Source organism: Bacteroides sp. OM05-12 (assembly GCF_003438995.1).
GTDB lineage: Bacteria > Bacteroidota > Bacteroidia > Bacteroidales > Bacteroidaceae > Bacteroides.
This window is the reverse complement of record NZ_QSUN01000001.1, coordinates 57,672-173,014: the sequence shown is the minus strand read 5'-3', so window position 1 is coordinate 173,014 and position 115,343 is coordinate 57,672. Positions and strand designations below refer to the sequence as shown.

At 37.2% G+C, this 115,343-nt stretch carries 70 protein-coding genes, 2 tRNA genes and 1 pseudogene (2 of these 73 cut by a window edge); 40 read left to right on the top strand and 33 right to left on the bottom strand.

What is annotated here, in order from left to right; genetic code table 11:
* Nucleotides 1-191, top strand: the 3' portion of a protein-coding gene (locus tag DXB63_RS00655; protein ID WP_122124681.1) for a peptidase U32 family protein. It extends 1,069 nt beyond the left edge of the window; the window shows 191 of its 1,260 coding nt (coding positions 1,070-1,260); its start codon lies off the left edge, out of view; its stop codon occupies nt 189-191.
* A 509-nt stretch (nt 192-700) separates the two neighbouring features.
* Here DXB63_RS00655 and DXB63_RS00650 read toward each other — a convergent pair.
* Nucleotides 701-2,365, bottom strand: a complete 1,665-nt coding sequence (locus tag DXB63_RS00650; protein ID WP_122124438.1) for a S41 family peptidase — start codon at nt 2,363-2,365, stop codon at nt 701-703.
* Nucleotides 2,366-2,408: 43 nt separating this feature from the next.
* Nucleotides 2,409-3,395, bottom strand: a complete 987-nt coding sequence (locus DXB63_RS00645; protein ID WP_122124437.1) for an adenosine kinase — start codon at nt 3,393-3,395, stop codon at nt 2,409-2,411.
* A 76-nt stretch (nt 3,396-3,471) separates the two neighbouring features.
* Between DXB63_RS00645 and DXB63_RS00640 the strand changes: the two genes are divergently transcribed.
* Nucleotides 3,472-3,545: transfer RNA gene (locus tag DXB63_RS00640), tRNA-Asn, on the top strand.
* A gap of 24 nt (nt 3,546-3,569) precedes the next feature.
* Nucleotides 3,570-3,643, top strand: a tRNA-Asn gene (locus DXB63_RS00635).
* Nucleotides 3,644-3,748: 105 nt separating this feature from the next.
* Here DXB63_RS00635 and DXB63_RS00630 read toward each other — a convergent pair.
* Both DXB63_RS00630 and purN read right to left on the bottom strand, forming a co-directional pair.
* A pseudogene (locus tag DXB63_RS00630) lies at nt 3,749-3,829 on the bottom strand (ISL3 family transposase); the annotation flags it as partial.
* A 110-nt stretch (nt 3,830-3,939) separates the two neighbouring features.
* Nucleotides 3,940-4,569, bottom strand: a complete 630-nt coding sequence (gene purN, locus DXB63_RS00625) for a phosphoribosylglycinamide formyltransferase (protein ID WP_369869571.1) — start codon at nt 4,567-4,569, stop codon at nt 3,940-3,942.
* A 99-nt stretch (nt 4,570-4,668) separates the two neighbouring features.
* Between purN and DXB63_RS00620 the strand changes: the two genes are divergently transcribed.
* The 5 genes from DXB63_RS00620 (at nt 4,669) to DXB63_RS00600 (ending at nt 13,156) form a co-directional block, all read left to right on the top strand.
* Nucleotides 4,669-4,905, top strand: coding sequence for an acyl carrier protein (locus DXB63_RS00620; protein WP_122124435.1), 237 nt, complete (start codon nt 4,669-4,671; stop codon nt 4,903-4,905).
* 15 nt (nt 4,906-4,920) lie between these two features.
* Nucleotides 4,921-6,183 (top strand): beta-ketoacyl-ACP synthase II, encoded by a 1,263-nt coding sequence (fabF, locus tag DXB63_RS00615; RefSeq protein WP_122124434.1) that lies wholly within the window; start codon nt 4,921-4,923, stop codon nt 6,181-6,183.
* Nucleotides 6,184-6,186: 3 nt separating this feature from the next.
* Nucleotides 6,187-7,017 carry a ribonuclease III gene (rnc, locus tag DXB63_RS00610; protein ID WP_199604128.1) on the top strand — a complete coding sequence of 277 codons (831 nt, stop codon included), beginning with the start codon at nt 6,187-6,189 and terminating at the stop codon, nt 7,015-7,017.
* Nucleotides 7,018-7,313: 296 nt separating this feature from the next.
* Nucleotides 7,314-10,835 (top strand): choice-of-anchor J domain-containing protein, encoded by a 3,522-nt coding sequence (locus DXB63_RS00605; RefSeq protein ID WP_122124432.1) that lies wholly within the window; start codon nt 7,314-7,316, stop codon nt 10,833-10,835.
* A gap of 11 nt (nt 10,836-10,846) precedes the next feature.
* Complete coding sequence (locus DXB63_RS00600; RefSeq protein ID WP_122124431.1) at nt 10,847-13,156, top strand: PKD domain-containing protein; 2,310 nt, start codon at nt 10,847-10,849, stop codon at nt 13,154-13,156.
* A 94-nt stretch (nt 13,157-13,250) separates the two neighbouring features.
* Here DXB63_RS00600 and DXB63_RS00595 read toward each other — a convergent pair whose 3' ends face one another.
* The gene (locus DXB63_RS00595; RefSeq protein ID WP_122124430.1) at nt 13,251-14,261 is read right to left on the bottom strand and encodes an ATP-dependent 6-phosphofructokinase; all 1,011 of its coding nucleotides are present in this window, start codon (nt 14,259-14,261) and stop codon (nt 13,251-13,253) included.
* A gap of 141 nt (nt 14,262-14,402) precedes the next feature.
* Between DXB63_RS00595 and DXB63_RS00590 the strand changes: the two genes are divergently transcribed.
* The gene (locus tag DXB63_RS00590) at nt 14,403-15,914 is read left to right on the top strand and encodes a GH3 auxin-responsive promoter family protein (protein WP_122124429.1); all 1,512 of its coding nucleotides are present in this window, start codon (nt 14,403-14,405) and stop codon (nt 15,912-15,914) included.
* A 728-nt stretch (nt 15,915-16,642) separates the two neighbouring features.
* Here DXB63_RS00590 and DXB63_RS00585 read toward each other — a convergent pair.
* The 3 genes from DXB63_RS00585 to DXB63_RS00575 all read right to left on the bottom strand — a co-directional run bounded on the left by DXB63_RS00585 (nt 16,643) and on the right by DXB63_RS00575 (nt 19,568).
* Nucleotides 16,643-17,698: an acyltransferase family protein gene (locus DXB63_RS00585; protein ID WP_122124428.1), complete on the bottom strand. Its 1,056-nt coding sequence runs from the start codon at nt 17,696-17,698 to the stop codon at nt 16,643-16,645.
* Nucleotides 17,699-17,885: 187 nt separating this feature from the next.
* Nucleotides 17,886-18,326, bottom strand: a complete 441-nt coding sequence (gene ybeY / locus DXB63_RS00580) for an rRNA maturation RNase YbeY (RefSeq protein WP_122124427.1) — start codon at nt 18,324-18,326, stop codon at nt 17,886-17,888.
* Between the two features lie 3 nt (nt 18,327-18,329).
* Entirely contained in the window at nt 18,330-19,568 is a 1,239-nt protein-coding gene (locus DXB63_RS00575) for a nucleoside recognition domain-containing protein (protein WP_122124426.1), read from the bottom strand.
* Nucleotides 19,569-19,649: 81 nt separating this feature from the next.
* Between DXB63_RS00575 and DXB63_RS00570 the strand changes: the two genes are divergently transcribed.
* The 8 genes from DXB63_RS00570 (at nt 19,650) to DXB63_RS00535 (ending at nt 32,071) form a co-directional block, all read left to right on the top strand.
* Nucleotides 19,650-20,351 carry a DNA alkylation repair protein gene (locus DXB63_RS00570; protein ID WP_122124425.1) on the top strand — a complete coding sequence of 234 codons (702 nt, stop codon included), beginning with the start codon at nt 19,650-19,652 and terminating at the stop codon, nt 20,349-20,351.
* Nucleotides 20,352-20,422: 71 nt separating this feature from the next.
* Nucleotides 20,423-21,451 (top strand): Holliday junction branch migration DNA helicase RuvB, encoded by a 1,029-nt coding sequence (gene ruvB / locus DXB63_RS00565; RefSeq protein ID WP_122124424.1) that lies wholly within the window; start codon nt 20,423-20,425, stop codon nt 21,449-21,451.
* A 22-nt stretch (nt 21,452-21,473) separates the two neighbouring features.
* Nucleotides 21,474-22,967 (top strand): lipopolysaccharide biosynthesis protein, encoded by a 1,494-nt coding sequence (locus DXB63_RS00560; RefSeq protein WP_122124423.1) that lies wholly within the window; start codon nt 21,474-21,476, stop codon nt 22,965-22,967.
* 1 nt (nt 22,968) lies between these two features.
* Complete coding sequence (locus DXB63_RS00555; protein WP_122124422.1) at nt 22,969-24,327, top strand: TIGR00341 family protein; 1,359 nt, start codon at nt 22,969-22,971, stop codon at nt 24,325-24,327.
* A gap of 13 nt (nt 24,328-24,340) precedes the next feature.
* Nucleotides 24,341-26,470: a S46 family peptidase gene (locus DXB63_RS00550; RefSeq protein ID WP_122124421.1), complete on the top strand. Its 2,130-nt coding sequence runs from the start codon at nt 24,341-24,343 to the stop codon at nt 26,468-26,470.
* A gap of 160 nt (nt 26,471-26,630) precedes the next feature.
* Nucleotides 26,631-28,205, top strand: coding sequence for a tetratricopeptide repeat protein (locus tag DXB63_RS00545; RefSeq protein ID WP_122124420.1), 1,575 nt, complete (start codon nt 26,631-26,633; stop codon nt 28,203-28,205).
* Between the two features lie 161 nt (nt 28,206-28,366).
* Entirely contained in the window at nt 28,367-31,927 is a 3,561-nt protein-coding gene (locus DXB63_RS00540) for a hypothetical protein (protein ID WP_147332238.1), read from the top strand.
* A gap of 15 nt (nt 31,928-31,942) precedes the next feature.
* Nucleotides 31,943-32,071, top strand: coding sequence for a T9SS type A sorting domain-containing protein (locus tag DXB63_RS00535; protein WP_122124418.1), 129 nt, complete (start codon nt 31,943-31,945; stop codon nt 32,069-32,071).
* Nucleotides 32,072-32,663: 592 nt separating this feature from the next.
* Here DXB63_RS00535 and DXB63_RS00530 read toward each other — a convergent pair.
* The 10 genes from DXB63_RS00530 to DXB63_RS00490 form a co-directional block, all read right to left on the bottom strand.
* Nucleotides 32,664-34,535, bottom strand: a complete 1,872-nt coding sequence (locus tag DXB63_RS00530) for a DEAD/DEAH box helicase (RefSeq protein ID WP_122124417.1) — start codon at nt 34,533-34,535, stop codon at nt 32,664-32,666.
* Between the two features lie 51 nt (nt 34,536-34,586).
* Nucleotides 34,587-35,507: a carbohydrate kinase gene (locus DXB63_RS00525; protein WP_122124416.1), complete on the bottom strand. Its 921-nt coding sequence runs from the start codon at nt 35,505-35,507 to the stop codon at nt 34,587-34,589.
* An 8-nt stretch (nt 35,508-35,515) separates the two neighbouring features.
* Complete coding sequence (locus DXB63_RS00520; protein WP_122124415.1) at nt 35,516-36,118, bottom strand: SIS domain-containing protein; 603 nt, start codon at nt 36,116-36,118, stop codon at nt 35,516-35,518.
* 9 nt (nt 36,119-36,127) lie between these two features.
* Entirely contained in the window at nt 36,128-36,664 is a 537-nt protein-coding gene (locus DXB63_RS00515; RefSeq protein WP_122124414.1) for a TIGR00730 family Rossman fold protein, read from the bottom strand.
* Nucleotides 36,665-36,815: 151 nt separating this feature from the next.
* Nucleotides 36,816-39,797: a hypothetical protein gene (locus DXB63_RS00510; protein ID WP_122124413.1), complete on the bottom strand. Its 2,982-nt coding sequence runs from the start codon at nt 39,795-39,797 to the stop codon at nt 36,816-36,818.
* Nucleotides 39,798-40,055: 258 nt separating this feature from the next.
* Entirely contained in the window at nt 40,056-40,208 is a 153-nt protein-coding gene (locus DXB63_RS17835; protein WP_158563601.1) for a hypothetical protein, read from the bottom strand.
* A 28-nt stretch (nt 40,209-40,236) separates the two neighbouring features.
* The gene (locus DXB63_RS00505; protein ID WP_122124412.1) at nt 40,237-42,147 is read right to left on the bottom strand and encodes a T9SS type A sorting domain-containing protein; all 1,911 of its coding nucleotides are present in this window, start codon (nt 42,145-42,147) and stop codon (nt 40,237-40,239) included.
* A gap of 743 nt (nt 42,148-42,890) precedes the next feature.
* A complete protein-coding gene (locus DXB63_RS00500; protein ID WP_158563600.1) occupies nt 42,891-46,562 on the bottom strand; it encodes a leucine-rich repeat domain-containing protein in 3,672 nt (1,223 codons plus the stop codon).
* Nucleotides 46,563-47,223: 661 nt separating this feature from the next.
* The gene (locus tag DXB63_RS00495) at nt 47,224-51,561 is read right to left on the bottom strand and encodes a T9SS-dependent choice-of-anchor J family protein (RefSeq protein ID WP_122124410.1); all 4,338 of its coding nucleotides are present in this window, start codon (nt 51,559-51,561) and stop codon (nt 47,224-47,226) included.
* A 312-nt stretch (nt 51,562-51,873) separates the two neighbouring features.
* A complete protein-coding gene (locus tag DXB63_RS00490) occupies nt 51,874-52,881 on the bottom strand; it encodes an aspartate-semialdehyde dehydrogenase (RefSeq protein ID WP_122124680.1) in 1,008 nt (335 codons plus the stop codon).
* A gap of 106 nt (nt 52,882-52,987) precedes the next feature.
* Here DXB63_RS00490 and DXB63_RS00485 point away from each other — a divergent pair, with 106 nt between their 5' ends.
* On the top strand, nt 52,988-55,639 hold the full coding sequence (locus tag DXB63_RS00485) for a lamin tail domain-containing protein (protein WP_122124409.1): 2,652 nt from the start codon (nt 52,988-52,990) through the stop codon (nt 55,637-55,639).
* 2 nt (nt 55,640-55,641) lie between these two features.
* Here DXB63_RS00485 and murF read toward each other — a convergent pair whose 3' ends face one another.
* The gene (gene murF, locus DXB63_RS00480; RefSeq protein WP_122124408.1) at nt 55,642-56,940 is read right to left on the bottom strand and encodes a UDP-N-acetylmuramoyl-tripeptide--D-alanyl-D-alanine ligase; all 1,299 of its coding nucleotides are present in this window, start codon (nt 56,938-56,940) and stop codon (nt 55,642-55,644) included.
* Between the two features lie 129 nt (nt 56,941-57,069).
* On the opposite strand from murF, the gene folP reads away from it, so the two are divergent.
* Together folP and cdaA are read left to right on the top strand one after the other, a co-directional pair.
* Nucleotides 57,070-57,921: a dihydropteroate synthase gene (folP, locus tag DXB63_RS00475; protein WP_122124407.1), complete on the top strand. Its 852-nt coding sequence runs from the start codon at nt 57,070-57,072 to the stop codon at nt 57,919-57,921.
* A gap of 11 nt (nt 57,922-57,932) precedes the next feature.
* A complete protein-coding gene (gene cdaA / locus DXB63_RS00470) occupies nt 57,933-58,697 on the top strand; it encodes a diadenylate cyclase CdaA (protein ID WP_122124406.1) in 765 nt (254 codons plus the stop codon).
* Here the strand turns inward: cdaA and DXB63_RS00465 are convergent.
* Genes DXB63_RS00465 through DXB63_RS00450 form a run of 4 tightly spaced genes read right to left on the bottom strand, consistent with a single transcriptional unit; the run spans nt 58,694 to nt 61,729 of the window.
* Nucleotides 58,694-59,758: a GNAT family N-acetyltransferase gene (locus DXB63_RS00465; RefSeq protein ID WP_122124405.1), complete on the bottom strand. Its 1,065-nt coding sequence runs from the start codon at nt 59,756-59,758 to the stop codon at nt 58,694-58,696. The genes cdaA and DXB63_RS00465 overlap by 4 nt on opposite strands.
* 6 nt (nt 59,759-59,764) lie before the next feature.
* Nucleotides 59,765-60,655 (bottom strand): DUF2156 domain-containing protein, encoded by an 891-nt coding sequence (locus DXB63_RS00460; RefSeq protein ID WP_122124404.1) that lies wholly within the window; start codon nt 60,653-60,655, stop codon nt 59,765-59,767.
* Nucleotides 60,656-60,699: 44 nt separating this feature from the next.
* On the bottom strand, nt 60,700-61,395 hold the full coding sequence (locus DXB63_RS00455; protein WP_122124679.1) for an LrgB family protein: 696 nt from the start codon (nt 61,393-61,395) through the stop codon (nt 60,700-60,702).
* Nucleotides 61,376-61,729, bottom strand: coding sequence for a CidA/LrgA family protein (locus DXB63_RS00450; protein WP_122124403.1), 354 nt, complete (start codon nt 61,727-61,729; stop codon nt 61,376-61,378). Before DXB63_RS00450 ends, DXB63_RS00455 begins: the two co-directional genes overlap by 20 nt.
* 355 nt (nt 61,730-62,084) lie before the next feature.
* Here DXB63_RS00450 and pta point away from each other — a divergent pair, with 355 nt between their 5' ends.
* Together pta and DXB63_RS00440 are read left to right on the top strand one after the other, a co-directional pair.
* On the top strand, nt 62,085-63,104 hold the full coding sequence (gene pta / locus DXB63_RS00445; RefSeq protein ID WP_122124402.1) for a phosphate acetyltransferase: 1,020 nt from the start codon (nt 62,085-62,087) through the stop codon (nt 63,102-63,104).
* 13 nt (nt 63,105-63,117) lie between these two features.
* Complete coding sequence (locus DXB63_RS00440; RefSeq protein WP_122124401.1) at nt 63,118-64,323, top strand: acetate kinase; 1,206 nt, start codon at nt 63,118-63,120, stop codon at nt 64,321-64,323.
* 367 nt (nt 64,324-64,690) lie between these two features.
* On the opposite strand, the gene DXB63_RS00435 is transcribed toward DXB63_RS00440, so the two are convergent.
* Complete coding sequence (locus DXB63_RS00435) at nt 64,691-66,427, bottom strand: hypothetical protein (RefSeq protein ID WP_122124400.1); 1,737 nt, start codon at nt 66,425-66,427, stop codon at nt 64,691-64,693.
* 115 nt (nt 66,428-66,542) lie between these two features.
* Here DXB63_RS00435 and DXB63_RS00430 point away from each other — a divergent pair, with 115 nt between their 5' ends.
* The 3 genes from DXB63_RS00430 to DXB63_RS00420 all read left to right on the top strand — a co-directional run bounded on the left by DXB63_RS00430 (nt 66,543) and on the right by DXB63_RS00420 (nt 74,319).
* Nucleotides 66,543-71,075 carry a carboxypeptidase regulatory-like domain-containing protein gene (locus DXB63_RS00430; protein ID WP_122124399.1) on the top strand — a complete coding sequence of 1,511 codons (4,533 nt, stop codon included), beginning with the start codon at nt 66,543-66,545 and terminating at the stop codon, nt 71,073-71,075.
* A gap of 596 nt (nt 71,076-71,671) precedes the next feature.
* Nucleotides 71,672-72,922 carry a glycoside hydrolase family 5 protein gene (locus DXB63_RS00425; protein ID WP_122124398.1) on the top strand — a complete coding sequence of 417 codons (1,251 nt, stop codon included), beginning with the start codon at nt 71,672-71,674 and terminating at the stop codon, nt 72,920-72,922.
* 104 nt (nt 72,923-73,026) lie between these two features.
* Nucleotides 73,027-74,319 carry a hypothetical protein gene (locus tag DXB63_RS00420; protein ID WP_122124397.1) on the top strand — a complete coding sequence of 431 codons (1,293 nt, stop codon included), beginning with the start codon at nt 73,027-73,029 and terminating at the stop codon, nt 74,317-74,319.
* Between the two features lie 828 nt (nt 74,320-75,147).
* Here DXB63_RS00420 and DXB63_RS17830 read toward each other — a convergent pair.
* The 3 genes from DXB63_RS17830 to DXB63_RS00410 form a co-directional block, all read right to left on the bottom strand.
* Entirely contained in the window at nt 75,148-75,297 is a 150-nt protein-coding gene (locus DXB63_RS17830; protein ID WP_158563599.1) for a hypothetical protein, read from the bottom strand.
* Nucleotides 75,298-75,307: 10 nt separating this feature from the next.
* Nucleotides 75,308-78,559 carry a leucine-rich repeat protein gene (locus tag DXB63_RS00415; RefSeq protein WP_122124396.1) on the bottom strand — a complete coding sequence of 1,084 codons (3,252 nt, stop codon included), beginning with the start codon at nt 78,557-78,559 and terminating at the stop codon, nt 75,308-75,310.
* A gap of 117 nt (nt 78,560-78,676) precedes the next feature.
* Entirely contained in the window at nt 78,677-80,680 is a 2,004-nt protein-coding gene (locus tag DXB63_RS00410; protein ID WP_233522711.1) for a DUF2961 domain-containing protein, read from the bottom strand.
* Between the two features lie 234 nt (nt 80,681-80,914).
* On the opposite strand from DXB63_RS00410, the gene DXB63_RS00405 reads away from it, so the two are divergent.
* From DXB63_RS00405 to DXB63_RS00345, 13 genes are all read left to right on the top strand, one after another.
* Nucleotides 80,915-81,802 carry an AraC family transcriptional regulator gene (locus DXB63_RS00405; RefSeq protein WP_122124395.1) on the top strand — a complete coding sequence of 296 codons (888 nt, stop codon included), beginning with the start codon at nt 80,915-80,917 and terminating at the stop codon, nt 81,800-81,802.
* A 266-nt stretch (nt 81,803-82,068) separates the two neighbouring features.
* Nucleotides 82,069-83,046 (top strand): glycoside hydrolase family 5 protein, encoded by a 978-nt coding sequence (locus tag DXB63_RS00400; protein WP_199604126.1) that lies wholly within the window; start codon nt 82,069-82,071, stop codon nt 83,044-83,046.
* A gap of 140 nt (nt 83,047-83,186) precedes the next feature.
* A complete protein-coding gene (locus tag DXB63_RS00395; protein ID WP_122124393.1) occupies nt 83,187-86,438 on the top strand; it encodes a TonB-dependent receptor in 3,252 nt (1,083 codons plus the stop codon).
* 12 nt (nt 86,439-86,450) lie between these two features.
* Entirely contained in the window at nt 86,451-88,214 is a 1,764-nt protein-coding gene (locus DXB63_RS00390; RefSeq protein ID WP_122124392.1) for a RagB/SusD family nutrient uptake outer membrane protein, read from the top strand.
* Between the two features lie 31 nt (nt 88,215-88,245).
* Nucleotides 88,246-89,418, top strand: coding sequence for a glycan-binding surface protein (locus DXB63_RS00385; RefSeq protein WP_122124391.1), 1,173 nt, complete (start codon nt 88,246-88,248; stop codon nt 89,416-89,418).
* Between the two features lie 75 nt (nt 89,419-89,493).
* Entirely contained in the window at nt 89,494-90,585 is a 1,092-nt protein-coding gene (locus DXB63_RS00380) for a glycoside hydrolase family 5 protein (protein ID WP_122124390.1), read from the top strand.
* A 156-nt stretch (nt 90,586-90,741) separates the two neighbouring features.
* Nucleotides 90,742-93,297 carry a glycoside hydrolase family 2 TIM barrel-domain containing protein gene (locus DXB63_RS00375; RefSeq protein ID WP_122124677.1) on the top strand — a complete coding sequence of 852 codons (2,556 nt, stop codon included), beginning with the start codon at nt 90,742-90,744 and terminating at the stop codon, nt 93,295-93,297.
* A gap of 24 nt (nt 93,298-93,321) precedes the next feature.
* Nucleotides 93,322-94,362, top strand: a complete 1,041-nt coding sequence (locus DXB63_RS00370) for a glycoside hydrolase family 5 protein (RefSeq protein WP_122124389.1) — start codon at nt 93,322-93,324, stop codon at nt 94,360-94,362.
* A gap of 4 nt (nt 94,363-94,366) precedes the next feature.
* Nucleotides 94,367-95,728 carry a DUF4038 domain-containing protein gene (locus tag DXB63_RS00365; protein WP_122124388.1) on the top strand — a complete coding sequence of 454 codons (1,362 nt, stop codon included), beginning with the start codon at nt 94,367-94,369 and terminating at the stop codon, nt 95,726-95,728.
* A 27-nt stretch (nt 95,729-95,755) separates the two neighbouring features.
* Nucleotides 95,756-96,925 (top strand): glycosidase, encoded by a 1,170-nt coding sequence (locus DXB63_RS00360; protein ID WP_122124387.1) that lies wholly within the window; start codon nt 95,756-95,758, stop codon nt 96,923-96,925.
* A 16-nt stretch (nt 96,926-96,941) separates the two neighbouring features.
* Complete coding sequence (locus tag DXB63_RS00355) at nt 96,942-98,339, top strand: MFS transporter (RefSeq protein ID WP_122124386.1); 1,398 nt, start codon at nt 96,942-96,944, stop codon at nt 98,337-98,339.
* Nucleotides 98,340-98,356: 17 nt separating this feature from the next.
* Nucleotides 98,357-100,996: an alpha-L-rhamnosidase gene (locus tag DXB63_RS00350; RefSeq protein WP_122124385.1), complete on the top strand. Its 2,640-nt coding sequence runs from the start codon at nt 98,357-98,359 to the stop codon at nt 100,994-100,996.
* A gap of 232 nt (nt 100,997-101,228) precedes the next feature.
* Nucleotides 101,229-103,082 carry an FAD-dependent oxidoreductase gene (locus tag DXB63_RS00345; protein WP_122124384.1) on the top strand — a complete coding sequence of 618 codons (1,854 nt, stop codon included), beginning with the start codon at nt 101,229-101,231 and terminating at the stop codon, nt 103,080-103,082.
* Between the two features lie 489 nt (nt 103,083-103,571).
* Here the strand turns inward: DXB63_RS00345 and DXB63_RS00340 are convergent, their stop codons facing one another.
* Both DXB63_RS00340 and DXB63_RS00335 read right to left on the bottom strand, forming a co-directional pair.
* Entirely contained in the window at nt 103,572-104,339 is a 768-nt protein-coding gene (locus DXB63_RS00340) for a UDP-2,3-diacylglucosamine diphosphatase (RefSeq protein ID WP_122124383.1), read from the bottom strand.
* A gap of 30 nt (nt 104,340-104,369) precedes the next feature.
* The gene (locus DXB63_RS00335) at nt 104,370-104,687 is read right to left on the bottom strand and encodes a metal-sulfur cluster assembly factor (RefSeq protein ID WP_122124382.1); all 318 of its coding nucleotides are present in this window, start codon (nt 104,685-104,687) and stop codon (nt 104,370-104,372) included.
* 154 nt (nt 104,688-104,841) lie between these two features.
* Here DXB63_RS00335 and DXB63_RS00330 point away from each other — a divergent pair, with 154 nt between their 5' ends.
* Complete coding sequence (locus DXB63_RS00330) at nt 104,842-107,337, top strand: glycoside hydrolase family 2 TIM barrel-domain containing protein (protein ID WP_122124381.1); 2,496 nt, start codon at nt 104,842-104,844, stop codon at nt 107,335-107,337.
* Nucleotides 107,338-107,433: 96 nt separating this feature from the next.
* Here DXB63_RS00330 and radC read toward each other — a convergent pair whose 3' ends face one another.
* Together radC and DXB63_RS00320 are read right to left on the bottom strand one after the other, a co-directional pair.
* Entirely contained in the window at nt 107,434-108,129 is a 696-nt protein-coding gene (gene radC, locus DXB63_RS00325; protein ID WP_122124380.1) for a DNA repair protein RadC, read from the bottom strand.
* Nucleotides 108,130-108,138: 9 nt separating this feature from the next.
* The gene (locus tag DXB63_RS00320; protein WP_122124676.1) at nt 108,139-109,128 is read right to left on the bottom strand and encodes a glycosyltransferase family 2 protein; all 990 of its coding nucleotides are present in this window, start codon (nt 109,126-109,128) and stop codon (nt 108,139-108,141) included.
* Between the two features lie 160 nt (nt 109,129-109,288).
* On the opposite strand from DXB63_RS00320, the gene DXB63_RS00315 reads away from it, so the two are divergent.
* Nucleotides 109,289-111,016, top strand: coding sequence for an AraC family transcriptional regulator (locus DXB63_RS00315; RefSeq protein ID WP_122124379.1), 1,728 nt, complete (start codon nt 109,289-109,291; stop codon nt 111,014-111,016).
* Between the two features lie 139 nt (nt 111,017-111,155).
* Here the strand turns inward: DXB63_RS00315 and DXB63_RS00310 are convergent, their stop codons facing one another.
* Together DXB63_RS00310 and DXB63_RS00305 are read right to left on the bottom strand one after the other, a co-directional pair.
* Entirely contained in the window at nt 111,156-113,342 is a 2,187-nt protein-coding gene (locus tag DXB63_RS00310; RefSeq protein ID WP_158563598.1) for a S8 family peptidase, read from the bottom strand.
* A 328-nt stretch (nt 113,343-113,670) separates the two neighbouring features.
* Nucleotides 113,671-115,343: the 3' portion of an Omp28-related outer membrane protein gene (locus DXB63_RS00305; RefSeq protein WP_122124377.1), read on the bottom strand. It continues 208 nt past the right edge of the window; 1,673 of the gene's 1,881 nt are visible here — the last part of the coding sequence; the start codon falls outside the window, past its right edge; its stop codon occupies nt 113,671-113,673.

Genomic DNA, 115,343 nt, shown 5'->3' with positions numbered 1-115,343 from the left:
GAGATAAACTGTTGATTACAGGACCTACTACGGGAGCTGTGTTCTTCACCTTGGATGAAGCCCGTGTGGATTTGAAACCTGTGGATGTGGTAAAGAAAGGTCAGCACGTTTCTTTTAAAGTTCCCGAAAAGGTTCGCCCGAGCGACAAACTATATAAATTGGTGTCACCGGAAGAGTTAAAGAAGAAATAGTTTTCAGTATACGGTCGATTGATTACAAACTCCTATCGTTTGTAGACAATCGACCGTATGTTTGTCTACAAACGTCCTGATGTTTTTTTCAATCAACCTGATGTTTTTAAAAAACATCAAGGCGTTTACAGGTAAAAAACAGTATAAAAAACGAATTACTCTCAAATAACCTTCAATCTTTCAGTTTGCGAATTTAGGTTTGATTATCAGTGCGTTATCCTGAACTTTATTTAGGAAAAAGATTCAGCTGATAATGAATGATGAGTATATCTGCTGAATGATTCCATCTTTCAGGATAACTCATTCAGTATCAAGGCAAAATTGGCAAACTGAAGGATGAAGCTTATAGGTAATTATTGTACTGAGAGTATACAAAAAAGGGATATCTGTGTTCATTCCCTACAAATATCGGGTGAGCCAATTATGCACTGAATATACAGATCCAAGTATTAAAAAAGAAACAGGCAGCAAAGTTTATCCTTGCTGCCTATTCCTTTATTTTTTATAAGTTATTTCCCTGCCAATAGTTTCTGATACTCCGGCCGGTCGTTTAATATTTTGAGAGCTTCTTCTACATCATCGTCGCTTTTTAGTTGTTCCTTAATTGCACCTGCCTGATAGTAGTAACGTTTTATAATCTCTTGTGCAATCAAGAGTTTGATGTCTTTGGCAAAGTGGTCCAAATCACGGTCGAGATTGTGTTTCAGCTTGTTCTCCAATGCTTTGAACTCTTCTGAAGCATCATCCATATATCCTTCGAATTCAGCAACTTCCTTTAAATTCTTCAACACCTTTTCGCTTTGACGGTCATACTTGAAGTCGGCTTTTTTAACCTTCTCCTTAAATTCATTGTAATCTTCATCCGTTACTTTAAATTCTTCAACAGAAACGATGGACGGGTGTTTCAGACAATAATCCGTTGCATAATCAAAGATTAAGTTGTCATTTACCAGATAGAAAAGGATGTTCGGGAACTTTTCGGATTTCACTTCCTTGTCGGGGCTGATACCTCCGCCGTCGCGCACTTCACGTCCTGCTGCCGTGTGGAATACGGTTGTCAGACTATCCGGTATGCGTCCGACGCTTCCGTCTTCATTTCGGTGGGAATAGTCAATAGCTTGAATACAACGTCCGCTGGGAATGTAATATTTGGCAGTAGTTACTTTTAGGCTACCGTTATAAGGAAGGTCACGTGTGGTTTGTACCAGACCTTTTCCAAATGTTCTGTCACCGATGATAGCAGCACGGTCTAAATCTTGGAGAGCACCGGCTACAATCTCAGAGGCGGAAGCGGAAGCACTGTTAACCAGTACGGCTAAAGGAATCTCTGCATCCAGCGGCTCACGAGTCGTCTTGTAAGTACGATCCCATTGCTTCACTTTGCCACGGGTAGAAACTACTTCCTTTCCTTTGGGAACAAACAGATTGACAATATCTACTGCTTCGTTCAAAGAACCTCCTCCGTTATTGCGTAAATCAAGAATAAGAGACGTGATTCCCTGCTGTTTTAAGTTGATAAGCGCCTTTCTTACTTCTTTTGCCGATTTATCCGTGAAACTGGTCAGGCAGATGTATCCGGTACTCTTACCTACTATGCCGTAATACGGAACCGGGTTGATCTGTATGGATTCACGAGTGATTTTGAACTCTAGGGGTTTCTTTTCTCCCGGACGTTCCACTTTTAACATGAAGCTAGTTCCTATTTCTCCGCGTAGCATATTGCTTACCGAGTCCTGTCTCTTACCCAATAAATCTTTCCCGTCTATTTCGAGCAGAATATCTCCTGCTTTTAATCCCGCTTTGGCTGCCGGTGTGTTTTCAAACGGTTCGGCAATGGCTACTCTGTTTTTGGCTTTATAGAAAGTGATGAGCGAACCGATACCTCCGTACTTTCCGGTAATCATCTGTTTCAGGTCGCCCATATCCTCTTCCGGAAAGTAATTGGTATAAGGGTCTAGTTGCATTAACATAGCGTCTATACCCTCTTTTATTGTTTTATCCGGATTGATCGTATCGACATAAAATAGGTCTAGTTCTTTATAGATGGCATTGAATATATCCAAGTTCTTTGCTATCTGAAAATTCCTGTTGTCACCTTTAAAACTATAAAAACTCAGTCCTAACAAGATGACGCCCAGTAAAACAAAAAGCTTATTATTTCGTAACTTCTTCATGCTGATAAATTTAAATAAAGCGTAAAAGTAAACGATTAGCCGCTTATTCGGAAAGAACAGCGTTAATATTTAACTTTATTTCATCCCAACGTTCTTTGGGCATATTGGCTCCTATTACTTGTATGATATTTGCCGATAGAATGGAACCGATAGATGCGCATTTCTCTAAAGAATAGCCGCAGATAAGTCCATATAAGAATCCTGCGGCAAAATAATCACCTGCTCCGGTCGTATCTATCGCCTTTTCTACCGGAACTGCTTGTATGCGGATTTCCTCAGTTCCTTTCTTGATATACGATCCTTTAGCACCTAATTTTACAATAGCAATACTGCACATTTGGGCAATCTCGCTAAGTGCCTCTTTAGCCTCTTTCCCGGTGAATGCTTTTGCTTCCTCTTCATTGGCAAAAACAATATCCACGTATTTATTTATTAACATTGTGAAAAAATCAAGGTCGTTTTCCACAATATTATAGCTCGCCATATCAAGACAAACTTGTAAACCGGCTTCTTTTGCCAGCTCGATGGCGCGGAGGATCATAGTATGATCTTGCACCAGATATCCCTCTATATAAAGATAGGTATAACCTTTAAACAGTTCTAACGTTAATTCTTCGGCTTTTAAAGAAGAGGCTGCACCCAGGTGAGTCCCGAAAGTGCGTTCCCCATCCGGTGAAATGAAGGTAGAAGCTACGCCCGAAGGTAAATCGCAAGTCAACAGCTTACCTTCAACGCCGTTTTTTTGATAGTTTTCTTTAAAAAACCGACCATATTCATCATTTCCGATTTTGCCGATAAATCCGGTTTCCGCTCCCAAGCAAGCAAGGGCTATAATTGTATTTCCGGCAGAACCTCCTGTTGCGATGTGTGTGTCAAGAGTCGCAAACTTCTTGTTGATCTGCTGTAATTTAGCTTCGTCGATAAGTTGCATACTGCCTTTGGGTAACTCCATTTGAGAAAGTGTTTCATCGTTGTCCAAAGTAGCAAGTACGTCTACAAGGGCGTTGCCCATACCAATTATTTTGTCCATTATGAGATTTTTTTTGCAAAGATATTGCATATTTCAATATTTCCTATTACTTTTGCATCGCATTTGAGAAAAACATTCTTCCTTAGCTCAGTCGGTTAGAGCATCTGACTGTTAATCAGAGGGTCCTTGGTTCAAGTCCAAGAGGGAGAGCAAAGAAATCTCGAGTGCAAACATTCTTCCTTAGCTCAGTCGGTTAGAGCATCTGACTGTTAATCAGAGGGTCCTTGGTTCAAGTCCAAGAGGGAGAGCAGAGAGGTTCGCAAGGTTGCGGACCTTTTTTTGTTTAGTATACGATCGATTGTGGATCATATTGAAATTCTGGGACCAACGTAAAAACCTGAGGGCTTTTCCTATTATGCATATAACTTAGTTAATCTGTACAAGAAGAATGCTTTATCCCTTACTCCCCTGAACTGTGCTCTAAATGCTTTCAAAGATAAGTGTTTTCATTCCTCTATACTCTTTCTAATAACATGTAGGTATCTGAAGAAACAAGAAGGTTTTCCATACACCTCATACCAAATAAAAGATGAATTATTAGTTCTCACGTAAAGACTGTTTGCAAGACATCCTCAATTACCCTTGGATAGTATTTATACTCTAATGCATGAACCTTCTCTGCCACATCATGCGGAGTATCTGACGGTAAAACTCTGCAAGAAACCTGAAAGATTATATTTCCTTCATCATAACGTTCATTTATATAATGTATAGTAATACCAGATTCATGCTCGCCTGCTTTAACAACAGCCTCATGTACATGATCACCATACATTCCTTTCCCTCCGTATTTCGGCAATAAAGCCGGATGAATATTTACAATGCGATTTGGATAAATATGAATAATATTTTCAGGAATACGAAGTAAGAAGCCTGCTAAGATAATAAAATCGATCTTATACCCACGCAATATATCCACCACTTTATTTGTACTTAGAAAGTCCATCTTAGAACAAACAATAGCCGGTATATCAAATTTACGGGCGCGTTCCAATACATAGGCATCCTCCTTATTGGATACGATTAAAGTTACTTGAAAAGAAGGCTTTTCACTGAAATAACGAATAATATTTTCGGCATTTGTACCTGAACCAGATGCAAAAATTCCTATTTTTATACGCATAAACAAGGCTTTTTGTGCACACAACTCAAAAAAATGTGCAAAAAAACGAATTTAATTGCTTAAATATTTGCTCGAAACAAGAAATATTCATTCCTTTGCAGCTGCAAATTTAAACAAATAATTCAATTTATTAATTAAAAACTTAAAGTTATGTCTGAAATTGCATCAAGAGTAAAAGCTATTATCGTTGATAAATTAGGTGTTGAAGAATCAGAGGTTAAAAACGAAGCAAGCTTCACTAATGATCTAGGAGCAGACTCTCTTGACACTGTTGAATTGATTATGGAATTCGAAAAAGAATTCGGTATCTCTATTCCTGATGATCAAGCAGAAAAAATCACTACTGTAGGTGATGCTGTATCTTACATCGAAGCTAACGCTAAGTAATCTGAATTTCAGAATATGGAATTAAAAAGAGTTGTAGTAACAGGTCTTGGTGCCATTACTCCCCTTGGTAATACTGTTCCGGAATTTTGGAACAATCTTATTAATGGTGTAAGCGGAGCAGGACCTATTACTCATTTCGATGCTTCACTCTTTAAAACTCAATTTGCATGTGAAGTAAAAGGTTTTGATGTAAACAAATACATGGATCGTAAAGAAGCGAGAAAGATGGATTTGTATACTCAATATGCTGTGGCTGTTGCCAAAGAAGCAGTTGAAGATTCAGGCCTTGATGTCGAAAATGAGGATTTAAACAGAATAGGAGTTATATTTGGAGCCGGAATCGGTGGTATCCGTACTTTTGAAGAAGAAGTGGGGAATTACGCCTTGAATAAAGAAAACGGTCCTAAATTCAATCCATTCTTCATACCTAAAATGATTTCCGATATTGCTGCCGGACAAATATCCATTATGTATGGATTTCACGGTCCTAACTTTGCAACTTGTTCGGCTTGCGCAACTTCCACTAACGCTATTTCCGATGCATTCAATTATATTCGTTTGGGCAAAGCGAATGCTATTGTCACCGGAGGCTCAGAAGCAGCAATTGCAGCGGCAGGCGTAGGAGGTTTCAATGCAATGCATGCGTTATCAACCCGTAATGATGAACCTCAGAAAGCATCTCGTCCATTCAGTGCAAGCCGTGACGGCTTTGTAATGGGTGAAGGTGGTGGTTGCATCATTCTTGAAGAATTGGAACATGCCAAAGCACGCGGTGCAAAAATCTACGCAGAAATCGTAGGAACCGGAATGTCTGCTGATGCATACCATCTGACAGCTTCACATCCGGAAGGATTAGGAGCAAGATTAGTTATGGAAAATGCATTGGAAGATGCCGAAATGAAACCGGAAGAAATAGACTATATCAATGTTCACGGGACTTCTACCCCTGTAGGAGATGTTTCAGAAGTAAAAGCAATCAAAGAAGTATTTGGCGACCATGCTTACAAACTAAACATCAGTTCTACTAAATCTATGACAGGACACCTTTTAGGTGCTGCCGGAGCAGTAGAAGCAATAGCAAGTATTCTTGCTATTCGAAACGGAATTGTTCCTCCGACTATCAACCATGAAGAAGGAGATAATGACGAAAACATTGATTACGATCTTAACTTTACTTTCAACAAAGCTCAAAAGCGTGAAGTAAATGTTGCCTTATCAAACACATTCGGTTTCGGCGGACACAACGCTTGTGTAATTTTTAAGAAATACGCAGAATAAATCGTGTTGCATACTATAACAAATTGGATAAGACCCTTTTTCCGAAAGGATAAAGAGTCTTATCTTTGTTTTCATAAGATACTTGGTTTCTATCCCGGAGATATTCGTATCTACGAACAGGCTTTACTTCATAAATCATCTTCTGTAAAGTCTGACAAGGGTCGTTTAGTTAATAATGAACGTCTGGAATTCCTAGGTGATGCTATTTTAGATGCTGTTGTAGCAGATATTGTTTACAATAAATTCGAAGGAAAGAGAGAAGGATTTTTAACTAATACTCGCTCAAAAATTGTACAACGTGAAACACTTAACAAACTGGCTGTAGAAATCGGACTTGACAAGTTAATAAAATCTTCCACCCGTAGCTCTTCACATAATAGTTATATGTGCGGAAATGCTTTTGAGGCTTTAATTGGTGCCATATATTTAGATAAAGGTTATGAAGTGTGCAAGCATTTCATGGAGGAACGAATTATCGACCGTTATCTTAACCTTGATAAAATAGCACGTAAAGAAGTCAACTTTAAATCAAAGCTCATAGAATGGAGTCAAAAGAACAAATTCACCGTTTCTTTTGAATTGATAGAACAATTTCAAGATCATAGTAGTAATCCCGTATTCCAAACAGAAGTACTCATAGAAGGTATATCAGGAGGAACAGGAATAGGTTATTCCAAAAAAGAGTCTCAACAGAATGCGGCTCAAATGGCACTCAAAAAGATAAAAAGTGATACTGAGTTTATGGCAGGCATTCAGAATAAAGCTGAATCTAAAATCACGGAAGTATCTACTATTATTGACATAGAAGACATTACCTCTACAGAAAACAAATAGAAAGAAAGCGAATCTATTGCTTCTTCCTTTTTTCACTTTAATACTCTATTCTTACATTTCATACCGTGTATGCTTTAAACGAAGATTTATTCCAAAATAATAAATCATTCTGCATTAGCCTTATTTTCTTACATTACATCATATATTAAGTATAATATATAATTATTTTACATAAAGTTGACTAGTATTAAAATAATTTATTATATTTGCATATGCACTCATCTGAATTAACTATATTCATTTTATTTTAAACACGATACGACTTAGAATTATTAACAAACTAAAACTATACGTGTATGAAGAGAACTATTTTACTTTACATTTTATCGTTTATTTTATCTACGATAACGATTAACAGTTATGCACAAGAAACAATCCCTTACTCTTTTGATTTCTCAGACGAAGAGATATTTAATCGTGATTGGACTATCCTTGATTTAAATGAAGGAAGCAGTTGGGGCTTAAATGATCAGCAAGAGGTTGTTTACAAATTTGACAAGAGCTTACCAGGGGATGATTGGTTATTTACACCTGGGCTCCAATTAACAAAAGGGAAAGCATATAAATTGAGTTTCCTAATTAAGACAGAGAGACCTTATAGGATGGAGAAAGAAAAACTCAAAGTCACTATTGGAAATGAAAAAACACCAGAAGTCCAAACAATAGAACTATTCAAGGATGAAAACTGCATAATCAGTTATTATGCTACTAAAGAAGCGTCTTTTTCTGTTTCTGAATCAGGAATATGGTATATTGGATTTTACTGTTATAGTGGTGCATGGGAAGGCAATCTTTATATTAAGCAGATTGATATAACCACAGAAGCGACATATCCGGCTCCAATCAATGATCTAAAGGTTACAGCCGGAGAAAATGGAGCATTAACAGCCAATTTATCATGGACAAATCCTTCTACCAACAATATGGGAGGAGAATTATCTTCATTATCGGGTACTAAGATATATCGCGACGGAGCTCTTATTGAAACTCTCTTAAATACATCGATTGGCAATCCGGTAGAATGGACAGATAATAATCAAATAGAACAGCCGGGGAAATATGTATATAAGGTCGTTCCGTTTAACGAAGACGGTGATGCTCTTGGTACGCCTAAGAATGTTACGTCACCGTGGATTGGAGAAGATACTCCTAATGCTGTTACAGATTTAATTGCTACGGCAGACATGCAAACAGTTTCTGTAGATTTTACTCCACCGACAAAAGGGAAAAATGATGGATGGGTTAACACACAAGAACTTTCTTACAAAATACTTCGTAACCCCGGAAATGTAACTCTGGAGGAAGCATACAAAGGGAATATACCTTATATGGATACAGTAAACGAGTTAGCCAGCTATACATATACTGTCATACCATATAATCAAGTAGGACAAGGTAACTCAACTATTTCCAATAAAGTAGTTGCGGGTACGGCCAAAGATATTCCTTATTCTGAGAGTTTTGATACAAGTGAGAGTTTTGACTTATTCACTTCTATTGATGGGAAAGGTGATCGTAATTGGAGTTACGCTTCTACAGAGAAAGCCGCACAATACTGGGGAGGAACATCACCTATTGATATGTGGTTAATTACTCCACGACTTAACCTTCAGACTAATAAAAACTACAAACTTACATTCTATACCCGAATAGCAAATGCAAGATACGCCGAGAATACGAAAACTTTGAAAATAACATTGGGGCAAGGAGCGACTATAGAAAGTCAAAACCAAATATTGAAAGATGAAATTATTGTTGATTATGCAATATATGAAAAACAAGAAATACGTTTCTTTGTAAAAGAAGATGGTTTCTGGAATATAGGATTCAATTGTTTTGGAGACACTAATTACGAAACCATATATATTGATGACATTTCAGTTGAAGAAGAAGAACTCACACCGGAAAAAGTCAGCGATTTGACCGTATTACCGGAAGAAAATGGAGTTTTAGCTGCTACCATATCATGGAAGAACAGTGCTTTATCAGCAGCGGGTTCACCTATAAACTTCCTATCGAAGGTAGAATTATACAGAGGAACAGAACTATTAAATACTTTTGATAATCCTGAACTTGGTGCAGAAGAGAGCTATATAGACACAGAGCTTCCTGAAGCGGGTAAATATACTTATAAAGTAATTAGTTATATTGGAGATAAAGCAGGCGAAGAAGCAACCGTTAGTTCCCCATGGATAGGTGCAGATGTACCCGGAGCCATAACAGATCTCAATATTACGGTAGAAGGAGAAAACGTCACCATCAACTTCACCCCTCCTGTAACAGGAGAAAATGACGGATGGATAGATTTAACCTCTCTGAATTATTTAATAGTACGTAATCCGGGTGAAGTGATTCTAGAAGAAGCTTATAAGGGAGCTTTACCTTATATAGATAATATAGAAGAGCTGAACGGATATACTTATACCATTACTCCATGTTCTTCTGCCGGAACTGGTTCACCAACCACTTCTGAGCGTATAGTTGCCGGAGGAGGAAAAAATATTCCTTTCAACGAAGACTTTGAACAGAAAGAAAATACAGAATTCTTCACTATTATAGATGGTAATGAGGATAATTATAAGTGGCATTGGACAGATTGGCCAAAATCAGTATCCCCTAAAATGGAATATTATGGAGGAGATTCCGCTGATGAGTGGTTGATAACGCCAAACTTAAAACTAAAGGCTAATCAGAAATATAAACTTTCTTTCTTAACGAAATTGGATTTTGCAACCAGCCCGGATTATACAAGAACTTTAAAGGTTACTATAGGGGAGGGAAATACCGCGGATGAGCAAAACCATATTCTAATGTCAGATATTAAAGTAGACTATGCCCTCTATAGAACTCAAGAAGTTATTTTCCAAGTCGACAAAGACGGATATTGGAATATAGGGATAAATTGTTATCAAGAAACTAGCTCCAGTTCTTCTATTTATATTGATGATATAGCTGTAGAAGAAATAAATATGCCCGCCGGTGTTACTGAACTAAATGCTACTCCTGACGAAAATGGAGCTTTAGCTGTGACTGTTTCTTGGATGAATACAACAGTTTCCGATACAGGACTTCCAATAAACCGTTTAACTAAAGCAGAATTGTATAAAGGTACACAACTCTTACAGACTTTCAATGATCCGATTCCCGGAGTTAAGGAAACTTATATTGACGATAGTATAGAGGAACCGGGCAAGTATCAGTATAAAGTTATCACTTATATTGACCAGTACATCAGCCCTGAAACCTTTATCGAAACCGAATGGGTAGGTCCGGATACTCCTAATCCTGTTACAGAATTAACATGCACTATTTCTGATGACCCATCTACCGTTATTCTTAGTTTTAAAGCTCCAACTAATGGTATTAATAACGGTTGGATAAATCCGGATGATCTTCACTACAAAATTGTGAGAAGTCCTGATGAGGTTATTTTAACGGACAACCTAAAAGAAACCACTCTTATTGACAATGAACAAAAGCCATTTGGAACATACAGATATACCATAACGGCAATAGCAGATGGGAAAACGAGTGCTGAAACAGTCTCCGACCCGATTGAGGCAGGCGTCAATCCGGATCGTATCTCACCGGATAACAGACAATCTCAATTATATTACGATACGCAAAAAGAAAGTCTGATAGTTCCTACTGACGGATCAATCAAAAGAATCTTGATCTTTAATGTTGCGGGAACTTTAATTATGGGTGTTGAAGATGTAACAGACAATGTAAGTCTATCAAAGCTACCGACAGGTATATATATAATTCAAGCTTATGATGGGAAAACAATTCAACAAATAAAAATATCTAAACTCTAAAACAGATAACTATGAAACGATATTTAATTTATTTATTAGCATTATCATGCACATATGGAACATTTGCATTCGGACAAACATTAGAACCTGTTAAAAGCAAGGCTGACATACAAAAAGCACTGAAGCAATCTCCGGCTTTATCATTTAAGGAGAAAACGCTTTCACCGTCCTTTGTTCTTTCTAAGGCTACGGATGCGTCACTAAAGGCCGATTTTAGTGTAAAATCAGAAGCAAGTGCAGAAATATTCTGGGAAGAAAACTTTGATAAGGGTACTGATTATTGGAAATTAGCATCCGAAAGTCCTTCTATAGTATGGGAAAACAAAGTTATGGAGGAGTCTAAAAGCTTCTCTACAATAGATAACACTAATATAACCTCATTATTTATAGAAGGTTCTTATCGTTATGGAGATAGAGGGCAGGCTACAGCCACAAGTAATGCTATAACTGTTCCTGCCAATGCTGATATATCTTTCTATGCAGGATATTCACTCAGTTTAAATCAAGGTTATTGTACGCTCACTTTAAACATATCTATGGATAACGACCAATGGTTGCCATTATGGAATAGTGATGACGAAAAAGAACCTAAAAACTGGGTATGGAGATATATTAAGAAGGATTTATCGGCTTATGCCGGAAAAACGGTTTATTTACAATGGGTGTATAATGGATACATGGGAGAGTTTGCCATAGACGGCATTACCATTTCCACCCCGAAAGTGATTGAGAAAGTAGAAGTAAAAACAGGTGAAACAATCTATTTGACAGACCTTTCGGTTGGTGAACCCGATAGTTGGCTATGGAATTTTCCCGGAGGTACTCCTTCTTCGTCAACACAACAAAATCCAACCGTTTATTACACAAAAGATGGTACTTATGATATATCTCTGACTGTCAGTAATTCGAATGGAAGCGATATCATAACAAAAACAGGATTTGTAGAAGTAACAGGAGAAAAGCCTGTTGCCGATATTTTACCGCCGGCTACATTCAGATACTTCTCAACTCGCCATCCGATGATTGCTCCTCTTGTTACCGTACAATATAAAGACAATTCACTTCACTATCCTACAAAACGAATGTGGGAATTTACAGGAATCGGTGAGGATGGAACACAAACAATTACCAGTTCAGAAGAAAATCCGAATGTAAACTATACTTTTTTACATGATCAAAATGTGAGCTTGGATGTATCCAATCAGCATGGAAGTTCTAGTACTTCATTAGATGTTTCTGTTGAATATAGCGGACTTATTTCCAATTTTCAACCGAATGATACTCCATTCACTTTTGATTTGGGAGACGGCTATGGCAGTTTTCCGGGAACAAATAAGATGAAGATAACCGAATATGCTGAAAAGTTTTCAAAACCTTCACGCCCTATTATGGTGTATGGAGTAAATGCTTATTTCACTAAGGCAACAGCAACAGAACTACTCGACCAAATAGCCGATGTAAGTGTAAAACTATGCAAAAGTGAAAACGGATTACCCGGAGAAGTATTGGAGTCATCTTCATGGAGAGTTTTCGAATTGGAGACAGGAGGAGGAACAAGCATTCCACCGACTACTTTTGAATTCAGCAAACCTGTAAGCATAAATGAGGAATTCTTCATCGTAATAAGTGGAATACCTGAAAAGAATGATGGAGTGGATGTACGTATGGCAACAGCAAATTTCCGAGATCATGGAAACACAGCTTATTTAAAACATAAAGATGAATGGAAAGCCGCAAGTGATTTCTTCCCGGCCGGGCAGAACCATACATCATATTTAGTAGCTCCTGCCATTGTTCATTCTGTATTAGCCCCTATTTCTGAGGTTCCGTTAAAAGTGGGCAAAGATGCAGGAGTGGCAGAATTAGCATTCTTTTCTTATTGTGGTTATGAAACACCGATTAAAATCGACCAAGACTGGTGCAGAATTACAAGCAAACCTAACGGATTGACTTTAGACACAATAAGAATCGCTTATGACAAATTACCGGAAGAACAAACGGAAAGAAAAGCCATTCTGACTATTACCGATGGAATGGACGAAGTAAACGTAGAACTTATACAATCGAAAGGTAATCCAAGCCAGATTAGTATAAAAGAAAAAGAGAATTTGATTAATACGACTTCATTCTCCGATGAATTTATTTTATCCATTCCTGCGAATACTAAGAATATACAGGTATCAAATGTAGCGGGTAAAATCGTTTATAGTTATAAACCAACGCCATTGGAACAGAATATTAAAATTAATTGTTCTAATTGGGATACAGGAATTTACTTAATTCAAGTAGGGAATAGAGTATTAAAGGGACTTAAATATTAAGTTTAAACAACAAAACAGAAACAATTCACCCCTGTTACAAAACCGTAGCAGGGGTGAATGCATTAAAACAGGGGTTATCAACTCCTTTAATATTTTATCCAAAACATATTCCCATCCTATTACCCTGAACAATCAAATCATGATCTTCAGTTACAAGTTTAAGTTTTCCCGCCACTTCTGATAAAGGAATAGATTTTATCGTATCGCCACATAAAGTAACCATACGTCCAAACTCCCCATTTGCTATTAATTCCGTAGCATGACCACCCATACGAGTAGCCAGATTACGGTCGAATGATGTAGGCGAACCGCCGCGTTGAATATACCCCAACACTGTTTCGCGTGTTTCAAATCCGGTTTCATATTCTATTTCCTGTGCTATAAACTCGCCTGCACGTTTTTTCCCATCGGTCAAAATTCCTTCGGCCACTACAACAATGGAATATGGCTTCCCACGTTTGAGACGATCAATTATCGTTCCTCCTACGTTCTTTATATCATATGGAATCTCCGGAATAAGAATTATATCTCCACCGCCTGCCATACCTGAGTATAAAGCTATCCAGCCGGCTTTATGCCCCATCACCTCTATTACCATCACACGTTTATGGGCACTGGCTGTTGAGTGCAAACGATCTATCGCATCCGTTGCAATACTGACTGCCGAATCAAATCCAAAAGAAAAATCAGTTCCCCAAATATCATTATCGATAGTTTTCGGTACAGACACTACATTCAAGCCTATACCGGCCAACTTTGCAGCAGTTTTCTGTGTACCGTTTCCTCCTATACAAACAATACAATCGAGTCCTAATTCTTTCACATTGTTCTGGATAATCGCCGGCTTATCCACGTCCGTCGGAGAAGTCTTCTTTTTGAAAGGTTTTTCCCGGGAGGTACCTAATATCGTGCCTCCCATATTAAGCAAACCGGATAAAGACTTATCGGTAAGAATCTCTACGTCATTATCCAATAAACCCTGAAAACCACTATGAATGCCTACTACATCCATCCCATAATGGTTAATGGCAGCTTTACATACGCCACGAATTGTAGCATTTATGCCCGGGCAGTCGCCTCCGGAAGTTAATATTCCTATCTTCATAATTTCACCACCTAAATATATTGCCGTAAAGATAAAAAAAAATAGAAGTATTATTGAATTCTTCAAAAAAAATAACTCTTAACTCCTTTATATTAATAAATAAACCTATTTTTGCATGATATTAGTAATTCTATTACCATAATGAATTCTACAAAATTTATTAGTAAACTGTTTAACTCAAGGCTAAAAGAAATAGACCTATATGCAACGCAATCCTATCGGATACAGGAAAACGTACTCCGAAGATTGCTTCATGATGCTTCAAATACCGAGTGGGGAAAGAAATATAACTATGCCGGTATCAAAAACTACAATGATTTCAAAGAGAAAGTTCCTTTACAAACATATGACGATATAAAACCTTATGTAGAACGGTTACGGTCCGGGGAAAATAATCTTCTATGGCCGTCTAGAATCCGGTGGTTTGCCAAATCATCCGGTACGACCAATGATAAAAGCAAATTCCTTCCGGTCAGCAAAGAGGCATTGCAAGATATTCATTATCGAGGAGGGAAAGATACTGTAGCTCTATATTTAAGGATGAACCCTAATAGTCATTTCTTTTCAGGAAAGGGACTTATTCTGGGTGGTAGTCATAGTCCGAATTTCAATCAGAAACACACGTTGGTAGGAGATCTCTCTGCCATTCTTATACAAAACGTTAGCGCTGCAATCAATCTTATACGAGTTCCAAGCAAGGAAATAGCTCTAATGAGTGAATGGGAAAATAAAATTGAAAAGATTGCTCAAAATACAATTAATGTAAACATCACAAACTTATCGGGCGTGCCATCCTGGATGCTTGTCGTCATAAAACGGGTACTTGAGATAAAAGGGAAACAAAGTTTGGAAGAGGTATGGCCCAATTTAGAGGTTTTTTTCCATGGAGGAGTAAGCTTTGCACCTTATCGTGAACAATACCGCCAGATTATCAAGTCCGACAAAATGCATTATGTAGAAACTTATAATGCTTCGGAGGGCTTCTTTGGCGTACAAAATGATCTTTCCGATCCATCCATGCTTCTAATGATAGATTATGGCATTTTCTATGAGTTTATGCCATTGGATGAACTGGATAAGGAGAATCCAAAAACATATTGTTTGGAAGATATAGAACTGAATAAAAACTACGCCATGATTATCAGTACCTCATGCGGATTATGGAGGTATATGATAGGAGATACCGTAAAATTCACATCTAAGAATCCATATAAATTTGTTATTACGGGACGTACCAAGCATTTTATCAATGCCTTTGGCGAAGAACTGATTATTGACAATGCAGAAAAAGGATTGGCAAAAGCATGTCAGGCTACCGGAGCTCAAGTCTTGGAATATTCTGCAGCACCGGTCTTTATGGATGAGAATGCAAAATGCCGTCATCAATGGCTGATTGAATTCTCTAAAATGCCCGATTCTATCGAGCTTTTTACCGAAACATTGGATAAATCACTAAAAGAAATCAATTCGGATTATGAGGCCAAAAGATATAAAGACATTGCTTTACAACCATTGGAAGTAATTATTGCCCGCAGAAATTTATTCCATGATTGGCTAAAACAGAAAGGCAAACTTGGAGGTCAACATAAGGTGCCTCGTCTAAGCAACAATCGAAAACACATTGAAGAGATGCTTTTTTTGAATCAAGAATAGGTCTCAGTATTCTAATTTATAACGAGTTATCCCAAAATAGCTTTATTATTTTCACTTCTTAAAGATATAATTAGGTAGTGAAAACGTCCCCTTGAGTGTTGCCTTACGCCTAAGGGAGTGTAAGCTGATACTCCCTTTAGTGAGAGGTAACGCTCAAAGGGGTGATGTGGCTCTTCTCCTAGGAAAAGTTATGAGGCTTATAAAAAATGACCTTGATGTTTTTAAAAAACATCGGGTTGATCGCAATCAATCATCGAGTTGATTTAAAAAAACGTCTAGACGATTGTAAATAGACATACGGTCGATTGATTACAAACTCCTATCGTTTATCATCAATCGACCGTATGCTTATTTACTATTACCTCTTAACTATTTCAAGACCTGCGGCGTTTTTATGGATTATTTGACGTAATCAAAAAAGGTTGAAACTATCTTCACCTCTTCACCATTTGAATGTATAACGTTGATACGTAGTGAATTATAGTGCATACATATTTTTTACTATTATTTGTAACAGTAAAAATAGGAGAGCAAAAAGAATGATCCATGCTCAACTCCCGATTCTTAACTAAAAAAAAGTACTTTCACTGTAACCTGCTATTCAGTAGAGATTTATATCCAAATCGTGATAAGTGAAGGCAACCCGAATGCAATTATGAAAACATACACAAAAAGAATGATCCATACTTGTGGATAGCACTACATCAGGATTTCGCATAAGGTTTAAATTAGTTTCTTCCCCCTGTTAAGACAGATGTTAACCGAGGGAAAAGTTTTTTAGTTAAAGAGTATATGAATAACGATATAGCAATCGTGAGAATCGGTATGGAAAAGTAGATTATTAGCAGATACAATGACGATTGCGGATGAAGCATGAGTATGCTTAATTTTATAATTTTACTGATAATCAAACCATGCAGTGCAAAGATAAAAAAACTACTTTCCGTTAAAAGCGGATGAATTTGTATCTTTTCTTTTCGGATTAATAACTCGCATAGATTCATCGTAAATACTATACCTGTGAGAATGGATACATTATAAGCATAAGCTGCTATTGCTGTTTCGGGAAATAATAAATTGATGATAACGAGTACAGGATAAGTAATATAACAGAGAATGTTTATTTTTCCCATTGTATCGACAATATTCAGTTTATTCAGGCTGAAATAGCTTCCGGCACTGAAAAATAAGAAGGTTGCAATAAGTTTGTTGTCTATCAAACCTATATTTGAATTGGCTACCCAAGTAATGCACACTAAAACAAGAATGGGCAGTTTGTATTTGCTTGTGAATAGGAACTTTATGAACGGGCTTAATAACGCTACATAAATTAAATTGCGTATGAACCAAAGTGGGCGATTGGGGGGAAGATCATAAGGTAGAATAATATGTAAAACGGCATTGTAGCATTCATTTAATTGTGACCATTTTGTATATTCGGGTATGGCAAAATGGCTGATGATAATGGATATGATGCCCAAGAAGTTCCAGATAAGATAGGGAATGAGTAACGTATGAAACCTCTTTTTCAGTTTACTGCTGTATGTTCCGGGACGATAGAAAAAGAGGAAACCGGAAATAAAGAAAAATAAAGGAACGCAAATGCCAGGTAAGATGTCACTGAATAGATTGATAATCATTTGAACCCATACTGACGGATTCAGTTTGTTAGGAAAATCGGCGTTGACTACCGTTATGATATCACTATGAATGAATACGACTCCTACGATTAATGGAAATCTCAGAAAAGAAATTATTTTTGATTGCAATTCTTCGTTTGTCATGATGCCTGTTTTCTTTGGTTTATGTTGTCAGTTCATCTGAATAGATGAATAATGTCGTTTTATTAAGTGATAGCCGTCACCTGTTTACCGGTCTAAAATCAGCTATCTTTTTATCATTCTTCAGGCACGGATTACACAGATTCCTCTTTGCTCTTTTCCACATAATCCGTGCCTAAAAGATAGAGAGTTAAGACTTTTGGTATGTCCTCATTTCCTTTAGCAAAAACAATGCTTTGTTCTCCGCAGCTTCCATGATTTCCCGTTCACCCGGACCTTTGTCATTGATGCCGCAAAGGTGAAGAACACCATGAATGATGGTGCGATGCAATTCCTCATCATATTCTGTATCGAATTGTTCGGAATTAGTGCGCACGGTATCTAAGCTGATAAACAAATCTCCGGAAATGATGTCTCCTTCGTCGTAATCGAAAGTAATAATGTCCGTATAATAGTCATGTTGCAGATATTCTTTGTTTACTTCCAGAATCTTTTCGTCAGAACAGAAGATGTAAGCTATTTCACCGACTTTCTTATTATAAGTAGCTGCTACGGCTTTTATCCAAGCGGTGGTTTCTCTTTTTTTTATGGCGGGCATCTTCACCCCGTCTGTTTGATAACTGATTGCCATGATTTATATATTATAAAAGAATAAGTAACAGATAAGTATTGCAGCAATGATCCCGACAAAATCGGCTATCAGCCCGCAAGTAACGGCATAACGGGTGTTTTTGATACCTACACTGCCGAAGTAAACCGCCAGTATATAAAAAGTAGTATCCGTTGATCCTTGAAAGATACTTGTCAGACGCCCTACAAAGGAATCAGCTCCGTATGTATTCATTGCATCGACCATTAGTCCCCGTGCACCACTTCCGCTCAACGGTTTCATGAAAGCCGTTGGAAGTCCGCCAACGAAACTTGTATCCAATCCACAAAGATTTACCAAATAGGCGATTCCATCGATGATGATGTCCATTGCTCCGGAAGCCCGGAATACTGCAATGGCTACTAATATGGCTACTAAATACGGAATGATGCGCACGGCTGTTCCAAAACCTTCTTTTGCTCCTTCTACAAATGCCTCGTAAACATTTATCTTTTTGCGGATACCTGCTGTAATAAAAATGATGATGACAAGGAATAAGAATATATTGGCAAACAAAGTAGAATAAGTATTTATACTTTCGCGTGGTAAGGTACTGAAGAAATAGATAATTGTCCCGATAATAAGACTTATTCCCCCAAGAAAACATAATATGCTTTTGTTTAGTAGATTAATACGTTGATAAAGACTGACGGCAATAACTCCTGCCAATGTGGAGAAGAAAGTGGCCAGCATAATCGGGATGAAAACATCAGTCGGTTGTGCGGCTCCCAGTTGTGCGCGGTAAACCATGATACTGATTGGAATTAGCGTAAGTCCGGAGGTATTGAGAACCAAAAACATAATCATAGGATTGCTTGCCGTATCCTTGTTCGGGTTTAACTGTTGCAGTTCTTCCATTGCTTTTAGCCCCATTGGGGTAGCAGCATTATCCAGTCCGAGCATATTTGCCGAAAGGTTCATAAAGATAGCACCGGTAGCGGGATGGCCTTTGGGAATGTCAGGAAAGAATTTGCAGAATACCGGGCTAAGCCAACGGGAAAGAGTGGCGATAAGCCCGCCATTCTCACCGATTTTCATAATTCCCAACCAAAGAGAGAGAATACCTGTCAGTCCGAGGGATATTTCAAATGCTGTTTTAGAAGAACTGAATGTGGAATTCATAATCTCTGTAAATACCTGTGTATCTCCTAAAAAGATAAGTTTGGCAAGCGCCATGACAAAGGCTATTACAAAGAATGTTATCCAAATGTAGTTCAGTACCATAAATCAGATCATTTTATTTGCATACAAAAGTAAGCATATGTTTTTAATAATATGTATTTTTGTCTTATAATATATAGGTGTATGACAGCAAAAGAGATTCAGCAGGAATTGGAGATGTATATTGATCCGGTTAAAAAAGAGTATCTTCCCAAGTTCTTCAAAACAGGTAAGGGACAGTATGGAGAAGGTGATAAATTTCTGGGAATAGTAGTTCCCAATGTTCGTTTGGTTGCTAAAAAGCATAGAGAAGAATCTTTTGAGACTGTGAAAGAACTGATGCGTTCGGAGTATCATGAGTGTCGGCTTTGCGGGCTGCTTATATTGGTAGAGCGTTTTAAAAAGAGCGATGAAAAGGATAGAAAAGAGATTTATGAATTCTATTTAAGTCAGACGGAACGTATCAATAACTGGGATTTGGTAGACTTGAGCGCATCTTATATTGTCGGAGAATATTTGAAAGACAAGTCCCGCGAACCTCTTTACCGATTGGCAGAAAGTGAGCTTTTATGGGAACAGCGTATTGCTGTTGTTTCAACTTATGCATTCATAAAAAACAGTGATTTCACCGATATATATGCACTAGCGAAGAAACTGCTTACCCACGAACACGACCTGATGCGGAAAGCTATCGGGTGGATGCTTCGTGAAGCAGGCAAAAGAAATAAGGATTTACTTGTTGCATTTCTAGAGAAATATTGCCTTGCAATGCCGAGGACTATGCTCCGTTATGCCATTGAGAAATTTCCGGAAGAAGAGCGGAAATACTATATGAGAAAGGAGTAATTGCATTTTTTCTTAAAAGACGAAGAATATCTTTTATCTTTTTATACCTTTGCTTCATTATCAGAATTTGTATGGAAGAAGATTTTAATATACGGGAACATCAATTAAATAGTAGGGAGAAAGATTACGAGAACGCTTTGCGACCGTTGAACTTTGAAGACTTCAGCGGGCAGGACAAAGTTGTCGATAACCTGCGTATCTTTGTAAAAGCAGCCCGTTTACGGGCGGAAGCACTTGATCATGTGCTTCTTCACGGCCCTCCCGGATTAGGAAAGACTACGTTGTCTAACATTATAGCCAATGAACTTGGAGTAGGTTTTAAGGTAACTTCCGGCCCGGTACTTGATAAACCGGGAGATTTAGCGGGAGTATTGACCAGCCTTGAGCCCAATGATGTCCTTTTCATTGACGAAATCCATCGTCTTTCTCCGGTAGTGGAAGAGTATCTTTATTCGGCAATGGAAGACTACCGTATTGATATCATGATAGATAAAGGACCTTCGGCACGTAGTATCCAGATAGATTTAAGTCCATTTACACTGGTTGGTGCAACTACCCGTAGCGGTTTGCTTACAGCTCCGCTTCGTGCACGTTTCGGTATTAATCTACATTTAGAATATTATGATGCAGATGTGCTCTCTACTATCGTCCGTCGTTCTGCGAGCATTTTAGATGTGCCTTGTTCCACTCAAGCTGCGGAAGAAATTGCCTCCCGTAGTCGTGGCACTCCCCGTATTGCAAATGCGTTACTCCGTCGTGTGCGGGATTTTGCACAGGTGAAGGGTTCGGGAAAGATAGATATAGAGATAGCCCGTTTTGCTCTTGAAGCTTTGAATATAGACAAATACGGACTGGATCAGATCGATAATAAAATATTATGTACCATTATTGATAAGTTTAAAGGTGGCCCTGTGGGGCTGACAACTATTGCCACTGCATTGGGAGAAGATGCCGGAACCATAGAAGAAGTATACGAGCCTTTTCTTATCAAAGAAGGTTTTCTGAAACGAACCCCGCGTGGACGTGAAGTAACAGAACTGGCTTATAAACATTTAGGACGAAGCATATATAATAGTCAACAGACGCTATTTAGTGATTAAGTGGCGTTTATAGTTTGAAGACATGGCAAATTTAAAAACATTAGCAAAAGAAACTGCCATTTATGGAATGAGCAGTATTATCGGACGTTTTCTTAATTATTTGTTAGTACCCCTTTATACGGCAAAGCTGTCGGCGGAGTCAGGAGGTTATGGTATTGTGACAAATATTTATGCGATAACGGCCCTTTTGCTTGTACTGCTTACATATGGGATGGAGACGGGCTTCTTTCGTTTTGCCAATAAAAGTGAGGAGGACGCGCAAACGGTTTATTCTACCACATTGTTATCGGTTGGCTCTACTTCTATCCTTTTCATTGTGCTTTGTCTTTTCTTTCTGAATCCCATTGCAAGCTTTTTAGAATATGGAAGTCATCCTGAATTTGTAGCAATGATGGCTATTGTGGTCGGTATGGATGCATTCCAATGTATTCCGTTCGCATATCTCAGATATAAAAAGCGTCCTATAAAGTTTGCTGCATTGAAACTGCTGTTCATCTTTACGAATATTCTGATGAATATCTTTTTCTTTGTCTGGGCTCCGGCTCTTTACAAATCGAATCCGGAATTGGTTTCATGGTTTTATGACCCCTCCTACGGAGCAGGCTATGCCTTCCTCGCCAACTTGATTTGTACATCTTTCATTATGTTGCTTTTCATTCCCGACCTGATTTCTGTAAAATATAAGTTTGATGCGGATTTGCTGAAGCGTATGCTCAAATATTCTTTCCCTATATTGATTTTAGGCATTGCCGGCATTTTAAACCAGACAGCAGACAAGATACTCTATCCTTTTTTGGTGGATAATAAGGCAGAAGCAGATGTACAACTTGGCATCTATGGTGCGGCAAGCAAAATTGCGATGATTATGGCGATGTTTACACAGGCTTTCCGTTTTGCTTATGAACCTTTCGTATTCGGCAAAAGTCGTGATAAGGATAGCAAAGAAATGTATGCCACAGCTATGAAATTCTTTATTATTTTTACCTTGCTGGCATTTTTAGCGGTTATGTTTTATATGGATATTCTGAAACATATTATCCGTAGTGACTATTGGCCGGGATTGCGCGTTGTGCCGATTGTGATGGCAGCAGAGATGTTTATGGGTATTTATTTTAATCTTTCTTTCTGGTATAAACTTATTGATGAAACCAGATGGGGAGCTTATTTTTCTATTATCGGTTGTTCCGTCGTCATCATCTTAAATGTGGTATTTGTTCCTATATATGGTTATATGGCTTGTGCATGGGCAGGTTTTGCGGGATATGCAACTGCTATGATACTTTCTTATGTAGTGGGACAAAAGAAGTATCCGATAAATTATGATTTGAGAAGAATCGGAAGTTATGCCTTGCTTGCTATAATTCTTTATATACCAGCCATGTATATACCGATTGAAAACATGTTTTTACGGTTAGCATTCCGTACCTTACTTTTGTGTCTGTTTGTTACTTATATTATAAAGAAAGATTTTCCTTTAAACCAGATTCCTATTATTAACCGTTTAATAAGAAAGTAATATGGAAAAAGAACAACCACGTAATATTCTTGCTATTAAGAAGTTTCTGAATGAGTATCTTGATTTACGGAAAGATAAATACAATGAATTAGAAACGATTGAATCCATTCGTAAAGGAGTAGAATTTAAAGGTGCCAATCTCTGGATTCTGATCTTTGCGATTTTTATGGCTTCATTGGGCTTGAATGTGAATTCTACGGCAGTTATCATCGGTGCTATGTTGATTTCTCCACTGATGGGGCCTATCATGGGAATTGGTTTAGCCGTAGGTTTAAATGATTTCGAGTTGATGAAACGTTCTTTAAAAAGTTTCTTGATTACAACAGCTTTTAGTGTAGCAACGGCAACTATTTATTTCCTGTTTACACCGCTCAATGAAGCTCAATCGGAATTATTGGCACGTACATCACCTACGATTTATGACGTTTTCATCGCACTTTTTGGTGGTTTAGCCGGCGTTGTCGCTCTATCAACAAAAGATAAGGGTAATGTGATTCCCGGTGTAGCAATTGCAACCGCATTGATGCCTCCTCTTTGTACGGCAGGATTCGGCTTGGCAACCGGTAATCTGATTTATTTCCTTGGAGCATTTTATCTTTATTTTATAAATTCTGTATTCATAAGCGTAGCTACATTTATCGGTGTACGTGTGATGCACTTCCAGCGAAAGGAATTTGTAGATAAGGCTAAAGAGAAAAAGGTTCGTCAATATATTGTGTTATTAGTGGTATTAACGATGTGTCCGGCTATTTACCTAACGGTAGGTATCGTAAAAAGTACTTTCTTTGAAAGTGCCGCAAATAATTTTATTAATAAAGAGTTGAACTTCCAAAATGCGCAGATATTGGATCGTAAGATTAGCTATGAAAAGCGTGAAATTAAAGTCGTTTTAATCGGTACGGAAGTACCTGATGCCTCCATTGCTTTGGCACGGGACAAGATGAAAGAATACAAATTAGAGAAAACTACTTTAATTGTCCATCAGGGAATGAATAACGAAGGAGTGGATATTTCTTCTATCCGTGCGATGGTTATGGAGGATTTTTATAAGAATAGCGAGCAACGTTTATTAGAGCAACAGAAGAAAATAACATTATTGGAGAGTAGTTTGCAGACTTATAAGGGGTATGATGAATTGTGCAAACAATTAGTACCCGAATTGCAGGTATTATATCCTTCTACGAAATCATTGTCCATTTCTCGTACAGTTGAAATGAATGTCGATTCTTTACGTGCAGATACACTGATATTAGCCGTAATGAAGTTTGATAGAGTTCTGAAAAGTGCAGAAAAAGATAAGATTTCAGAATGGTTGAAAGCAAGGCTGAAAGCCGATAAATTGAAACTAATTGTAGAATAGGAAAGTAGGTTAAATGAGGAAGAAAGTTCTTTTATTGCTTTATTTATTGCCTTTGTTACATGTTTATGGTGGTGAAGGTATGTGGTTGCTCAATAATTTAAGTGAGCAAACCAAACAGTTAATGAAAGAACTGGGTTTAGAGATTCCTGTCAGTCAAATTTATAGTACGGACCAACCTTGTCTGGAAAATGCTATCGTTAGTTTTGGTGGTTTCTGCTCCGGAGTTGTTGTTTCGGAAGATGGTTTGATCTTTACCAATCATCATTGTGGGTTTGACGCCATACAGCAACATAGCACTGTTGAACATGATTATTTGAAAGATGGCTTTGTGGCGCATACTCATAAAGAAGAACTACCTAATCCTGATTTGTACGTAAGCTTCCTGGTTCATACGGAAGATGTTACTCAAAGGATATTATCTGCCGTAACAGATGGAATGAAAGAACAGGAACGTCGTGTTGCTGTTGATTCGATGATGATGCTTATTCAAGATGAGTATTATCAAAAAGACTCCCTGTTACGATACGTAATAACGCCTTTTTATAGTGGCAATGAGTTTTATCTATCCGTTTATAAAGACTATAATGACGTACGTCTCGTCTTTGCGCCGCCTTCTTCTGTCGGTAAATTCGGTTGGGATACGGATAATTGGGTTTGGCCGAGGCATACAGGTGATTTTTCCGTATTCCGTATTTATGCAAATAAAAACAATGAGCCGGCAGAGTTTTCACCGGAAAATGTTCCTTATCATCCGGATTATGTAGCACCTATATCATTACAAGGATATAAAGAAGGTTCTTATTGTATGACAATCGGGTATCCCGGCACTACAGAACGTTATCTTTCTTCTTTTGGGGTGCGTGAACGGATGGAAGCCGATAATACGGCGATGATTGAAATCCGTACGGTAAAGCAGGCTATATGGAAAAATGCCATGGAAAACAGCGATTCTATCCGTATTAAATATGCTTCTAAATATGCCACCAGTTCCAATTATTGGAAGAATAGTATCGGAATGAATAAAGCGATAACTGATCTGCATGTCATTGAAAAAAAACGATTACAGGAAAGTAACTTAAAGTATTGGATTCAGGAGAATCCGGATGAGAGAAATAAATATATTCATGTCTTAACGGATTTGAAGTTGAATTATCGTAACCGCAAAGATGCTATGCGAGCTCTGGCCTTCTTCCGTGAGGCTTTTTTAAACTCTTCTGAGCTTATATCTTTGGCATTGGGTATTCTTAATTTTGATTTTGACGATTCTTCGGAAAATATAGATCGGAATAAAAAAGAATTGGAAAGTATCTATGCCGATTTTGATCCTTCTATTGATAAGGAAGTGTTTGTCGCTATGTTGAAAGCGTATAAGAATGAAGTGGATGAGACATATCTTCCCGAAATTTATTCCGAAATAAAAAAGGACTATAATAATGATTACCGTAAATATGCGGACTACTTGTTTTCTCATTCGGAATTGACTACGCCAAAGGGCTTTCAGCGTCTGTTAGAAAGAGATTCTACTTTCGTTTTGTTTGAAGATCCGGCTGCACAATTGGCTTTAGATTTGTTGGTGAAATATTTCGATTTGAATCAATTGGTGGAAAGCTCTTCTATGGTGATAGAACAAGGAGAACGTCTTTTGAACGTAGCTATTCGTGAAATGGATGAAGAAAGAAACTTTTATCCGGACGCGAACTCCACAATGCGTATGAGTTTTGGTGTTGTGGGAGGATACTCTCCGAAAAATGCGGTTCAATTCAAGTATTTTACTACTACGAAAGGTATCATTGAAAAGATAAGAGAATATAGAGGAGATCCTGATTTTTATGTTGAACCGGCTTTGCAAGATCTTCTAGAAAAGAAAGACTTTGGGAAGTATGCCGATTCTACAGGAGAAATGAACGTCTGCTTTATTTCGGATAATGATATCACCGGCGGTAATTCCGGTAGTGGTATGTTCAACGGGAAGGGAGAACTTATGGGGCTTGCTTTCGATGGTAATTGGGAGGCAATGAGCGGTGATATTATTTTTGAACCGAAATTGCAGAGGTGTATAGGAGTAGATATTCGTTACGTTCTTTATATTATTGAGAAATATGGTAAGGCTTCCCATTTAATTCAGGAATTGCAGCTCCGTTAGTCGGACGCTTTAATAAATTCACCGATTTTCATGCGTATTTCTTTTTAATTCGCACCTTTTTATTAAATTTGTGGAAAGAATATAATAGCCTTAGATGATATTGCAGAGATATAAGCTATTCTTAGGATGTATAGTTGTCTTTTTGTTAACATCGATACCGATGTATGCACAACAAGATTGTGACGCCTTGATAGAATCTGCAGTTGAGGCGGCGGATAAGAATGATTTTGTCACTTCACTCGAACTGCTTTCCAAAGCGAAAGTTATGGCGGAAAGCAGGCATTTACCCAAAGAACAATTTAAAATTTTAAGTATCATGGGAGTTAATCAGGCAAAGATGCTGAATTACAGTGATGCGTTAGAGAATTTTATGGCTGCCTATAAAATAGCAGTGAATGAGCTGGATGTAAAGAGTGAAATGAGGATTATGAATAATATAGGTAGTTTGTATCTCTTAGATCATAAATATAATAAAGCAAATGAATATTATAAGAAAGTTTATGATTATGCCAAAGATACAAAAGATACAATTTTTACCGGTGGCTGTATTATGAATATTGTTTTGACAGCCAGCTATATGGAGAACGTAAAAGAAGCAGAGAAGTTTTTACAGGTTGCTTCCAATCTCCTGAAAAATTATCCGAATGAGATGTTGCGTGTCAAATCACTCACTGTATGTAACTTAAGACAAAAGAAGGAATATGCCTCAGCCGAAAGTTTAGCGCTCGAGCTGCTTCCTCAGTTTCAAAACAGTGGGGATCAGGAATTGAAAACAGGCGTAGTGTTGGAGTTGGTTGAAGTGTATAAGGAGGAGAAAAGATTTGATGAGGCTATTCGCTATGCAGAAGAAGCTTTAGGGTATAACATCAATATCGAAAGCAAGAAAGATATATTTGCTTTATTGTCGGACCTATATAAGGAAAGTGGAGCTTATAGAAAAGCAATAGCTTATAAAGATTCATTCATCTACGCTTTGGATTCTTTGAATGTGATAAAGGATCAAAAACGTTTTGAGAATACGCGCATTAAGTTTGAGTTATTAAAGAATGAAAAAGAACTATCAGACAGCCAGGCTAAATTAAAGATTCTATGGATCGTTTTTATTCTTTCCGGATTAATGGTGCTTATTTTGATATGGGCATTTGTCAATAAGCTGGCGAGAGATAAACAACGCAAAAAGATTATTGAGCTAGAGTTGAAGCAAGAAAAAAACGATAAACTGATTTTGGAGAACAAGCTGAAAGAGCAAGAAACTTTGGCCTTATTGGAACAGGAGCGTTTGAAAAACGAACAGGAGAAATTAGAGCACGAGATAGAATTAAAGAATAAAGAGTTAGTTTCAAAAGCTTTATTCCTTGCAAATCGAAATGAGTTGATTGCCAATTTAGTAAATACATTGTCCGAGTCTCAGGATTTGTCTGCCAACCCTAAGTTAAAAGACAATATCCGACAACTGAAGAATCAATTGAGAGAGAACGGAGAATGGGATAGTTTTATGACCCATTTTGAGCAAACAAATCAGCGTTTTATTGTTGCATTGCGGGAGAAACATCCCAGTCTTACGGCTAATGAAGTTCGTTTTTTATCTTTTATTTATATCAACTTAAATACGAAAGAAATATCATCGCTGTTGAATATAACGCCGGAATATTGTAAAAAGAAAAAGCAGCAAATTTCTCAGAAAATGGGTCTGACAAGTACTTCCTTGCTTTATAGCTATTTGTTTAGCCTTTAATATTTTTCTCTCTTTTTTATCCTTACCTCCCTTTTTTATCCCCTTGCAAAATATGATTTGGTGATTGTATTTCTCATATTTGCATATCAATGTGATACTGCAAGCGTTTCTTTATATTTCAATTAGATACATCGATATAATAACTACTAAAAATGACTCTTATGAAGAAAATTTACTTATTCTTATTTTTGTTGTCGTTCTGTTATCAGGTAATGGCACAAAATAGTTCATGTGACATGGCTATTCCTATTTCGGAGGGAGGAGGAACACAATCCGTTACTTATGTAGAGGGACAGAAAAATTATTGGTACTCTTATACTGCTCCGGTAGATAAAGATATGCTTTTGAAGATTTCAGTTCCGACAGAGTTTGAAAGTATAAAACTTCAAGGAGTAGCATCCTGTGATACTCCTCTTAATTCATATCCATCAGCAGCTTCTAGTGGCCTGGAGATACAGATTCCTAAAGGAACTTCTTATTATATTGTTTTTCAGCAACCAACTTCACTTTGGGGAGCACCACCTCCAGAGGTCGAAATTTCAAGTTTCGAGGTAACTATAAAAGAGATTGTTTTGGGTGGTGCGATTTGTGATGACGCTCTTGTTTTAAAAGACGGTGTGAATACGATACCGGCCAATGGTTCCAATTATGTCTATACTACTTGGGTTAGCTATACTCCGGCAATAACCGGAAGACTAGTGCTTACATTTCCTAGCGGTACTCGTATTTATAATGTGAAACGTTATTCAGATTGCGATGGAGAGGCTACAGATATAGCTGGAAATGAAAAGATGTATAAGATGTCTGTAACGGAGAATGTTCCGGTTCTGTTGAAACTGGATAATCAGAAACTCTGTGATGTGACAGTTGCTTGTCAAACGGTGGAACAAGGAGATGACTGTGATAATCCTATAATAGCAGTCGATGGTGATTTAAATACTTGTAAGGCTTCTAAGATAGGAGATCACTGGTATAGCTTTACAACAAATAAGAGTGGATTTTTGGTGGTTAGCTCTTGTAACATGGATGTTGATTTTTCTGGAAAAGTATTATTGCACGAGAATTGCAGCAGCTTCCAGAAAAAGACTGCCGGAGTCTGCCCTGAAGGGAAAGGATTTTATCTTCGTTATGAAGTGGAAGCACAAAAGACGTATTTGATCAATATTAATTTGACGACTTCTATGACGGCAGATTTCCATTTCTCGGTAAATGTGGAAGATTATCAATCCGGAGATAAATGTGACAAGCCTCTGGTTGCGACCAAAGGTGATAATCCAATTGCCGGTGTAGCAGGAACTTATTGGTATGGTTATACACTGACCGATCCTTCTTATCTGGAGATTTCTAATATTGGTGTAGCAGATTTCGCGGGAAGTCTTTATCTCTATAAAGATTGCGAAAGTAGCTATATTGCTTCAGGAAGTAAAGATTGGACGAATGGAGGAGTTTCATTAAAATATACGGCAAAGGCAGGAACTTATCTGTTTAAATTAGAACTCACAACCTCATGTAAACCGTTTAATCTTAAAATTACTGATGCGCCTGTAAAACAAGGAGACGAATGTGATAATCCGTTTAATGCAAAGTCCGGTGAAAATAGTTGTATAGGAAAGGGAACAGTTTGGTATAGTTACGAATCAAGTAAAGATGGATACCTGGAAATTGCAACGGTCGGTGCATTGGCTGATTTCACGGGGTCTTTCCAAATATATACAGATTGTGGGGCTTATGCTTCTGTACGGGCTTCAAGTACTCCGGTTGAAGGTGGAGGAGCTTCTTTAAAGATGAAAGTAGATGCAGGAAGTATTTATTTGATAAAATGGACCTTTTCTTCTGATTATCCGGAATTTAAATTCAACGTTGGGGAATCTGATTACGAACCCGGCGAAGCTTGTAGTAAACCGTTATCGGCTGTTTTGGGAGATAATGCATTCCCTTCGGAAAAAAGGAGTACATATTATAGCTACACTCCCGAAAAAGACGGATGGCTGGTAATTTCTATTTGTGATGCCGATTGGAATAACTGGAGCGGAGCTGTAACAATTCAGAAAGATTGTAATTCGTCTGCATTGCCTGTGCAAAAAGGAACTTGTTCCGGCAATATAGGAACTACCTATAAAGTAGAAGCATCAGCCGGTAATTCATACGTTATATGTGTTACGAATAATACGACCTTTAATCATGATATGTCCTTTACATTGGCAGTCGAAGATTATGCTTTGGGAGACGCCTGTGCTATGCCTATTGAATTAAGCAGCGTGGCTGAACCAATTACTGTAGAACGAACTCTTGGAAGCACGTGGTATAAGTTTATTGCGGATAAAGACGGGTTCTATACAATCAGTAGTAATACGCTCCCCGGTGGAACGATTATAATAGGAGGTTCAGGTTCTTCTACCATACAAGTAAAAACAGGTGATTGTTCCGGTCAACTGATATCTTCTACTTATACATCAGAGGGCTATGCAGTGAAGGTTGGAATTGCTGCAGGAACTTCGGTTTATGTAAATATTATTATTGGACAAGAAAAAAGTGGCGTCACTTGGTCTGTTACCTATAAGGTTGCGCAAGAAGGAGAACTATGTTTTAATCCGAAAAAAGTAGAAGTGGATGAAACGGGTACTACACTTATGTGTCCTACTGGAGAAAGTTCTTTATGGTATGCCATTACTCCTAAGAAAGAAGGTAAATTATTGATTTCAACTTGTGGTAGCGGTAATGCCGTAGACGAGAAATTTGATTTCTATACAACTTGTGATGGACAACTGCTCGAAGCAGAGGTAGACTACTGTGAAGATATGTCGGGTCATACTGTATTATTGGATGTTAAAGCCGATGCCGTGTATTTGCTGAATTTGAAGAGTTATTATGACAATGCTCCTACGATTAATGTTGCTTTGGAGGTTGCTCCCGGCTTTGATTGCGAACATCTGATTCATGCAGCATCAGGATCAAATGTGTTACCGCTATTGGATAGAGCGAGAGAGACCTATTATAGCTATACACCGGAGAAAGACGGTTGGTTGAAGATTTCTCTTTGTCGTGAGGACTGGGAAGGTAATGTGATTGTGAAAACGGACTGTAACTCTGAGAATATGCTCGTGCGTCAGTCTGCTTGTCCGGATGAAACGGGAATTGCTTATAAGACTGAAGTTACTGCCGGCACCGCTTATATTATTTGTATTACAAATACAGTAACATTTGCGGATGAAGTATCATTTGATTTGTCGGAAGAAGATTATGCTGCCGGTGATTTGTGTTCCAATCCGATAGAGGTAAAGGTGGGTAAAGATGGAACGTCATTTGTTTGTCCGGCAGGTGAACAAGTTGTATGGTATGGCATAACTCCGGCTGAAGATGGAAAGTTGACCGTATCTGCTTGTGGTGAGACGGGAGATGCAATACCGGCAATGGATTTCTATACTACTTGCGATGGAGAGGCACTCGTGACGGTTAATAATGATTGTCCCGATGGGTTTGGCAAGATTGTTTCATTGGAAGAGGTGAAAGGAAATACGGTTTATCTGCTGAAGTTGACCAGTCATTTTGGGAAAGCGACCACTATTGATATAACTTGGCAGACTCTTTCCTCTATTGATGAAGGAAAAGATTTATCGAAACGAGTATTCATTGCCCCAAATCCGAATAACGGAACGTTTGTGATTGATTTGAATGCATTTGATGCAAACCGGGCTTTGAGTATCGAGGTGACCAATGTATAGGGACAAACTTTATATATGGAAGATGTAAATAGTAGTACTGCAAGCGATTATAATATCCATTTATCCCATCTGCCTTGCGGTATGTATTTTCTGAAAGTGACTGACGGTGAACTGAATATAACAGAAAAGTTTATTGTCAAATAATCACGTGCGCATTCGTTAGCGCATAAGAGAGCGTTGACAATTATCTAAGGAGAAAGAAATCCGTATCTACGGGAGCGGATAATAAAACGGAGAAGTCGTAATAATAGCGGCTTCTCCGTTTCATGTTTAATGTTTGCAACAAAATAGTTAAAGTCTTTGTATACTCTCAAAGTAACAATTGCCCGCAAGTTTCATCCTTCAGTTTGCCAATTCTGCATTGATACCGAATAAGTTAGACTGAAAGATGGAATCATTCAGCAGATATACTCATCATTCATTATCGCTGAACCTTTTTCTTAAAGAAAGTTCAGGATAACAGGCTGATAGTCAAACTTAAATTCGTAAACTGAAAGATTGAAGGTTATTTGGGGATAATTCGTTTTTTATACTGTTTTTCACTTATAAACACCTTGATGTTTTTTAAAAACATCAGGTTGATTGAAAAAAACATCGGGACGTTTGAAAACAAACATACGGTCGATTGTTTGCAAACGATAGGAGTTTGTAAACAAAGGACCGCACGTTTGTATTCAATCGACCGTATGTTGAAAACCACTCCCCGATAACTATCCGGGGAGCTGTTAAAGTATAGTTATTTTTTCTTTTTACGTCTTGCCCATCCCTCTTCACTGAAGTCAGGTTCCTCACCTTTCATGAGTTGTTGCCAATCATCTTTTTTCTTCGGACCTCTGGCTGCATATCCGCGTTCCTCTCGGCTAGGCTTGTTTTTAGGCGGTTTGTTTTTAGAGTAAGAAATGTTTGATTCCTTTTTATATCCTTTTTTACCACCTTTGCCTGCTCTGCCGTTTCTTCCGCTTTCTTCTCCGGCTATTTCTACGGAAACTTTTCTTCCGTTTAAATCCACCTTATTAAGAGAGCTGATAACATCTGCTGCTTGTCCTTCGGCAACTTCAAAGAATGAAAAATTCTGCATGAGGTCTATACGTCCGATGCGCGGATGTTGTTTCTTCATGTTACGGTTAATCAATTCAATGATTTGGTTGGCATAAAAACCATCTGTTTTACCAAGGTTAAGGAACAGACGGGTAAATCCCGGTTCTGCTTTGCGTCCTGTCTTTTCACGGTCACTTCCGCGTTCTTTGCGTTCTCTGCTGTTTCTTTCGCCCCGGCTGTCTGTAGGAGTTTCTATTTCTTTCGCATTCCGGTAATATTCAAGGAAGCGATTAAATTCCAAAGAAACCATGCGCTTGATGACATCTTCTTTAGTAAGCCATTCCAGTTTGCGATAGATTCCCGGAAGGAAATCGGCTATCTCTTCTTCGTTTACTTTTACCTTTTCAATATCATCGATCACCTTTATCAACTGTTTCTCACAGATTTGCTTTCCCGTAGGCATCTCACCAACAATGAATTGCTTGCCGATAATACGTTCTATCTCACGCATTTTGCCTTTCTCGCGCATATTGATAATGGAAATGGATGTTCCGGTTTTACCGGCACGTCCTGTTCTACCGCTACGATGTGTATAACTTTCCGTATCATCGGGCAATCCGTAATTGATAACGTGGGTAAGATCGTCCACATCCAACCCTCTGGCAGCTACATCCGTTGCAACCAATAATTGCAAATGACGTTGACGGAATTTCTGCATAACCAAATCACGTTGTGCCTGTGACAGTTCTCCGTGAAGGGAGTCTGCGTTATAGCCGTCTTGTATCAACTTATCTGCTATTTCCTGTGTTTCTTTACGGGTACGGCAAAATATGATACCATATATTTGCGGATAATAGTCGGCGATGCGTTTAAGAGCGAGATATTTATCTTTTGCGTGAACCATATAGTAGATATGTTTCACGTTCTTTGTTCCTTCATTTTTTGTCCCGATTACGATCTCCTTCGCATCCTTCAAATATTTTTTGGATATGCGGGAGATTTCGGGTGACATAGTTGCGGAGAACATCAATGTATTTCTGTCTTGCGGCACTTCAGCAAGAATGGCGTTTATGCTGTCTGTAAAGCCCATATTGAGCATTTCATCAGCCTCATCCATGATTACATTGCTGACTGTTGCCAATTTTACGGTCTTGCGCTCCATCAAATCCAACAAGCGTCCCGGTGTAGCGACAATAATATGTACACCGTTTTTGAGGCTTCTTATTTGGCTTTCGATGGAAGAACCTCCGTAAACCGGGAGAACTTTCAATCCGTCTATGTATTTGGAATAATCGTTAAGGTCACCTGCTATCTGCAAACAAAGTTCGCGGGTAGGACAGAGGATAAGTGCCTGTGGCACGCGTTCTTTTACATTAACTCCTTGTATAATTGGTAGCCCGAATGCGGCTGTTTTACCTGTACCAGTTTGGGCGAGTGCCACTACATCGTTACCGTTTCCTAATAAATATGGAATTACTTCTTCTTGTACCGGCATGGGATTCTCATATCCCATTTCTTCAATTGCTTTAAGTATTTCCGGGGAAACGCCTAACTCTTTAAATGTCTTCATTAACTTTCAAATATCTATTTGTCGGCAAAGATACGCAGAAAGTATGGAATATCAGTAAGATGTGGCGAATTCTTTTGAGACGGAATTGTAAAGGCTCATGCATACATTGGCAGAGAAATCTTTCCCATATCCGATAATTTCATCCCAATCTTGTTCGCGGATATTGTTCAAATCTCTATAACGGATATCTCGTTTCAGTAGTCCGTAAATAACCCCGGCATTGAAGTTATCACCTGCACCTACTGTGCTAACGGCATCCAGTTGCTTTACTTCATATTCTTTTGAAATACTATTGGTACGCAGGCTTATGTTTCCCGCTCCGTTTGTACAAAGAAAGTTGGGACAGTAGAATTGAATCTTGTTCTTATAGATTTGGTCTACATCCGTTAATCCATTATACATATTGGCAAAATCCTGATCCGAGCCACGTACGATATCGGCATATTCCAGATTCTCAATGATGATGGGAGTGAGTTTTAATGCTTCATCTTTATGAGTATCCCGAAAATTAGGATCATAGTAGATAATCGCCTTTCGTTCGCGCGCATAGTCAAGAAATTCCACTACTTTATTGCGTAATACAGGGTTAAGGGCGAAATAAGAACCGAATATAACTATATCGTCTTCCGCAATAGGAGGAAATGTAACATCCAGCCGTTGTTTGGGATAATCTTTATAGAAAATATATTCGGCATCGCTCTTATTATTTAGGAAAGCTAAAGACACAGGGGATTTGCCATCGGGAAAAACGCTGATGTACTCCGTACTTACATGGCTTTCTTCCATGAAGTTTTTAATGATATTGCCTACTTTGTCATTGCCTGTTTCGCTGATAAAGCAAACATTTACGCCCATTCTTCCTAAAGAAATGATTCCATTGAAAACAGAACCACCGGGAACAGCAGCCGTAGGTTGCTCGTCCTTAAACAAAATATCCAGTATCGTTTCTCCTATGCCGATTACTTTACGCATAATGATAGCTATTTACAAAGTGTTCTCGATTTCTCTCCAAGATAGCCTCCATGATGACGTTTGGAGTAGTCCATAATGGTAAAACCGGTTCTTTTCATTGTTTCCACCACTAAAATATCTCCGATGACGGTCATGACCGTGGTGGATGTTGTCGGGGTCATCCCTAATGCACAGACTTCTTTTGGATTGCCGGTACAAAGACATACATCCGATTCTTTTGCAAGCGGGCTATCCTGATTGCCGGTGATGACGATAAATTTGAGATTCGGATTTAGCACTCTTGAGAGCTGCGTTAATTCTATGATTTCTCTTGTCTTGCCGGAATTAGAGATGAGCAGTAACAAATCATTCTCTTGAAAAATACCTAAGTCACCATGTTGCGCTTCACTTGGATGAAGAAATACGGAAGGTATTCCGGTAGAACAAAAGGTAGTGGCAATGTTCATTGCTATTTGTCCGGCCTTGCCCATGCCTGTCGTGACAAGCTTACCTCCTTTATTGTGTACTTGTTCTACAATCATATTGATCGCTTTTTCATATTCATTGCCGACAGGTATGTTCAGTACGGCTGCAGCTTCTTTCTGCAAAAGCTCTTTTATTGATTCCATCATCGTTTTAGGCTATTTATTTAAGAGGAATGTTAGTTCATCAAAAGTGTTTGCTACATCAAAATAATGTTCCATAGGATGCCGTGAAAAATGTGTCTTATTCATGGAATGGAGGATTGCCAACAAGTCATTGTAGAATCCGTTGATATTATAAAAGATAATTTTCTTACTATGGTAACCGATAGATGAGGCTGCCATTACATGAAACACTTCATCCAATGTGCCGATACCTCCGGGTAGTGCAACCATAACGTCAGATTCTTCCACCATAATATCTTTCCGGTCACTGAGGTTTTTGGTTCGGTATATTTTATCAAGTAGCGGACTTACTTTCCCGTTTTCTTCCAATTTGGAAGGAACGACGCCGACTACTGTTCCGCCATAGGCTTTAACTGTCCGGGCTATGCAATCCATCAGTCCCAGATTTGCACCTCCGTAAATTAAAGTCTTACCTTGTTTCCCTAACCATTCTCCTAATTCAATTGTTTTTTCAAAATACATTTTGTCAATAGAATCAGAAGCCGAACAGAATATTCCAATCTTTTCCATATCAAATGTTCACGTTACAAGGTGCAAATATCTGCATTTTTTATAAAATACAATAACAAACACGCTTTTTTATTGCAAAAAGAAGCCATCCAAGCCTTAGGAACTTAGTCCCGGGCAGGATGACTTCTCACTTCTCTAACTTAATAATAACCTATTTCACGATTACTTTTTCATTGTTCAGGATGTAAATACCTCCGGTAATACCGGTAATTGTATTTTCTCCTTCGGTCAACTCGATAACTTTAACCAGTCTGCCGTCAATGCCGAATAATTTTGCAGTTTGTGCTTTTCCGGCAATAACTTTAATTGCACCTTCGGCAGAGATTACTGTCAATCCGTCGATTGTATTTTGTTCAGTTATGTTATCCGGAGTTTGTTGATAATGGATAACATTTATCTTTGCGGCCGCATTTGCCGGACCTTCAAGATATGCACGGAACGGAGTCAATTCGGTATCTTCTTCCACTGCGTTAAATACTTCCTTCTCACCTTCCGTCGACATGATGTATGTCTTCTCTGCTGTAGGCATTGTCGGGGTGAAACAACCTTTGACGGTGTATCCGTTCACTGTTTGGTCGTTGACATCAGTGCTTGCCGGTATTACTTTGTTTTCTCCTATAGTAAATGTCTTTTCTCCTGCAGTTTCAATATTAATATTGTACGGAGTGTTTGCGGCTATGGCATCTGCATTCTTAAACTTAGCGTCGGTTCCGTCGCAACTTTCAATAATTTCAAGTTTCGAGCCCTCCGGTTTAACACTTGCAAAAGGTAGATAAACAGTACTCCATCCGGCATTAAATGTACGTTTGTAAGTCGCTGCTGTTGCGGTGAAGGCTATCGGGCAGAAGAATGGAAGATTGTCTGATATTTCAAGTTCACCTTGACCGTTTTTAATTACGTTCTTTCCTGTTACAGCACTTCCTTCCGGCATGTATTTAAGTGTGTTGGCATTACTGTATTTAGTGATTAAAGCATTTATTGTTTCAGCAGCCAAATCACCACCTTCAGTTATAACAATAGCTGTTGCAGCATTATCGTTGATTGTAATAGCATCCAATGGTTCATTTCCTTTGGTGTAAGTAATGCTTTCTATTTGTTCGCCATTATGAATAGCCATATTAGCCTTGTAAACTGGAGCATTTTCCGCATCTGTAACAATCGGGTAATTTTCACCTTGTGACCATGCTACTCCATTTTGCTTGTTCTGATTCAGTGCCCATGCCACTTCTCCTTTTGTAAATGCCGTTGCATCCAGATAAAGTTTGCCATTTAAATCTGATAATTCGGCAATAGCTAATGTTTCAGTACCTTTTTTATATTCTTGGTTACTATTGATAGCGCCGATAAAAGAGAATCCTTCTATCTTTTGTGCATAGCAATCTTCAAAAGTAACTTTGTGGGCTGTATTGGCTTGAATACCACAAAAAGCTCCGGTTGTTGCTATTTTGGAGTTTTCAGCTGTAATGGTACATTTTGTAGTAAAGCAATTCTTAAATATTGTTCCTGCACCTCCAGCTGTAGCTCCTATAAAAATTCCTGCCATGGTTGCATCAATTCCATCTTTTATGGAAAGTGTAGAGTTAGCAACATAACAGTTTGTTGCCGCTCCATTCCATGTTCTCCCTATAAGGATTCCATATTGTCCGCTACCTCCATCCATTTCAAGTGTGGAGTTAATGACATAACAATTTTCAACAGAAGCTTTTACACTCCAGTCACCTTTCATTACTCCAACTAAAACACCAATATTTTGTTGGTTATTAGTAACTTGTGCATTCGTAACGCCTAAATTTTTTATCGTTGCTTTTTCTATACCTCCGAATAATCCTCTACCATGTTGAGTGCCGTCTGTCGCATTACTACTTTCTGTTATTTTGAAATTACTGATGATATGTCCTTTTCCATCAAAAACTCCTTGGAATGTTTTTGCATCATTACCAATAGAAGTCCATTCTTCATTATTTAAATCAAGGTCGGTTGTTAATTCAAAGAATTTTCCTGCATAGTTTTCTCCTCCGTTTACTTCGGTAGCCAATTGTTTTAAATCATCTACAGAAGTGATTAGATAAGGATCAGTTTCCGAACCGTTCGGTTGTGCTACCTCCGGGTCTTTCATTGTTGAGAAGATAGGGAATTTTGCACCCTGTTTCCATGTAACTTCATTCTGTTTGTAGGCATTAAGGTATCCTACTACTGTACCGTCTGTAAATGTCGTCGCATTCAGATAAAACTGATCATTTAAGTCTTCTAATTTGGCTATGGTTACTGCCACTCCTGCTTTTTTGTAAGTTTGTTTATCAATAATGTATTTTCCTACAAACGAGAAACCGTCGATATTCTGTGCAAAACAATTGTCAAATGTTACGGGATGGGCATCATTGTTGTGCATTCCCATAAAGACACCGGTAGTAGCTTTTTGAGATTCCGTTGCGTTGGGCGCATTAATGGTACAACCGGATGTGTAGCAATTTGTAAAAGTAGTGCCTTGTCCGCCTGCTGCAGCTCCTATAAACAGACCTGCACCTGTTGCTTGGATTCCTTCTTTTATTGTTAAAGTAGAATTAACGACAAAACAGTTTACTATAATTTTGTTGTTCCAATTCTTACCGATAATAAAACCAAAACGTCCTGAACCCCCGTCCATCGTCAGCGTTGAGTTCATCACGACGCAATTTTCGATTTTTGCATCTGCGGTTATTGTTCCTGCCAAGACAGCGACATTCTGTTGCTTGTTTGTTACGTTTGCCCCTTTTATGATTAGGTTTTTCAAAGGACCTCCAAGTCCGCCGAAAAGCCCTACTCCGTTCTGAGTTCCATCTGTGGCAGTACTACTTTCACTGATTTTAAAATTGCTGATAGAATGACCTTTACCATCAAAAGTTCCGGAAAATAGTTTTTTGTCATTTCCAATACGTGTCCATTCTGCCTCCTCCAGATCAAGATCTGTTGTCAATTCAAAGAACTTTCCGGAATAAGCATTTCCTTCATTAACCTCTGTAGCTAATGTTTTTAAGTCTTCGACTGTTTTAATTTGATAAGGGGTTGCAGCTGATCCGTCGCCGTCATAAGCCCAAGTGTTGAATATTCCTGCGAAAAGCAAGAATGCTGTCAGAAAGTAGCTTCTCTTTTTCATTTGTATAAAATTAGATTATTAAAATGTTAACTCGGTTTGCCTCTAAAGGGCATTGCAAAGGAATAGATAAAGGATGGAAAGGATGTTCGTTATTGACTAAATAATGTCTGTTATTAGCTAAATGATGCAATTGGCATTAAATTTTACTAAAGAACAGAATAAGACTCTCCTAAATTTAAAAAGGAGATCAAGATAAACGGTCGTTTTTTCCTGATCTCCTTCTTAGAAATTGAACAATAATGTTTGGGTTAGTTAGTTTTATTCTTCATCATCACCCCAGAAACTTCTTTTAGAACGTGCAGGTCCGGTAACCTCTGTTTCGCTCACTTCGAGAGAACAGGCTATTACACTTTCCATTTCTATTTTAACGATTTCAATTTGAGGCTTGCTATATATTTCTTTAGTTTTCATTATTCTGTTTGAATTTAAGATTAACACTTTATTTTAAGATGACTTTTTGGTTGTTTACGATATAGATACCTTTAGGCAGACCATTGATTGTTGTAGTACCTTCTTCGGCAATCGTATTGTATGCTTTACGTCCGTCAATGCTGTATACGTTGATAGTTTGAGCCTTTTCGCTATTAATAATGATCGATTCGCCGTCTGCATAGATAATTGTCGATGCTTGTTGTGCATTATTAATGCCGGTAGCTCCGTTATCATGTTCTACGCTGTATTTGGCAGGGTTCGGACCATTACCTTTTTTCAGGTAAGCGCGGAAAGCAGGGATTACAGCTGTTTCAGTAGAGGCAGCAAGTGGTCCAAATTCTGTTCCGGCTGCATTCAATGCATAATTGCCTGCTGCAAGGTCATTGGATATTAATGTATAAGTACCTGTGAAATCTGCATCTGCCGGAGTGGCTGCAATAGTTCCTGCACCTTCGAAAGTGCATTCTTGAGTTCCTGTTTCTACCGAATTATGCTTTAGGATATAAGCATTATCGGCTTTCCAATCAGTTATATTGGTTAGTTCAGTAAATTTGACTGTTGTACCGGAAGTATTTGTGTATCCTTCTACTGTGTAGTCACCTTTCACGCTTGTTCCGCCGGATTTAATATCCGTTACGTTGAAAGGCAGTACGATTGTTTCCCATCCTCCATCTATATAGCAATTTCTAGTATAAGTGGCTTTGGTAGCAGTAAAGCTTGTAGGACAAACAAAATCGTGACCGTCTGTTAATACTAAATTAGCGCAGCCGTTTCCAATAACAACATTATTTTTGTCAAGTGTTGCACCTGTTGGCAAATAGATAAGAGCATTCGGATTTGTCGGGGTAATCGTTAGAGTAGAATAATCTGTTATTTCACTGTTGTTTGCATCGAAAGTAATATACTTGAAATCGGTAGCCAGTACTTCGTTTCCTTTAGCGTACGTTTGGGTTTCTCCGTCAATAGCTCCGGCTTTAACTATCGCACCGTTTGTTGCATCGGCGAAGATAGGATTAGTGCCGTTGTGAGACCATACTTTGGAGTTGGCTACTGTACCGTTGGTAGTGTTTAGTATCCATGCGGATTCCGGATTGGCGAAGAAAGAAGTATTTTTGATTCCAGAATAAGTATCAACTTTAAAATTATTATCAGGAATGATTGATGTAGCAAATAAAGGTTCATTACCATCTGCGTAACAATTTGTTATGCTTATATTATAATTTTTTGCTATAGCTCCACAAATGAATCCTCTTGAATTGTCTTTACCATTGTCTATAGTAGAGTTTATAGCAATACAATTTTTTATATCTGTGCATTTTGCTGCTCCTCCAAGTTCCCCCACCAATATTCCGATTGAGGTTTGATTATTATCTGCTGTTTTTGTTTTACAATTATATATATAACAATTTCTGATTGCTGTACAATTCCATGTCTTTCCTATTAAAATAGCACATTTTCCTTGATTTCCGGTAACAGTGGAATTTGATACAGAACAATTTTCAATAGAACCGGAGGTCATATTACCGATTAATACAGCTACAACTTGTAAAGTATTGGTTATATTTACATTATTAATATTTAAATTTAATATTTTAGCAGAAGCAAAATTTATATATGCGAAAAGAGCCGTTCCTGTATTTACTTTTTGGTCATTGATTGAAAAGTTTGAAATAGTATATCCTTTTCCATCAAATATTCCGTGGAATTCACGAATTGGAGTTATTGTTTCATTAGCGAAATCAATGTTATTAGTAAGTACTATTGTTTTCCCTGCGAAGTTATTATTTGTACTTGCCTCTATAAATGCTTTGAATTCTGTGGCATCCTTGATTGTAAGATCTGTGTCTCCATCCCATGCCCAAACGTGTGAAATACTCAAAAAGAGCATAACAATCAATAGATAGTGATTCTTTTTCATTGTAGTTTTTAATTTTTAGAATTGAATATTAGATTAATAATTGATTAGTTAACATTTGTTTGTGATGTTCTCATAATTGATATGCAAATGACAGGGTTTTTACATAAACTGATGTGCGGTTTCGTCTATAATTGTTCCAATATTCACTAAAAATACCTATTATAGATACTTATTGAAAAAAATCTAATACTATCTTCACCTCTTCACGCTTTAAACGTAAGTCGTTATCAAATAACAGATTGCAGTGAAGGTTCGTTAAGCGATGGAAAATTGAAATGGAAGAACTTCTCCGTCTACGTGATGCTTCTTCTATAAAAAGAGGAGGAGCAAAATTAACCGTCCAACTTTTGGGGTGCAGTTCAAAAAATAGTGCCTTCACTTTAATTAATTAGTAATCAATAATATAAAAGTAAAAGTGATAAGGTGAAGGCAAGTCAAAGTAAAAGTTGAAACAGCCGAATCAGTAAAATGAGCAAGCTAAAAACGCCTAAGGGAGTGATGCCTTACGCTCCAGTAGATGTAAGCAATCGCTCCCTTGAGCGTTATCCGTTGCTCCCTTGAGTGATAGCCAACGCTCCCTTAGGCGAAAAATGACCTCGATGTTTTTTACAAACACCTTGATGTTTTTAAAAAACATCAGGTCGATTGAAAGCAAAGATACGGTCGATTGTTCGCAAACGATAGGAGTTTGTAGACAATCGACCGTATGCTGAATTAGATTCTTCTTAACTCAAAAGAGAGGGCTATTTTACCTTCATTTTTATTGTTCTAAAGTTATCATTATGAATAATACGTATGATGTATATCCCTTCTGATAAATTCCGAGTATCAATCGGTATACAATTCTCGTGGTTTGCATCTTTTTTATCAGATAATAACAGACGTCCGTTTAAATCGGAAATAGTATAGCTTATTATTCCTGTTTCTGCTCCGCTTATTTGTAATACGGTTTCTGTTAGAGCAGGGTTAGGATATAGAGATACTTGAAAATCAGTCGTTTTATTGCTTTCTATACCGGAAGCTTTTCCTGTAGTAAATTCTGATTCTTCGCCATAAGTAGTACCTGAAGCTGTTTTTGCAAAGGCACGATATTTATATGTTGTATTTGGTAACAATCCGGTTATTTCAACCTCCATATTGGTTCCGCTACTCAGCACTTCTTTATGATTCGTATCAAGTGCCATCCAATACTCAAAACCTTGTTGTAGAATGCTTTCTGAACCCGCCAATACATATCCGTACACTATGACATTCGTTTCATTTGTCTTATCCAATCTATAGTCAAGCGTTTCTACAGTGGGAGCGAATAGCACTGGAACATCTGCCGTACCGAAAGCAATCCATTCACCATAATACATCTTTTCAGAAGCAGATTTGTAGAATGGTCGGTATTTATAATAGGTAGATGGCGAAAGATTGACTAACCGGAATGCTATTTTATCCTTTATCTTTTCTGCTTGCACGGTATTAGACGGAACCATATCCGGTGCGTCATATTTGCGCCATTCGAAACCATAACCGCTTTCGGCATCGCAATCTAAATCTGCATTCAACGTTACTGATGTGTTAGAGATTGCATCGGCAGGTTGGGAAGTGATAGTGATTGTATTGGTAGTAAAAGCATATTCCGTTTTTGTTATTCCTCCTTGTTTAGTCTTTACACTAAAGACAATTTTATATTTCGTATCTGGATTTAGTCCGGTAAGCCGTAATTCTTTTAGATTGTAATATTCCCCGTTTATCCAATCTCCTGTAAAACCAAATCCTTCTACTGTAGCATCACCTTCTTCATAGTCACCGGAACAAGAGAAAATGGTTTGTCCTACTATTGGATCAAGTATTCTTGGATTTAGGGATTTTGTAGTAAATTCCTGATAAGCAGTTTTCCCATTTAAAAGCGTAGTACTATTATAATATTTGCCATTAACGTAAACTGATGCATAACATTCGTAAGTAGTACCCGGAATTAGTTCAGCAACTGTGACGGTATTAGAAGAAATGTTAGAAGTACTCTTCCACTCACTCTTTCCTTTAGTTCTATAATATAAATATTTATCGGTTACCGGAATATCTTCTGCTTTGATAGAAAGAATTAACTTGATTTGAGTAAGTTCTTTGGATATAAGCCCTATGTTCTGTGTTTTTAATGATGGGTAGATGGTCAGATTACAATCAAGGATATCAAAATTGAGTTGTACATTATATGCCTGATTAGGCATTAAATCTTTAAATTTATAAGTATCTTTATTCTGTTCCGCATCTATTGTATCATTTTCAGATAATAGATATGTTCTTTTTATTGCGATTTTGTCAGATTGTTTCCAATAACTGTTCGGATTAAGTTTAAAAGAAATCGCTCCTTGTGTAGTGGCGGAAGTATCGAAGTTCCAAAAGCATTTTTCAATATCCGCTATTGTTCCTTCGGAATACATGGATCTATAATTAGAGGTGTAATTTGCAGGGCAGAATATAATGACAGATGAAGTCATATTTCCGAATGGATTATTTTTTTCTTCATGACGTTCTAACGCTGCATAGGAGAATACGTAACGTAAACTCCAACAATAGGATAATATATTTTTGCCTATATTATTTCCTACAGAAGTAGGAATTACAATTGCTTTAAGGGATGTGCAATTGTAAAAAACATTATCTCCAATTGAAGTAACAGTCTCAGGTATATTTATGTATTTTAATGAAGAACCGTTGAAAGCATCTGTTTCAATCTTTGTTAAACTATTTGGAATGCTTACGGATGTCAAGTTTATGCAATATTGAAAAGCACCGGTAGCAATTGTTTTCGTTCCATTTAAAATCATATAATTGCCTTTTTTGCCTGTAGGATAAAGGATTAATTTTGTTTTATCTTTGGAATATAATACACCGTCTATGGAACAATAATTCGGATTATCCTCATTTACCAAATCTTCCATTAAATTTACACAACCATTAAAGGCATTTGTAGGGATGCTTTTCAAACTATTAGGAAATGTAAGAGAAGTTAACCCTGTGCAACTTGAAAAAGCACCATAATTGACTGCTAGTGTTCCTTCAGGAATAACGTAGTCTCCTTTTTTACCTATAGGATAAAGTGTCAATTCCGTTTTGTTTTTGGAAAATAATATGCCTTCTATGGAGCAAAAATTCGGATTATCCTCGTTGACTAAATATTCTATTAAGTTAATGCAATCATTAAAGGCATTTGCATCAATGCTTTTCAAACTATTAGGGAATGTAATAGAGGTTAAACCTATGCATTTGGAAAAAGCACCGGAAGCAATTTTTGTTGTTCCTTCAGGAATAACGTAATTTCCTTTTTTACCTAAAGGGCATAATTTTAATTCCGTTTTATCTTTGGAGAATAATACACCGTTTATAGAACAAAAGTTCGGATTATTATCTCTTACCAGATATTCTGTCAGATTAAGACAATCTTCAATAAGATATGAAGGTATACTAGTCCAACTATTTGGAAGTGTAATAGAAGTAATATTAGTACAGTTGGAGAAGATGCGGGCTCTTATTTCTTGTAAACTCTCAGGTAATATGACAGTCGTTAAATTAGTACAATTATCAAAAGCACCAAATCCAATGCTCCGCAAGTTTTTGGGTAATGTGATAGAGACTAAACTATTGCAATATGAAAAAGCATAATCTCCAATACTTTGCAAATTCTCAGGGAATACGACAGAAATTAGATTAGTACAATTGTAAAAAGCATTACCTTTAATACTTTTCGTTTCTTCAGGAATACTATAACTACCCTCTTTACCAATGGGGTAAAGCCATAATATTGTTTTATCTTTTGAGAATAAAGCCCCATTATTAGTGCTAAACTGGGGATTATCGTCATATACATAATATTCTTTTAAATTTGTACAATTGTAAAAAGAGTCATAGTTGACTGTAATCAAACTGTTTGGCAATGTAAGAGAAGTTAATCCTGTGCATTCATTGAAAGCATAGCGAGCAATTCCAGAGATTCCTTCCGGAATAATATATTTCCCTTTTCTACCGTATGGGTAAAGAGATAGATAAGTTTTGTCTTTAGAAAATAAGACACCATCAATAGTACTATAATGTATGTTGTCATTGTTCACAATGAATTCTTGCAAATTAATGCAACCAGTAAAATCTCTATCATTTTCACTTAAATTATTGGACAAAGTAATAGAAATTAAATTACTAGCATTAGAAAAAGCTCTTTCGCCGAGTACTAGAACCGGATACTCTACATTCTCATATTCTACTGTTTCCGGAATGACACAGCTAGTACCTTGTCCGATGTATTTTATAATCATGGCGTAATTATTTACAATTCTATATTGTAAATCACCGACAGTTAAACGGGGATCTTCACTCGCTCTCGCCTGAACAACGAATATTACAAATAAAAGAAATAAAACCTTTTTCATAAACATAATAATTTTGTCGCTTATAGCTTCCCTGATTTGGCTATAAATAAATAAAAGACGTGGGAAACTTATGTTTATCCGAATTATCAGGCTCTCGCATGCCCCAACCAAAAGATAAACAACAGCAACCCACGTCCGGTTATGTATACAAATATTCCAAGATGGAATAGTATATAAACCAAACATGGGCGTTGTTGCTATTATCTCATGGTTGTCAAACTTGCGAGATTTGATAATTCAAGATAATAACAAAACGCCTCTATCGATAAATAAGGTTCTTCACTTCCCAACGCATTGGTAGCTAATAGAATCCGTACAAAGATAAGAACTTCCGATGTAATTCCTGTAAAAAGCTCTCTTTATTTATCAGTAGTATTCATCTGAAATAAATATTTATATTAAGTTTGATATGAAAAAGGATGATTACTGATTTGTATCGAAGGAGCAGTAACCTTTTGTTCCTTTATAATTTATTGAAGAACTCTTATAAACAAACTTTCTATAGCTATGAAACAATCAATCGTTTCAGTAAATATGGGATCGTTAATTAGTTTGCCTGTAAAGATGGAATAGGCAAGTAATACTTTCTAACAAAACCGATGAAAAGAAGACTACTAAAGTCTTCCTTTCATCGGTAATTATCTGATAAAATCGTTAAGCGCTATTTACTGACAATAAACGGGAGTCGATAGCTCATCCCTTTTTCTGTCGTTACAATAACAAAATAGACTCCCGCAGGAATTTCACCATTGATTAGCGTTTCTCTGCTTTCTACTTTTTTCGTCTTGACAATTGTTCCTACTGAACTTATAATGCTAATCATTGCCGGCTCGTTTTCAAACGGAACGATTACATGTATCGTTTTAGATGCATCTGTATATACTTTCAGATCATTGGCTTTCAGTTCCTCTATATTGTCGGGAGGCGTCGGATGAGTATATACGGAATATAAGCCTACTACTTCGAGTGGAGAATCGTTATAAGTGGCACTTCCCAAAGAAATAACTTTTGCTGTTTTAGGGTCTATTTCATAAAGATCGCCTAAAATCTGACTTCCTGTGTGTGACCAGAATAATCTTCCTGTATTATGGTCGAATGCCATTGATTGCAGATAAGCGACGTCACTGATGCCTGTACCGGCAATAATATCGGGCTGTGCCGTTGTTTTATCTATTGCATATAATTTACCGTCATCGGACATTCCGTAAAGTTTACCTTCCTTGCTACATGCTAATGCATGGAAATTCATTCCGGTTGAGGCGACAGATGTTATTTCTCCATTCTCCAGATTAATCGTCACCAGTTCACTTTCTCCTCCGTTGACGCGTATTCCATACATTTCCTTGGAAGCGTAATCATAAGCCATGTCTTGCATGAAATCTTCTGTTTTCGCAGATTTTATTGGTGTCCATGTCAGAGTATCCATAACTAAGAATTGGCGGGGTTCCGAATACCAAGTGGATGTAAAGGCATAAAAACGTCCGTTAAAATATTCACCGGCATTAATAAGAGCGTCATCCGGAGTAACTTCTTTGATAAATACGGCCTGTTCCGGTATGTTGGAATGCATGCTTACAATTCCGGCATTGCCGTAAGCATCCCATCTGTAGCCATGTAGGTGTACATCGGCATAATTCGGTAATGTGAATAACTTGGCGTCATTTGCCGGATTGCCATCGTTTTCCAGTTGTGTAAAAGCTTTAATCTCGTAAGTGCCTAATGTCGTAACATCGACCGTCCCAAGACTAAATTCAGCAGTTTCCCCTTTTGCCAGATTTCCTTCGAATGTTTTGGCGGTGGCTGTTCCACCGTTAACCTGATAGCTTACAGGTATGGAAGTCAATGGTTTCTCTCCGAAATTCTTGATAGAGACTTTTATCTCTACATTGGTTTGCGGATCTTTTGTCTTAATAGGAGATAGGAACTCGGCTATACCGGCATCATAATCTACGGAACGTTCAATATCTTCAGAATAAGCCTCTATGGATTCTCCTGTTTTATATACGGCTTTTACGCTATATTGATAGGTGCCGGAAATAAGTTCGTCCCATGCATTATCCGTATAAGTCGATGTTTGTAGAGGAGAAGCATTCAGTTTTATCCAAGTATTCAGGTCGGATGTTTCGGCTCGATAAACATTGTAACTGCATTTTGGTGCGGAAACTTCCGGATTTATCTTTGCTTCAGTTCCCGGAATGCCGCAGTATACAGAAATATTGTAAGAATAATAACCATCGTTCACATAATCGTCCGGATTATCACTCCATTTTAAGTTATTCTTGCCTGAGATATAATCTTTACCGGTTCCGATCGGACTACTGGATGCATCTTTACAGTTTACTCCTATTAAATAATTCTTTTCTTTCCTTATTTCTATAGGTTTATCGAAAGTAACTGTAATCCAAGAACCTTCTGTGCTAACCTGAGTCGCATCAATGACTTTAGCTGCAATTTCTTTATTGTCGTCTTTGATTCCTTCCCATATTTTGGCTGTAAATGTTCCTTCTGTCGCTTTTATATAAACTTTAAGTTTCATGAAACTCAAACCTGCGATGTTGAGAGTTTCCAAAGTTGCTGCATCCAATGCATGTCCTACATTATAATTGGTAAGATAATAATCTCCGCTTGTGCTATATTGTACGTCGGAATCTCCAATCTTTGTCCATTGCATATCGCTGGTACGTGATAGCGGTGATTCCCATCGGATAGTTGAAGTAGCTCCTCCTGCATCTATGGTGGTAGAAACAGCATATACCGGAATCAGACTTCTTTGAAGCGTAATCTCTCCAATGTTGAAGTCTGCTGTCTTATTCTCAACGGCTGCGGTATAAGTGTCATACTGAGAATATTCAATACTTAGAGTATAATTTTCTCCAGCATAAATACCTGTAAGAGAGAATTGTCCGTCTGCACCGGAAGTAGTTTGGATATCTGCATATCCGGTTACTTTAATAACAGCTCCGGCAATATTAGCATTTGTGTCATTAGCTTTTACCTTACCGGAAATTGTGAATGTGGCTTTCGGAGTCATCTTGAAATCTTTTGTTATCTTACCATTATCCGGGATTGTAACAGTCTCTTCTAAATCCAGGTAGCCGACAGCACTAAGTTTGAATTGCTGTGCACCTTTGCGTACAAGGTTAAAATGATATGCTCCGGTCTCATCACTCTGTGTCGTCAGGCTCAGTTCCGGAACTGTTATCGTTGCTCCGACAATAGCTTCATTGGTAGTATTGTTCTTAACGAGACCTTCCATTTTTGCAACGCCTTCTGCTACCATGACAAAACGAGTCTGAGGAACTTCTGCATATTTATATCCCTGATTGGTGAGCTCGTCTATATTTATTTCACTGGAGCTGGTCTGTGCACGTGATCGATCCGCCCTGTCCGGCGTTTTTGAACCATAGAACCGGTCGAAGTAAGTTCCTATTCCTTGTGTTTTCGCATCTTGATAAATAACAACTAAATTGCCTCCCTGATAATTATATGGTGTAGTTAGTTGAATCGGAACATCGTTAACCCCTTCATTGAAAATAATGTCTCCATCATAAACTAAAGTCATGCCGGTAGTAGGAATCCATCCTTCGGACAAGTTTTCTTTTTGAATTTCCCCCATCCATATTTTAGCCGTTCTCTTTATCTCATTTTTGAAAGAGTTTTTATAGATGATATACTTAATCTCTCCTGTTGCAAAGCTAAGATCTTCAGGATAATACATGGTCTCAGTAGCCGAGTATGCGTAAGTGGGGTCAGTGGGCACTCTCCCTAAATAATAATCAATCTGACTGTCCTTCCCAACCATAATATCTGACAAATTATCGGTGAAACCGACAACTGCATTGGATCTGAGTTCTTTACCGCTTCCTGCCATATTACTTGGAATAACAGTATAAGAGTATAAGACTTCAGGAGAAATATTTTCGGAGAATGTGAGTTGCTTAATGTTTGAAGCAACTTGAATAGATTCTGTTCCTGTGTTTCGTTTAATGGTATAAGTGAAATTGTCCGGATTGATATATCCTTTATTTATTCCTTCTGTAGGAGCTTCCCAAGTTACTATTACTTTTCCATTGTCAATAATTGCATTCAGGTTATTTACAACATCAGGAATATCCTCACCTACATAGACGCTTTTCGATACAGGATTCGATTCACCTTCTGCTGTTTTAGCTATAACAGAATAAGTGTGAGTTCCTGTAAGAACTTCATTGTCTATATATGTTGCTTTTTCTCCCGGAGTCATATTCTCGGACAGAACTTTTATTAGATTATTATCTCTGTAAATGCCGATAGAAATTCCGGAGATATCTTCGCCTGTTCCGTTTTGTGATGGGTTTGTCCAGGATAATGTGGCCGATAAAGCTCCTTTACTGCCCGGAGTTACGGTTAACCCGGTTACTGATTTAGGTCCTTTCTGGTTCATGATCGTTACATCATCCAGCCCCAAAGCATAAGTATCATATCCGGTATGTACAAAAGCGATATAAATCTTTTTTCCATTATATTCGGCAAGTGATTTATCTTTCTTTTGCACAGAGGGATAATCATCCCATTCGGCATCTTGAATTGTTTCTTCATGGAATAACGTGCTGAAATCTCCAACGGTGGTTCCTGTTGTTGAAATTAGAATCTTGTAAGTTTCTCCTGTACCGAGACTTTCTGCTATAACCTTATATGATAGAGTAAAAGCTGTATTCGTGACATTAATCTGTGGAGTTATCAAATAATTCTCTTGTGCATTATAGGGTGTCGGAGGATAACTTTCCGGATCTACGGTATAAGATACCGCACATTTCTTTCCGCCACCTACGGTAGCGTTGGTTGTCGTTTCGGAAATCCAGCAATTTCCATCCGCATCTTTGTCGAGTATAGTCCAGTTATCAGGCGGGAATTTAGTCCCTTCAAAGCCTTCGTTGAGAACGTAAGTTTGTCCAAATACGCTTGTCGTACATAATACCAATAGTATATGTGCAACACATAATAAGTAAGATTTTCTCATAAATATATAGTTTAACTATGAATATATTTTTGTGAATGTTGTTTTGTGTCGACAATTCCAATAATGCAAATTATTGAAGTGGGTTAAAGATATAAAATCTGTTTCGGAAATTCAATTTATTAGATGGCTTTTTTAAAAGAAAGCTAATTTTTTATATAAAATCGTATTGTTAGCCCCTATTGTAGTGGGAGTTCCTGATTATTGGAGATAAGATAAAAATGGAAGTAAATGTTGAAGAGTAGTCTGTCTTGTTAGTTTTGCTTAAAAGAGAAAGCAGTGAAAGATTACTTTTTCTTTCACTGCTTGTATCTATTAGATATTATTTTCTTTAATCAAGTATTCTGCAATTTGAACGGCGTTCAATGCTGCACCTTTTTTGATTTGGTCTCCAACTACCCAGAAGGTTAAGCCGTTTTCGTTTGCCAAATCTTTTCGTATACGTCCTACGTAAACGGGATCTTTTCCCGAAAGGAATAACGGCATCGGATATTTTTTCTCTGCCGGATTGTCTTCCAAAACAAGGCCTTCGCCTTCGGAGAAAGCTTTACGGGCTTCTTCTACGGAAATAGGACGTTCGGTTTCAATCCAGATGCTTTCCGAATGAGCGCGAAGAGCCGGGACACGAACACAAGTAGCACTGACTTGTACATCAGAGTGCATGATTTTACGTGTTTCATTATACATCTTCATCTCTTCTTTTGTATAACCGTTTTCCGTAAATACGTCAACTTGAGGAATCAGGTTAAATGCTAGCTGATAGGCGAACTTTTCTACGGTAACAGGTTCATTTGCCAATACTTGCTTGTATTGTTCATAAAGTTCGTCCATAGCAGCTGCACCGGCACCACTAGCTGCCTGATAAGTAGAAACGTGTACACGTTTGATATGTGATAAGTTTTCAATCGCTTTTAAAGCAACAACCATTTGGATGGTAGTACAGTTCGGATTTGCAATGATACCACGTGGGCGATCCTTTGCATCTGCAGCATTTACTTCCGGCACCACCAATGGCACATCATTGTCCATACGGAAAGCACTGGAGTTATCAATCATCACAGCTCCGTATTTAGTAATTGTTTCGGCAAATTCCTTAGATGTTCCGGCACCGGCAGAAGTGAATGCGATATTTACACCTTTAAAGTCATCGTTGTGCTGCAAGAGTTTGACTTCGATTTCTTTACCGCGGAAGGTGTATTTGCTTCCGGTGCTACGTTTAGAACCGAATAATACCAACTCATCGATAGGGAAATTTCTTTCATCAAGCACACGCAGGAACTCTTGTCCTACGGCACCGCTTACGCCAACAATAGCTACTTTCATCTTTTTCTTTCTTTTATTGTGAATAATATTGTTATTTACCGTACCTTTGCCTCTAGTAAATATTACCTGCAAAAATATAACATTTTGCAATACGAACCGCAATAAAATGAGAAGAATTATATTTTTGCTTACTTTTTTGTATTCTATCTGTTCCTTTACCCAAGTAAAAGATAATTTCTCGGACGGTGATTTTAGTGAAAACCCAACTTGGAGTGGTGATATAGAGAAGTTTAAAGTTGATAAGAAAGGACAACTAAAGTTGAATGATTTGAGCAAGACGGGAGATGCCTATCTTTCCACAGCTTCAGAATTAATCAGTGAAACAACGTGGATGTTTTATGTGCATTTACTATTCAATTCTTCTGCTAATAATTATGCTATATTTTACTTGACATCTTCTACTTCTGACCTTTCGGGTGAGGGATATATGCTCATGATTGGTGGTCAAAATGATAATCTGAGACTATTGAAATATGATGGCAATATTGCAGAGGTTCTAATCGATGGAATTATTGGACATTTAGATACTTCTTCTCCTGAGATCAATATAAAGATACATTGTGATAAAGATGGGAAATGGATTGTGTGTTCTCAACTGATAGGAGTAGATGAAGATTATATAGAAGAGGGAACGGCAATAGATAATACGATAACAAAATCTGCTTTTGCAGGTATACGTTGTATATATACGGCAAGTAGAAATATGGCTTTCGCTTTTGATGATGTTTTTATCTTTTCGGATAATTCGGTACCTGATATACCCGATGAACCGGATAATCCCGATACACCGGATGAACCAGATATTCCAAATCCTGATGACATCTTACCACCTAAATTATTATCTGTCGCTGCATTGACGGATTCTACTGTTATTGTATCTTTTGATGAGGCTGTCAATATCGGTTCATCGGAATTTGAGATTGAGGAAATCGGGAAATCAAAGAAGAAGCAACTTTCTAAAGATAAGAGGAGCGTAGAACTACTGTTTACCGGAAAATTTACTGACTCAGTCTTCTATACATTATATATAAATAAGGTAAAAGATATTTCGGGGAATTATATGACTGACTCGCAAATAGGTTTTACTTATTATAATACGACTCTGCAAACAGCGTCATTCGGTGATATTGTTTTTAATGAGATAATGGCAAATCCTCTCAATGTAGCTGCATTGCCGGAAGTGGAATATGTAGAATTATATAATAAAATGGAACGTCCTGTAAATTTGAATGAGTGGAAATTCCATTACGGGAACAAATCTTATAAATTAGGAAATAAGATAATACCACCTAAAGGGTATCTGGTACTGTGTCATGAAAAGAAATTGAATTTATGGAAAGATGAAGATGTTTTGGTTCTTGGAGTGAAGTCTTTCCCTGAGTTGGCGAATAGCGGGAAACTTTTATGGTTAGAAGATGCACGCAGTAAGATTATTTCTTGGGTAGAGTATTCGGATACTTGGTATAAGGATAGTTTTAAGAAAAAAGGAGGTTTTTCCTTGGAGTGTCTGGATACGGATAATTTGGCTAATGGTTCTGAAAACTGGGTAGCCTCGACAGATAAATCGGGAGGTACACCGGGACGAGTTAACTCAGTGGCAATGGCGTGTCCGGATGAAACTGTGGCTGAGGTTGATTACTATTATTTATTGACTCCGGATACTTTGGTAATTCGATTCTCGAAGTCAATGGATATTGCTTCTTTGATGTTGAATGATAATTATACGATTAATCAGGGGAATAGTATGATTGCAAATACTATACCTTCTGTCCCCGATAGTAAACAGGTTGTGTTATCTTTATCTGATAGTTTGAGAATGGGAGATGTGTTTGAGTTGGAATTGACTCATTTGAAAGATATTTCAGGTTTTGATTTGGAAGGTGAGTGTATTGTTCGGGTTGGCGTTCCTGAGGATGCAAAAGAAGGAGAGGTTCTCTTCAATGAGATTTTATTTAATCCTCGAAGCGGAGGAAGTGATTATGTCGAACTTTATAATAGTTCCGGTAAATACATTAATTTAAATCGGTTGTTTTTTGCTTCCCGTTTGATTGATGGGAATATGGGAGAGAGAGTTTTACTTTCTCCGTTGCCAAGAACTTTGGCCCCGCATAGTTATTTATGTTTCACAAAAGATGTGAAAGCGGTAGAGAGCCAATATGAATTGGAAAAGACAGCTATGGTATCACTTAGTAAATTACCGTCTTTACCGGATGACAAAGGTAATATTGTATTGCTTGCTACTACCGGAGAAATTATTGATGAACTGAATTACACGGAAAAAATGCACACGGTGTTTTTAAGTGATAAGGAAGGTATTGCGTTAGAAAAGATTTATCCGGACAAACTTTCTGCTATTACAAAAAATTGGTTGTCTGCTTCTACCGCATCCGGTGGAGGTACCCCGGGATATGTAAATTCACAGTATCGGGAGGCAACAGAAGCTTCTTCTGATGGCTTTCGTCTTGAACGTCAATCTTTTTCTCCCGACGGTGATGGTGTGGATGATGAATTGATTATTTCATATAATTTCCTTGATACGGATGTTTTGGCAAATATCAGTGTTTATGATAGTTCAGGCCGATTTATATGTAAGATAGCAGAAGGAGATCGGCTTGAACAACAAGGCATTTTTGTTTGGAACGGACAGGAAAGCAATGGCTCGGTTGCACGTATTGGATTATACATTATATATATAGAAGCCTATACGCCATCCGGTAAGATGAATCGTTATAAGTTGGCATGTGCTTTGGTTGGTTAGAATTATAAAAAATCTGCAATTTGCCCTAACTTCATGCTGTTGGATCCTTTTATCAGAATGTAAAAGCCGTTAGGTTTATTTTTCTTTAATTCTTCAATAGTAACTGTAACATTGGGTAATACATGGAGTTCGTTTTGGGTTTTTCCAAACTGGTCTCCTACAATAATTATCCGTTCGAAATTACATTCTTCGATGAAATCGACTATTTTCTGATGTTCTTCGATACTTGTTGCGCCAAGTTCTTTCATATCCCCTAGGATAACCATTTTATGTTCGGCTTTGATATTGCAGAAATTATGCAAAGCTGCCATCATACTGGTTGGATTGGCATTATAAGCATCTATAATCAATTTGTTGCTGGCTGTCTCTTTCAGTTGTGAGCGATTATTTTGTGGGGTATATTCCTCTAATGCTTTGTTTATTTTTTCCGGTTCTACGTGAAAGTAGGTTCCTATTGTCACTGCAGCTAATACATTGTCCAGATTATATTCACCTATCAGTTTTGTTTGTACCTGATAATAAATTCCTTCTTTACCCATTTTCCATTGGAAGGCGAGGAAAGGAGAACAAGAAGTGACATTGCCGTTTATATAAAGAGAATTTTCTTTTCCGTATGAGATAAGATTCAGTCCTTTAGCTATTTTCATCAAATAAGGATTCTCGTGTTGAATGAATGTTACCGAATTTGTTTTCTCACGGAGAAAATCATATAATTCGCCTTTAGTTTTGATAACACCTTCAAAAGAGCCGAATCCTTCAAGATGGGCCTTCCCTACATTGGTGATAATTCCATAGTCCGGTTCTGCTATATCTACTAATTCTTTGATATCTCCCGGATGGCTTGCTCCCATTTCGATAACAGCCAAATCGTGTTCCGGTTTTAAACGGAGCAAAGTGAGCGGTACGCCTATATGGTTATTCAAGTTGCCTAACGTATATAGTATGTTATAAGACTGGGATAGAACTGAGGAAATGAGTTCCTTAGTAGTAGTTTTTCCATTTGTTCCTGTGATCCCGATTACTTTTGTCCCCAGTTGCTTACGGTGATAATTGGCAAGTTGTTGCAGTGTCTTTAGGCAATTATCAACAAGGATGATTTTTCCGTCTTTATCGTTTGCGTATTCTGCTTCATCCACTACAGCATAAGCGCAGCCTTTTTCCAGAGCTTGTGCGGCAAATGTGTTTCCGTTGAACGATTCACCTTTTAATGCTATAAAAATAGAACCGGTCGGGCAGTTGCGACTGTCTGTCGTGACTACCGGATGTTGTTGATATAGTTGGTAAAGAGCTGCTATATTCATAGTTGTGAAGTTTTTTATTTTCATGGCAAAGATAGAGGTAATCCGATTAAAATTTAAAAATTAACAATGAAAAATTAGAAATATATTAGATTGTATGTATTTTTGTCTCAATGAATAAACCGGAAAGCAATGTTGATGCCTAAATATATAAATGTAAATGGACGATTGATGGATTTATCCGAAGCTCAAGTGATGGGTATTTTGAATATTACTCCTGATTCGTTTTATGCTAATAGTCGCAAACAGACTGAAGAAGAGATAATTTTGCGTGTTCGTCAGATTATTGATGAAGGTGCTTCTATCATTGATATCGGTGCTTACTCGTCTCGTCCGAATGCAGAAAATATAACTCCGGCAGAAGAACTGAAACGTTTGCGCTTCGGGTTGGAAATCATTCATCGAATAGCTCCGGATGCTGTTATTTCGGTAGATACTTTCCGTGCAGAGATTGCCGAAGCATGTGTTGAGGAATACGGTGTTGCAATAATCAATGATATTGCAGCGGGAGAGATGGACGCAAAGATGTTTGAGACGGTAGCTCGTCTGAATGTTCCTTATATAATGATGCATATGCAAGGAACTCCGCAAGATATGCAACTTACTCCACATTACGAGAATGTGGTAAAAGAGGTCTTCATGTATTTTGCGGAGAAAGTAGATAAGTTACGTTCGTTAGGTGTAAAAGATATTATTCTTGACCCGGGATTCGGCTTTGGCAAAACATTGGAACATAATTATGAATTATTGAATTATCTGGATGATTTCAAGATATTTGAGTTACCATTATTAGTTGGTGTTTCTCGTAAATCAATGATTTATCGTTTGTTGGGGACAACACCGGATGAAGCATTAAACGGAACTTCCATATTGAATACAATTGCTTTGATGAAAGGAGCGAATATTTTACGTGTGCATGATGTAAAAGAAGCTGTGGAAACTGTTAGAATAGTGAAAACGATGCAGTCTTCTGTTAATCATTAATTATAAGAAATATGTTCATTGACTTTAGTATAAAGGATTTTATAGATATCTTACTGGTTGCTTTCTTGCTTTATTATACATATAAGCTGATGAAAGCTTCAGGGTCTATTAATGTCTTTGCCGGAATTCTGGTTTTTATACTTATTTGGCTTGTTGTTTCCCAAGTTTTGGAAATGAGATTGTTAGGCTCAATCTTTGATAAACTGGTTAGTGTGGGCGTGCTTGCACTGATTATCTTATTCCAAGATGAGATTCGTCGGTTTTTGCTTACACTTGGTTCGCATAAACGAGCTAGTGCTTTAGTGCGGTTTCTTACCGGGAATAAGAAAGAGTCAGTTGAAAAGGCGGATATTATGCCTATCGTAATGGCATGTTTAAACATGGGTAAACAAAAAGTAGGAGCGCTTATTGTCATGGAAAAGAATATCCCACTGGATGATATTGTCCGGACGGGGGATGTGATAGATGCGAATATAAATCAACGACTTATAGAGAATATATTCTTTAAGAACAGCCCTTTACATGATGGCGCAATGGTAATTAGTCATAAACGTATAAAAGCTGCGGGATGTATCTTACCGGTATCCCATAGTCTTGATATTCCCAAAGAGTTAGGGTTACGGCATCGTGCTGCTCTTGGTGTGTCACAGGAAACGGATGCGTATGCAATCATTGTATCGGAAGAAACCGGTGGTATTTCCGTTGCTCATCGTGGAGAATTCCATTTACGTTTGACCGCCGAAGAGTTGGAACGTATCCTCACGAAAGAAGATTAGTTTAGCATCAGACTCATATATGGTTTTTGTAAAGTAAAAGAACGGAGCGGATCGGGTAATAGATCGGTATGGTAACCTAACAATATTCGGGTTAGTTCTCCGATAGAAAGTGGAATGCTTTCTTTAATTGGTTCAAATGACCGTTCGCAAACACCATATTTAAGTAGATAGTACCCTTGATTCTCATTGATAATCTCGTCTGATATCTCTAATGCGAGATGGATTTCATTGTGTTCTTTTGCATAGAGTTGTAGCATTTGCTCTACGTTTATGATACGTGCCATTCCAAGTTTTTGATCACTTTCTCCCTTAGCTGGTTTTATATATTCTACAAATGATGTGCTCATTTGTCTAGAGGCTTCCTTTAATAAAGAATTTCGTATCTCTGTATCTTCATAAAGTAATTCAGGTATGTGAATAGCAGATTCTTCAAGAATGCAGAATGCCATTCCCACAATTTCCATTTGTTTTCGTGCTATGAGTAGTTTACCACCACTTAATTTCAAGTCTTCAAGAATAACTTCAAAATCGTCCATCGTATGTTGGATACAGCAAGGACGTTCCATTAGTTTACGCATCAGATAGGCATGTACATCCAATTGATATGGAGTATATTCTGCTATTTCATATTGTGAAGATGGCATTAATTCTGTTGTGTCTATTTTTTCTATTGAATAATCGAAAGCTGGTGTATATCCATATCTGCCATAATAACTGAATAACCATTCTTCAGCTGGAATAAGTGTGCTTAGAAGTATACCGTTATCATACATGCGTATGAAGGTATCCGCTAATAGTTGTCCCATTGCCCCATGATTGCGGTAATGAGGATGAGTGCATGCTCCCGAGATATAAGAGGTCGAGATTATTTCATTGCAGAAAGTCATCGGATAGGGAATCATTTGAAGAGCAGAAACCATTTGATTGTTTTCATAAATCGCCATATTGATTTCATCCTTATATCTCATGCGGAAATACAAGTCGGTAAAAGCTTCATTATCTTGAAAACAAAGTTTCCAAAGCGCTTTAGTCACTTCTCGTTGAGATTCTTTCTGCTCCATCCTTATTTATTTTAATGTAGCCATACATTTTTCTAAAAGGATTTCCGGGTGGTAAGACATTTTTGCTTTTCGTAATCCTTCAATACCCAAATCTTCTTCTCGGTTAATATAAATGTATTGTTCCGGTATGTGGTTGACAAATTCATAATTTATCATTGTATATGCTCCTTCAATTTCGGTGTTTGCCTTTTCGATGCAAACATCAAAGGTTTGATTATTTATCGGCATTCCAAAAGTAAACGCTGCAATCTTACCGCTGACATGAAGAACTCCGCCTGTCAAACCCAATTGTTCGAAATGATTCAATGCATAAGTAAGTGATTGACGTTCTGCCGCTAAAGCTTCTTGTTCATGGCAATTATTCGCCTTACACCATTCTGCTTCCAATGCTAAACATTCCGACACCAGCTCAGGAGTGATAGGTTTATATTCGTAATCTGGATAATTTCTTAAGAATTTATTGATATGATTACGTTTTGGCTGATATTTCTTTCCTTTTAAAGTCGCAAGATCACTGCGAAGATAGATATAATCGGCATAATCACGGTTTGAAACAAAATTAAATTTGTCAGGCATAATCCTTTCTATCTCATCTTTTGTGCCGACACATACACCTAACATCATGAATGGTTCTCCTAATTCACGGGCATTTTCAATAATCTTTTCGAGTACCGGTTTCAAATCACCCTCTCCAATAGGCATCATATAAGCCAATTCCTTATCTGCATAGAAACGGCATACTAGAAAGTTGTCGATTATAGCATATTGGGTGTTATATAAGAAACGCCAGCTACAGAGATTGGAAAATGACAAATCGCAATTTCTGCGCCAACTATTTAGAGTAAATGACTGAATAATATCTTTATCAGCCAGTGTTATATCTTTGAATTCAATCATAATATTTACATTATATTATATATAACAATTAAAACGCCATATTGTTAGAGCAGTCCCACTAAACGAAGTATGGAAGGAGTAAGTAAGGCAGTGAATATACCATTTAAAGTTAATCCTAAACTGGCAAAGGCACCATATTTCCCGCTAATATCCATTGCAGTGGAGGTTCCTACCGCATGGGCGGCTGTACCCATTGATAATCCTTGTGCTATCGGACTTCCTATCTTTAATAATTGGAGTATTTTAAATCCGCAGATTGCTCCGAATAACCCGACAAAAATTACCACGGCGGCAGTTAAAGCAGGTATACCTCCTATTGTTTTTGTTACTTCCATAGCGATTGGAGTGGTGACTGATTTTGGAGCTAAAGATAATATGATTTCCTGGCTTGCCCCCATTGCTTTGGCTATTAGTACAACGGAAACAACTCCGACAAAGCATCCTGCCAGTTGTGAGAGGACAATTGGCAATATCTGTTTTTTTATTGTTTCTAATTGAAGATATAAAGGTACACCCAAGGCCACGACAGCTGGTTTTAACCAGAACTCAATCAAATGACCTCCTTCATTGTATGTTTCAAAACTGATATTGAACATCTTAAGGAAAATTATAAGTACTGCAATAGTCAGTAATATCGGATTAAGTAAGATTAATCCTGTCTTTTTCTGTAATAGTTTGGCAAAGAAATAAAAACCGAAAGTAATTGCCAAAAGAAAGAATTTATTTTCTAAATAATCCATTTGATCTGCGTGCTAATTGGTGAACCCATCCGGTTATGACTAATACTAATATGGTACTGATGACTGTTGCAACAACTATTGGCCAAAATTGTGCAGCAATAATGTCAAAATAGAGCATCAATGCAACTCCCGGAGGAATAAAGAAAAATCCTAAGTTGGCAACAAGAAAGTCGGACATACCTTGTACCCATTGTAGTTTAATCCAACCTAGCTTTAAAAAGAGTGTAAGCAACAGCATACCGATGATACTGGAGGGAAGTTTGATTCCGGTAAGGTAAACAATTAATTCACCTAAAGCTAAACATCCGAATAAGATGGAACATTGACGAATCATACCTATGTGATATTATTGAAAACGGTGGCAAAGTTAGAGAATAATTTGGTAGAGGAAATGGCTTTCCATGATTATTTTATATAATTATTCTCAAGATAATATTTCTGAATAGTTAATTCGTATCGTATTGAAATACAGTGAATAATAGGGCACGTGTTAATTCCAGATTAGGTGCTCGTGTGTGAAGTTCATGTCCGAATGGTAATATAAATATAGGTGATGGGTGGATTTTTTGATTTATTTTATTATTTGCGATAAAATAAATCCTATTTTGCAATGTAGATATTGCAAAATTATATACTTTTGCAGCGTGAAAAACAACTTCTTCGATAGTTAACACATAAATATATTATCTATAATGGATTTAATAAATGAAATTGTTGAGCGTGCGAAAGCAAGTCGCCAACGCATCGTTTTACCGGAAGGAACGGAAGAACGTACTTTAACAGCTGCCGACAGAGTTTTGGCAGAAGGGGTTGCTGATTTGATAATCTTAGGTAATCCTGCTGAGATCAAGGCTGTTGCAGCAAAACTTGGTTTGCAAAACATTGATAAAGCTACTATTATCGATCCGGAAAACCATCCGAAGAAAGAAGAGTATGCACAATTGCTTGCAGAACTTCGTAAGAAAAAAGGTATGACTATTGAAGAAGCGCGCAAGTTAGTGCTTGATCCTTTGTATCTGGGATGCCTTATTATCAAGGCCGGCGATGCAGACGGACAGTTGGCCGGTGCACGTAATACAACGGGGAATGTACTTCGTCCTGCTCTTCAAATCATCAAAACAGCTCCGGGTATCACTTGTGTTTCCGGTGGAATGTTGCTGATTACCAAAGCGAAACAATATGGTGAAAATGGTGTGCTGGTTGTTGGGGATGTAGCTGTAACTCCGGTTCCTGATGCTGAACAATTAGCTCAGATTGCCGTTTGTACAGCTCGTACGGCAGAAGCTGTTGCAGGATTTAAAGATCCTAGAGTTGCTATGCTAAGTTTCTCTACAAAAGGCTCTGCAACACATGAAGTGGTAGATAAAGTTATAGAAGCTACCCGTTTAGCAAAGGAAATGGATCCTGCATTGAAAATCGATGGTGAACTTCAGGCGGATGCAGCTTTGGTACCGTCTGTAGGTGAGAGCAAGGCACCGGGTTCAGCAATTGCCGGTCATGCAAATGTTTTGATATTCCCTAGCTTGGAAGTAGGAAACATTGCTTATAAGTTAGTTCAACGCTTAGGAGATGCAGATGCCGTAGGTCCGGTTCTTCAAGGAATTGCACGTCCGGTAAATGACCTTTCACGCGGATGTTCTGTGGATGATGTATATAAAATGATTGCAATTACTGCAAATCAAGCAATTGCAGCTAAAACTCAGAAATAATCAATAATAAAACATGAAAGTATTAGTATTAAATTGCGGTAGTTCGTCCATCAAATATAAATTATTTGAGATGGATACCAAAGAGATATTGGCACAGGGAGGCATTGAGAAAATCGGTTTAAGAGGTTCTTTCCTTAAAATCAATTTGCCGAATGGTGAGAAAATCACTTATGAGAAAAATATTCCCGAACATACGGCAGGTATTGAATTTATTTTGAAGACTTTGACAAGTCCGGAGTATGGTGCAATCAAGTCTTTGGATGAGATTGACGCCGTAGGCCATCGTGTCGTTCATGGAGGAGAAGCATTCAGCAAATCTGTACTGATAGATAAAGAAGTTACGGATATGATTGTGGCATGTAGTGATTTAGCTCCTATTCATAATCCCGCCAATTTGAAAGGTATCAATGCAATTTCAGAGATATTGCCTGATGTGCCTCAGGTTGCTGTATTTGATACGGCCTTTCATCAGACAATGCCTGACTATGCTTATATGTATGCTATTCCTTATGAGTTATATGATAAATACGGTGTACGCCGTTATGGTTTTCATGGAACGTCACACCGTTATGTTTCGCAACGAGTATGCGATTTCTTAGGTGTTCAGCCGGAAGGATTAAAGATTATTACTTGTCACATTGGTAACGGTGGTTCTATTTCTGCTATCAAAGATGGTATGTGTGTAGATACAACCATGGGACTTACTCCATTGGAAGGCTTGATGATGGGTACTCGTAGCGGTGATATTGATGCTGGAGCTGTTACTTTCATTATGGATAAAGAAGGTTTGACTACAACCGGAGTCTCTAATCTTCTGAATACGAAATCCGGAGTGTTAGGAGTATCCGGCGTGTCAAGTGATATGCGCGAGTTGGAAGCTGCTTGCAAAGCGGGGAATCCGAAAGCTATTCTTGCAGAGAAGATGTATTTCTATCGTATTAAAAAATATATCGGAGCTTATGCTGCTGCTCTGGGAGGTGTGGATATTGTGGTCTTTACCGGTGGAGTCGGAGAAAACCAGGCATCATGTCGTTTGGAAGTGTGTAGCGGGTTACAGTTCATGGGTATTAATATCGATGAAGAAGTTAATAATGGAATCCGTGGAAAAGAAGCTGTAATTTCTACAGCAGATTCAAAAGTGAAGGTAGTAGTGATACCAACAGATGAGGAGTTGATGATTGCTTCTGATACAATGACGATTTTGAGCAAGGAGAATTAATTTGTTTCTTTTAGCTATAACTATAAGCTCAGAGGGTATTTCGTTACTGAAATACCCTCTGTTCATTTTGAATACTTGGATTGTTTTAGAATAAGCAAACTAAAAACACCTAAGAGAGTGTTGGCTTACGCTCCCGTAGGTATAAGTTCTCGCTCCCTTGAGTGTTGGTCAACGCCCCCTTAGGTGTAAGACAACGCTCCCTTAGGTGATTTATAAAACGGTCTTGATGTTTTTCAAAAACACCTTGATGTTTAAAAAAAACGTCAGGTTGATTGATGACAAACATACGGTTGATTGTTTGCAGATGATAGGAGTTTGTGTATAATTGTCTGATAGAATGGGGCTCAGATCATGCACATTATCTTACTTAAATATTTCTTAGAGAGTCCTCTAATGAGTCTTCCAGCTCTATTCCCATTTTCTTTCGAATACGATACCGTGTCTTTTTCACACTATCGGGCTGTAAAGACAACATTTGAGCTATTTGTTTGTTCTCCATGCCAATGCGAATGTAGGAGCAAAGACGTAATTCACCCTCGGTAATCGAGGGATATAGAGATTTCAATTTGGAGAAGAAGTCCGGGTGTACCTTTTCAAATTGTATTTTGAAGAACTCCCATTCATCGTTTGTACCAAGATGTCTTTTTATATCTTTTCCTATTTTTATCATGGTGTTTGAATTGACATGCCCTACTTCTTTCTCTTTTTCGATTTCTTCAAGTAGTGATTTCAATACCTGATTCTTTTCCATAATAATTAAAGAGTTGGAAGTTAATTCCCGTTCTTTGGATGCCAGTTCTACCTTGAAATAATTGTTTTGTAGAGCTTCTTTCTCAAGTCTGGTTGTCAATTCTTTGTTTTCCAACTCTTGTAGCTGTTTTTTTATCTTTTCTTCCCGGTGCCTTTTCCAAAAGATGTAGCAGACCAGTATGGCAATGCAGATAATAAATGTGCAAATCATGAATGTCAGGATGAACTGAAACCTGCTTCGTTCCTCCGTTTGGCGAAGCTCCGCTTCGTATTTCTCAATGGCAGATCTGCTTTCGATACGGCGTATTTCTGCCAGACTATTTGCCTGATTTAGCGAATCTTTGTATATCTCATATTGATTAAGGTAGACGTAAGCACTATCCAAATGATGCATTACGGCATAACATTCCGACATGTTTTTTAGTATGGGAACAAGTAAATCCGCATTCCGTTCATTAACCAAATCGTATGCTTTTTTGTAGAAGAATAAAGCGCTGTCTATCTGATTCTTATTTTGATAATAAAGCCCAACGTAAGTGGTGGAATATATTGATAAACCTTTATTTGCAAAATGTTTGGAGAGATTGTATGCTTTAAAGATAAATTCTTGGTTATGGAAATCGTCGTGTTCTGAAAGTAATAGCAGAGTATTGATAAAGAAACTTGTATCTTTCACGCAAACCGGATTGCTCAATAACTTCATCAGCATATCATCGGCCTGTTGTTTATCATCCAGTAAATATAACACGTTGGCTATATTTAATTGGTTTTTAGCCTCATAAATAGGCTCTTTTAATTGTTTGTAATACGTATCTGCTTTCTGTAAATACTCTAAAGCCTTTGTGTTATCCTGTAGTCGGCTTAAAATATTTCCCATATCAATATAAGCATGTGCGAGCATGAATAAATCATTGATACTGCTGTAATATTCGGCTATTTCCTTTAATTCTTTGTAAATCAGGTGCACTTTCTTTTTATGCAGAATTGTTCGCAAATGCTTGATACGCATATAGTCATAACTGTAATGGATGGAATCTACCATATTATATGCTTTTTCTATCAGGCAGAGTGTAGAGTCTATATTACTCTTCTTTAGTTGGGCTCTCGCATCCCAAAAAGCGGCTCTCCATAAAAAAACAGGTTTATCAGGGGTTGCTTTGGCAATGGAATATAGTAGATTTATTTGCTTATCCCGATTATGGTTGTTATCATCAGAGATAAATCCTTTCTCAAGTAGATTTACGATTGAATCAAAGGAATGATGGGTTGGCTTCCAATGAAATTCTGTCGTGTTTCCTCCAAAAAGTCCTAAAGAAAAAAACGATAAGCAAAAGACTAAAATGATACCTTTCATAACGCAAATATACAAAAAATGCTATCTGTCCACTCATTGTCCGGGCTATTTTTGGTGATAAAGGCAGTTGCATACTTACATTTGTGAAATAATCTTTCTAAAATATGGAATCAATATGAAGAAGAATCTACTATTGAATTTGATGTTGGTGATGCTTTTGTTGTTACCGCATGTTTGCTGGTCGCAGGCTGACAGTCCTGAAATTTATGGTTGGTTGCGTTTTGATACGAGGAATCAGGACGAATATGGTATTTGTAAGTTTACGGCGGATACTCCGGAGAATATAACAGTGTTGTATCCTCATGATCAAAATGAAGTGGCATGTGCCGGAGCTTTTGCCAACAATAAATATTATGTTTACCTCTATCAACCGGTAGATGGCGGTGCTGTACCGCTTACATTTAATTATGTGAATCTAGCTACGGGTGAGTTTAAACAAGTAGCGGATTATAGGAATATGCCGACTCTTTATTCGGATATGACGTATGACTATTCTACTAAGACAATGTATGCATTAGGTAAGACCAGTTCAGGCTCAACACTTCTAAAAGTAGATTTAACTGATGGCAAATATACTGTAGTAGGGGAGATGGGCGATGAAGGTCGTCTGTTTGTAGCTTTAGCATGCTCTTATGAAGGAGAGATGTATGCAATAGATGCTGATGAAGGTCATTTATGGGGAGTGAATAAAAAGACAGGTGCAACCGAGGATATAGGATATACTTGGGAGGAACCGGAGGCAAACTATCTTCAGTCTATGGAGTTCGATCATTCGACTAATACGCTATATTGGGCATTAAATAATATCTATGATGAGGGTGCTTTGGCTACAATCAATTTGGAAACCGGCGAATCTGAAAGAACTGGATATCTTGGAAATGATGCACAAGTGGTAGGTTTATACATTCCTTTTAAAAAGACGAATGCCGATGCTCCGGCTGCAATATCAGAGTTGACTATTATTCCGGGTGAGAATGGAATGTTGACTGCCAATTTGAGTTGGACGAATCCATCTACTACTTTTGGAGGCAGTGTATTGGCTGCGTTAACTAAAATACAGATATATCGCAATGATGTGTTAGTACAAGAAATAAAAGATCCGGAAATTGGAGGTAAGGCTTCTTGGGAAGATAAAGGTATGCAAAACGGATTCTCGACTTATCGTATTATCGCGGTAAATGAGAAAGGGGAAAGTAGTGATGTAACACAAACTCTTTTTATCGGTCGTGATGTACCTGTGGCACCTATGGAAGCCATATTAACGGCTATAGATAAGAATAGTGCGAAAATAACATGGAAAGCCCCGGTGGCAGGAGTAAACGGAGGATGGGTGGATTTGTCTTCCATTACTTATAAAGTAACCCGGTTACCTGATAATTTTGTGTTGACAGAGTCTACTTCGGATACAGAGATTACCGATACTTCAATTGAAAAGCTCAATAATTATTCTTATGAAATTCAGTCGGTGACGATCGATGGTGACGGCGGTAAAGTTGTTACAAATTCTATGATAATAGGACCATCGTTGAGTGTACCATATAGTTGTGACTTTGCGACGGATGAAATATTTGCTTTGTGGAATGTGATAGATGCCAATCAGGATGGGTTTACATGGAGGCGTGAAACGACACTGAAAGCAGCATATTACTATTATAATGAGAATGATGAAACAGTGCCGGGAGATGACTGGCTGATTTCTTCTCCTATTCATTTGGAAAAAGGTAAAATTTACCGTTTAAACTTTAAGTTGCAATCTTATGATGTTGGATACCCGGAGAAAGTTGCTGTTTATTTAGGTACAGGGAAAGACATTGCCGATCAAACCAATCTTTTAGGAGATTATGTTATAGAAAGCAATACCTTTGTTGGACACAAAGTAATATTGCCGGAAAATCTGGAAACAGGTGATTATCATCTTTCTTTTCATTGTCATTCTGATCCGTATATGTTCATTCTATATGTGACAGACGTACTTCTAGAGGAGGTCAACGAAGGAGGTATATCCGGTGTAGTCACCGATGGAGAAGGGAATGCGATTCCGGATGCGAAAGTCACAGTTAAAGAGCTGAATAGAGATGTGGTTACCGATGAATATGGTAATTATAAATTTGAAGAATTGGCAACAGGAACGTATACATTGCTGTTCTCTAAAATCGGTTATCAATTGTTGGAGAAAGAGAAGATAGATGTAACTTATGGTGAAACGGTTACTGTAGATGCTACATTAAATAAATTGCCCGTGTATTCTGTTGTCGGAAAAGTTCTGAATATCAATAACAGGCCTGTAAATTCGGCAAAGATCTCATTGACAGGATATACCGATTATTCAGTAGTGACAAATGAAAACGGTGTTTTTACATTCCCTGAGGTTTATCAAGCAGATAAATATGCGTTGATAATGGAAAGATACGGTTTGTGTAACGATACTATTATGGTAGATGTGAAAGATGCTGATGTTCAATTAGCTGATATCATATTAAAAGATAAAGCATTGCCTCCCTATCAATTAAAAGTGGATGTTAGTGATAATGGAGCCATCTTAACTTGGCAGAAGCCGATTGATACACGGACATTCCGTCATGATAACGGTATTCATAGTGGTCGATTAGGTACGACGGGTTCTACTGCAAAGAGTGTTTATGGTTCCGTATTTAGAACTCCGGCTAAATTAATCGGTATGACATGGTTCACGGAAAACTATCTGATGTCCCATTCTTCGGTAAATATCTTCGTCTTTGATTTGGATTCGGAAGGGGAACCTACTTCTACAGTTTTGTATTCAAAGATGAATGTTCCTAATACTGACTTACAATGGACTACATTTGAATTTGAAGTACCGATAGATGCTCCTAACGGATATATGTTGGCTCTTAGTTATGAGGGGCATGTAGGTTTGGGGCTTGACAATGGGGAGGGTCCTGATTATCCATTTGAATCTCATGTTAATTGTTATTCGGAAGATTATACTACCGGTAAGTTTGTTTATACGGAAGAACACGATATTAAACGTTCTTTGATGATTCGAGGTATCGGTGTTTTAAGAGGGGAAGATGAATTACCGGAGATAACTTCAGAAAAGAAATATGCTGTATGGCGTCTAACCGAAGAACAGAAAGAGACTCCGGAGCAATGGGAAAAATTGACTGATGAGGCTATAAGTGATATGGCTTATACCGATACTGATTGGCAGAATCAAAAACAAGGATTTTATTATTATGCAGTGAAGACACTATATAATAATGGTGCAGTTGCTTCTGATGCTAAGCTATCAGAGATATTGGTGAAGGACATGGTTACACAGATTACAATGAAAGTAAAAACGAATACTCCTCAAAATGAATCGAAAGGTGCAAAAGTTACATTGGTAAATGTAGATAATAAACCGGAACATATCTATAATGCTGTTGTGGATAAGGATGGCAAGGCTGTGTTGAGCGATGTTTGGAAAGGAACCTATAAAGTTACGATAGACTTAAAGGGTTTTGAGTCCTTTATAAGTGATGGGGAGGATTTCTCCACGGAAAACAGCTATGAAACGTCAGATTATATTTTGGAGGAATATGTTGTGAATCCGTTTAATCTTGAAGTTGTTAAAACAGGAAAAGAGCAGGAACGTATGTTCAACTGGAACGTAGCTGATTTCCTTTTTGATGATTTTGAATCACATAAGGACTTTGTTATTAATTCTACAGGAGATATAGGATGGAATTATATAGATGAAGACGGAAAAGAGACTTATGGCATTGATGATGTAAAGTATATCAATGCTACGATGCCGATGGCATATATGGTTTTTAATCCGTATGAGACAGATCCCAAAGTGGGAATTATGGATAAGAATATTCGTCCTTATAGCGGTGAAAAGTTCCTGGCTTCATTCCCGGCTCATCCGGGTCCTAACAATGACTTTATTATCTCCCCGGAGTTGAGCTTTAATAAAGACTTTATATTTAAGTTCTATGCGAAGAGTTATACGGAAGATTATGGTCCGGAACAAATGAATGTAGGTTACTCTGTAACAGGGAAAGCAATTGCTGACTTTGTGTGGTTGAACGGCAATGAACCGATTGATTTACCAATGGGAGATTGGATAGAGTATAAATATACCATACCTGCCGGAGCTAAATATGTGACGATTAATTGTGTGTCCGATAATATTTTCATCTTTATGGTAGATGATGTGTTCATTGGTCTGGAAATACCGGAAGGTCTTGACTTACAAAAGATGAAAAATGATATTTCTTTCGAGGTGTATTTGGATGGAGTAAGTTTGGGGACGACAAAGTCGACCGCTTATTTGTTGAGTAACTTGGCACAAGGAAAACATAAAGCAGGCGTAAAGGCTGTGTTCTCTTCTATAACAACCCCATTGACAGAGATAGAATTTGATGTAGAGGAAGTCAGTGGAGTAGATAAGAGTGAAATTAGTAGTTGGTCAGTTGCTCCTAATCCTGCAAATGATGTGGTGAATATATCCGGTGAATATGATTATTTGGTTATCTATAATGTTTCCGGTAACGAGGTTCAACATTACACGTATACACAGCAAATATCTGTATCGGAATTGCCGGAAGGAATATATTTCATTAAAATTGTATCAGGGCAACGTTCCGAAACATTTAAATTGGTAGTAAGTAGTAGTAAATAGCCTTTTTAGCTAAGGCGAGTAGAATTGGATGCGTGAAGGGGAATGATTATTTTTTATCGACTCTGAACGCATCCTTTCTTTTATTCTATACCTTATCAATTCATATTATTTTATACCCCCTACTAAATTTTTGTCGCGGAGCTCATTATCAACGCTTTATCTTCTAAAAAGCCCTAAATAAGAAAACTTGTGACATTCGTTGCCCTTATGTGTGCTGAAAATTTGTCGCGCTTTTTGCATTAAAATGCCCTACCTCTATGTCCTTGACGCACTACGTCTTCTTGCCGAATGCCCTACCTCTTTTTGGATACGGATATAGACGAATTCTTTTAGTTGTAAAGGAGTAGTCGGATAGAAGTCAGGAGGTTTTTCTTTAGTCCCTTCGGTTGAACTTGCCGATTATCTTTATTGGAATGCGCTTTGTTGCCGTATTTGACATAATTATATAAGCAATTGATAATAAAAGCGTGGTGTGAGTTATGCAAATTGATGATTTTTGCAGTATACAAATTGGTAGGTAATTGGGTTAGCTTTAAGATTAAGGTAAAGAGATTATTTTTAGGGTAATATTTTGGGTTCTACTTTATATAAATATTATGAAAAAGATTGTGTTGATATTGAGCTTTCTGCTTGTTGCGTATGTGGTACAAGGGCAAAATACCTCTGTACGTTATTATGGTGTAAATCTTTCCGGTGCGGAATTTGGAGGAGTGTATCCGGGTATTGACGGGACGCATTACGGTTATCCGACATATAAGGATTTGGATTATTTCAAAGAAAAAGGTCTTACCCTTATTCGATTTCCTTTTCGGTGGGAAAGAATCCAGCAAGTAATGAATGGAGAGTTAGACGCTAACGAACTGGTTAAAATGAAGGCTTTTGTGAAAGCGGCGGAGGAAAGGAATATGCCTGTAATCTTAGATCTGCATAATTTTGCCCGTTATTCTTTTGATGGTGGGAAAAATTATATACTTATAGGAACTTCTCCACAACTTACCAAAGAACATTTGGCGGATGTTTGGATAAAGTTGGCGTGCGAGTTTAAAGATTATAAGAATATATGGGGATATGATATTATGAATGAACCATATGCAATGGAACAATCCGCTCCTTGGTTTGATATGGCGCAGGCTACGATTAATGCAATCCGAACGGTAGACAGGAAAACTCCAATTATTATTAGTGGGGATTCTTTTAGCTCTGCTTTATTATGGGTCCAATATAGTGATAATCTTCGAAATCTAGTAGATCCGGAAAATAATTTAGTATTTCAAGCTCATACTTATTTTGATAAAGATGGGTCGGGTACTTATAAAAACTCTTATGATGGCGAGGAAGCTACTCCTCAAACTGGAATTCAACGTGTCAAACCTTTTGTTGAATGGTTGAAACGTTATAATAAACGTGGTATACTTGGAGAATATGGGGTGCCGGATAATGATCCACGTTGGTTGACGGTATTAGATAATATGTTGAAATATATTTTTGAGAATGGAGTCTCCGGTACTTATTGGTCTGCCGGTCCCAGATGGGGTGACTATTCTTTGGCTGTACAACCGGATAATAATTATACGACTGACCGGCCTCAGATGAGTGTTTTGGAAAAGTATCCATCAGATGGATATGTGACAGAAGTTTCTTCTATAAAAGAAGGGCAAAATATAAAGATTGTCTGCAATGGTAGAAAAGTTTTAATGCTTTCAGAGTGTCTTTGTAGAGTGCCTATTTATGATATAATGGGAACAATGGTAAAGTTAGTATCACTTTTTCCAAGGGAGTTGTTAACCATTGAATTGCCAAGGGGCTTTTATGTAGCTGAGAAAATCAGATTTGCTGTTTTGGATTAAAAATACTTATGATTAAATAATATCAGAAAAGGTTAAGATTAACACATCTATGGATGTTTCATTCTGAAAAGGAAATAATAGTTATTAATTTAAAATGTAATAGTATGAAAAAGATTTTATCTTTATTATTGGCTGCTTCAGCTATGAGCTTGCAAGCACAAACGTTGTTGGTTAATGATTTCGAGAATGGTTTAGGAGGAGCTTATGTTGCTGTTGACGGGAGTTGTGAAGTTATTGGTAACCCCAGTATAAATGATGGTAACAATTCAGCAAATGTATTAAAAATAACAAGTACTAACTTTGCGCAAGTCGGTTTCCCGGTTTCTCTTCCTAATGGAAAGACATTGAATGATTATGCCGGAATTCGTTTTCAAGCAGCAATTTTACCGGGTAATGATCCAAGTAAGATTCATTGGATAGGTTTTAATGTTGGTGTTTCGGATAATAAAGAATCAATGGATTTAATTGATCCTGAAAGTGGTAATGGTGCAGCATGGGGAGATGGAGTGGAATTGAAATGGGTTGATGTTGAGCTGTTATTTAATGAAACTCTTCTTGCGGAGAAACTAACTACTTATACTTCTGACGAGCGGAATGTAATGATTAAACTTGGTCGTGCAGAATTTATCTATGCTGTAGACAATATTCGATTGATAGAGAAAGAAATAAAAGACCCGAATGCCATCTTTACTTTTGAAACAATGGATTTAGGTGTGTCCAACCGTTGTCAGATGCCTTGGGCCGGAAGTTGTGAAATTGTAGAGAACCCTTATAAAACAGGAATTAATACTTCTGATAAATGTCTTCATATAGTTAATCCGGAATGTTCTCCTGTAACTTTGGCTAACGCTTTACCTGATGGGAAAAACTGGTCGGATTATAAAGGGATTAATTTTGATATTTGTTTTATAAAGGGTGAGTCACTTCCGTGGGGAAGTATAGAAATAGGCGTACGTGCAGATAATGGGGAACATACTAAGTTTGGATCGGTTTATGATGAGAATGGAGAAGAGACTGCAGCATGGGGAGAATGTACGCTTGATACATGGATGCCAATTGAATTGAGTATTAAGGATAACTTGGTAACAGATAATGTTAAAGGTGTTTCTACATTATATATTCGTCTTATGAAAAATAATATGGAATATTTATTGGACAACGTGACATTAGTTCCAATTTCTTCAGAAACAGATATAAAGAACAGTATCATTCAAGGATTTTCTGTTGTTGGTGTAAAAGGAGAAACGATTGTAACTTTAGAAAAAGATATGGTTGTCAGCATTGTAACAATAGATGGTAAACAAATTCTTTCTCAGCGGATGGTAGCCGGAAAGCATAATATTTCATTACCTGCCGGGCTTTACATTATCAATAAAAATAAAGTTGTAGTATATTAATGTCCTAATCATAATGAAATGATGCGATTTCGTAACGGGATCGCATCTTTTTTTTGGCACTGTCCATTATAATTATATAAAATAGTTGTCTTAAAACTATTTTTATATACCCCAATATCTATTAGCTTACATTAGTATCATTCCAGAATCTTTTCTTTTGAATAGGAGGGACTGATTTGAAATTGATTATTTATCTTTTATGTCTTAAGGTAAGTATGGTCCTTATGTAATGGATATGTATAAAACGGGCGTTGGCATTATAAATGTTTATTTGGAGCTTTAGAGAATTAATATAAATTACTGTTCATTGAACAGCGAAGGAATTTTACTTACGTTTATTCTTTATTATATTTATCGTTGGATTGTTAGTCTTGGTAGTGAAGCATTTATTATCATTTGATTCTGAATAAACAGCTAGTTAGTTAGTCTCGCCTGAGGTTATATCTGTCAAAGCAATATTTATCATATAAATCTCTGTGAAAATCCTTATTTATTCATACTTTCTAGTTCCTTTTTTATCTATGAGTGGATAGTGTGTTGGATAAGCGTATACTTTTGTTGCATATTCCGTGCTTTTCTCTCCAAAAATAGCAGCAGGATGGGTGGAAGATGGTTACGTTTTCTTAACTACTGAAATCAGTTTTATCTTGACTAAATTGTTATTGCTATGGCAGTAGGAATATTCCGGAGATGTCTAGTCATCTTTTTTAATCACTTTCATATTTATTTTAATACTCGCGGAGTTGTGAAAATCAATTTAAGTGCTTTTTCAAACTCCGTGAGTATCTATGTATTATTAAGATCTTTCAGACAATTATGGGTCTTATTCTAATTATCCCAAAAATCATTTTGCCTTTTTCTTGATTTGGTTGAAGGGTCCAATGGATCATTTACATTGGGGCGTCCACTTCCTGCTATTATGCCTTCACATTCTATTTTTATACATGTAAGCTCTGGTTTTATATATTTTTTCTTCATGGTATTCTATTTATAATTTAATAATTTTTTGATTATCGATGATGTAAATGCCTGATTTTAATCCGGAAATAATATTTCTGCCTTGAATGATATATTCTGTTCGTACAAGTTTTCCTGAAATGTCATAAATAGCAAGGTGGCTTGTCTGGGTGGATTCAACTACTATTTCATTATTTTGGATATAGATTTTGTAACCAGTGCTGTTTTCTGCGTAATAAGTGGCCAAGGTCGTTGTTGTACTTTCTATAAGGAAGCGATTTGGAGCGTGTGCTGGATCTTTAGCTGTTACATAGCATTCGAAAGGAGAAATTGAACGGATATTCTTTTCAAAAGCACTGCCGTCTTCATTAATAGCATAAATATTTTCTGTTTGTGTTTCTCCCTTTAGGGTGCAAGTCATGTTATATTCGCTACCTGTTTCTGCTGTAAAAGAAGGGGTTACTTCTATATTGCAGTTTTGAGATATGAAAGTAACTTCTCCTGTAATATTATAACGATCATCATAATCCACATGATTTGGGAAACAGATTATGTAGGGCTTATTTGCTTCTAATGTAGCTGTATCTACAAAACCTGTAGGAGTTATTTTGCGAAGCCAAAATGGATTTTTTTCTGATGCAATATTCCCGTTTTCGTCGTAAGACGATAGAGATACTTCTATTCCAAGTTTGTTTGTTGCCGTAATATCTTTGACGGTAAAAGGTAAGGTAATGGTTCTCCACCCTTTAGCTTCTTGTTTACCGCTTGGAATACCTTCTTCACTTAAATTGCGTGTATAGATAATTCTCTCTGCAGTAAAAGCCATAGGTGCATGAAAAGGCATTTTATCAGTTAAAGATATGCTTTTGGCTTTATTTTCTATGATTATGTTATTTTCCATAATATCTGTTCCTGCTGGAAGATATATCAGGCAATTAGGATTTCCTGTTGTGAGTGTGCTCAAATATTCTGTGACACCTGTTAAATCAATGCTTGTGATGATTTTGTTTTCAGTAAGCAGTGAATTGAGACCTTCTACATCGGGTGTTGATCCTGATATAGAAATCATGGATGCATTTTTTAAAATATCAGCATTGGCGGGTTCAATCACGTTTCCGTTTGCTGTAATAGTTTCTAAAGTAACTATATTGGACATCACATTCCAAACAGCATTTTCTTTGTATTTATTGTAAGCTGTAAAGGGAACATGTAACGTACAAAACTCAGCCTTAAAAGCTCCAGTGAAGGGAGAATTGCCGTTTGTTCCTGTTATAGCAGGTAAAGTGCTGGCTTCACAAGTAATTGTATTTAATGACCAACAATTATAAAAGGCACCGGCTTCAATACTCTTGATCATTGTTCCTAATCTTATTTCTTTTAGTGCATTGCATGCTGAAAAAGCCCATAACCCTATTGTTTCTATGGTTTTAGGTAAATTAATTACTTCTAATTTGTTACATCCGTAAAAGAGCGACCCATTGATTGCTGTTATTCCTTCGGGAATTGTTATGGAAAGGAGTTCTTTACAATTATAAAAACAGCCGGAATTTATAGTAGTCATTTTTGATGGCATTGTAATATCTGTGAGAGTATTACAACCACTGAATAAATCGTTTCCAAAAGTATTTACTGTTTCAGGTATAACAACTTTCTTTAGAGCTGTGCAGCCCATAAAAGCATGATATGCAGCTTCAATGACTCCATCCGGTAGAATTACTGTTTCAATTACCTTATTTTGATAAAACATTTCTTTAGGGAAGACATTATCTATGGTACCCATTCCGTTGAGATAGCTTTCTCCTCCTTTTATGATTTTAGTATGTTTCATATCCAAATCTTTGAGTTTTGGAAGTTCACGTATGGTTTTTATATCTGTACTATTTAATGTACCATAAAGAGTCAGTGATGTAATTTCTTCTATAGGTTCCGGAAGCAATGAAGCTAAAGTTCCGGCTGTTTCTACATTAATTGCACCTTCGGGTATCTCAATAGGAGGAGTCTCTGATGTAATTTTCATTGCATTAATATAGCAAAATCCAGATGTATTGTTGGTACTTTTGCCAATGGTCAATACTATCTTTCCCGCTGCATTTGGTTGGACTGCTTTTACTTCTGCTAAATTCTGAGTATTGGATGCAGCGTCCAAGGTAGCTTTGATAGTGTTTGCTCCTGTAAAAGTGTATGTACTTTCACGGTTCCCATCTCCACTTCTTGAAGCGAATACTGTAAAGTTATAAACTTGTTTTGGATTAAAACCAAAGAATTCTATAATCGGATCTTCTCCATTTGAACTTAGATTGCTTTTAGATATTGCTTCATTCATCTCCATAATGGTGGATGAGCTTCCATTTTCTGCTGCATGGGTAAACCCGACAAGAATATTTAATCCTAGAGATGTTACAACTTTAGAAATGTCATTTAATACGTCTAAGCGGGTTCCGGCTCCTTGTCCTATCACGTCATTCCAATTGTCTAGTTCTGAAATTCTTGGCCCGAAGTTTATATAAACAGGATTTGCCAGAATACCATCGGAGGAAGAATCACCTAACAATACTGGAATATTTTTAGCTTTAACTTTATTAAATAAAATGGCATGGGCCGCATCATTTAGGTGTACTCCATCACCAGAGTCGTACTCCGGACGAATAAAACTGTAACCATCGATCGTTGCTATATCTGTATAAAAATCAATGGCACGGTCACTGTATGTTCCTAAAATTTTTTCTGTGAGTTCTTTAAATTGATCTCTAGCTCTTTGTTTGTCACCATTCGGTTGATTGGTTTCATTGTAGGGACCTGTATATTTTTCTCCGAAATTATGTGGTTGTGAGGTAGTTATCCATACTTTCACTCCGGAATTCTCTGCCTTTTCAATGATGGTAGCAAAATGTTTCATTTGGGTATCTACAGGGATTCCGTTAGAGACATCATTGGTAGGCATATTGATAATGATTCCTTTTGGGGCATAACTTAAAGCTTTGTCTATGTTACGTTCTGTATCTACAGAAAGGATATGTGAACCAGTATTATAATCGGGGGTTCCGGTTGGCATAATTGCACAAGTGGTATAACCACCTTTGGCTAGGTTAATAACTTGTGAAGTTGGGTCAATACTTTGCAGATAGGTACGATAATGGTTTACCCAAGCGTTTTCTGAGTTAATGACACCTGCACCGGCTGCTGTCGATGAACCTAGTATTACGATTTTAACTCCGGCATATGCTGAAGATAGCAAGCAGGACATAATGACGAGGCACAATGTGTTGATGAATTTTCTTTTCATACTTTTGTTTTTAAGATTACAAATTCAAAATCAATAAATTAACAGCACAAAAATATCAAACTTATCATCCGATAAAAAATACTATTTTATCGAATGATAATACTTTTCTGATAGAATTTACTTTATATAAGAGAATATTTGATAACCGGCTTCATTCCAATTTCTTTTGTCTTCATTCTCTTTGTTTATAGGAATGATACGAATGCTTACAGATGATTTGCCTGATGTAAAACGTGCGGGAATATCAAAATCATCTTCGAGCCAACGTTTATAAGGATTACTATCTGCAACATACCAAGAATGTTCGGTAACCTCTTGGCCGTCTACAAATACTCGTGCTGCTTGTTGAGAATATTTTTGATCGCTTAATCTGCGAAGGAGTATTCCTTTATTTTTTGGTGAAATATTTATTTTGAAACAACTATAGCCATTAAAACTGTAAACTTTACCTGATATGGGCACATTGTCTGCATCACCTTCGAAAAAAGTTTCCAAGTATTCTGTGCTTACATTACCGGTTGCATGGTAATCATGATTTATTATTGATTGGGTGTTGTTGAGGTCTAGACTATCTGTTTTTATCATCGTTACTTCATCTTGGCCATAATAAAAGATTGTTCCCGAATGTTCAAGATATTGGTTATTGTATTCTCCGGATTCTATACCGAATTTTAATTCAGAGTAAAAGGGATAGCTGTCGCCTAAACATAAGCGTGTCATAGACCATGGATTATCTGGAAGTCCATCATATCCTCCTGACGGATGTGTTTCGGCTGGTGTGGGGAAGCCCCATCCATAGCATATATAACTTTCTGAACCATCACTTTCTATTTGCGGAGTACGATTTCCATCAATATGAATCCTAACATCTCCTTCGCAAGTGATGGTATTAGGATGTTCACCATAGCAAGTGATGTGGGATGCAACCATTTTCCCAGTACCTTTAATAATGCCTATCGGACTGTCAGATCCTGAAGTATGTTTTCTAAAATAATAAGGAGTATTGCGGAAGTAACCACAAGAGGACTGTTTATATGAATTTTTATTGATTGTGATTTCAGAAGAAGTTAATACAACTTCTTTACTGCTTCGATTTTCAATTATAATAGTTGCATGATTCCAAAAAGGCATTGGAAAATAATTATAAAGCCAACCATCTGTGTTAAATCCTGAAAGAAGATAACTTGTATTATTGAACCCTAGGGAATTTCCGGCTAAACAGCCTATCGGACAAGATATATCGGGGATGTTATGTTGATCCCAATACATATGTATCCAAACGTTCTGTAGGTATTCTTTGTCTCTGTTTGCAAAATATAATTTTATTCCATTCATACAACCTTGTCCATGTTTGTCTAATAGAATTAATTGTTGACCTGATTGAATTGTTTTTTCTGTGTATCTTTGGAAAGTAGATTCTTTTTTTAATAAAGGATTGCTTCCTGTTTGTTTCCATAACTGTACAAGGGAACTATAATCTTCATTTCCTGTAAATGTTTGTATAGTATCAGAAGAATTATAAGTATGGTATATTACATGTCCCCAACCTCCTTCACCTTTTGCTCGGTCGAATCCTTCTAGTTTGATATTGGTGGTAATACGACAACCTTTGCGAAAGGGCATTGGAATAAAGCTTCTAACGACACGTATAGGGCCTCTTCCATTATCTAGTGGACCTATATAGCAAGAAGCCAATGGCTCTATAAAAGGAAATTTATTTCCAAAATCTGATGAACGAATAGTGAAACGGGGAGTTTCTTCATCATCAAAATAGAAACGGAAAATTGCTTCTTGAGAATTGATATAACGGTGTTGAACTATATTGTAAATGCACCCAGGACCCTTTACATCAAAGATTACCCATTCTCCTTTTTTATCTTGGTAAAGACTCCAGTTCCAATCTGCATTTTTCCCTTGTTTATCAATACTTCCTTCATAATGTACACGCGTATTTGTATCAAGAATAGGTAAAGATGTAATATCTGTCATTCTATTAATCCCATATAAATTAGAGTTATTAGATATAGTATCAATAGGCATAATATTATGTTTTGCAAAAATTGTTGGACTTGATAATATTATACAATAAATAATCAGTAAATGCGATAGGCTCTTTTTCATAAGTAATTAGTGATATTTTATAATTTGGGATGAAAATCTAATCACAAAGTTACTGTAAGGTGATAAGCTTAACAAATACTTTTGTATCCAATAGTTATATTATTTTATCTTTATATGTTTATTTGTTTGTGGTTTTGCATTTTTTATTGTAAAGTAATACTTTTAACTTTAAATATTTTGCTTAAATTCTTATTCCATATATATTTGTTTTCTATAATAGCTTAAGTCTGAATTATGAGTAACACGTCCAGTCATATTATTAGAGAAATTACTCCATTATCGGAGAGAGATTGTTTTTATATTGCAGATCGTTATAAGAAAGAATTTACTTATCCTATTCACTGTCATCCAGAATTCGAGCTGAACTTTACAGAGCATGCCAGTGGGGTTAGGCGTATTGTGGGTGATTCTATTGAAGTTATCGGTGAATATGATCTTGTACTCATAACCAGTAAAGAACTTGAGCATGTTTGGGAACAACATGAGTGTAAATCAAGCGAAATTCGTGAGATAACAATTCAATTCTCACCTGAATTATTTTTTAATAATTTAATTGTAAAGAATCAGTTTAATTCTATTCGTAAAATGCTCGAAGCTGCGGAAAAAGGAATTGCATTTTCTTTATCTGCTATAATGCGAGTATACCCCATGCTTAATAAATTATCCTCTGAAACGGATGGTTTTTATGCTGTAACTAAATTTTTATCAATACTTTATGAACTATCAAAATGTCAGTTTAAGGTGTTGTCTAATTCCTCTTTTGCAAAAATAGGTGTAAAGTCAGATAGTGGACGGGTGCTTAAAATACAAGAATTTATTTCTGCTCACTATGCAGAACAAATTTCTTTACCTCAGTTGGCAGATATGATCAATATGACTCCTGTTTCTTTCAGCCGTTTTTTTAAGCTACGTACTGGCAAAAATCTATCTGATTATATTATTGATATTCGTTTAGGAGCTGTAGCGAGGATGTTGGTGGATTCTACTAATCCGATTTCTGAGATCTGTTATGATTGTGGGTTTAATAATTTATCTAACTTTAACCGTATATTTAGAAAAAAGAAAGGTTGTTCACCGAAAGAATTTCGAGAAAATTATCGTAAAAAACGGGTCGTAGTTTAATTTTGTTATTATTATAAGAATTCTCACATATAACTCTTTTGTTGTTTCTGTTTTTACCTCCAATTAATATACCGTTTTTTAAATTTGTTTTTTAGAAGAGGTTTATCGTCTTAGATAAATCTTCTAAGTTATTATATGTGATAAAAATTGGTGAGATAGAGGTGTAAGAAAGTATCAGTATTAGATAAAAAAGCACTTTTTTACATTCATTTTTTGTCTTTTCTTTGCAGAATCAGTTTGGATATCAAATCTAATAATATATGAAAATGAAAAAAGTGATTTTATTTATTACCTTATTTTCTTTCTTTTCATTAATTGGCTATACTAAAGATCCAGTGAAACTTTGGGGACAATTACAGGTAAAAAGTAATCAACTTTGTGATCAAACGGGTAATCCGGTTGTATTACGAGGCGTGAGCTATGGTTGGCATAATCTTTGGCCGAGGTTTTATAATAGGAAGTCGGTGAAGTGGCTGAAAAAAGATTGGAAATGTACGGTACTGCGAGCAGCTATGGGAACAGTTCTTGAAGATAATTATATCGAAAATCCAGACTTTGCATTGGAGTGTATGGAAAAGGTAATAAAAGCGGCTATTAAAAATAATATATATGTTATTATTGATTGGCATACATATTATCCTCAGAAAGATGCAGCTAAAGCTTTTTTTTCTATGATGGCTCAAAAGTATGGAAAATATCCACATGTTATATATGAAATATATAATGAACCAATGGAAGATAGTTGGGATAGTGTGAAAGAATATGCTACGGAAGTTGTTTCAGAAATTCGAAAATATGATCCAGATAATATTGTTTTAATCGGAAGTCCACATTGGGATCAGGATCTTCATCTTGTAGCGGCAGATCCATTACAAGGATTTGATAATCTTATGTATACATTGCATTTTTATGCCGGGACTCATAAACAAGGGTTGCGAGATGTTGCTGGTGCGGCATGGGAAAAAGGTATACCTATTTTCGTTTCGGAGTGTGCAGGGATGGAGTGTACAGGTGATGGGCCACTTAATATGGAAGAATGGACTAGTTGGATAGAATGGCTTGAGAGTAAAAAAATAAGTTGGGTTAACTGGTCAATATCAGATAAAAATGAGACATGTTCCATGATTCTTCCTCGAGCAAATAAAAATGGAGGTTGGGATGAATCGTTAATAAAACCGGCTGGTCGTCAAAGTCGAAAATTTATTCGAGAATATAATGATAGTATTTATTCGGATAAGAAATGATCGCAAAGTATCAGTATTGGTTGAATAAGATAAATTAATTATACTGATGACTTATTAGTTTTGTCCATAATTAAAATGTTTTGATTTTTGTGTAAATTAAAAGAGAATTCCTATTAAAGTTAATTTTAAATTTAATAAAAATGAGAAAGAACTTTTTTTCTTTTTCCCGTTTCAAAATGCGAACGTTAAAAGAGCAAAAAACGATTTGGCTGTTTTTGACTATATTTTGGATTTCTAATATTACTGCAGTAGCGGCTAATATTGAGATTAGGGGAACAGTTAATGATGATTCAGGTGAGCCTATACCAGGTGTTAATGTGATTGAACTGGGTGTGAGAGGCAGTAATGGTACTATTACTGATGTTAATGGTAATTATTCTATTAAAGTAGCAAGTGCTAAATCTGTGCTTCAATTTTCATTTATCGGTTATAAAACAGAGGAAATAATAGTTGGTAATCGTAAGATTATTAATATTTCTTTGAAAGATGAAGCCAAATTGTTGGATGAAGTTGTAGTGGTAGGCTATGGTACTATGAGGAAAAAAGATCTTTCGGGGGCAGTTGCTTCTATCAAAAGTGATGATCTGATGCAGGGGAATCCGACTAATATTTCACAAGCCTTGCAAGGCAAACTTGCTGGCGTGCAAGTAAATCAGAGTGATGGCGCCCCTGGTTCAGGAGTTAGTATTACTATTCGTGGAGCGAATTCATTTTCAACAAATTCTCAGCCTTTGTATATAGTGGACGGAATTCCGTTTGAAACAGGAGAAACGCCGACCAGTAAAGCTAATGACGGAAATAACTCTACGACCAATCCGCTTTCATTAATTAATCCTAATGATATTGAATCCATTGATATATTGAAAGATGCTTCGGCTACTGCGATTTATGGCTCTCGTGGCGCTAACGGTGTTGTGCTTATTACTACAAAAAGAGGTAAAGCAGGTGATGCAAAAGTTGAATTTACTGCAAATTTTGGTTTATCTAAAATATCAAAATCAATTAAGATGTTGGATGCTTATACATATGCAAATTATGTTAATGAAGGTACTATTAACGGTGCGGTATATGATAATCTTCCTTATTCTTACTTGCCATATAGAGGTGCGTGGAATTATCGTCGTGATGAAAATAACAATATAGTACCGGGTTCTGGGAAATATTATGCATCTCCTGAAGATTATTTAAAACCAGGATACCGTGAAGATGAATATGGGAATAAAGAATGGGTAGAAGGAACAAATTGGATGGATGAGATATTACAAAATGCGATGACTCAGGAATATAATCTAAGTGTATCAGGTGGTAATGAAAAAAGTAATTATGCTTTTTCTGGAAACTATACAGATCAAAGTGGTATTATAAAACATTCAGGCTATGATCGTTTTGCGGTTCGGGCTAATGTGGGTAGCCATGTGAAATCTTGGTTAAATACAGGACTGAATATTAATTTTACTCGCTCGGTAACAAATTTCGCTAAATCGAATGCGTATGATTATAGTATCATTCGTTCTGCAATGCTGTACTTACCGACATTATATGTGGGAGATAAAACGGAAGATGATACCTATTCGTGGTTATCTGCTAATCCCCGAACCTATGTGAATACGGCTAAGGACGAGTTAAAATCAATAAATGTTTTTTCATCAGCATTTGCTGAAATAGCATTACTTGACTGCCTTAAATTTCGTCAGAATCTAGGGATTAGTTATTCTGTGAATGATCGTGCTACTTATTATAATAGAGAAACAGGTGAGGGGAAAGCATCTAATGGTCGTGCTGGTAAAAGCGATAATTTTTGGCAGAATCTGACTGCAGAATCATTGTTGACTTTTGATAAAAGTTTTAATAAAAAACATCGTTTAAATATTGTTGCCGGATTTACTTATGAAAAGTCTGATTGGGGAGGCAAAGCGATGAATGCTTCTAATTTTCCTACTGATATTACACAGGATTTTGATATGAGTCAAGCTTTAAATGTTGAATCTCCTACTAGTTATCGAGGGCAAGCTATACTTGTATCATTATTGGGACGTGCTAACTATACTTTGATGGATCGTTATATTTTTACTGCATCTTTCCGCCGGGATGGTTCAAGCCGTTTTGCTTCGGGAAATAAATTTGCGAATTTTGCGTCAGGAGCAATGGCTTGGGTTATTTCTGAAGAGGAATTTATTAAGAGATTGAATATATTTAGCAATTTAAAAGTACGTTTTAGTTATGGTCAGACTGGTAATCAAGCTATTAGCAGCTATCAGACTATGTCATCGCTAACAACGGCGAATTATCCTTTGGATGGAACTTTGTCAAGTGGTTTTGCTGGACAAATCTATAAAGGGCCATTGAATGATAAGCTAAAATGGGAAACAACAGACCAATATAATGTTGGGCTTGATATGGGGTTCTGGAGTAATCGTATTTCTCTCTCTGCAAACTATTATTATAAGAAGACAAAGAATTTACTACAAAACATTTCGATTCCAGGTAGTACTGGATACGGCACTATGTGGACCAACTTTGGTCATGTAACCAATAAAGGTCTCGAGATTACAGCTAAAGTAACTGCAATGAGTACGAAAGACTGGTCCTTAGATTTTGATGGAAACATTTCATTTAATCAGAATAAAATTGGAGGGCTACAAGCCGACCAATATGCAAATCAATTGTGGTACAGTGCAAAAGAGGTCTTTTTACAACGGAATGGTTTACCTATCGGGACTATCTTTGGATATATTGAAGATGGATTTTATGATAATATAGCAGAAGTCCGGGCGGATCCTATTTATGCAAAAGTATCTGATGATGAAGCGCGCCGTATGGTAGGTGAGATTAAATATCTGGATAAAAATGATGATGGACAAATAACAACTGAAGATCGTGCTGTGATAGGTAATACTAATCCTGATTTTATTTATGGTATAAATGCTAATTTGCGATGGAAAGGTCTTTCTTTGGGCTTATTCTTTCAGGGAACTTATGGGAATGATATTTTTAATGGTAATCTAACTAATATTGGGATGAGTAGTATTGCTAATATTACTCAGGATGCTTATGATACTCGTTGGACTCCTGAAAATGTGGCTATAGCTAAATGGCCTCGGGTAACTACTGCTATGACCCGTGATATGAAACTTTCAGATAGATATGTAGAAGATGGTTCATATTTTAGACTCAAAACAATTAATTTGAATTATAATTTCGGTCCTGTAATTAAAGGTATTAGTGATTTATCTTTATTTGGAACAATAACTAATGTATTCACAATTACTGGATATAGTTGGTTTGATCCGGATGTTAATGCTTTCGGTTCGGACGCATCCAGAAGGGGAGTCGATATATTTTCTTATCCAAGTAGCCGGACATATTCGATCGGTTTTAAATTAACACTATAATTCTGAATAACGATGAAAAAGAAATATATTTTTTTATATCTGATATTATTGGGGAGTGTATTGTCGACTCCATTAATAACATCTTGTGAGAGCATGTTGGAAGAAAAACCTTTTGATTTCATTAGTCCGGATGATGTAGAAGATTCCGATAATGGTGCTGACATGTGGGTAGTCGGAGTGTATAATACGCTACATGAATCAATGTTCCGTTATGGTAGCTTTCCTCGTCCGTTAGACTATGATTGTGATTATATCTCTGGTGCTGTATGGCAGTTTAGCCAATTTGGTAGTGGTAATTTCCAGGGAGGAGATGGGCAGGCTGATGCTCTATGGAATGGGATGTATGCATTGATAAATCGTGCTAATATCGCTATTTTTGAGATTAATAAATTGAAAAATGTGACAGAAGCGCATAGAAGAAATGTATTAGGTGAATGTTATTTCATGAAAGCATGGGCATATTTTTATTTAGTACGTGCTTATGGAGCAGTACCTGTTTATTCTGTGAGTGTGAATGAATCGGGACAATACACTAATAGCCCGCGTGTCCCTATTGAGCAAGTTTATACGGAAACCATTATACCTTTACTTAAGGAAGCTAAAGATATGATTTATAAAAATACAGATAGCAATTTTAAACCAGGAAGAATTTGTGCAGCAACTGCAGCTGGTTTGTTGGCTAAAGTATATGCGACAATAGGTTCAGCTTCCATGCAAAAGGGAGAAAGCATTACAGTTAAAACTGGTGTGCCGTTTGTCTTACAAAATGTAAATGGGACTATGACTAAAGTTTATACTGAACCGGTGCCTACTATCTTTGCTAAAGATCAAGTGGCAGGATATGAGAAGTTTTCGTCCAATGAATATTATAGTTTTGCATATCAAATAGCGGGAGATATTATAAGAGGTTTGTATGGCAATCATAAATTGGAATCTTATGATTTGATCTGGTCTTCATCTGGGAAAACATGTAGTGAACATTTATTCAGTTTGCAATCTAAATCCGGTGATGAATTGTATGGTACTTTGTTTAGTTATCATTATTGTGGAAAATTAAATGCAGCAGGTAATATTGATAATAGTTTAACTGTAGGATGTAGAAAACACTGGTATTTACTATTTGAAGAAAAAGATTATCGCATAGATAAAGGAGTTTTGCATTGTTGGATTCGTGAGAACTCTGACACTAGTTGGGGAGGAGGGTCTTATTATCCTAATTTTGGCAAATGGCAACGTATGGTAGAGTCTAAAGAACCTCCGTTTGATAATGCTAAGGTAACGGCTGGATGGAGATGTGATGAAGCTGGCTCGGAACAGTTCTTTGCGTTTACTACTAAATATTTACAGCAAATAACGGATCAGACACAACAGCGTACAGATGCAAATTATCCATTTTTGCGTTATGCTGATGTTGTGTTGATTTTTGCCGAAGCATCTAATGAAGTTAATGGACCGACACAAGAAGCTGTAAATGCTTTGAATAATGTACGGAATCGTAGTAATGCGACTTCTAAAGAATTAGTAAACTTCCCAGACAAGGAAAGTTTGCGGTCTGCGATTCTTGAAGAACGTGCTATGGAGTTGGCAATGGAGGGAGACCGACGTTGGGATTTAATACGTTGGGGTATTTATTTGAAAGCAATGAATGCACTTGGTGGTATGGATGAGGCCAATAATGTAAAACAACGTTCAAATAAACATTTATTATTTCCGATACCCACTCTTGAAATATTAACGAATCAGGGTATTAGTGAAAATAATCCAGGATGGGATTAATTATGAGAGTAACTATTAAAAAGGACAAATTATGAAAAAGATTGAATATTTGGTTCTATTGGTAATATCAGTATTTATTTTTGTGTCTTGTACGGATATTGTTGAGATTGCTGACTTAAAAGCAAAAGAGAATCGACCGTCTACCGCTGCTCCCGCTGTTGAAAAAATCGTATTAGCAAAAGATGCGGAATTTTCTATTGATGGAGCAAACTTTGAAGATATTGTACGAATAGAAGGTACAAATTTGGGAGATGTAGTCTCTCTTAAGTTCAATGATATAGAGGTTGATAGAAAAGATATTTATTCACATTATGACATGTTACTTGCGCCTGTTCCGCGTGTTCTTCCCAAAGAAGTTACGAATAAGATCTATATTACCACCGAACATGGAAGTACGACTGTGCCCTTTGTTGTGTCTATTCCGGATTTGAGAATAGAAGGGCTTAAGAATGAGTTTGCACAACCAGGTGATACAACAACTGTTTCCGGAGATAATTTTGATCTTTATGGAATTACTGTTGAGGAAGCAGTTGTGAATATAGGAGATATACCTGTTAATGTTATTGGCGCAACCCGTACGGAATTAACGATACAGATTCCGGCTAATGCACCTGCTAATTCAAGGGTGTCTATTAAGGGTTCCAATATGGAGTTACCAATAGAGTTGTCATATATGGATTCTGGTATTTCTCAGTTATTTGATTTTAATAATTGGCCAGGTGAAGGAGCATTTACTCATTCCAGCCAATTTCCTGATGCTCCTGTTAATTTTTTGTGTGACGGAACATTGAGCGGACAGCCTGAACCTTTGACGAAAGGAGGGAAATATATTCGTTTTAATAACTCTGTAAAAGCTTGGGGATGGATGGTGATGTGGGCTGGATATATTAAAGTCCCTGCTGAAGTTGCTACGAATCCGGCTTCTTATGATTTAAGGTTTGAAATTTGTACAGGAGTTAAATATCCTATTTCTTCTATAAGTCGAATTATTTTGGGGGATTATGGATGGTATCCGGCTAAAGATGGTTTACCTGTTAATACTTATGGGAGATGGCAAACCATACGTATTAGTGCAGATACGGAAGGTATGTTACCAAATCCAATTGACCCTACTACTAATACAGCATTTAAAATTGTATTTTCACCGGAGTCTGAACAAGATTTTGATTTGAGTATGTGTAATTTCAGGTTTGTGCATAAATAAATTGTAATAACAACGAGGGTATGTCATATCGCCATGCTTTCTCTTTGTTAGATAAACCATTAAAAAGATTATGATATGTTTAAAAATTTATTGTCGTTATCATTGATTATTTCTTTATTGTTTTTTGCCTGTTCCAAATCGGAAGAGCCGGATTCCGGTGGAAATAGTGGCAATAAGCCTGAGAAAAAAATAGTTTATTTTGGTGTCAATTTGTCCGGAGCAGAATTTGGTGGTATTTATCCGGGTATAGATGGAACTCATTATGGATATCCGACAGAAAAAGATCTTGATTATTTTAAAGCAAAAGGACTTTATTTAATACGTTTTCCTTTTCGTTGGGAACGTATTCAACCGGCTATGAATGGTGAATTGAATACAACAGAATTGGAGAAGATGAAACTGTTTGTGAAGGCTGCAGAGGAACGGAATATGCAGATTTTATTGGATATGCATAATTTTGGACGTTATTGTATCTATTGTGATGGTAAAGACTCAAAAAATAATCAATATGCGATCATTGGTAATTCACGTTGCACAATTGAAAATTTATGTGATGTATGGATAAAACTAGCTAAGGAGTTCAAGGATTATAAAAACATATGGGGATATGATATTATGAATGAACCCAATGCTATGTTGAAGACAACACCTTGGTTTAATATTGCGCAAGCATGTATTGATGCCATACGAACTGTTGATACGAAAACTACAATTGTTGTTAGTGGTGACGAATTCAGCTCTGCCAAACGTTGGAAAGAAGTTAGTGATAATTTGAAAGATTTGATTGATCCCAGTAATAATTTGATATTTCAGGCACATGTTTATTTTGATCATGATACATCCGGCAATTATGCTAAAGATTATGATGAGGATGGGGCAAATATTCAAACAGGAGTAGCTCGCCTTAGACCTTTTGTTGAATGGTTACAAGAGAATAATAAACGGGGATTTGTTGGAGAATATGGTGTCCCGGATAAGGATGGTCGTTGGTTAGATATTCTGGATGCGGCATTAAAGTATTTGCAGGATAATGGGGTAAATGGAACATATTGGTCTGCTGGACCACGTTGGGGAGATTATCCATTAGCAATACAGCCAACAGAAAACTATACCAAAGATCGTCCGCAAATGGAAATACTTTTGAAATATAAAAGTGTCTGGCAGTAATAGGGTATATTAGAATAGTAAGGATTCTTCTTGAAGAGTTGTTAAATACTTCAAGGAACGTTGAATAATGCTCCAGTAGTAATGAATTAACACTCTTGCAATAATAATGCAATGCTTCAAGGAGAATTTGATAAAACACAAAAGGATATGCTATTTATAAAAACAGGAATAACTTTTATCATTGCTTTATTCATTTCTGAATCTGTGGTTAATGCGCAAAAGTCAATGGATGAAATTGATCGTAATAGTTTTGCTGCAAAAGCTTCTCCGATAGAAATGACAGGAATAGATATGTCTGAAACCGAATTGAATTCATTTGAAATCTCTGATTTAGTTAAAGTTTCGTTGGATGGAGTTTGGCAACTGGCAGAAGGAGGGACAAACGAAGGGCGTTTGTTAGCTCCTTGGGATGATAGTATGCCAGCTCATATACCGGGTAGCATACATACGGCATTAATTGAAAATCAATATATTCCGGATCCGTATATCGGTCAGAATGATTCTATTGCTGAAAAACAATCTTATAAAATATGGTGGCTAAAACGAGATTTTGAGCTTCAAACGATTCCTGTTAATGCTAGATTATCTTTTGGAGGAATTGCAAATAAATGTACGGCTTGGCTCAATGGTGTACTCTTAGGAACACATGAAGGAATGTTTGGTGGACCAGATTTTTCCGTAGGAAAATATCTTAAAGAGAAAAACACGTTAATTGTAAAATTAGAGGCCATACCGCAAATGTTTTTTGGTAATTGGCCTCCTAATGCGAATGAAAGTTGGAAGTATACTGTCGTTTTTAATTGTGTATATGGATGGCATTATGCGCAAATTCCTTCATTGGGTATTTGGCGTAGTGTTTGGCTAACGGAAGAAGCTGATGTAGAAATAAAAGATCCTTTTGTTTCTACGCGTGATCTTAATGGTAATATGCGTTTGGCTGTTTATTTGAAGCAAAATTTATCACCATTGCAGGGTGTTCTATATGTAGAAGTTTATCCAAAGAATTTTAACGGTGAAAAGCAATATTTTAGTTTTAAAGTAAATTGTAAAAGCGAGGAAGAGAACTTGTATCTTAATTTTAAAGTAAAAAATCCACGTTTGTGGTGGCCTAATGATACGGGTGAACAGGCACTATATAATATGAATTTGAGTTTTATTCCACGAGAAGGAAGAACTGCTCAAGTGACGGCTTCTTTTGGAATCCGTACTATTCAGATGAATCCGTTACCAGGTGGAATGAGAGAAGATCAGTATAATTGGACATTTGTTATCAATGATAAACCTATGTTTGTGAAAGGAACCGGTTGGTGTACGATGGATGCGTTAATGGATTTTTCACGTAGTAAATATGAACATTTCCTCCAAATAGCAAAAAAACAACACATTCAAATGCTTAGGGCTTGGGGGGGAGGTATGCCCGAGACAAATGATTTTTATGAGCTTTGTGATGCTTATGGCATTATGGTTATCCAAGAGTGGCCTACAGCCTGGAATAGTCATAATACACAGCCATATGGAATCTTGCAGGAAACAGTAGAAAGAAATACCAAGCGTTTACGAAACCATCCGTCTTTAATAATGTGGGGAGCGGGTAATGAATCAGACAAGCCTTTTGGACCGGCTATAGATATGATGGGTAGGTTAAGTATTGAGTTAGATGGGACACGACCTTTTCATCGTGGTGAGGCATGGGGAGGAAGTGAACATAATTATGATTGTTGGTGGGATGGTGCTCATTTAAATCATAATTTAAATATGACAGCCTCTTTTTGGGGAGAATTTGGCATACCCTCTTTACCTCATATAGAGACGGTAAAAAGATATTTAAATGAAGAAAAAGATGTATGGCCCCCATTATTACATGGTCATTTTGTGCATCATACTCCTATTTTTGGTACTATGGGGGAAATGGGTAAATTAACCCAGTATTCTGGTTATTTTATGCCAAAAGATTCGATGGAGAGCTATATTTTGGGGTCACAACTTGCACAAGTTGTAGGAGTGCGGCACACATTGGAAAGAGCACGTACTTTATGGCCTTCCACATCAGGAGCTTTATATTATAAGATGAATGATAATTACCCAGGTTTATCTTGGTCATGTGTGGATTATTATGGAATCATTAAACCTTTACATTATTTTGTTCAGAGATCGTTTGCTCCATTGGCCGCGGTGATATTATTTGACAGGACAAATCTTGCGAGTCAGAAGGTGAATCTCCCGGTTTTTTTATTAGACGATAATTCAAAATTGAAGGGTGAAAAATATCAGGTAAGTGTTTCAGTTTTGAATGATCATCTTGATACCGTTTATACGGAAGATTTTATAAGTACGGGGGAGGATACAGTAAAAAAACTAGGTGAGATCAGTTTAAATAGACAGTTTACTAAATCATCTATACTATTTTTTTTAGTAGATATTATTTATGATAATAGATGTATTTATCGTAATTATTATTTTACTAATTATGAAGTATGTCCGGGTTCTATTTTATCTATGCCTAAAACTGAAGTATGTATACAACGTCATGGAAATTTGGTAACTATCACTAATCAAGGGAAGTTTCCGGCTATAGGGGTACATCTAGAAGTTCCCGGTCAAATGGATAAGCTAATCGTATCAGAGAACTATATATGGTTAAATCCGCAAGAGTCAAAAACATTGGAAGTAAACTTGAACTCTCCGGTTGTTGTAAAAGGTTGGAATCTTTAATAAATAATTCATTATTAATATATTATGAGAAAAGTAAAAGTATTTCTTTCCGTATTGTTATTGTCCCTTATTTTTTCGGGTTGTAATTCTAATAAAAAGCAATATATAAAAGATGATGAACCTTATGGCGTGAATTTGGCTTGTGCTGATTTTGGTTCTGTCTTTCCTGGAGAATATGGTAAAGATTATATTTATCCTACTGCGGAAGATCTTAATTATTGGTATAAAAAAGGTTTAAGACTTATTCGTATGCCCTTTAAATGGGAACGCTTACAATTAGAATTGAGTGGTCCTCTTAACCAATCTGATCTTGATAAAATGAAAGAATTTGTTCGGGCTGCTGAGAAGCTTAATATGGTAGTTATTTTGGATTTGCATAATTATTGTCGTCGTTATATGGATGGTGAACCTAATTTAATAGGTACTAATGAATTAAGCATAGAACATCTAGCTTCATTTTGGAAATTAATAGCACAAGAATTTGTTTCGTTTAAAAATATTTATGGTTATGGGTTAATGAATGAACCTCATAACCTAGATTCAGAAATAAGTTGGTTCGATATGGCACAAGCTGCTATTGATTCGATTAGGGAAGTTGATACTAAAACCCTTATTATAGTAGGAGGAAATGATTGGTCTTCTGCTGAACGTTGGTTGGAGCAAAGTGATACACTTAGATATTTAAAAGATCCAATGAATAATCTAGCCTATGAAGCGCATGTTTATTTTGACAATGATGGCTCAGGAACTTATAAATATTCTTACGAAGAAGAAGGCTGCTATCCAGATAAAGGTGTTGATCGTGTAAGATCATTTGTGGATTGGTTAAAAAAGTATAATTTGCGTGGTTTTATAGGTGAATATGGTATACCAGATAATGATGTGCGTTGGAATGAAGTTTTGAACCGTTTTCTGTCTTATTTGCAAGAACATAATATTAATGGAACATATTGGGCTGCTGGTCCATGGTGGGGAGATTATTTCATGTCTATTACTCCGCAAGATAGTTTGGATCGCCCGCAAATGGCTGTTGTTGAAAAATATTTAAGTATTCAAAAGAAATGAATATATGCTAAAACGTATCTCTCTATATTTTTTATTCATGCTTGGTGTTTGGACTATTCAGGCACAAGAAGATAGATGGCAAAAGAATAATGCGGACTTCTCTAGAGGTGCTCTGAGGGTAAACTCCTCTGGCTCTTATCTTGAATACGGTGATGGTACATCTTTTTTATATTTGGGTGACACTGCATGGGAACTTATTAGTCGTCTGACTGATGAGGAAACAGAGTATTATATGGAGGATCGGAGAGAGAAAGGAGTAACTGTTATTCAAACTGTTATTCTTGATGAATTAAATGGTATTGATAATATAACAGCTTGTGGATATAGGCAGTTAATAAATGGAGATATTAACCGACCTGATTCAAATTATTTTGCACGTGTGGATCGAGTGTTGGCTTGTGCTGCTTCTAAAGGATTATATGTGGCTTTGTTACCGACATGGGGAGATAAGGTTGACAAGAAATGGGGGATGGGACCGGAAATATTTAATGAAGAGAATGCTTTTCATTATGGGCAGTGGCTTGGCGCTCGTTATGTCAGTGTGCCTAATCTGATATGGATAATAGGAGGTGATCGAAGTGGAGAAGGGAATAAATCTCGGATATGGAATGCTTTGGCTAATGGCATTAGAAGTATTGATCAGGGTCATTTGATGACTTTTCATCCGCATGGAGAACATTCTTCTTCTTTTTGGTTTCATGACGAGGAGTGGTTGAGTTTTAATATGATTCAGACAGGACATGCACAACGTAACTATGCTATTTATCGTAAGCTACTATTACCAGACCTGCAAAAAAAGCCTCATAAACCGTGTCTGGATGGGGAATCTCGTTATGAAGGTATTCCTATTGGTTTTAAAGTAGAGAATGGAAGATTTAATGATTATGATATACGTACTACACTCTATCAAAGTATGTTTAGTGGAGCTTGCGGATATACTTATGGTTGTAATAATGTTTGGCAGATGTTTGATTATAAACATACTCCGATGTGTAATGCCAATAAACCATGGAATGAGTCTTTGAATGAACCTGGTGCGTGGGATTTGATTCATTTTCGTAGGTTATGGGAAAAATACGATTTTAGGGAAGGATCACAGCAACAAAATGTTATTTGTAATAGTCAGATGTCTGATGATAATTATCCGGTAGCTTTTGGCAATCATAAATACTTGTTGGTTTATTTACCTGAAGGTGGTAAAATCACGCTTCGGATATCCCAAATGGATAAAAAACAGAAAACATTGAGTTGGATGAATCCTCGAACGGGAGAGAATTCTTTTTATAAAAAAGTAGATTTACGTGAATTTTCTGCGTATGCTCCTTCTATGGGGAAAGGAAACGATTGGGTGCTAATAATTGAATAATCATAAACCGATTAAAATATAATTGATATGAGTAATAGTAGACTGGAAGAGTTAAGAAAAGAATATGAAGCTCTTATTAGTAGAAGAAATAAGAAGTATGACAGAAACAATGGTATTTATAGCCGTTATTATTATCCTGTGTTAACGGCTGATCACACTCCGTTAATCTGGAAATATGATTTTGATGAAAAGAGAAATCCATTTATGGAAGAACGTATCGGAATCAATGCCGTAATGAATACTGGAGCAATAAAACTTAATGGAAAATATTATCTAGTAGCACGTGTTGAAGGAGCTGATCGTAAATCATTCTTTGCTGTAGCAGAAAGTGAAAGCCCTGTAGATGGTTTTCGTTTTTGGGATTATCCGATAGAAATGCCTGAAACGGGAGTCCCTGATACAAATATGTATGATATGCGTTTGACTGCTCATGAGGACGGATGGATATATGGTATTTTTTGTGCAGAACGCAAAGATCCGAATGCTCTTGCGGGAGATTTATCCTCTGCAATAGCTGTCGCAGGAATTGCTCGTACTAAAGATTTGAGAACATGGCAACGTTTACCTGATTTGAAATCTAAAAGCCAACAGCGTAATGTGGTGCTTCACCCGGAATTTGTAGATGGGAAGTATGCATTATATACGCGTCCCCAAGACGGCTTCATTGATGCTGGCAACGGAGGGGGGATCGGTTGGGCTTTAGTTGAGGATATTTGTCATGCAGAAGTTCAAAATGAAATAATTATAAATAAACGTTTTTATCATACGATTAAAGAAGTTAAGAATGGGGAAGGCCCACATCCGATAAAAACGTCAGGAGGATGGCTACATTTAGCACATGGAGTCAGGGCTTGTGCCGCAGGATTACGTTATGTCCTTTACTTATATATGACATCATTAGAAGAACCGACTAAGATCATAGCTGAACCAGCTGGCTATTTCATGGCTCCTGTTAATGAAGAGCGCATAGGGGATGTTTCTAATGTGTTATTTGCAAACGGATGGATTGTTGATGAGAACGGGAAAGTATATATTTATTATGCTTCATCAGACACGAGACTTCATGTTGCGGAATCTACTGTTGAACAATTAGTGGATTATTGTAAACATACACCTACAGACGGATTTCGTTCTATTGAGTCTGTACGTAATATTATTGCAATGGTGAATCAAAATAAACAATATTTGAAATATTAAACGTAGAATAAGTATTATGGAGAACATAAAATTAAGAGAAAAGATAGGTTATGGATTGGGAGATGCGGCTTCTTCTATGTTTTGGAAACTGTTTACCATGTATCTACTGTTTTTCTACACTGATGTCGTTGGCATTTCTTCTGCTGTAGTGGGGACTATGTTTCTTATTACCCGTATATGGGATACTTTTCTTGATCCGTTTGTTGGGATTCTTGGTGACCGAACGAATTCTCGTTGGGGCAAGTTTCGACCATATTTATTGTGGGTAGCGATTCCATTCGGTATTTGCGGAATCTTAACTTTTTCATCTTTTGGTGAAAGTATGCTCTCTAAGATAGTTTTTGCTTATGTTACCTATACACTGATGATGATGGTTTACTCTCTTATTAATGTTCCTTATGCTTCTTTATTGGGAGTGATGTCGGCTGATCCGCAAGTTCGTACTGAGTTTTCATCTTATCGTATGACATTTGCGTTTGGTGGGAGTATTTTAGTCTTGTTTCTTATTGAACCGTTAGTGGATATATTTAGTAAAGTGAAACTTTCTGCAGGTTTTCCGGATATAGCCTTTGGCTGGCAAATGGCAGCTGTAGTCTTTGCTATCATGGCAATAGGAATGTTTCTTTTCACTTTTTTTTGGACAAAAGAAAGAGTAAAACCAATTGAAGAAGAGAAAGGGTCATTAAAAGAAGATTTGAAAGATTTAGGAAACAATAAACCATGGTGGATTCTATTGGTAGCCGGAATTATGGCGTTAGTCTTTAATTCTCTTCGTGATGGTTCCGCTGTGTTTTATTTTAAATATTATGTGGATAGTTCTGATGTCTTTTCTTTCTCTTTTATGAATACAGCTATAACTCTTGTTACGGTTTATCTGGTTTTGGGTCAGGCTGCTAACATTCTTGGGATTATGTTTGTTCCAACATTGACAAAAAGAATAGGGAAAAAAAGGACATATTTTATAGCGATGGTCTGTGCTACAATTTTAAGTGTGCTCTTTTATTTTTTACCCAAAGATTTCGTTTGGGGTATTCTTATATTACAAATATTGATTAGTATTTGTGCAGGAATTATTTCTCCATTGTTATGGTCGATGTATGCAGATATCTCTGATTATTCGGAATGGAAAACAGGAAGACGTGCAACAGGGTTGATTTTTTCTTCATCTTCTATGTCTCAGAAGTTCGGTTGGACTATTGGAGGTGCATTGACTGGGTGGTTATTAGCCTACTTTGGTTTTAAGGCTAATGTTGCTCAGTCTGATTTTGCTCAAACAGGTATTTGTATGATGATGAGTATTTTTCCGGCTATTGCCACAATGCTTTCTGCTTTTTTCATTTCGCGTTATCCACTTGACGAGAAGAAGCTTTATGCTATTTCGACAGAATTGGAACAAAGAAGAAATAATAATTAATTTCTAAATTATTTTATATGACTCTTATCAAAATCAAATATTCATTTTATATAGTGCTTTGTTTGATATTACATTCTTGTACTGTTTCTACAGTGGAACTACCTTTTGATTTGAAATGTGAGAATATGGAGAATCCATTGGGCATTGATACGAATACTCCTAGATTATCATGGAAACTTCCTTTCTTGGAAAAAGATAGCATAATTTCTGTACAAGTATGGATGGGTACAGATTCTACGCGATTAGTTGATAATTATGCATGTTGGAGTAAATTGTTGGAGGACAGGATTAGAGTTGTTTATGATGGAGAGCCGCTTAAGCCTTATACTACCTATTATTGGAGAGTAGGCTATCGAACAAGTAGAGAAGGAGAATGGATTCTTTCTCCTGTTGTATCTTTTTTAACAGGTGTTATGTCCGAAAATGATTGGCAAGGGAAATGGATAACAGATGAACATGATATTGATTATCATCCTTCTCCTTATTATAGGAAGCAAATTTGTTTGAATAAGTCTATAAAGCGTGCGTTTTTTACAATAGCTTCCGCTGGGTTACATGAAGTGAGTTTGAACGGGAAAAAGGTGGGTAATCATTGTCTAGATCCGATGTATACTCATTTTGATAAACGTATTTTGTCTGTTACACATGATGTTACGTCTTTTATTAGAGACGGAGAAAATCTTATTGGTATACAATTAGGTAATGGATGGTACAATCATCAATCTACTGCTGTCTGGTTTTTTGATAAAGCATCTTGGCGGAATCGTCCGTGTTTTGCGGCCCAATTATACTTGGAATATGCAGATGGAAGCATTTCGTATATACCGACAGATTCTACTTGGAGAACAGCTGATAGCCCTGTTGTTTTTAATAGCATTTATACCGCTGAACATTATGATGCCCGAAAAGAAATGAAAGGTTGGAATATGCCGGGATTTGATGATTCCTTGTGGAAAAATGCTGTTGAAACAAATTCTCCTACTCAAAGAATCTGCTCTCAGGTTCTTCAGCCTATACGTAAAACGGCATGTTATATGGCCTTAAAATGTATAAAGATAAATGATAATTGTTATGTATATCATTTCCCCAAAAATATAGCGGGTATTACAGAATTGAGAGTTAAAGGTAAAAAAGGAACAATACTCCGTTTAAAGCATGGAGAACTATTAAATGAGGATGGTACGGTCAATTTGGCTAATATAGATTATCATTATCGTCCAATGGATGATAGTGATCCTTTCCAGACAGATATTGTTATACTCAGTGGGGAAGAAGATATTTTTGCGCCTAAGTTTAATTATAAAGGTTTTCAATTTGTAGAAGTTTCTTCGTCATTACCGATTGATCTTTCAGAAGAAAATTTGATAGCAATCGAAATGCACAGTGATGTTCCACAAATTGGTTATTGGAATTCTTCTTCGGAATTGTTGAATAAAATCTGGGCGGCAACCAATAGTTCTTATTTGGCGAATTTATTTGGTTATCCTACTGATTGTCCGCAACGGGAGAAAAATGGATGGACAGGGGATGCGCATATAACTATAGAAACAGGTTTGTATAATTATGATGTAATTTCTATTTATGAAAAATGGATGAATGATTTTTGCGATGAGCAAAAAACAAATGGAGTTCTTCCTTGTATTATACCGACATCTGTATGGGGATTTGATTGGGCTAATGGAGTAGATTGGACAAGTGCCATTGCGATTATACCATGGGAAATTTATCGATTCTATGGAGATGATACTTTACTGAGACGAATGTATGAATCTATTAAAAAATATGTAACTTATATTGAGTCTATTTCCAAAAATAATCTCACGGATTGGGGATTGGGAGATTGGGTACCAGTACATTCGAAGAGTGATGTAACTTTGACTTCATCTATTTATTATTATGTAGATGCCATGATTTTGTCAAAGGCAGCTGCATTGCTTGGAAATCAGGAAGATGCTTGTTATTATGGAAAATTGGCAGAGAAAATAAAGATTGCCGTAAACCGTCAATTTTTAAATACCGAGACAGGGATCTATGCAAACGGAACACAAACGGAGTTAGCTATGCCATTATATTGGGATGTTGTTCCTGAAGAATATAAAACTAAAGTGGCTTCAAATCTTAATGATTTAGTGATAAGAAACAATAATCATTTGGACGTAGGACTATTAGGTAGTAAGGCTTTGTTGAATGCACTCTCGGATAATGGGTATGCGCAGACTGCTTATACTGTAGCTACTCAGAAAACTTATCCTTCATGGGGGTATTGGATTACTAGTGGGGCTACAACTCTACATGAAAATTGGCGTATGGATGTTATAATAGATAATTCTTTAAACCATATCATGTTTGGAGAAATTGGGGCATGGTTGTATAAGAGTTTGGGAGGGATACAAATAGATGAGAATCAACCTGGATTCAAACATATATGGTTACGCCCATTTTTTCCGAAAGATATAGATTTCTTGAACATACGATATAATACGCCATATGGATGGTTAAATATTAGCTGGATAAAGGAGAAGGATAATCAAATTAAATATTCGATAGAAATTCCAGCGGGAACTTCTGCTACGTTTATTCCGGATGTTGGAGTAAGTCAAAAAGGTATGCAACATTTGTCGGCTGGAAAACACGTATTTAAACTTAAAATAGAGTGATAAATTGTGTTTAAAAGGTTTCTTTATTGTGCGTTTTTATTCGAGTTATCTATCATGTCTCTTGTTTAATTATGAATTGGAATATATAAGTTGAGTAAATGTTGCAGGTGTTTTTATATGTTGCTATTGAGACAATTTATCAATTGTAAGGCTTTGAATATTAAAACATATTCTTACATTTGCCGACATACTTTCTTTGTATATTATTAATTTATATAAAAAGATTTCTGTTATGAGGACATATCTTATCCTGTTTATTCTGTTATTATCTATAGCTTGTCAGGCAAAACCTATACACCTGTATGTAGAAGTAGAAAGTTTTCAGGAGAAAGGAGGCTGGGTGGTTGATCAGCAGTTTATGGAGCAAGTTGGTTCATCTTATTTAATGGCACATGGAATGGGGAGACCTGTTATGGATGCTAAGACTACAGTACAATTCCCGGAAAAAGGAGTGTATTATGTATATGTGCGGACATACAATTGGACCTCACCCTGGAGTAGTAAGAAAGGGGCTGGACAGTTTACTTTATCTGTTGGTGGCTTGGAACTTCCAGTTATATTGGGTGCAACAGGACATAAATGGGAATGGCAAAAGGCCGGAAACATTAACATAGATGAGTTATCTCAACAAATTATTTTACATGACCTTACCGGATTTAATGGACGCTGTGATGCAATATATTTTTCAAAAGAAGCCATGTCCCCACCTGATGATACATTAGAATTGAATGGATTCTTATCCGAATCTTTTAATATTCGTGCTTGTGATAATAAGGGAAACTTCGACTTTGTAGTTGTAGGGGGAGGAATAGCAGGCATGTGTGCTGCCGTTTCCGCTGCACGATTAGGATTGAAGGTTGTACTTATCAATGACCGTCCTGTGTTAGGAGGAAATAACAGTTCTGAGGTACGTGTTCATATGGGAGGTAGAATAGAATTGTTACCATATCCTAGGTTAGGAAATCTGATGAAAGAGTTTTGTCCGGAGAAAGAAGGAAATGCTAAACCGGCTAATTATTATGAGGATGGAAAAAAGGAAGCTTTCATTGCTGCTGAGCCTAATATTTCTTTATATTCTTCGTGTAGAGTGACATCATTACAGAAAGAAGATAATCGTATTATTTCTGTTACTGCAACTCATATTGAAACTGGAAAGCAACAAATCTTTTACTCTCCGCTTTTTGTAGATTGTACAGGAGATGGGGCAGTTGGTTATATGGCAGGAGCCGATTTTAAGATGGGTAGAGAAAGTAAAAGTGAGTTTAATGAACCAAGTGCAATGGATGCTGCCGATAATCAGGTAATGGGAGCCTCTGTTCAATGGTATTCTGTAAATAAAGAAGAGCCTCAATACTTTCCGGCTTTTGATTATGGTATCCGTTTTACAGATGAAAGTTCGGAAAAAGTGACTATGGGAGAGTGGACTTGGGAAACAGGCATGAATAAGAACCAAATAACAGAGTTTGAGCGTATCAGAGATTACGGTTTAATGGTGATATTTTCAAATTGGTCTTATTTAAAGAATGAGTATGAAGGGAAAGAGTCTTATAAGAATAGGGCATTGGAGTGGGTAGCCTATATTGCAGGAAAAAGAGAATCAAGAAGACTTCTAGGTGATCATATATTAACAGAAAATGATATTATAAATCATGTTTCTTATAAGGATGGCACAGCTTGTACGTCCTGGACTATTGATCTTCATTATCCGGATCCTGATAATAGTCGCTATTTTCCGGGAGAAGAATTCAAATCTATAGCTAAACACATTGGTACATATCATTATCCTATTCCTTATCGGTGCTTTTATTCCCGGAATATAGAGAATCTGTTTATGGCAGGACGCAATATAAGTGTAACTCATGTGGCATTGGGGACAACAAGGGTGATGCGTACTACTGGGATGATAGGGGAAGTCGTGGGAATGGCAGCTTTTATTTGTAAAAAGGAGCAAACTACTCCACGAGGTGTTTATCAGCATCATTTAAAGAAATTGAAGAGGTTACTTAAGAAAGGAACGGGCAAGAAATTACCCAATAATCAGACTTATAATCTTGGAGGAACTTTAGGGTATAAAACAAATGACTAGAGGGGGAGTTCCGAGAACTTATTATTTATTGGTACTTGCAATTCGGCACACGGTCGATTTTTTGCAAACGATAGGTGTTTGTGATCAACCGACCGTATCACTTTGAACGCATCCTTTCTTTTATTCTATATCTTATCAATTCATATTATTTTATACCCCCTATTAAATTTTTGTCGCGGAGCTCATTATCAACGCTTTATCTTCTAAAAAGCCCTAAATAAGAAAACTTGTGACATTCGTCGCCCTTATGTGTGCTGAAAATTTGTCGCGCTTTTTGCATTAAAATGCCCTACCTCTATGCTCTTGACGCACTACGTCTTCTTGCCGAATGCCCTACCTCTTTTTGGATACGGATATAGACGAATTCTTTTAGTTGTAAAGGAGTAGTCGGATAGAAGTCAGGAGGTTTTTCTTTAGTCTGTTCGATTGAACTTGCTGATTACCTTTATTGTGGAATGCACTTTGTTGCCGTATTTAGTTCAAGCATGTCTATTTCTGAAATGTTTCCCCTTCGATGAATTGGTCTAAAATAAGATTTTCTCCATCGAATACGGCATAAGAAAAGTGGTTAATCCAATCACCGAGAATAAGTATGCGTGCCGTGCGATTGAGCATTAAGTCCAGCATGATGTGGCGATGCCCATAGATGAAATAGTTTATATTCGGGTGAGTTTTAAGGTATTCTTTTGTATAAAGTACAAGAAATTCTTTGTCTTCTCCCATATAGTCGGGCTCTTTTCCATTTTCGCGTTTCAGACGGCTATGCTTTGCCCATGTCAAACCTAAGTCTATGCTCCATCGGGGGTGTAGCATGGAGAAAAGTGTTTGCAAAGTGGTGCTGTGAAACATTGAACGTAGAAATTTGAATGATTTATTCGGATCACCTAGCCCGTCACCATGTGCCAGATAGAATTCTTTACCATGTATCTCTGTTGTCTGTGGCTCACGATGGAGAATAACTCCACATTCTTTAGTGAGATAGTCTCCACACCAGATATCGTGGTTACCGATGAAAAAGTGTACTTCTACTCCCAAGTCTGTAAGTTCGGATAATTTTCCTAAGAAACGGGTAAAGCCTTTTGGTACAACGGTTTTGAATTCGTACCAGAAGTCAAACATATCTCCTAACAAGTAAACAGCTTCGGCATCATGTTTAATGCTATCCAAAAAGTTTACCAAGCGTCGTTCTTGTGTGCGGCTATGGTCGATAGCACGGGAACCAAGATGTGCATCTGATAGGAAATATACTTTCTTCATACTCGTTTCTGTTGTAATAATGTAGAATCTTTATAAGAAACCAAGCTCCAGTTTGGCTTCCTCACTCATCATATCTTTATCCCATTCCGGTTCGAATACCAGATTGATAGTGGCTGATTTAACACCGTCTACCGATTCTATCTTCTGGCGTACATCTTCCATAATAAAGTCGGCAGCCGGACAGTTCGGCGCTGTAAGCGTCATGTCGATAGCGGCTTCTCCGGTATCGGATACATCTATTTTGTAGATAAGCCCAAGATCATAGACATTAACAGGAATCTCTGGATCGTAGACGGTCTTTAACATCTTGACAATATTTTCTTCTATAGTAAAACGGGTTGTCTCCATATTGAATAGAACTTTTATAGGTGCAAACTTAATTAAAAAACTCGACTTATTAGATAATTAAGAAAATAAATTGGACGTTTTTAAACATGCAACCACTGCTTTGCGCCTTATATTTGCGATGAAATTATCTAATGCTATAAAATAATAACAACGAATGAAGAAATTTGGTTTTATACTTATCATGCTTGTGTTTGGTACTGTTGCTAAAGTCAGTGCGCAATCCAGAACAGAATTTTTATTAGAGAAAGGTTGGAAATTTACCCGTGAAGATGATCCCCAATTTAGATTACCATCCTATGATGACGGCAAGTGGCAATCGGTGACTGTTCCGCATGATTGGGCTATTTACGGACCTTTCAGTGCAAAGAATGATGTGCAGGAAGTGGCTATCACACAAGATGGACAAGAGAAAGCGATGGAACATGCCGGACGCACCGGTGGTTTGCCGTTTGTTGGTACGGGCTGGTATCGTCTGAATTTTCAAGTACCCGGTTTCGCGAAAGGTAAGAAAGTTGCTTTAATATTTGATGGTACGATGAGCCATCCGCAAGTTTATTTGAACGGTACAAAGGTTGGTGAGTGGGTTTATGGCTATAATTCTTTTCACTTGGATGTAACGTCTGCTTTGAAAGAAGGTGATAACCTCTTGGCTGTAAGATTGGAGAATCTGCCGGAATCTTCCCGTTGGTATCCGGGAGCAGGACTTTACCGAAATGTGCATGTGGTGATGACAAATGATGTACATATTCCGGTATGGGGTACTTATGTGACTACTCCACGTGTGACAGCGGAATTTGCTAAAGTCAATTTAAAAACAAAGTTGGTTCGTCCGCAACAAACTGTTGCCTCTGATTATCGTTTGGTTACGGAAATCAAGAATAAAGATGGAAAGACCGTATCGTCTTTGGAAACAGTATTGGGAGAATATGATGAGAATCAGTTTGAACAGGAAATGATTGTTCAGAGCCCTATGTTGTGGGATATGGAACATCCGAATCTTTATGAGGCAGTATCTAAATTATATGAAGGTTCTGAGTTGAAAGATGAGTATACCACAACATTTGGCATCCGGACGATTGAAATGATTCCTGATAAGGGATTCTATTTAAATGGTAAGAAGGTCGTTTTCAAAGGTGTTTGCAATCACCACGATTTAGGACCTTTGGGAGCTGCAGTAAATGAAGCGGCTCTTCGTCACCAAATTGAACTTTTGAAGGACATGGGTTGTAACGCGATTCGTACTTCTCATAATATGCCTGCACCGGAGCTTGTTCGTCTGTGTGATGAAATGGGAGTTATGTTGATGGCGGAAACTTTTGACGAATGGAAAGAGGAGAAATGTAAGAATGGCTATCATCTTTTCTTTGATGAATGGGCGGAGAAGGATTTGGTAAATTTGATACATCATTATCGGAATAATCCAAGTGTTATGTTCTGGTGCATCGGTAATGAGGTACCCGAACAATATACGAAAGGGGGCTCTAAGATTGCCCGTTATTTACAAGATATTTGCCGTCGTGAAGACCCGACACGCTTTGTAACACAGGGGATGGACAATCCGAAAGCGGTTATCAATAATAATTATGCGGCGGTGATGGAAGTGCCCGGCTTTAATTATCGACCGTTCATGTATCAGGAAAACTATGATAAATTGCCTCAACAGATTATTTTAGGCAGTGAAACAGCCTCAACGGTTAGTTCAAGAGGTGTTTATAAATTCCCGGTTGAACGTAGGTCCATGCAGAAATACCCTGATCATCAATCGTCATCCTATGATGTAGAGCATTGTGCTTGGTCAAATCTTCCCGAAGATGATTTTGTACAACATGAGGATTTACCTTATTGTATTGGAGAATTTGTTTGGACAGGTTTTGATTATCTGGGAGAACCGACTCCTTATTATACGGATTGGCCAAGTCATAGCTCCCTTTTTGGTATTGTGGATTTAGCGAGCTTGCCTAAAGACCGTTATTATTTATACCGTAGTCATTGGAATCCGAAAGAAGAAACTTTGCATATATTGCCTCACTGGAATTGGAAAGGACGTGAAGGAGAAGTCACTCCGGTTTTTGTTTATACAAATTATCCTTCTGCGGAGCTTTTTATCAATGGCAAGAGTCAGGGTATGCGTACAAAAGATTTGTCGGTGAAAGTTACAAATAGCGGAGACTCTGTCTCTATAAGAGAATTAAAACGTCAAAAGCGTTATCGTTTGATGTGGATGGACACGAAGTATGAACCGGGAACGGTAAAAGTTGTTGCTTATGACAAAGATGGGAAAGCGGTTGCAGAAAAAGAGATACATACAGCCGGAGTGCCCCATCATTTGGAACTTTCGTCAAATCGTACGGTCTTAGATGCTAATGGCAAGGATCTTGCTTATATTACCGTAAGAGTGGTGGACAAGGATGGTAACTTGTGTACGGATGCAGATCGTTTAGTAAAGTTCCGTGTAAAAGGTGAAGGTACATATCGTGCCGGAGCAAATGGTGATCCGGCTTCTTTAGACTTGTTTCATTTGCCACAGATGACTCTGTTCAGCGGTATGCTTACAGCTATTGTGCAAACTACGGAAAGATCCGGAGAAATCACATTGGAAGCTACGGCAAAAGGTTTAAAAGGCGGAAAGATTGTTTTAAGGAGTAAGTAGTTACCTTTTAAGGTAGTAGAGAGTATTGTTTCGGGGTATCCGGTGGTGATAAATGATTCTTATTTTATTGCCACCGGATTATTTTTAGTCAATAACTCATATCCTGCCTTCATCTGCATAACTATAATATGTTCCTTCGCATATGATAAGATGGTCATGAAGTTTTATATCCATGATCCTTGTCGCTTGGTGGACTTTGTCCGTCAGGCGGTCGTCAGCCTGGCTGGGATGTCTGTTTCCCGACGGATGGTTGTGGCAAAGAATAATAGATGTAGCGCGTCGAAGCAGAGATTCTCTTAAAATACTGCGAATATCTGCAGAGGTTTCCGTTATACCTCCTGAACTGATTTTTATCCTGTCGATTATTTTGTTTGATTGATTGAGAAGGACAATCCAAAATTCTTCGGTAGGAAGATCGCACATCAATGGTTGGAAAATATGATAGATATCGGTCGAACAGGTAATTGTTTTGCGTTCTTCGGCGTTTGCCAGCTTTCTTCGTTTTCCAAGTTCGAGGGCAGCCGTAATACTGATAGCCTTTGCCTCACCGATACCTTTGAATACACATAAGTCAGAAATGGATCTTTTTCCTAACTCATTAAGGTTGTTATTGCATGAAACCAATATTCTGCGGGTAAGCTCGACTGCAGTTTCCGTTGTATTACCGGAACCGATCAGTATTGCAAGAAGTTCTGCATCACTAAGGGAAGTAACACCTTTGCTCAACATCTTTTCTCTTGGTCTGTCTTCTTCAGCCCATTCTTTGATGTTGAGCTTATGTTTTTCTTCCATTATATAGTTCTATTTATAAAAATTCTTTTCAAAAGCGGCAAACTCATCTTTTTTCAACAAGACTCGTTTCCACCATGCCCGGATAAAGCCTGTACCATAACCAATCAGTTGGTAGAACGAAGCAATGATAGCTAAGGCACCGATACTGATACTCCGATTATTGATTGAAGCGTCAATAAATATAATAAGGATAAAAAGGGCGATAGGTAATAATGCATACGGACAAACCAATGCACTCAACAACAGGAATATAACCCCAAGAGTGAATAATGCGGGTAACACGTGCACCGGTTTCAATGATTCCGGATACTTTTTATATAAGTTGATACGTGCAATGCCGGAGTTATGTACCTGCTTGAAAAACTTTTTCAGATCTGTGCGGCGTTTATGGTATACCCAAGCATCGGGAAAAAGCCTACATTTGTATCCTCCTTTGAAGATACGGATACTGAAATCGATATCTTCTCCGAACCGCATTTTAGAAAAGCCTCCCAGCGCTTCATATACTTCCCGTTTGACGCCCATATTAAAACTACGGGGATAAAACTTATCCATCTTTTTTTTTCCTCCGCGAATACCTCCGGTAGTGAAGAAAGAAGTCATGGCATAATTGATGGCTTTCTGTATGTTTGTAAATGAATCGTGTGCCTTGTCCGGTCCTCCGAAAGCATCGGCAGGGTTGTCTTTTAGCTCTTTCTCAACAGCATTAAAATAACCGGGAGGTAAAATGCAATCGGAATCCAATATAATTAGGTAATCCCCTTTACTCCTTTCCGCTCCGTAATTGCGTGTCTGTCCCGGGCCGGAATTGGCTTTGGAGAAATATTTAATATCCAGTTTCTCATTATATCTGTCAACTACTTCTTTACAAGGTATGGAAGAACCGTCTTCAACGACGATTACTTCAAACTCCTTATAAGTTTGGGAAGTAAGACTGTCTAACAGTTCATCTACTTCGTCCGGACGGTTATATACAGGAATAATAACTGAATAAAACATTTCTGGCTGATTATATTTGTTCTTGCAGGCAAAGATAGGAGTTGTTTTTGATAAATAATATCTTTTCACGTAAAACAAATAAAAGTTTTTGTTCAATTCTTTTTGCATAAGTGACATACTTATCTTAATTTTGTCCCATTCATCGTAAAGCGGAAAGCACATGAAAAGATTTATCATCCTGACTATGTTCTTGATTGGAAATGCTATAAATGGCTTTCTATATGCCGACACATTAGACAATTATCTTTTTTCCCAAGAAGACGACAGCATCAAAACACTCTATCAATTATGTATTAAATACAACGGTGACACTTCTGTTTTTAGTTGCCTAGACCGATTACAGGATGAAGCAATAAAGAAGAAAAATAAGAAGTTAACTGCTGTGGCTATGGGGCTCCGTATACAGGCTTTTGTTAATCAAAACATGACAGATAGTGTCTTAAAGTATGAAAAGTCCGTTGTTGATGCATTGCGTAAAGAAGAAGAATATCGAAGAATGTTTATAGTTCAGAATCTTGTGATAGAAAAATTAATATCCAATCAACGATATGCAGATGCATTGACAAGAATAAACGAGCAACATGAAGAGGCGAAGAAACTTCAGAATACTGTTGGCTTGGCAATGGCGTGCAAGAACTTTGGCCAAATTTATCAATATACAGGTCGACCTGCCGAAGCGTCCCGTTTCTATAAGGAAGCACTTCAACTGTTGGAAGAAGATAAAAACATATCTTTAATGATTGATCTTTACTTGAACATTATTCTGACAGGCAGAGAACAAGGGCACTTTTCAGAGGCACTTGAAAACTGCAATAAATGTTTTGTTTTGCTAAAGAAAGCTGAAGATGCTTCCCAGAGTAAGACCAATGATGATGCCCTGCTGGGACGTTATTTTACTTGTTATTGTCTTAAAGCTTTTATTTGTTTGGAATTGGACCAACCGGAAGAGGCCAAGCGATGTATAGATAATGCTATTTCCTGGCAAGACCCATTATGGTCCGGTGCATGGCTATATCCGTTATGGGATGTCCAGATCAAATATTATCTTTATATCAAAGATTATGAAGAAGCTTTGAAATATTATAAGATTCGTCTGGAGAAATCATCACAGGTAGAGCAAAAGGTACGCTTATGTATCACTCTAGACAAAGCCCGTATAGATGCCGGAATGGGGAAATATGTAGATGCTTGCAAAATGTATGAAGAGCATATCTCTTTAAATGATTCTTTATTCAGTCTGAATTTGGCAAAACAATTGGATGAGGTACGTGCTTTATATGAAATAGATAAGCTGGAAATTAAAGCAGAAAAAGACAGGCTCAAAATATTTTCGATGAGCATAGGGATTGTTGTCTTGATTGTCATTTGTCTACTGCTCGGAATAATTACATCTATTATCAGACGGAATGCACGCAACCTGAAGCAAAAGAACAGAAGTTTGTATTTACAGTTAAAGGAAAGAGATGCATTACAAGCGGAAATTAAACGTTTAAGCAGTAATAAGGCGGGGACGGAAAAAGAAACTAATGCAACTTTGTTCTCCAGATTGGAGGAGTGGATGGGAGCGAATAATGCTTATGTAAATCCGCAAATTACTATAAAGGAAGTAGCTGCCGCATTATCTACCAACACCCGATACTTGAGTGAGGCTATACGAAATGAAACTCAGCAGACTTTCAATGACTATGTCAACACTCTAAGACTTGAACAAGCATGCAGGCTCATTTTATCTGATAAATTCAGTCAAATGACTATAGAAGGGATTGCTGTCGAGTCAGGATTCAGTACTCGTAGCAATTTTTATCGACTATTTCGTTCAAAGTATGGTTTGACGCCTTCCGAGCTGAAGAAACAGGATGAGGAGGAAAAACATCTTCGAACAGAATAGTTGAGGGGGTGTCGACTTTAAACTTCCTATCTTTTAGGGTGTGTGTGAGTTTTCTAACAGTTTAACAATCAAAGAAAGATCACACACCCCTTAATCCCCGCTCAAGCGGGGAAACTTGGATGCTTTGACTTTTTGTCTATTACTTTTGGACAAAAACTTTAAAGCTTTTATTCACCCGGTCTCCTTTTACCTTAACTATATAAAGTCCGGTAGGAACATTATTGAGGTCTACAGGGATTTCTTCGGAAACATTGACATTACCGACTTTTTGCCTGCTGATCTGATATCCATCCATGCTATATGCGGAAATAACAACATTAGCATTGGCTTTCACGAATAATATGCGGTAATCATCTGCACTCTTGCCTAATAAAACCATTTCAGGCAAAGATTCAGGGATAGCATCAACTGCAGAAGACCATACCAGACTCTCTTTAATACCTTTCCATGCATCAATTTTGCCATATCCCCATGTTCCGTTACCTTCCGTAGGAAGAATATTGGTATATTCATCCGTCAAGGCTGTTTTCTTCAGTATCTCCCGGACGTCGTTGGGAGACAAATCCGGGTTTGCCTGTAACCATGTTGCTAAAACTCCGGTAACAAATGGTGCTGCCATTGAGGTGCCTTGCATGAATGCATAATAATAGGTATTACCGTTCCATGTTTCGCTCTTTGCAATGTTCTGAGACAATATCGTCACGTCGTATGAAGAAATAGAAGACGCAATGTATGTACCCGGAGCTGTAATCTCCGGTTTAGTGCGTCCGTCAATAGCAGGTCCTCTACTGGAAAATGTAGCAATATCATTCATTGTTTCGTTTAAAGTATATTCCGTATCCGAACCTTCTTTCTTATAGGTATTCCGTGTAACATAAGCACCCACTGAAATAATATTCTTTCCCGTACCTCCGATTTCGGCTAATGAATAATTATTATCGCCGTCTGTCCAGCCTTCCATATCGTCTGACGTCAGTTCAATGTAGGTGTCATCTGCCCAAGTGTGTACCGTTCCGGTACTTTTAGGAATAATGTTAAAGCCTATTTTATTATTCAATTTTATACCGGTCAGCTTCAATGATACTAATGCATGAGGCTTATTATTCAGAGGACTGATTTCTGTCGTTATCAGAACACTACCTGTTGCATTCTTTTTAAACTCATACTCATAAGTCGAACCTTCTTCCACTCCGAGTTCTATCCTTTCTGTGGAATCCACTTGTGTATCCGAAAATGTATTATAAACAAATACTTCAAGTGCAAACTTCATTCCCGGCTCTCCCCATACCTCGAAATCTCCTCCTATGTTAGAGGTAGAGGGACTCTTTTTATATTTTATCAATGTTTTCATCGGTTCGTCCGATGAAGAGGTAAAAGTCTTTGCCGCATGAAACTTATCATTGCCGAAGTTTCCTACTGACCCGACCAATAGACGTCCTTTCCCTTGAAGTTCGTCTGTTACCAAATCAAAAGTAGAGGTTCCGTCATGTGGACCGGCTTGTGTGCCCAAACTTAAATTTATCACACATGGTTTGTTTACTGATTCCGCATATTTATAGATATAGGCAATGGCATCAGAGAGATTAACGTTATTCGGAGTTGTTTCTCCCATACTGACTAATACGATATCGGCATCTCCGGCAACTCCATAATAAGTATTACCATCCAGTGAATCGGCACCGGCAGCAATACCTGCCACATGTGTGCCGTGAGAATTGGACGTTACATCACCTGCTACTTTTAGTATTTCTTCTGTACTCTTAAATTCCCCTCCATAGGTAAAGCCCTCCGGAGGAGTCCCTTTTGTGTAATTTTGTTCCCAAACACGTTTAATACGCAGCTTTTCCCTGTTTCGGTCATAGAAATTAAGGTGACTATATTGGAATCCGGCATCAACAACACCTATTACAACATCCTTTCCGCAAAAGGGAGTTGGCAGGTCAACACCATTTTGTACTTTATCGACTCCGGCGGAAGGTCTTGCTTTATCCATCATCGGATGTACCGGTGTACCTACTTGTATATATTTAACCTCTTTCAAAGCGGCCACATCTTCGATATGTCCGGTGGGGAGTTGCACAGAAAGAATGTTTTTTATATTCAAGTTTACTTTGACACCCAATTCTTCCAATGCGGAGACTTTAGCCCCTTCGTTTAAATAAATATAAGCCGGTACATACTCTTCAGTGGCTTTAACTTGTAATGCCTGGGTGCATTCTGTCTTTCGTAATGATAAGTACTTTTTTGTATATGGCGATAATTTCGATTGTGCAAATATGCCTATACATAAACAAAGTGATACGTAGATTAATAATATTTTTTTCATCAGAATTATTAGTTTATTTAGGGACTGTTTTAAATTGATAGTTTGGATAATCGATAGTCGATTTTGCATCATACGGTCGATCGTTTACAAACGATAGGAGTTTGTGAATAAAGGACCGTACGTTTGTCTTCAATCGACCGTATGTTTGTAATCAATCAACCTGATGTTTTTTATAAACACCTTGATGTTTGAAAAAAACATCAAGGTTATTTTTAGGAACTTCATGCTATGTTTACATAAATCGAAATTACTTCTTTCTGTCTTCACCTTATCACTTTTTGCTCCTTTTCGGTTAGATGTCAGTTGATTACAGTGAAAGCACTTTTATTTAATATACCATCAATTTACGGGAAATAACTTTTCCTTCTTGCATGATGCGAATAACATAGAATCCTCTATTTAAGACGAAAGATTCTGTGTTATTTCCAACCGTTTTCACTAAATGGGCTGCCATATCATATACATCGGCTTTATCGTATTTTCCTACTATATGAACTAAATTTCCATCAGCATATACATTGGCGAAATTGTCTTCGGCGCTTGTTTCGGCAATACCCGAACCGGATGTCTCTCCGCCAAAAGTTGTCGTGTTACTATTCAGAATAAAGCATCCGTTCGGATCATTATCGGAATAAGCGCTGACAAAAGCTACTAAATGCATATCTTTTAGAACAGTAGGGATAGATCTTGATTCTTCTCCTTCGTAGGTAGACATGATGGCATCCGGAAGTACGTAAGTAAATTCCTTGATGACCCTTTGTCCTTTTTGCAGTCCTATTTCATACCCGTAATAACCGGTCAGTGACCCGCGAAATACGTGATTGTGAATATACTCGTCTCCACCGCCTACTTGTCGGGCGATAATAGAGTCTTGTACAATGAATAAATTCAATGCAAATTGTTCTCTTTCCGGAACGACATGAGTATATACATATACTTTTGCCGTCAATTCCCGTGTGTCGTTATTAAACTCGCTGATAATATCAACAGAAACATAAGGTTGTATTTCCCTGCATTTGGCTATTGTGCTATTGATGCTGTTAGCGTTGGAAAGTGAAAATACAGGTCCCGGAGTTCCTATATCCGGATTCTGCATGCGGTTAATCATTGCCGCAGGTGCGTATATGGAGCCACCGTTATTGTAAAACCAGCAATAGTCCCAATCCTCTTTCATTGTGAAGGAATCCGGATGGTAACCGGAGTGATGGGCGATTGAAATAATTTCATCTTCCAATCCTTTTGTCGCACTTTCTATAATACGGTGTCCGGCAGGACAATTTGAGCACTCCTGTCCCGTGAAACTCTCCAGTAATAATCGTTTCTCCGTAGTTGCCGGATAAATATAGGTGTTTATTTCGCTATTGTTGTCTGTTAAGTCGGCATCTTGTTGCTCACCGTTAATCTTGTTTATTGAGATTTTTACAGGCAAATCTCCTGAATTTTGAGAAGTATATTCAGGTAAATTGAAATCATAGGTATTATTACTTTCTAGATTCAAATCTTTGAGCGATAAAGTTGTCGGCTCTTCATTTCCTACCTGACAAACAATGTCGAGACTGTTTATCGTTTTTGTTCCGAAATTAAAGACTTCACCGCTATAAATACAAGGAGTACCGACTTTATAAAATCCGTTTAATTGAATTGTTTTCAGAGTCAAATCAGTAAAACTATCCGCCCCGTCCAGCAAAAGTTGTAAATTGGCGGAACCATATCCCTTACCATACGCATCAATCCATTTATCATCTTCATAAATCCATGACAATCCCTGAGAGTCGGCGCTACGGTCGAATGATAATGCCGAATATCCTTTTTGTACATTCGAAGTGAATCCTATATATAAGTCTTTATCTCCTAGGATAGAATAAGGGGTGCTGAAACTGAAATCAGCCCAATTGGTAGTTGCCCCTGTAGAGGGTTGCTTATAAATCGCTTTATCGTTTTCTAAAGATTCTGTAATAAAGAACTCTAAATCTTCTACATATTTAGTACAGAAGGCAGCAC

Excerpts from the sequence above, each read along its gene's own strand:
- DXB63_RS00650 (WP_122124438.1), bottom strand. The coding sequence starts at position 2,365 with ATGAAGAAGTTACGAAATAATAAGCTTTTTGTTTTACTGGGCGTCATC.
- DXB63_RS00645 (WP_122124437.1), bottom strand. The coding sequence starts at position 3,395 with ATGGACAAAATAATTGGTATGGGCAACGCCCTTGTAGACGTACTTGCT.
- DXB63_RS00620 (WP_122124435.1), top strand. The coding sequence starts at position 4,669 with ATGTCTGAAATTGCATCAAGAGTAAAAGCTATTATCGTTGATAAATTA.
- fabF (WP_122124434.1), top strand. The coding sequence starts at position 4,921 with ATGGAATTAAAAAGAGTTGTAGTAACAGGTCTTGGTGCCATTACTCCC.
- DXB63_RS00605 (WP_122124432.1), top strand. The coding sequence starts at position 7,314 with ATGAAGAGAACTATTTTACTTTACATTTTATCGTTTATTTTATCTACG.
- DXB63_RS00600 (WP_122124431.1), top strand. The coding sequence starts at position 10,847 with ATGAAACGATATTTAATTTATTTATTAGCATTATCATGCACATATGGA.
- DXB63_RS00595 (WP_122124430.1), bottom strand. The coding sequence starts at position 14,261 with ATGAAGATAGGAATATTAACTTCCGGAGGCGACTGCCCGGGCATAAAT.
- DXB63_RS00590 (WP_122124429.1), top strand. The coding sequence starts at position 14,403 with ATGAATTCTACAAAATTTATTAGTAAACTGTTTAACTCAAGGCTAAAA.
- DXB63_RS00585 (WP_122124428.1), bottom strand. The coding sequence starts at position 17,698 with ATGACAAACGAAGAATTGCAATCAAAAATAATTTCTTTTCTGAGATTT.
- ybeY (WP_122124427.1), bottom strand. The coding sequence starts at position 18,326 with ATGGCAATCAGTTATCAAACAGACGGGGTGAAGATGCCCGCCATAAAA.
- DXB63_RS00575 (WP_122124426.1), bottom strand. The coding sequence starts at position 19,568 with ATGGTACTGAACTACATTTGGATAACATTCTTTGTAATAGCCTTTGTC.
- DXB63_RS00570 (WP_122124425.1), top strand. The coding sequence starts at position 19,650 with ATGACAGCAAAAGAGATTCAGCAGGAATTGGAGATGTATATTGATCCG.
- ruvB (WP_122124424.1), top strand. The coding sequence starts at position 20,423 with ATGGAAGAAGATTTTAATATACGGGAACATCAATTAAATAGTAGGGAG.
- DXB63_RS00560 (WP_122124423.1), top strand. The coding sequence starts at position 21,474 with ATGGCAAATTTAAAAACATTAGCAAAAGAAACTGCCATTTATGGAATG.
- DXB63_RS00555 (WP_122124422.1), top strand. The coding sequence starts at position 22,969 with ATGGAAAAAGAACAACCACGTAATATTCTTGCTATTAAGAAGTTTCTG.
- DXB63_RS00550 (WP_122124421.1), top strand. The coding sequence starts at position 24,341 with ATGAGGAAGAAAGTTCTTTTATTGCTTTATTTATTGCCTTTGTTACAT.
- DXB63_RS00545 (WP_122124420.1), top strand. The coding sequence starts at position 26,631 with ATGTATGCACAACAAGATTGTGACGCCTTGATAGAATCTGCAGTTGAG.
- DXB63_RS00540 (WP_147332238.1), top strand. The coding sequence starts at position 28,367 with ATGAAGAAAATTTACTTATTCTTATTTTTGTTGTCGTTCTGTTATCAG.
- DXB63_RS00535 (WP_122124418.1), top strand. The coding sequence starts at position 31,943 with ATGGAAGATGTAAATAGTAGTACTGCAAGCGATTATAATATCCATTTA.
- DXB63_RS00530 (WP_122124417.1), bottom strand. The coding sequence starts at position 34,535 with ATGAAGACATTTAAAGAGTTAGGCGTTTCCCCGGAAATACTTAAAGCA.
- DXB63_RS00525 (WP_122124416.1), bottom strand. The coding sequence starts at position 35,507 with ATGCGTAAAGTAATCGGCATAGGAGAAACGATACTGGATATTTTGTTT.
- DXB63_RS00520 (WP_122124415.1), bottom strand. The coding sequence starts at position 36,118 with ATGATGGAATCAATAAAAGAGCTTTTGCAGAAAGAAGCTGCAGCCGTA.
- DXB63_RS00515 (WP_122124414.1), bottom strand. The coding sequence starts at position 36,664 with ATGGAAAAGATTGGAATATTCTGTTCGGCTTCTGATTCTATTGACAAA.
- DXB63_RS00510 (WP_122124413.1), bottom strand. The coding sequence starts at position 39,797 with ATGAAAAAGAGAAGCTACTTTCTGACAGCATTCTTGCTTTTCGCAGGA.
- DXB63_RS17835 (WP_158563601.1), bottom strand. The coding sequence starts at position 40,208 with ATGAAAACTAAAGAAATATATAGCAAGCCTCAAATTGAAATCGTTAAA.
- DXB63_RS00505 (WP_122124412.1), bottom strand. The coding sequence starts at position 42,147 with ATGAAAAAGAATCACTATCTATTGATTGTTATGCTCTTTTTGAGTATT.
- DXB63_RS00500 (WP_158563600.1), bottom strand. The coding sequence starts at position 46,562 with ATGAAAAAGGTTTTATTTCTTTTATTTGTAATATTCGTTGTTCAGGCG.
- DXB63_RS00495 (WP_122124410.1), bottom strand. The coding sequence starts at position 51,561 with ATGAGAAAATCTTACTTATTATGTGTTGCACATATACTATTGGTATTA.
- DXB63_RS00490 (WP_122124680.1), bottom strand. The coding sequence starts at position 52,881 with ATGAAAGTAGCTATTGTTGGCGTAAGCGGTGCCGTAGGACAAGAGTTC.
- DXB63_RS00485 (WP_122124409.1), top strand. The coding sequence starts at position 52,988 with ATGAGAAGAATTATATTTTTGCTTACTTTTTTGTATTCTATCTGTTCC.
- murF (WP_122124408.1), bottom strand. The coding sequence starts at position 56,940 with ATGAATATAGCAGCTCTTTACCAACTATATCAACAACATCCGGTAGTC.
- folP (WP_122124407.1), top strand. The coding sequence starts at position 57,070 with ATGTTGATGCCTAAATATATAAATGTAAATGGACGATTGATGGATTTA.
- cdaA (WP_122124406.1), top strand. The coding sequence starts at position 57,933 with ATGTTCATTGACTTTAGTATAAAGGATTTTATAGATATCTTACTGGTT.
- DXB63_RS00465 (WP_122124405.1), bottom strand. The coding sequence starts at position 59,758 with ATGGAGCAGAAAGAATCTCAACGAGAAGTGACTAAAGCGCTTTGGAAA.
- DXB63_RS00460 (WP_122124404.1), bottom strand. The coding sequence starts at position 60,655 with ATGATTGAATTCAAAGATATAACACTGGCTGATAAAGATATTATTCAG.
- DXB63_RS00455 (WP_122124679.1), bottom strand. The coding sequence starts at position 61,395 with ATGGATTATTTAGAAAATAAATTCTTTCTTTTGGCAATTACTTTCGGT.
- DXB63_RS00450 (WP_122124403.1), bottom strand. The coding sequence starts at position 61,729 with ATGATTCGTCAATGTTCCATCTTATTCGGATGTTTAGCTTTAGGTGAA.
- DXB63_RS00440 (WP_122124401.1), top strand. The coding sequence starts at position 63,118 with ATGAAAGTATTAGTATTAAATTGCGGTAGTTCGTCCATCAAATATAAA.
- DXB63_RS00435 (WP_122124400.1), bottom strand. The coding sequence starts at position 66,427 with ATGAAAGGTATCATTTTAGTCTTTTGCTTATCGTTTTTTTCTTTAGGA.
- DXB63_RS00430 (WP_122124399.1), top strand. The coding sequence starts at position 66,543 with ATGAAGAAGAATCTACTATTGAATTTGATGTTGGTGATGCTTTTGTTG.
- DXB63_RS00425 (WP_122124398.1), top strand. The coding sequence starts at position 71,672 with ATGAAAAAGATTGTGTTGATATTGAGCTTTCTGCTTGTTGCGTATGTG.
- DXB63_RS00420 (WP_122124397.1), top strand. The coding sequence starts at position 73,027 with ATGAAAAAGATTTTATCTTTATTATTGGCTGCTTCAGCTATGAGCTTG.
- DXB63_RS17830 (WP_158563599.1), bottom strand. The coding sequence starts at position 75,297 with ATGAAGAAAAAATATATAAAACCAGAGCTTACATGTATAAAAATAGAA.
- DXB63_RS00415 (WP_122124396.1), bottom strand. The coding sequence starts at position 78,559 with ATGAAAAGAAAATTCATCAACACATTGTGCCTCGTCATTATGTCCTGC.
- DXB63_RS00410 (WP_233522711.1), bottom strand. The coding sequence starts at position 80,680 with ATGAAAAAGAGCCTATCGCATTTACTGATTATTTATTGTATAATATTA.
- DXB63_RS00405 (WP_122124395.1), top strand. The coding sequence starts at position 80,915 with ATGAGTAACACGTCCAGTCATATTATTAGAGAAATTACTCCATTATCG.
- DXB63_RS00400 (WP_199604126.1), top strand. The coding sequence starts at position 82,069 with ATGAAAAAAGTGATTTTATTTATTACCTTATTTTCTTTCTTTTCATTA.
- DXB63_RS00395 (WP_122124393.1), top strand. The coding sequence starts at position 83,187 with ATGAGAAAGAACTTTTTTTCTTTTTCCCGTTTCAAAATGCGAACGTTA.
- DXB63_RS00390 (WP_122124392.1), top strand. The coding sequence starts at position 86,451 with ATGAAAAAGAAATATATTTTTTTATATCTGATATTATTGGGGAGTGTA.
- DXB63_RS00385 (WP_122124391.1), top strand. The coding sequence starts at position 88,246 with ATGAAAAAGATTGAATATTTGGTTCTATTGGTAATATCAGTATTTATT.
- DXB63_RS00380 (WP_122124390.1), top strand. The coding sequence starts at position 89,494 with ATGTTTAAAAATTTATTGTCGTTATCATTGATTATTTCTTTATTGTTT.
- DXB63_RS00370 (WP_122124389.1), top strand. The coding sequence starts at position 93,322 with ATGAGAAAAGTAAAAGTATTTCTTTCCGTATTGTTATTGTCCCTTATT.
- DXB63_RS00365 (WP_122124388.1), top strand. The coding sequence starts at position 94,367 with ATGCTAAAACGTATCTCTCTATATTTTTTATTCATGCTTGGTGTTTGG.
- DXB63_RS00360 (WP_122124387.1), top strand. The coding sequence starts at position 95,756 with ATGAGTAATAGTAGACTGGAAGAGTTAAGAAAAGAATATGAAGCTCTT.
- DXB63_RS00355 (WP_122124386.1), top strand. The coding sequence starts at position 96,942 with ATGGAGAACATAAAATTAAGAGAAAAGATAGGTTATGGATTGGGAGAT.
- DXB63_RS00350 (WP_122124385.1), top strand. The coding sequence starts at position 98,357 with ATGACTCTTATCAAAATCAAATATTCATTTTATATAGTGCTTTGTTTG.
- DXB63_RS00345 (WP_122124384.1), top strand. The coding sequence starts at position 101,229 with ATGAGGACATATCTTATCCTGTTTATTCTGTTATTATCTATAGCTTGT.
- DXB63_RS00340 (WP_122124383.1), bottom strand. The coding sequence starts at position 104,339 with ATGAAGAAAGTATATTTCCTATCAGATGCACATCTTGGTTCCCGTGCT.
- DXB63_RS00335 (WP_122124382.1), bottom strand. The coding sequence starts at position 104,687 with ATGGAGACAACCCGTTTTACTATAGAAGAAAATATTGTCAAGATGTTA.
- DXB63_RS00330 (WP_122124381.1), top strand. The coding sequence starts at position 104,842 with ATGAAGAAATTTGGTTTTATACTTATCATGCTTGTGTTTGGTACTGTT.
- radC (WP_122124380.1), bottom strand. The coding sequence starts at position 108,129 with ATGGAAGAAAAACATAAGCTCAACATCAAAGAATGGGCTGAAGAAGAC.
- DXB63_RS00320 (WP_122124676.1), bottom strand. The coding sequence starts at position 109,128 with ATGTTTTATTCAGTTATTATTCCTGTATATAACCGTCCGGACGAAGTA.
- DXB63_RS00315 (WP_122124379.1), top strand. The coding sequence starts at position 109,289 with ATGAAAAGATTTATCATCCTGACTATGTTCTTGATTGGAAATGCTATA.
- DXB63_RS00310 (WP_158563598.1), bottom strand. The coding sequence starts at position 113,342 with ATGAAAAAAATATTATTAATCTACGTATCACTTTGTTTATGTATAGGC.